Consider the following 103739-nt stretch of genomic DNA (forward strand, 5'->3'; position numbering starts at 1 on the left):
CGCAGCCCAGCGCTGGCATTCCACCTTGCTGCGCAACCTGCGCGGGCTGCTGAAGAACCCGATGATCGCCGCCATCTTGCTCGGCTTTGCGTTTTCCATGCTCGGCCTGCAACTGCCCGAAGTGATGGCGCGTACCGTGCAAATTGTGGCCACCGCCGCCAGTCCGGTGGCGTTGTTTGTGATTGGTGGATCATTGGTCGGCTTGAAGCTGGGTGGTGTGCGCCGCGACATTGCCACCGTGACCTTCGGCAAGTTGGTACTGCACCCTTTGCTGGTGTTCCTGGCGCTGTGGACGCTGCCGCCGCTGGACCCGCAATTGCGCATCGCTGCCGTGGTGTTGGCGGGCATGCCGATGATGAGCCTGTACCCGGTCGTCGCCCAGAAATACCACCACGAAGGTTTTTGCGCTGCAGCCTTGCTGGTGACCACGGTGGCATCGTTTGTATCCATCAGCATGCTGTTGTGGGCGATGCACGCAGTGTTAGGCTGGACGCCATAGCTGCTTAAGAAAATTAGGCCTCCAGCGCTTTCTGCATAAGCGCAAGCAGCTACGTTTTTGATAGTTGTCGCGTAACACAAGGAGACGCAGCATGGCACACGAGTTCAGCGGAAAAGTGGTGGTGATCACGGGTGGCAGCCGTGGCATTGGGCGCGGCATCGCCGAGGCGTTTGCGGCACAGGGCGCACACACGGTATTGGCCGCTTCGTCGCAGGCCACGCTGGACGCCACCGCCGACGCCATCGCCGCCACGGGCGTGGCGCGCCCCGATGTGTGTGCCACCGACCTGCGTTCCGAAGACGGCTGCCGCGCGGTGTTTGACCTGGTGGCGGCGCGCCATGGCCGTTGCGACATCCTGGTGAATTCGGCTGGCGCCACACGCGCCGGGGCGTTTGTCGATTTGACCGCTGCCGTGTGGCAAGACGGCTTTGCATTGAAGTTTTTTGGCTGCGTAAACCTGTGCCGCCTTTTCTGGCCCATGCTGGTGGCCGGGCGCGGCCACGTGGTCAACATCATTGGCGGTGCGGCGCGCACGCCTGATCCGGGTTTTTTGATTGGCGGCGCGGTGAACGCCGCCATGCACAACTTCAGCAAAGGCCTGGCAGGCCTGGGCAAACGCGAAGGTGTCAACGTTAATGCCATTCTGCCGGGGCTGACGGAGACCGACCGTGTGCAGCAGATCTTTCAGCAGCGCGCCACGGCCAGCGGCAAAACCGTGGCCGAAGAGCGGCAGGCGCAGATCACACGCGAAGGGCTGGCGCGGCTGGGCACGCCCGAAGACGTGGCGGCGCTCACCTTGTTCCTGTGTTCGGAAAAAACACGCCACATCCAGGGCACGGCCATTGCCGTGGATGGTGGTGCAACACCCGGCGTCTATTGAACTATGCTCGGCCGGAGACCTCGGCGCCAGCATTTTTCGGCAGCCGCAGCGACCACGCGGCACCCACGGCCATCAAGGCCGCGCCGGTCAGCAATGCGTGCTGAAAGTCGGCCAGTTGCAGTGTCGACGGCTCGGCGCGCAGGCTCTGAAACAACGCCAGTGTGGTGGCGCCAAACGCCACACCCAGGGTGGCCGCGACCTGTTGCGTCATGGCCGACAAGGCACTGGCCCCGGCACGTTGCTCGGCGCTGATGTCGGCAAACGCCAGCGAGCTGACGGTGGTGAACTGCATGGAGCGCGTCATGCCGGCAACAAACAGCACCGGGTAGATGATGGCCAGCGACAAGCCGGGCGACAGCAGGCCACATGCGGCCATCGACACCGCGCACAGTGCACCATTCACGGCCAATACGCGGCGAAAGCCAAAGCGGCGCAGCACCGGCGTGGTGGCGCTTTTCATGACGAGGTTGCCACCCATGTAGACCAGCAGCATCAGGCCGGCCTGGAACGCGTTGAGCCCAAAACCAATCTGGAACATCAGCGGCAGCAGGAACGGCGTGGCGCTGATGGCAATGCGCGCCATCATGCCGGCGGTCAGCATGCTGATGGCAAACGTCGGCACACGCACCGCGCGCAGGTCCAGCATGGGGGTGGGGTGTAACAGCGCGTGCCGTGTTGCCAGCGCCCCAGAGACAACGGCGACCAGCAGCCAAAGCCAGGCGGTGTGGCGCGCGCCAGGGGCTTCGCCGAGCAGTGCCAGCCCGTGGACCAGCGTGGACAACGCAACCGCCGTCAGCACAAAACCCGATGTGTCAAAAGGCCTGCGCTCTGCGCCTATGTCGTTGGGCACGTGGCGCAGCACCAGCCAGATGCCGACTACGCCCAGCGGTAGGTTGATCAGAAAAATCCAGTGCCACGAGGCATAGGTGGCGATGAAGCCGCCCAGCGGTGGCCCCAGCACCGGGCCTATGAGCCCAGGCCAGGTGATCAGGCTGAGGGCTTCGATCAAGCGTTGCTTGGGGGTGCTGCGCAACACCATCAAGCGGCCCACGGGCGACATGAAGGCCGCGGCCACACCCTGCAAGCTGCGCGCCGCAACAAAGGTCCACAAGTTGGGGCTTAATGCGCACAGCAGCGAGGCCAGGGTGAACAGGCCGATGGCGCTGGCAAACAGCTTGCGCGCGCCGAAGCGGTCGCTGGCCCAACCGGCGGTGGGCACAAACACGGCCAGTGCCACCAGATAGGCCGAGATGCTCAGGCTCAGGCTGAGTGTGCTGGCGTTGAAGCTGTGCGCAATCGCCGGCAGCGCTGTGGTGACGATGGTGCTGTCCAGCGTCTCCATAAAAAACGTGGCGGCCACGATGAGCGGGATGCGGCGCGAGAACGCGGGTGGCGTGGCAGATTCTGGGGGCGGGGCGAGGGGCACTGGCGTCGGCAAAGCTGGTTCCTGTGGGCCCGCCTGGCGGGCCGTTTGCATGGAGCAGCAATATAACTTTTTGATGCCAACCCTGCTGCGCCAGTGGTTCCGCAGTGGGCTAGCCGCAGCTTCGTGCATCACATCTGCTGCTGCTTAAGCGAGTCTTAAACCTGGGCTGTATTACATGGCGGAAACATCTGCTCAGGTGTTGCCGGTCTATGCTGGCGCCACTTTCTCTTTAGCATCGAAAGGCTTCGCATGAACCCCCAGGAACAACAAATGCTCGACGACTTTTTGGCGCGTCTGGCGGCCGTGCACGGCGTGGCCAAAGACCCGCAGGTGGACGCGCTGATCCAGCAACGCCTGGCGACACAAGCCGATGCCCAGTACCTGCTGGTGCAACGCGCTTTGCTGTTGGAGCGTGCGCTGGAGCATGCACACCAGCAGATCGCGCAACTGCAAGAACAGGTGGCCGGCGCCGCAGCACGTGACCCGGGTGGCGCCAGCTTCCTGCAGCGTGGTTTGGAACCCGGCTTTGGCCGTCACCCAACCGCCCCGGGCCTGGTGCCGCAGCCCGAGATGCAAGCCCCGCCTCAGCCGCCGGCCCAGGCCGCAGGCTGGCGTGAGCGTTGGTTTGGCGGTGCGCCGTCATCGGCTGCGCCGCAACAGGCCGCGCCAGCCGGCAGCGGCAGCAGCTTTCTGGGCACGGCTGCAGCGTCCGCTGCCGGGGTGGCCGGTGGCATGTTTCTGTTTAATGGGCTTGGCCATCTGCTGGGCGCCCCCCACGGCAGCAGCAGCTTTTTTGGCGGCGCTACCCCGGCGCAGGGACAAGGTGTGACGGAAAACCTGACGCAGAACTTCTACGACAACAGCGGCCGGGCATCGGCCAACAACGAGCCGCTGTTGTCTGGCGCCAATGAGCATGTGTGGGACGACATGACCTCGGGTATCGATGACGGCTTTCTGGACAACGACCTGACCACTTGATCCCGGCATCCGGCGCCAGCGCCGTTAGACGGGGTTGGCGCCATGGCTCTGGCTGGCAGTGAGTGGAGCCGGCGTGCCGGGCCTTGTGTCAGCCGTCGTACTAATCGTTGTCGCCCGGATTCAGCACCGGGTCGTTGGGCAGTTCGTTGGGGCGCAGGCTGTTGGTCGCCAGCGGAAAGTGCTGCACCAGTTCGGCCGAGACTTCTTCCAGGGCCTGGGTCAGCCCGTCCTCAAAACGCCCCTCGCGAAACGGTGTGCGCATGCGGCTCACCATGGCCTGCCATTGTGCGGTGCTGACGTGGGCATTGAGTCCACGGTCGGCAACGATTTCAATCGCATGGTCGGCCAGCAGCAGGTAGATCAGCACACCGTTGTTGTGTGCCGTGTCCCACACGCGCAACTTGCCAAACAAGGTGACGGCGCGTTCACGTGCGTCGGCGCCGCGCCACAGATAGCTTTGTGGCAAACCGGCTTCCACACAGATGCGGATCTCTCCGCTGTGGCGGTGTTCGCTGGCCGTCACGCGTTGGGCCAGGCGTGCAAGCACGGCTGGCGGGACATCTCGCTCGGCGCGGTTGCTCAGGTCGAACCAACGGTGGCGCAACAGGCGTATGAGTTTGCTAGAGAGTGTCATGGTCTACCAGTCTCCCGAGGCGCCGCCGCCGCCAAAGTCGCCACCACCACCGGAGCTGAAGCCTCCGCCACCGAATCCTCCTCCTCCACCACCAAAACCGCCTCCGCCCAAACCACCACCAAACCCGCCACCCCGGCCAGCGCGTGCTGCTGGCACCAGGCCAGCACTCGTCACCAGTGTGTAGAGCAAGGCCACAACAGCGGCAATGCCGGCAATCACCAGGCTGGCGGTGAACAGCCAGGCCAGCACACCCACGGCGCCACCCGTGAACAAGGCGCCCAGGCCCTTGCCGAAAATCTTGCGCGCGATGGCCCCGCCAATCGGCACGGCAAAGAACAGAAAAATCGCCAGATCAAACCATTGGAACCCTTCGTCAGCAGCCTGGCCTTGGCTGGTTTGTGTGGGCGCGGGCAGGGCCTCGCCCTTGATGAGCTGCATCACACGATCAAGCCCGGCCTCGACACCGGCGGCGTAGTTGCCCTGGCGCAGGTGTGGTGTGATGGCTTCGTCAATCACACGTTTGGCGAGGACGTCCGGGATGGCGCCTTCCAGTGTTTTGGCGATTTCAAAGCGTAGGCGGCGGTCGTTTTTGGCGATCACCAGCAATACACCGTCACCGATGTTCTTGCGGCCGATCTTCCAGGTGTTGGCGACGCGGTTGCTGTAGTCGAAGATGTCTTCGGGTGCGGTGGTGGGCACCATCAGCACCACCACCTGGGCGCCGCTGCTGGCTTCAAAGCTGCTGAGCTTGGCTTCCAGCGCTTGTTGCTGCGCGGCGCTGAAGCTGCCGGTTTGGTCGATCACATGCGCCGTCAAGGGTGGCACCGGCAGAGGCGACTGGGCCAGTGCCGCCGATACCGACAGCCAAGCCAGACACAGCAGCGCCGACCACCAGGTCCAGCGCCTCCACCCAGACGGCGCGCGCGCCGAGAGCCGCATGGCTTACTTCTTGTTGAAGTCGACCACGGGTGGCGTGGAGATGGCGGCTTCGTTCTGCACGCTGAAGTTGGGCTTCACCGCATAGCTGAAGATTTTGGCCGTGAGGTTGCTGGGGAAGCTGCGTGCCAGGACGTTGTATTCCTCCACCGTCTTGATGTAGCGGTTGCGCGCCACGGTGATGCGGTTCTCTGTGCCTTCCAACTGCACGCGCAGATCGCTGAAGCCCTTGTTGGCTTTTAAATCGGGGTAGCGTTCACTGACCACCATCAAGCGGCTCAGCGCGCTGCCGAGTTCACCTTGCGCGGCCTGGAACTTCTGGAATGCCTCGGGGTTGTTCAGCGTTTCGGGTGTGACCTGTATCGAGCTCGCCTTGGCGCGCGCCTCCACCACCTTGGTCAGGGTGTCCTGCTCGAATGCGGCTTCACCCTTGACCGTGGCCACAATGTTGGGCACAAGGTCGCTACGCCGCTGGTATTGGTTGAGCACCTCGCTCCAGGCGGCTTTGCTTTGTTCGTCGAGCTTCTGGAAATCGTTGTAGCCGCAGCCGCTCAGGCCCGCAAGCAAAGCCAGGGCGGCGAGAATTTTCAAGAAGCGTTGCTGCATGGGACGTTCTCCGCGATTCGATTGAGGCGTGACGTTAGCACAGCAGTTTGTTAATCCAGTGCAAAATCCTGGTTTACCCGTGTCAACACGTCACAGACCATGTCCAAAGCCAAACTCCAGGCGGCCACCGTAGGTGGCACTGCCGACGATATCGAAGCAGCCTACTACGAAGCCCTGCAACATGGCGATATCGACCGTTTGATGGCATGTTGGGCGGACGAGGACGAAGTGATGTGTGTGCATCCGGGTGGGCCACGCCTGGTGGGGACGGCGCAGATCCGGGCTTCGTTTGAGGCGCTGTTTGCCACCGGCCGATTGAATGTGAAGGCCGAGCGCATGCGCAAGATCGAGTCCATGGCCAGCGCTGTGCATAACGTGATCGAGCGCGTCGAGGTGATGACCGAGTCGGGCCAGCGAGAAGGCTTTACCACGGCGACCAACGTGTACCACAAGACTCCTCAAGGCTGGCGCCTGGTGGCGCACCACGCCAGCCCGGGCACACGCAACGAGATGCAAGAGGCCAGCGCCGCACCCGTGGTACTCCATTGAATAAGCCGGTGTCTTTGAATGCCTTGACGCCCGCCAAAAAGGCGCACAAGGCTATGAACTACGTAGCGCCCTGGTGGTTGCCGGGCGGGCACCTGCAAACCATCTGGCCGGCGCTTTATTCGCGCCGCGTATTTGGGCCGGCACCGCGTTTCAAGCGCGAGCGCTGGATCGCGCCGGACATGGACTTTGTCGACGTTGATTTCTGCGACCCCGCCGCAGAAGTGGCGGACCCCGCGGCCCAGCTCAACAGCCGACCGCTGCTGGTGTTGTTCCACGGCTTGGAGGGCTCATCGGGCAGCCATTACGCGCAGGCTTTTGCCGACTACACGCGCAGCCATGGCATGGCCTTTGCCGTGCCGCATTTCCGGGGCTGCAGCGGCGAGTTGAATCTGGCGCCCCGGGTCTACCACTCGGGCGATTTTGAAGAGATCGACTGGATTCTGGCGCGCATGCGTGCGCGGCATAGGGGGCCGGTGCTGGCCGTTGGTGTCTCTTTGGGTGGCAATGCCTTGCTGCGTTGGGCCGAAGAGAAGGGCGCACAAGCCAGCCGCATGGTGCGTGCGGTGGCGGCGGTGTCGTCGCCAGTGGACCTGGTGGCCGCAGGCCGGGTCATTGGCCGTGGTTTCAACCGGCAGGTCTATACCCGTATGTTCTTGCGCACCATGAAACCCAAGGCCATGGCCAAGTACGCCCAGTTCCCCGGGCTGTTTGACCGTGAAACGGTGCTGGCGGCGCGCGACCTCTACGAGTTTGACAACGCCTTTACCGCCCCAGTGCATGGTTTCAAGAGTGTCGAGGACTATTGGGCGCGCGCTTCCGCGAAGCCACGCCTGGCGGATATCCGTGTCCCCACCCTGGTGGTGAACGCCAGCAACGATCCCTTTGTGCCCGCCTGGAGCCTGCCGCACCAGGACGAGGTGGGTGAACACGTGACGCTATGGCAACCTTCGCACGGCGGGCATGTCGGGTTTCCCAAGGGCCGCCTTCCGGGCCATGTGCGCGACCTGCCCGACCAGGTTGGCGCGTGGCTGGTGCAAGCCAGCCAGTAAAGGCCGGTTGCGGGCCGCACGGTGGCTTGGCGCACGGCCACGGGCCCGGCAGCAGGCCTATGGGGTGTTGTTTCTGCACCTCTCTGGCGAAGAAACAACATGTCTGCCGGGGTAGTTTCGCTATTTACAAGATGCTACATTCAGGTTCAAAGTGAGGCTCTTCACGCTGTAAACCTGCCATGGGTTATGCAGTCAACCGGCCATAGGCGACTCCTGTCATGCACAGTGCACCAGCGGTTGTTCCCGTCTCTTGCCAGCCGCCCAGCCGCTGCGGTGGCGGCGTATTTCTGGTGTGCTGCATCTGCACACACCCCTTCCTTTTCCAAGCTGCAGAAATCACCGAGGGAAATTTCTCATGAAGTTCAATCAGTTGAAAATTGGGGTGCGTCTGGGTATAGGTATTGCGCTGGCGGCCATCTTGTTGGCCATCAATGTGTGGATCGGTATTTCCGGCATGAGCGGCATCAAGACCCAGTTGGATCTGGCGACGGAGGACCGGGTGCCCAAGGCGGCGGCGATTGCATCCATCAAGGAAAACCTGCTGCTGCAAGCCGTGACGGTGCGCAACATCGTGTTGTTGACTGATGCCGAGGAAATGAAAAAGGAGGTCGCACTCCTGCAAAAGTCCTACGGCGACGTTGAGGCCGCGTCCAAGCTGCTGGAGGCCAGACTCATTTCTGCCGACGCCAAAGAAAAGTTCAGCACCTTGAAAGCCACCATCGCCAGCACCCGAGCACCGTTGGAGGCGGTGGTGACGAAGGGCTTGGCGAACGCAGATCCGGGGGAGTTGCTCAAGCTGTTGACGACCACGGTGCGGCCGGTGCAAATCAAGGCCAGCGTCGAGGCCACAGAGTTGGGGGCCATCCTGGCGGGCAATGGTGTGCGTGCGCAGGAGCAGGCGAACACAGACTACCACTCCAAGCTGCAACTGCTGATCATCGTCGGCGTGCTGGCGGTGCTGCTGCTGGTGGTGCTGGGCTACCTGCTGGTCAAGGCGATTACCGGCCCGGTGAATGTGGCCGTTGCGGTGTCGCAAGCGGTGGCCGAGGGCGACCTGACCACGCGTTTCGACGCTGAGGGCAGAAGCGAAACCGCATTGCTGCTGCAAGCCTTGAAAGCCATGCAGAACAGCCTGGTCACGGTGGTGAGCAATGTGCGCAGCAATGCCGACGGGGTGGCCACGGCCAGTTCCGAGATTTCACAGGGCAACAACGATTTGTCGGCACGCACAGAACAGCAGGCGAGTGCGCTGGAAGAGACGGCGGCGTCCATGGAGCAACTCTCCAGCACGGTGAAGCAGAACTCGGACAACGCACGCCAGGCGAATCAATTGGCGCAAAGCGCTTCCACCGTGGCGGTGCAAGGTGGCGATGTCGTAGGCCAGGTGGTCGAGACCATGAAAGGCATCAACGACAGCAGCAAGAAGATTGCCGACATCATCAGCGTCATTGACGGCATTGCCTTCCAGACCAATATCCTGGCGCTGAACGCGGCGGTGGAAGCGGCGCGCGCCGGTGAACAAGGGCGCGGCTTTGCCGTGGTCGCCAGCGAGGTGCGTAGTCTGGCCGGGCGCAGTGCCGAGGCCGCCAAGGAAATCAAGGCCTTGATCTCGGCCAGTGTGGAGCGTGTGGAACAAGGCACGGCGCTGGTGGATCAGGCCGGGGTGACGATGCAGGAAGTGGTGACTTCGATCCGCCGCGTGACCGACATCATGGGTGAGATCAGTGCCGCAAGTGTGGAGCAGTCGCAGGGGGTGAGCCAGGTTGGCGAAGCCGTCACACAGATGGACCAGGCCACGCAGCAGAACGCGGCACTGGTGGAGCAGAGTGCGGCGGCCGCGAACGCGCTCAAGGGCCAGGCCCAGCAACTGGTGGATGCCGTGGCGGTGTTCAAGCTCTCGGACGGTGCAACGCGTACCGTGTCGTCCGCCGCCTCCTATGCTGCGGCGCCGACACCGCGCCCCAATCCCATCAAAGCGGGGAAAAGCACTGGCTCCACGGCGAAACCCGCATCCATGCCGCGTGTGAGCGCTGCTGCGCATGCAGCGCCAAAGCCAGCTCCCGCCGCAACTGCACCCAAAGCTCCGCCCAGAGCGGCGCCCAAGGCGGCTATCACGGCCACCGCATCCTTGCCCGCCCCCAAGCTCAAGGCGGCTGCCGCGGGAGGCGATGACGACTGGGAGTCGTTCTAAGGCGAGGCTCTAAAGCCTTTGCCCAGGCCTCGTGAAAGGGCGCCATGCGCCGCATAATCGGCGCATGGACGATATTGTCAGACAGGCGATGGCCAAGTGGCCCCATGTGCCGAATTGCTACGGTTGGCTGGGGCTAGATGTACGTGGCAACTGGTACATGCGCGACGATAGGGTGCAAGCGCTGGGCAGTTTTGCCAGCGGTGTGCCGGGCAGCAAAGGCTCGCTGCTGCAGCACGAAAAACTGATCGAGTTCATTCAGCGCAATTACGAAGCCGATGACGTCGGCCGCTGGTACTTCCAGAATGGGCCGCAGCGGGTCTATGTCGAGCTGGCACGCACGCCGCTGGTGTGGCGGCTGCAGTCAGATGGTGCCGTAATCAGCCATACCGGGCGCCAGGCTCAGGTGCAGCAGTGTGTTGTAGACGCTGAAGGCCTGCTTTATCTGCAAACCGATCTGGGTTTTGGCCTGGTGCACACACAAGATGTGTTGTTGGCGGCCGATTGGATTGAGCAGGGGAAATGGCAGCCACGCGAGATGCTGGCGGCCGATCTTCCGCAGCAATTTGACTATGTGCTGAGCCCCCAGGCGCAAGTCGATCAGGCCTAGGCAGCTGCAGCGCAAAAAAAAACCGGCCATGCAGCCGGTTTTTTTTATGCCCTGAGGCGGGTTTACTGGACGCGCATTATTTGGCTGCGGCCACTGGCGTGGCGCCGGAGGCCGCCGGTGCCGCTGCCGACGCCCCATCTGCGGGTGCTGCCGCAGGTTTCGAGGGCACTGGGAACTTGCCACCTGCGGCGTTGGCCATGTAGACCACGGCACGGCCGATTTCCAGATCTTCGAAGTCGCCGCCACCTTGTGCGGCCATGGCGCCTTTGCCCTTCAGCGCGGAGTGCAGCAAGGCCTCGTAACCCGTGGAGATGCGGGTGGTCCAGGCGGCAGCATCGCCCAGCTTAGGCGCACCGGCCACGCCAGCCGCATGGCAGGTTGTGCATTGGGCTTTGAAGACTTCTTCACCGGATTTGAGTTCGCGGTTGGCATCGCGGATTTCGACCATGCCGACCTTTTGCAGGCGGACGTTGGCGGCTGCAACGCGCTCTTGTTCGGACAGACCACCCAATCCCACCGAACTGCCATCACCCATGCCGCCGGGCTTGTAGGCCGAGACCACGAAGAACACCAGGCCAATGATCAGAAAAATTGGAACGACGAAAGAAAAGAAAACCGAAATCAGCAGTTGTTTCGGGTTTTTGATAGGGCCGGTATGGGCTTCATCTGCCGCATGATCGTGTGGGGAATCGCTCATGTTGTCCTCAATTATTATGGGGGCTCTACTACTGTTTTTGATTATAGCGACGGCCCTCATAGGCTGTTTTTGATCCTTGGCGGATCAAAGACAGCACAACGGGTTCACGGTCTACTGGTGCTCCAATAGACCGTGAACCCGTTCTGAGGACGCCCAGCCAAGTGTAGGGCCAGGCGGGCTGCGGAGGTGGCTTTAAGAGGCCGGGTTTTCCGCAACAGACTTGGCTTGCGGGGCTGGTGGTGGTTCGGTCCACCCGCCACCCAAGGCCTTGTACAACTCCACCTGGTTCAGCAATTGGCTCTGCTGCGTCTGGACCGCGGCCAACTGCGAGGTGAACAGCGTGCGTAACGCCACCTGCAAATCGAGGTAGCTGGCCACGCCGCCTTTGTAGCGCAGATCCGACAGCTTATAAGTGGCTTCGTCGGCTGCCACCTGGGCGCGCAGTGCGCGTAGCTGTTCATTAAAGGTTGCCTGACCGGCCAGGGCATCCGCGACTTCGCGGAAGGCGGTCTGAATGGCCTTCTCGTACTGGGCCTGCGCAATCGCACGGCCTGCATTGGCCGAGTCCAGGTTGGCCTGGTTGCGGCCGGCGTCGAAGATCGGCAGCATCAGCTGCGGCGCCACGGTGAAGCCCCAAGTACCACCCGAGAACAAGTCGTTGAAGTGTGAACTGGCGGTGCCAGCACCCACGGTGAGCGAGATGTTCGGGAAGAATGCGGCCCGCGCGGCGCCGATGTTGGCGTTGTTGGCCAGCATGACCTGTTCGGCCTGGCGGATGTCGGGGCGGCTCAACAGCACGTCCGACGGCAGACCCGGCGGCAAGGTATTGACCAGTTGGGTGTTGCCCAGGGAAGCGTTGGCGGAGAGTTCTCCCAGCGCCCCTAGTGGTTGGCCGACCAGCAGGCTCAGCGCGTTGCGGTCTTGTGCTGTCAGGCGTGTCAGGCGCGCGCGTTCGGCGCGAGCGGTTTCCGTCAGCGATTGCGCTTGGCGCAAGTCGAGTTCGGAGGCTACGCCGTTGTCGAAACGCAGCTTGGCGAGTTTTTCCGATTCGATCCGGCTGTTCACCGTCTGCTCGGTCAGGTCCAGGAGTTCGCGGTCGGCCAGCAGCGCGATGTATCCGCCCGCTACCGACGCAATCAGGCTGATCTGCGCGCTCTTGCGCGCTTCCTCGGTGGCCAGGTACTGGGCCAAGGCGGCTTCCTTGAGGCTTGCCACGCGGCCGAAGAAGTCCAGCTCCCAGCTGGACGTGACCAGGCCCACGCTATAGGTGGCGCTGTTGCTGCTGGTGACCTTTTGGCCGCTGGCGCCCAGATTGACGGTGGGGAACTGGTCTGCCCGTTTGATCTGAAATTGCGCGCGTGCTTGCTCTATGTTGAGCACCGCCACACGCAGGTCGCGGTTGTTTTGCAGTGCGGTTTCAATCAGCCGTTGCAGTTGCGGATCGGTGAAGAAAGACTGCCACGGCACCTCGGTGGGCGCCTTGCCAGGCGCGGCGACGGTCATGCCTGCCGCCTCGGCAGGCCACTGGCCGGCCACGGGTGCGGCCGGGCGTTCGTAGGTGGGGATCATCGAGCAGCCGCTCAAAAAAGCGGCCGCTGCCAGACTCAGAATGCTTAACTTACTCATGGCTACCGACTCCGGTATGTTTGGCGTGCTCGGCGTAGATTTCCGCCTGGCGCGCGCTGCCCTTGAAAACACTGCGGATCAGCACAAAGAAGATCGGCACAAAAATCACCGCCAGGATGGTGCCGGTGATCATGCCGCCCAGCACCGCCGAGCCGATGGCACGTTGGCTGGCCGAGCTGGCGCCGCTGGCAATGGCCAAGGGCAGCACACCCAGCATGAACGCCATCGACGTCATGATGATCGGACGGAAGCGCAGGTGGGCGGCCTCGAGCGCTGCTTCGATCACGCCCTTGCCTTGGGCCTGTAGATCCTTGGCAAACTCAATGATCAAAATCGCGTTCTTGGCCGACAAACCAATGATGGTGACCAGTCCCACCTGGAAGTAGACGTCGGCCGCGTACGAGCGCGACCAGGTCGCCAGCAGCACGCCCAGCACACCCAGCGGCACGACCAGAATCACCGACATCGGGATAGACCAGCTTTCATACAGCGCGGCCAGGCACAGGAACACCGCCAGGATGGCGAAGCCGTAGAGCACCACGGCTTGCGAGCCGGCGAGCTTTTCTTCGCGCGACAGCGCCGTCCACTCGTAGCCGAAGCCCGGTGGCAGCTGTGCGGCCAGACGTTCCATTTCGGCCATGGCGGCTCCGCTGCTGTAGCCGGGTGCACCAGCGCCTTCAATACGCATGGCGGGGTAGCCGTTGTAGCGCACGGTCTGCATAGGGCCGGTGATCCAGCGCGTCGAGGCGAAGGACGACAGTGGCACGGCCTGGCCGGTGTTGTTCAGCGCATTGATCTTCAGCAGATCTTGCGGCTGCATGCGGTCTTTTGCGTCGGCTTGCACCACCACACGTTGCAGACGGCCCTGATTCGGGAAGTCGTTGACGTAGCTGGAGCCCAGCGCCGTAGAAAGCGCGCTGTTGATGGCACTGAAGCTCACGCCCAGTGCGTTGGCCTTGTCGCGGTCAATGTCGATCTGCAGCTGGGCCGCATCTTCCAGCCCGTTGGGGCGCACTTGCGTGAGGATGGGGCTCTTAGAGGCCATGCCCAGCAGTTGGTTGCGGGCCGCGAGCAGGGCGTCGTGGCCCAGGCTGGCGCGGTCTTGCAAACGGAAGGTGAAGCCGCTGGAGGTGCCCAGTTCGGGAATCGCCGGTGGGCTCAGCGGGTAGATGAACGCATCACGAATGCCAGACAGTGCACCGAAGGCCCGACCCGCGATGGCCGAAGCCTGGTGTTGCGGTTCGTGGCGTTCGTCCCAGTCCTTCAAGGTCACGAAGGCCAGGCCTGCGTTCTGCCCGGTACCCGAGAAGCTGAAGCCCAGCACACCGACCATGCTCTGCACTTCGGGCTGCTTGAGGATGTAGTCCTCGACCTGGGCCATCACCTTGCTGGTGCGCTCTTGCGTGGCGCCCGGCGGCAACTGCACGTTGATGATCAGGTTGCCCTGGTCTTCATCGGGCAGGAACGAGGTCGGCAGGCGGTTGTAGACCAGCACCACCGCAGCCACCAGTGCCGCGTAGATGATCATGTAGCGGCCGGCCTTTTTCAGCAGGCGCGCGACAAAGCCTTCATATGACTTGGCGGTGCGCGAGAAGCCACGGTTGAACCAGCCGAAGAAACCTTTCTTCTCGTGGTGGTGGCCTGCCTCGACCGGCTTGAGCAGCGTGGCGCACAAGGCCGGCGTGAGCGACAGCGCCAGGAACGCGGAGAACGCGATCGACACCACCATCACCGCCGAGAACTGGCGGTAGATATTGCCCACCGAGCCGGAGAAGAAAGCCAGCGGCACAAACACGGCGATCAGCACCACCGTCACACCAATGATGGCGCCGGAGATCTGGCCCATGGCCTTGCGTGTGGCCTGCAGCGGCGGCAAACCTTCTTCGCTCATGATGCGTTCGACGTTTTCGACCACCACAATCGCATCGTCCACCACGATACCGATCACCAGCACCATGCCGAACATGGTCAGCACGTTGATCGAGAAGCCCAGGGCCAGCAGTGCCGAGAACGTGCCCAAAAGGGCCACCGGCACCACGATGGATGGAATCAGCGTGTAGCGGATGTTCTGCAGGAACAGGAACATCACCAGGAACACCAGCACGATGGCCTCTATCAGCGTGTGCGCCACCTTCTCGATGGAGATGCCAACGAAGCGTGAGCTGTCGTAAGGTACGTTGAACGACACACCATCCGGGAAGAACTTTTGCAGTTCGGCCATGCGTGTCTTGACCAGCTTGGCCGTGGCCATGGCGTTGCCCGAGGGCGACAGCTGGACACCGATGCCCACGGCCGGTTGGCCGTTCAGGCGCGCGCTGGTGGAGTAGCTTTGTGCACCGAGTTCGATGCGGGCCACGTCCTTCAGGCGCACTTGCGAGCCGTCAGCATTGGCGCGCAGCACGATGTTGCCGAATTGCTCGACCGTGCTGAGCTGGCCGCTGACCACCACCGTGGCGCTGATGCCCTGGCCGCTGATGTTGGGCAGGTCGCCAATGGTGCCCGAAGCCACCTGGGCGTTCTGGCCGCTGATGGCGGTGTTGACGTCGGCCGTGGAGAGCTTGTAGCCCACCAGCTTGGCCGGGTCTATCCAGATGCGCATGGCGTGTTCGGTGCCGAACAACTGCGCCTGGCCCACGCCCGAAGTCCGTTGGATTTCCGGCAGGATGTTGCGCGAGGCGTAGTCGCCCAGCGCATTGGTGTCGACATCCGGGTTGGTGGACGACAACATCACAAACAACAGGAAGTTGTTGCGTGACTTGTCGACACGCACACCTTGTTGTGTCACGGCCGATGGCAGGCGCGGCGTGGCACGCGACAAGCGGTTCTGCACGTCCACCTGCGCCAGGTCGGCGTTGGTGCCGGGCTCGAAGCTCAGCGTCAGCGAACCGGTGCCGTCGGCTTGCGCCACGGCTTCCATGTAGATCATGCCGGGCGAGCCGTTCATTTCGCGTTCGATCACACTCAGCACGCTTTGCTCCAGCGTCTGCGCCGAGGCGCCTGGGTAGGCGACGTTGATCACGATGGCGGGCGGCGCCACGGGTGGGTATTGCGCCACCGGCAGTTGCGTGATGGAGATCACCCCCATCACGATGATGAACAGCGAAACCACCCACGCAAAAATCGGGCGGTCGATAAAAAACTTTGCCATGCTGCGGGCTCCTTACTTGCTGGCAGCCGCCGTGGCCGCTGAGGCGGCGGGGGCTTTGGCAGCAGTTGGTGCAGCTGCACCCGCAGCCGCCGCGGAGGCGTCGGCGGGTTGCCATGGCACGGGCTTCACCGGGGCGTCGCCGCGCAGCTTCTGGAAGCCGTCGACCATCACCTGGTCGCCGTCTTTCAGGCCGTCGACCACCACCCAGTTATTGCCCTTGGCCGAACTGATCTTCACCTTGCGTGGGGCGACCTTGCCGTCGGCGCCCACCACCATCACGCTGTCGCCCTTGTTGCCACGGGTGACGGCTTGCTGGGGAACAGGGAAGGCGTTGGCGGCTTGTGATTGCTCCAGGCGTACACGCACATAAAGGCCAGGCAACAGCAGGCCCTTGGGGTTGGGCACTTCGGCGCGCAGTGTGATCTGGCCCGTGTTGGCGTCGACCGTCAGGTCCGAGAACAGCAGGCGGCCGGCTTGGGCGTATTCGCCCTGGCCGTCCAGAATGATGCGCACGCTGGCGGCTTCGGCGCCGGGGGCGCGCTTGAGTTGGCCGCTTTCCAGGCCACGGCGCAGCGCCAACACTTCACCAGCCGATTGCGTGAAGTTCACGTACATCGGGTTGATTTGCTGAATCACGGCCAGGGCCGTGGCTTCACCCTGGCCGACCAGGGCACCTTCGGTGACCAGCGCACGGCCAATGCGGCCGGAGATAGGCGCGGTGACCTGGCTGTAGTCCAGATTGATCTTGGCGGTCTGCACGGCGGCCTTGCCCACGGCCACGCTGGCTTCGGCTTGTGCGGCGGCGGCCACGGCGTTCACGTAGTCTTGTTTGCTGATGGCATTGGCTTCCACCAGCGGCTTGTAGCGCTCGGCCAAGGCGGTGGCTTGCTGCAGGTTCGCTTGCGCACTGGCCAGCGAGGCCTGCGCACTCTGGTAAGAGGCGGCATACGGTGCCGAGTCGATGGCAAAAAGCGTTTGGCCGGCCTTCACATCGCTGCCCTCGGCGAACAGGCGCTTTTGCAAAATGCCAGCGGCGCGGGCACGCACTTCGGCCACGCGCGAGGCTTCCAGGCGGCCTGGCAACTCGTTGACCAGGTCGACTTCACCCAACTTGACGGTGACGACGCCGACTTCGGCCGGCGGAGGCGCGCCGCCGCCAGCTTGGGCACCACCTTCCCCACTCTTTTGGCCGCAGGCTGCGAGCAAGGCCGCAGCGGCCAACACGGATGGGACTAAAAGCAGGCCACGGATGGACTGCAGCGTAAGACGCTGTGGGGTGCGTTGGAGAGACATGCAATTCCTTCCGGGGGAAACAAGCAACGGGAAAACAGGCAGAAAGCGAAAGAGGCGGCGACCACAGGGGTCACATGCGAACCCCAAATAGTACCGAAATCACGTGATGTTTTGTATACATACACTGATGAATGTATAATAGCAGAATTCCATCAAAGTAGTAACAAACCCTAGGTAAATGGCGCGCCGCACAAAAGAAGACGCTCAGGCCACGCGAGACCGCTTGCTCGACGAGGCGGAATTGGTGTTCCACGCCAAGGGTGTGTCGCGCAGTTCGCTTGCCGAAATCGCGGAAAACGCCGGTCTTACGCGTGGCGCCATTTATTGGCATTTCAAGGACAAGGCGGATTTGTTCAATGCCATGATGGACCGCGCCACATTGCCATTGGAAAACGCCTTGCAATTGGTCGGAGCCGAGCCCGGAGTGGATCCGCTGGAGGCTTTACGCGCCACCCTGGCGAACACTTGGCAACGTATGTTGCACGACGTGCAGTTGCGCCGCGTGTTTGATGTGGCAGTACACCAGGTGGAATATGTAGAAGAGTTGCGTGCCGTGCGCGAGCGCCACCATGCGGTGCGTGAGCAGTGCCTGGCGGACTTTCGCCGCGCCATTGAAGCCGGAGCGCAATGGCGCGGTGTGCAACTGCAGATGCCCGCCGCCCTGGCCGCACGTGGGCTGCAAACCCTTGCTTGGGGCTTGATCCAGGACTGGCTGCTCGATACCGAGGCGTTTGACCTGGTGGAAGTGGGAACTGTTGCGCTGCAGATCTACCTGAGCGGATTGGGCTTGGGTGAGCCGTATCCGGCCGCGAAGAAGCTTGTCGACAAGCCCTAGATCGGTGATGGCTTGGACCCGGTGGCCGCGACCGTCGAGTCCAGCGCCTCCACCGGGTGCCCCGCCGCAGTCCAGGCCTCCAGCCCGCCGGCCAAGGGATGAACCTTCTTGCGGCCGCGCGCCAGCAGTAGTTGCGCGCCTTGCACGGCCGAGGCTTCATTCGGGCAATTGCAATACAGCACCACGTCCGCGTCATCGGGGAAATTGAGCGCCACGCTTTCGCGCAATTCCTGCAAGCTGTATGAGTACGCACCCGGAATGCGCTGCGGCGCCATGGCCAGCCCGGTGCTGCCGCGTACATCAACCACGACCGGCGCCGGCGACTGCTGCTGCATGCTGCGCAGTTGGGCCACGGTAATACGTGGCATCTCCAGCGCTTGCAGCGCACGTCGGCGCCGCCAGTGGCGCACCAGCACCACGCCCAAGACCAATGCAACTGCCACGGCCGCCACACCACCGGCCTGGGCCAGACTCAGCAGAATGGTTTGCACCTGGGTGTTGAAGAACCAGCCCAGCGCCAAAAAGCCGCCCGACCAGATCGCCGCCGAGAGCAACTCGAACCACAAGAACCGTGGCAAGGACATGCCCAAAGCGCCCAGCAGCGGCGGCGCAATCAGCGACACGCCGGGCACGTATTTGGCCGTGATCAAGGACGCGCCACCCCAGCGCTGTATCAACGACTGGCTTTGCTGCACACAGGTGTCGGGCGACATGGAGATGCGGCATAACAGGCGCAGAATCCGTTGCCCATATCTGCGGCCGGCGTAAAACCAGGCGCCGTCGCCTATCAGATTGCCGATGAGCGCGGCCACCAGCACATCTGCCAGCGGCACCAGGTCGACGGCAATCAAGCTGCCAGCCACCACCAGCAAGGGCGCGGCCGGCACCGGCAAACCAATACGCGCCGCCGCCGTGGCCAGAAAAACCGCCACAGCCGACTGCGCCGTGATCAACGCCATGAAGTCAAACATGCGGGGAGCCCAGTGTTTTCGTAAAAGTCAGGTGTATGCCCATGAATCCGTGAATGCTAACCCGCCGACAAAAAAGCCGGATGCTTGCAGGCAAGCATCCGGCGCGTCTGGCAGTCGGTTGTGGTTTAGGTCGCGACGGGGCTGGGGCTGCGCCCCTGGAGTACATCGGCCACCACAGGCGCGAGCCAGCGTGCAAACACCCACGCATTTAGCGCGCCAAGCAAGCCCCAGAACGACAAGGACAGCCAGGTGGTCGCCCAGACAAATTGGCGTGCCAGCTCGGCCATCTGCGCGTGGGCCTCTCCGCTGAAGCCGGCCAGCGCATCCGCACTGTGCTGCGGTGCGCCCAGCACAAAGGGCAAGGCCAGCAATACCGCGGCCAGCGCAAACTTCCAGCTGCGTGTGCCAAAGGCGACGGCCGCGCAAGCCAGCGCCGAGCAGACCACTGCCAACACCCACCAGGCTTGGCGCGCCTGCAAAGCGGCGGCGTCCATGCCAGGCAATTCGGCGTGTAACCCGAGCGACGGCCAGAAATGCAAGCTCAGCCAACCCGACGCTGCCACCGCAAACGCGAGCTTGATGCTGTTGGACTCGCGCATTGATTTCACGGCCCGGCGATAAGCCCAAAAGCCCATGGCTGCCAGTGCCAGCAAGGCCATGCTGAAGGCATGCAGCACATTCGCGACCCAGGTCCAGAAGCCGCGTTCAAAACCTTGGGCAGGTGACCATTCGTCAGCGCTGCCATGGTCGTGGGCCGCGCCGTCGGCGTGGGTGTGTGAGGTGGTGGTCGCATCGGCCGCGACGGGCGCGGCCACAGCTTCGGTCTTGCTCTCCTCAAACACTTCGGCGGCCAGGATCAGCGGCACGGTTTGCAGGCGTTGCAGCACGCTCTGTGCGCTGCCCAGCAACAAGGCTACGCCCAGCGCACACCAGATCAGACGTTGGAACAGCATGTTTGCCCCCTCAGTGGCAAGGTTTGACTGTGACGTGGCGCACGTCGTGTGCGGCGTTGTGCAGCAACGGGCTCTCGGCAAAGGCCACGCCATACAACATCACCAGGCCCAGGCTGACGGCGCCGGCCAATTGCCAGGTGATGCTGGTGGTGCGAGCCGTATCGCCAGCGGATGAAGGGGTAGTGGAGGAAGAAGGAGCTGTCATGTTGAATACCTTGTTGGCAATGCAATGCAATGAAGTGGTGGAGCGGCAACTGAAAGTGATGTGTGGGTCTGCTTTTCTAAGGCCTTTCTGCTTGGATGGTTAGCTGCGCCGCAGCAAGTAGGTGTCCATGATCCAGCCATGGGCCGCGCGAGCGGCTTGGCGTTGTTGCTGAATCTGGGCGCTGACCTGGGTCAAGGGGCCGCTGATGCAAAGTTGCTCGGGCATGCCCAGGTAGGCGCCCCACCAGATGTCCACGCCCTCGGGCGCGATCTGGCTGAAGCTGCATTCCCCATCCAGCATCACGGCGATGCTGTCCACACCGGCGGGCCAGCCCTGGGTGCGCAGCTGCCGTCCGGTGGTGATGGTGACGGGCGCGTTGATCTCGTTGAGCGGGATGGCATGGGCGGCAGTGAGTGCCTGCAAAGCGGTGATGCCCGGCACCACCGTCACGTGTATGGAAAGATGCTGGCGCAGGCGCTCGGTGATGCGCAGCGTGCTGTCGTACAGGGAGGGGTCGCCCCACACCAGCAGGGCCAAGCGCCCACCATCGGGTAGCTGCTGGGCGATGTGGCCCAGCCACACCGTGGCAATGGCGTCGTGCCAGCGGTCCACACCCGCGTGGTAGTCGGCGCCTGTGCTGTCGCCCGGGTCCCGCACGGGCATGTTGAACTCCACCACCCGCGTCTGGGGGTTGGTGATCACGGCCGCGCACAAGGCGTGGCGCAACTCGGCCAGGTCGGCTTTGTTGCCACTTTTGCGCGGCACCAAAATCAAGTCGGTGGTATTGAGTGCCGCCACACCTTGGCGCGTGATGTGATCCGGGTTGCCGGTGCCTATGCCGACGAGGCTGAGTTCAATCATGGTGTTTTTAGGCATCAGGCTCGCCGGGAAAGCGCGGCGCTGTGCCCACGGGGCGGTAACGCCGGTCGTAGTCTTCGGCGTAGAGGCGGCTCTTGGCGAAGTCCTCAGCGCCCAGGGTGTGGCCGACCAGGATCAGCGCGGTGCGCTCCATGCTGTCGCCCACAGCGGCTTCTATCGTTGCCAGCGTGCCGCGCACCACACGTTCATCTGGCCAACTGGCGCGCCACACCACGGCCACGGGGCAGTCGGGTCCGTAGTGCGGCGTGAGTTCGCCCACCACACGCGGCAACACATGGATGGACAGGTGGATAGCGAGCACCGCGCCGGTGGTGGCAAAGTTCGCCAAGGATTCAGATTCGGGCATGGCCGATGCGCGGCCCGAGGTGCGGGTGAGCACCACCGACTGCGTGAGCCCGGGCAAGGTCAACTCGGCGCCCAGCGTGGCCGCTGCCGCCGCAAACGACGGCACACCTGGCGTGACGGTGTAGGGAATGCCGGATTCGCGCAGTGCGCGCAGTTGCTCACCCATGGCCGACCACACCGACAGGTCGCCCGAATGCAGCCGCGCCACATCCTGCCCGGCGGCATGGGCGCTGGTGATCTCGGCCATGATCTGGGCCAGCGACAGTGCTGCCGTGTTGACCTTGTGGGCGCCCGGCGGGCAGTGGGCCAATACACCTTCGGGTACCAGCGAGCCGGCGTACAGACAAACCGGGCTGGCGGCGATCAGGTCACGGCCGCGCAAGGTGAGCAGGTCGGGGGCGCCGGGGCCGGCGCCAATGAAGTGAACAGTCATGAGTTTCTACTTTCTGCAATAGCCGCAATAGCCGCGGTCGCTGTGCCGTCAGCTGCCTGGCAGCGCCTGGCCAGCAGCCACGCGCCCGGCCCGGCACCTGCAAGGGCCGAGGCTTCCGAGAGACTGCGCTGGCCGTAACGCGCCGGCACGGCCGCGCTGGGTGCGGCGTTTTGTGAAGCGAGCAATACCAAGGGAATGGCGAGGATGGGGAGATTCAGTTCGGCAGCCAACTGGGTGAAGGCGGGCGCATGGGCCTTGTCTTCGGCCGTGGCCAGTGCCGTCAAGGCGGGGGTTTTGGGACAGGTGGATGATGCGTTGGTGAGGGCAGCGTGCAAGGCTGCGCGCAACGAGGCTGTGGTCGCCGCACGGCGGAACCCAAGGCCAGCGATACATGTGTGATTTGCGTTCATAACAGCGCGCTCCACTGCACCAATGGCCTGCTTGGCACCCAGCCGCGCATACGGCCCAAGGGCGCCGAGTGGGCCAGTTCAATACGCAGCAGCTCGCCACCATGGCGCGCCTGTAGTTGCAGCAGCAAGACTTCGGTTTCCAGCGTGACGGCGTTGACCACCAAACGGCAAGCGTGCGGCGCCAAGGCCTTCAACGCGTTGAACAGGGTCTCATCAAATCCACCACCGACAAAAATGGCTTGAGGCTGGGCAAGGCCTGCGAGCATTTCCAGGGCTTGACCGTGCACCACCGTCAGCGCCTGCGCCAAACCATAAGCTTGCACATTGGTGTGGATGTTTTGCACACGTGCCGCGTGTTGCTCCACGGCCGTGGCCAGGCCGCCGGCCAGGCACCACTCCACCGCGATCGAGCCCGAGCCCGCGCCCAGATCCCACAGGTGTTGGCCCGGGCGTGGCGCCAAGGCCGCGAGGGTGATGGCGCGTACCGGGGCCTTGGTGATCTGGCCGTCGTGCGCAAAGTCGGCGTCGGGCCGGCCTGGGCTGCGTGCGATGCCTGCTGCCCCCGTCACTTCGATGGCCAGCGCCACGGGGGCTTTTACATCGGCGAGCGCAAAGTCTTGCGCCGTGCTGTGGCGCACACGCTCGTTCGGCCCACCCAGCGCTTCCAGCACCCAGAGCGGGCTGCTACCAAAGCCAAGGGCCGTCAGCCACTGTGCGTATTCGCCCACCGCCGCACCATCGCGCAGCAGGCATATCAAGCGCTGGCCGGCGTGCAGTGCGTTGCGGCTGTGGGCAAATGCGGTGGCGTGCAGGCCTAAGCAATGTGTGGCCTCCAGGCGCCAGCCCAGGCGTGCGGCAGCCAGTGAAAAAGTGGAGGCGGCGGGGTAGGCCGTCCATTCCTCGGGCGGCAGATGCGCCGACAGGCTGCCACCCGCGCCAAACCAGAACGGATCACCCGAAGCCAACACCGCCACACGTTGCCCACGCAGTGCCAGCACCGGCGCCACGTCAAACGGCAGCGGCCAGGCCCGGCCACGGCTGCCCACTTGCGCCAGTGCCAAATGGCGCGGGCCGCCAAACACATGCTGGGCTTGCTGCAGTGCCAGGCGGCTACCATCCGACATGCCGGCCAGACCATCTTCTCCCATGCCAATAATCGACAACCAGGGTTCAAAAACTTCAGACATACGGCGTGTCCTCGTGTTGGGCGGCACGACCGAGGCCAGCCAGTTGGCGCGCGCCTTGGCGGATGCACACATCGACGCCATCTTTTCTTACGCCGGCCGCGTGGCGGCACCGCTGGCCCAGCCCATTCCCACACGTGTGGGCGGCTTTGGCGGGGCCGAGGGCTTGCAGGCTTGGCTGGCCGCAGAACACATCAGCCATGTGGTGGACGCCACCCATCCGTTCGCCGCACAAATGAGCCGCAACGCCGTGGCCGCCTGTGCCGCGGCGGGTGTGCCCTTGCTGGCGCTGGAACGTCCCGCGTGGCTGGCACAAGCCGGTGACGATTGGCGCCATGTGGCCGATATCGAGGGCGCGGTGGCCGCTTTGCCAGCGCAGGCTGCGCGGGTGTTTCTGGCCATAGGCCGGCAACACGTAGCGCCCTTTCTGGCGTGTGTGCAGCATTGGTTTCTGCTGCGCCTGGTCGACCCCGCGCCCGAGTTGCACCTGGACCACGGCGAGGTGCTGCGGGCGCGCGGCCCGTTCACCGCCGAGAGCGACACCCGCCTGATGCAAACCCACGGCATCACACACATCGTCGCCAAGAACGCCGGGGGCGCGGGCGCCGAAGCCAAGCTGCTGGCCGCGCGTGCCTTGGGCCTGCCGGTGATCTTGATTGACCGGCCTGTTGTGCCCGCACGCGCAACCGTGGGCAGCGTGGCCGAAGTCTTGGCTTGGCTTGGCGCTCATAGGGCAGACCTCGGGGTGTAGACAAACCTGCCGACGCGGCGCGTGGCTGAGTTGCCCACAATCACCACCGTGCGCATGTCGGCCATGTCGGCCGTGGCTTCCGCCAATGTCACGGTGTGTATGTGTTCCTCTGGCGTGGACACGGCGCGCGCAAAAATGATCAGGCGCTCGGGTCCACACACCTCACGCAGTATCTGCAAGATGCGGCCAAAGGTTTCGGGCCGGCTGGCCGAGCGCGGGTTGTAGAAGGCCATGGCGAAGTCGGCCCCGGCGGCCGCGCGCACCCGCGTTTCGATCAGGCTGGCGGGCTTGAGGTTGTCGCTGAGGTTGATGGTGCAGAAGTCGTGGCCCAGCGGCGCACCGGCCTTGGCTGCCGCCGCCAGCATGGCGGTGATGCCGGGCAGGATGCGGATGTCGAGTGGGTGCCATAGCGGCTCACCTTCTAGCGCTTCCATCACGGCCGCTGCCATGGCAAACACACCGGGGTCGCCGGATGAGACCACCACCACCTTGCGGCCGGCTGCGGCCATGGTGAGTGCGGCGCGTGCGCGGTCGAGTTCCACACGGTTGTCCGATGCATGCAGTGTCAGCCCGTCGCGCGGGGCGATGCGGCGCACGTAGGGGATGTAGCCCACCACGTCGGTGGCATAGGCCAATGCGCTGCTCACTTCGGGGGTGATGAGTTGTGTGTCGCCCGGGCCCAGGCCCGCAATGCAAAGCCAGCCGCTCATGCTGGCACCTCAGCGGTTATTTCGGGGCGGCGGCCGCGCCCATGCACCAGCACGATGGCGAAGTAGGGGCAGTCGCTGCCGTCCACGTCGGCCAGCGGCACGACACGTTGGCCGGGCATGGTGCCGCGTTCCACCAGCCAGGCTTGCTGCAGGCGGCCGGTGTCGCTCAAGGCGCGGCGCACACGGGGCAGATTGCGGCCGGTCTTCATGATCACCAGGGCGTCGGCGGTTTGCATGTGGCGCACCAGGTCGGCTTCGGGCAGCGTGCCCATCAGCACCGTCATCACGTCGTCGCCCCAGGTGAAGGGGGTTTGGATGCTGTTCCAGCAGCCCACCATGCCGGGAATGCCGGGAATCACTTCCACCGTGGCGCGGCCTTGCAGGCGGGTGTGCAGGTGCATGAACGAGCCGTAGAAAAGCGGGTCACCCTCGCATAACACCACCACGTCCTGTGTGCGCGCCAGGTCGGCCAGGCGTGTGGCCCATTCGTCGTAGAACGTGGCCAGGCTGTGGTTGTATTCGGGGCTGTCGAAGGCCAGCTCGGTGGTCACCGGGTACTCCATGGGGTATTCGGTCACGCCCGGCGCCAGCATGTGCTCAACGATGCGGCGCGCCTGGCCGGGCCGGCCCATCTTGCGAAAGTAGGCCACGTGTTGTGCGCTGCGGATGCTGCGGTCGGCGCGCACACTCATCAGGTCGGGATCGCCAGGGCCCAGGCCGGCGCAGAGGATGCGGCCCATTAAATCTCCCTCCGGCTGGCCAGCGCGTTGATGGCCGCCACAGTGATGGCCGAGCCGCCCAGCCGCCCTTGCACCACCATAGCGGGCACCGGGGGCGCGGCCCACAGCGCGGCCTTGGATTCCACCGCACCCACAAAACCGACCGGGCAGCCGATGATGGCCGCCGGGCGTGGGCAGTTGGGGTCTTGCAGCATGTTCAGCAGATGGAACAGGGCCGTGGGTGCATTGCCTATCGCCACCACGGCACCTGCCAAATGCGGGCGCCACAACTCCAGCGCGGCGGCGCTGCGCGTGTTGCCCATGCTTTTGGCGAGCGCCGGCACGGCCTCGTTTTGCAAAGTGCAGATGACCTGGTTTTGCGCGGGCAGGCGTGTGCGGGTGATGCCTTCGCTCACCATGCGCACATCACACAGGATGGGCGCACCGGCTTCGAGCGCGGCGCGCGTGGCCTCGGCCATGCCGGGGCTGAAGTGCACATGGGCTTCCAGCCCCACCATGCCGGTGGCGTGCACCATGCGCACCACCGCAGCTTCTTCAACGGGGGTAAAACGTGCCAGGTCCGCTTCAGCGCGGATGATGGCAAACGATTGGCGGTAGATGGCAGAGCCATCGGTTTCATATTCGTGGCGCATGCGACAAGTGTTGGAGATGAGAGGCCACCGCCGCAGCATCGAGTGCGCGCCAGGTGGGCGCAGATGCGGCGGTGCCGTGGGGAATGAGGTTAAAGCCAGTGGCCGTGGCCACCAGCGTGAGGGTGGCGCCGGGGTGCGCGCAGCCCTTGCTGCAGCCCGACACGTGCAGCACCTGGCCGTGTGGCACCAGCGCGGCCCAGTCGCGTGCGAACACGCGTGTGGCGCCAGCAGCCTGGCTGCAGCCCGGCGCGCCGGTGCAGGCGGCCACGCGCAGGCGTGCGTCGTTGTCTTGGGTGATCAGGCCATCGAGCGCGGGCAGTTGTGGCAGACCTTCAATCAACAGGCTGCGCCAGGGCGTGATGCGTAGCGGCCCTAACGCGCCCAGAGCGGCCAGGGTTTCTGCAGGCAACTGGCCGAACTCAAAACCCACGACGCAGCCTTGTGGCACCAGGCCCAAGGGTGGCGCTGTGGGTGTGAGGTTGCGGCGCGGCACGGTGCTGAAGCGTGGCGGCAATGTGCTGTTGGTGAGCAGCGCTGCCATGCGGCCACGCCCCGCTTGTACACCGCCGGCATCGACAAACCAGTGCGTGAGTTCGAGGGCCAACGGCAGCACTTCATCGGGTGTGGCTGGCGCGCCGTGTGGGCTGCCGTCGGCACACACCAGGTAGCCGCTGGCGCTGCGCTCGATGCGGATGTCGGCCGAACACGCGCGCAGCACCGGGCTTTCGCCACAGTCCAACGCAAAACCAAACTTGCTGGGCAGTGTGGGGGCATGGGGTGATGCCAGGGCCGCCGTCAGCGCTTGGGCCAGGTCGGTCGTGCCGTCGCCCGCTTGCCAAAACGGCGTGACGAGTAAGTTGCGGCGCGCTTCGGCATCCAGGCTGGTGTCGACCAGTTGCAGGGCCTGTAATTCACGCATCAGCGCCGGGTGGTCGGCGGTGGCCACGCCGCGCAACTGGATGTTGGCGCGGCTGGTCAAGTCGAGCACGGGCCAGGCGTATTGGCTGGCGAGTTGTGCAATGCCTTGGGCTTGTGCCGAGGTCAAGCGCCCGCCCGGTGGCCGTATGCGCACCACCAGCCCATCACCCGAAGGCATGGGGCGCAACGCGCCAGGGCACCAGCCGTAGACCTGGGGCTGCGTCGTGGCGGTGTTGGCGGTGTGGTTTTGGGGGGCGGTGTTCATCGGTGGCTCAATGCCCTTCAGCGTGGTGGCCGTGGTGGCGGTAGTGAGCGCCCCAGGCTTGCGCCAGTTGGGCCGCGCGGGCCAGTGGCAAGCGGGCGGCTTCAAAGTCGATCACACCAATCGCATCGGCCGAGGCCGGACGTGCGGGGGCTTCGCGGCAGCGGCCGTCGGTCAGCAGCCACAGCAGGCGACGGCTGGCGCGGCTGCGGCGCAGCAGTTGTTCTGCAGAGGCAAGGCCCTGGCGCAAAGGTGTGCCGCCGCCGCCGCCAATGGGCTTGACCCAGGCGTCGTTCCACAGCGCTGCGCGGCGCGGCGCCAGTTGCATGTGCACACCTGTGCCCGAAAAACACAACAAGGCCACGTGATGGCGCCCACGGTAGGCTTCTTCCATCATGGCCAACAGCAAACCCTTGGCGCGGGCCAGTGCGCCGCCGATGCGCATGGAGGCTGAGCAGTCGAGCAGAAAGCAATGCAACTCGCTGTTCACCGGCGTGGCGGGGTGGTGCCGCAGATGTTCCGCGCGCAAAGCTGCGGCGCCGCGTGCCGACAAGCTGCGCGGCCAATCGATGGGTGTGGCTGGGCGCAACGCCGCCGAGGCACGTGCTGCCTTGAGCGTGCGCCGCAACGGCGTACCGCTGAGCCCTCCATCGCGCTGGCGATTGCCAGCATCTGCCACCGATGGAGGGCTCAGGCTTTTTTTGCCGTGGCCCGCTCGGTGAGGGTGGACAACAGGGGCCGCAGCGGTTTGATGCGTTCCGTGCCGGTGGGCTCGGCGGGCATGGCGCCCCATGCGCCTTCTCCGCGATCTGCGCCCTTTTCGGCGCGATGGTCTTGGGGCGAACTCTGGTTGCTGTTGCTGGTGCTGTTGTTGCTGGGGCTTTGTGTGGCAGGGTTGTGTGCTGCTTCTGGATGGCGCCGGTGCGCCAACACCAGTTCTGCCACACGGTGCACATGGGTGGCGGCCACGGCTTCGGCGTCCTCCAGCGCGGCCAGCGCGCGGGCGGCGCGCAGCATCACCAGGTCAGCACGCAAACCATCGACCAGCGCGGCGATACACAGGTCGCTGACGAGGGTGTGTATGGCATCACTCACCGGTAATACAAGTGCATCGTTGAGGCGTGCACGGGCCGTGTTAAAGCGCGCTTGTTGCTCGGCTTGTGCGGCGGCGTAGCGTGCGCGAAACGCCACCGGGTCGGCATCAAAACTCAGCCGTGCGCGCACCACGGCCTGGCGTTGTGCGGGCTCGCTAAGGTTGTGCAGCCGTACCGACAGACCAAAGCGGTCGAGCAACTGCGGGCGCAACTCACCTTCCTCCGCATTCATGGTGCCTATGAGCACAAAGCGCGCGGCGTGGGCTTGCGAGATGCCGTCGCGTTCGACCACGTTGACGCCGCTGGCAGCCGCATCCAGCAGCGTATCGACCAGGCCGTCTTGCAGAAGGTTGACTTCATCGACATACAACACACCACCGTGTGCGCGCGCCAGCAGGCCGGGCGCAAACTGCACCGCATGGCCGCCAAGTGCGGCGGCGAGATCCAGCGTGCCGGCGAGTTGCTCCAGGCTGGCGCTCAGAGGCAGCGTGACGAAGGGCGCATCGCCCAGCAACTCGGCCAGCGCGCGGGCGGCGGTGGACTTGGCCGTGCCGCGCGGGCCTTCGATCAACACGCCGCCCAGGGCGGGGTCGGCGGCGGCCAGCAGCAGGGCTTGGCTCAACGCTGGCTGGCCGGCGATGGCGCAGAACGGGAACAGCGGCGGCAGGCTGATAGGGGTGGTTGTCATGTCTAAGTTCCTTCGAGTTGTTGCTCGTGGTCTAGCAGCAGGTCTTCCAGTTGAGAGCGGTAGTCGCCGGGCTCTTGCCACAGGCCACGCGCCATGGCTTCGAGCAGGCGGTTCAGCATGTCCTGCAAGGCGCGTGGGTTGTGCTGTTGCACAAAGGCGCGGGTGTGCTCGTCCAGCACATAGGCGTCGGCCACCATGGCGTATTGGTGGTCGCCGACCACGCGGGCCGTGGCATCAAAGCCAAACAGGTAGTCCACGGTGTCGGCCATCTCAAACGCGCCTTTGTAGCCGTGGCGTTTCACGCCCGCTATCCATTTGGGGTTGACCACACGGCTGCGCACCACGCGTGCAATTTCTTCTTTCAGCGTGCGGATGCGCGGTGCCGCCGGGTTGCCGTGATCGCCGTGGTACAGCGCCGGTTGGCGTCCGCTCAGGTGGCGCACGGCGGCGGCCATGCCGCCCTGGAATTGGTAGTAGTCGTTGGAGTCCAGCAGGTCGTGTTCGCAGCTGTCCTGGTTTTGTGCGACCGCGTCCATCCCTTGCAGGCGGCGGGTCAACGCGCCTTGGGCCGGCACGCCATCGCTGCCACTGCCGTAGGCATAGGAGCCCGCGCCCACATAGGCGCTGCTCAGGTCGGCATCGTCTTGCCACTGGCCGCTTTGGAACAAGGCGTGCAGGCCAGTGCCGTAGTGACCGGGTGCCGAGCCGAAGACACGCCAGCCGGCCTGGGTGCGGGCGGTCGCGGCGTCCAGCCCTGCGGCCTGCAGCGCCTGCGCCTCACGCAGAATGCGTGCGCGAATCGGGTTGTCGTGGGCGTCTTCATCTTCTTGCGCGGCCACGGCTTGCACGGCGGCATCGAACATGTGCACGGCGCTGGGAAAGGCATCACGAAAGAAGCCGGAGATGCGCAGCGTCACGTCTATGCGCGGGCGGTGTATGCCGACGATGGGCAGCACTTCAAAGTCGACCACACGTTGGCTGCCGGCCGCCCACTTGGGGCGCACACCAATCAACGCAAAGGCTTGCGCCAGGTCGTCGCCGCCGGTGCGCATGGTCGAGGTGCCCCAGACCGACAGGCCTATGGACTGTGGGTAGTCGCCATGGTCTTGCAGATGCCGCTCCACCAGGCGTTCGGCCGACTTCATGCCCAGCGACCAGGCCGTGGGCGTGGGGATGGCGCGTGTGTCTATGGTGTAGAAATTGCGCCCCGTGGGCAGCACATCGGGCCGCCCGCGCGACGGTGAACCGCTGGGGCCTGGGGGCACAAAACGGCCGTCCAGGGCGTTCACCAAATGCTGCAACTCGTCATGGCCGCAGGTATCGAGCGCGGGCGCCAGGGTGGTGTGTACACGGGCTAACACGGCCTGGGTGGCCGGCAGATCCAACGTAGATGCGTCGTTTGCTACAAGCTGCTGTGCCAACAGCTCCAGCCGCTCGCGTGTATCGCCGTGGTGGCGCCAGGGGCTGTCGCTCACGGCTTGCAGCAGCGCGGGGCGCGGGCCAGTCCACGGCGTGGCGGGTGTTATGTCCAGCGGGTTGAATGTGGTGTCCCCCAGCAGATCGGAGGCCAGCGCGCTCAACAGGCTGGTGTTGGCGCCTTGGCCGTCGCCAGAGGGGTAACGCGCCAGCGCCACCAGGGTGTCGCGCCGTTGCTCACCTTGCGGCGAGCAACCGAAGATGTGCAGGCCGTCGCGAATCTGCGCTTCCTTCAGCTCGCACAGGTAGGCATCGACACGCGCCAGAATGCTGTCGTCGTCGGCTTCCAGCGCTGACACCGGCAGGTCGATTTCTTCGGCCAGGCGTTGCTGGCGTACGGTTGTGAGAATCTGGCTGCGCAGCAGCTTGGCGCGGCGGCCGTCGACCAGGATGGCGTCGTAGTACTCGTCCACCAGGCGTTCCAGGTCTTGCATGGGGCCGTGGTTTTCGGCGCGTGTGAGCGGTGGCATCAGGTGGTCGATGATGACCGCCTGGGTGCGGCGTTTGGCCTGTGCGCCTTCGCCGGGGTCGTTGACGATGAAGGGGTAGATGTTGGGCAGCGGGCCGAGCACGGCATCCGGCCAGCAACTGGCCGACAGCGCCAGGCTTTTGCCGGGCAGCCATTCGAGGTTGCCGTGTTTGCCCACGTGCACCACGGCGTTTATCGCAAACACATCGCGCAGCCAGAAGTAGAACGCCAGGTAGTGGTGTGGCGGCACCTGCTCGGCGTCGTGGTAACTGGCGTAGTCGGCCACGCCGTCTACCCTATGGTTGCGCGCGGGTTGAATGCCGACAAACACCTGGCCCAAACGCAGGCCAGCAATCATGAAGCGGCCCTGGCGCAGCATAGGGTCTTGTGCGGGCGCGCCCCAGCGGGCCGTGATGGCGGCCGCCATGCCTTCGGGCAGGGCGGCTAAACGCTGTTCGTAGTCGCCCAGGGCATAACTTTGGAAGGCCGGGCGGGCGGGCCATTGCAGCGGGTCGTTGGCCACGCCTTGCTGCAGGGCATGCATCAAAGCATCAGCATCGGCCGGCATCTGGTCTGCGCTGCCGGTGTGGTAGCCCTGGGCCGTCAGGCGCTGCAGTATGGCCATCACCGAGGCCGGGGTGTCCAGCCCCACGCCGCTGCCAATACGGCCCTCGCTGCCGGGGTAGTTGGCCAGCACCAGCGCAATACGTTTGGTGCTGGCGGGCAAGCTGCGCAGGTGGCACCACTGGCGCGCCAGCGCGGCGACGAAGCTTATGCGGTCGGGCTCGGGCTGATAACGCACCACGTCGGTTTGTGTCAGCTCGCTGCGGTAGGCCAGGCCTTTGAAACTGATGGCGCGGGTGACGATGCGGCCATCCATTTCGGGCAGCACGATTTGCATGGCGATGTCGCGCGGCAGCAGGCCTTGGCTGTCGGCCAGCCAGTCCTCACGGTTGCCACCGCTGACAATGACCTGTAGCACCGGCGCGTCACCCACCAGCGCAGCTTGCGCCTGGCCATCGATGGATTCGTGCGCACCCAGCGCCGCAAACGCGGTGGTGTTCAGCACCAGTTGGACCTGGTGCTCGGTGCACAGGCCACGCAGAGCGGCCAGGCACATGGGGTCTTTTAATGAATCCAGCGCCACGGGCAGGGCGTTGAGTCCCTGTGCGCGCAGGGCCTGGGCCAGGGCATCAAACACCGCCGTGTTGCCGGCCTGCAGGTGTGAGCGGTAGAACACGATGGCTACCGTTTGCGCATGCTTTAGCCAACCGGCGCGCACGTCTTCCATGGTGGCGACATCGTGCGCGCTGGCCAGGCCCCACGGCGCATACAAGGCCACGGGCGGCAGCAGGCGGGGTGGCAGTGGTGCCGCGCCGTGGTCCAGTCCGTGGAAGGCCAGCGCACGCAGAAACTGCTGCGCATTGCCGCTGCCGCCGGCGCGCAGGTATTGCCACAGCTGGCGGCACACGGCGCGCGGCAGGGTGCTGTGCGCCAGCAGGGTTTCGTCTTCTTGCAGGTCACCCGAAAACATCGCCAGGCGCTGGCCCTGGCGGCGCGCCAGGTTGCTGATTTCCTGGATGCCGTAAGGCCAGGCCGAGTCACCACCCAGATGGTCGACCACCACCACTTTGGCGTGGCGCAACACCTGGTCGATGTAGAGATCGAGTGATGCAGGCTGGCGCAGATAGGCCAGATTGGCCAGGCGCAGCGTGGGGTAGGCGGACGTGTTCGCGGTGACGGTTTCCAGCGCCGAGGCCAGCAGCGACAACTTGGTGTCGGCCGAACTCAGCACCACAATTTCGGCCGGCGTCTGGTCGAGTTGCGCGACCACACCGTCGTCTTCGACAAAGCCACCAGGGCGCGTGCTGAGCAAGTGCATGGGGTGGCTTTGTGAGGCGGTAGACGGCGGTTGACTTCAGCCTGCGGATTAAGCCGCAGCGCCTTCAATCACGGCGTTGTTGAGCGCGGCGCGCAGGGCGGCCTCGTCCAGATCGGCACCAATGAACACCAGCTCGGTGCGTTGCACTTCAGCGGTGTTCCAACGACGGTCGAAATGTTGGTCGAAGCGGCGGCCCACGCCTTGCACCAGCAGGCGCATGGGCTTGCCGGGAATCGCCGCGAAGCCTTTGATGCGGTAGATGGTTTGCTGTGCCACCAGTTGCTCCAGCTGGGCCAGCAGGCGGTCGCGGTCCACCTGCGGCAGCTTCACCACCACCGAGTCGAAGTCGTCATGGTCGTGGTCTTCCTCGTGGTCGTGGTGGCTTTGGCGCAGGTTTATGGTGGTCTCGGCGGCGCGGCCTTGGCCCAGCAGCAGGGCCAGCGGCAAGCGGCCTTCGGTGGCGCTGACGATCTTCACCTCGGCCGGAATCTCGCCGCGGATCAGTGCTTCCACGCTGTTGCGTGCCGCGTCATCCATTAGATCGGTTTTGTTGAGGACCACCAGGTCGGCGGCCGACAACTGGTCTTCAAACAACTCGTGTAATGGCGAGTCGTGGTCTAGGTTGGGGTCGGCGCGGCGCTGTGCGTCCACGGCCACCGGGTTCTCGGCAAACTGGCCGCTGGCGGCGGCGGGGCCATCGACCACGGTGACCACCGAGTCCACGGTGAAGACGTTGGCAATGCCTGGCCATTGGAAGGCCTGTACCAGCGGCTTGGGCAAGGCCAGGCCCGAGGTTTCGATCAGCACGGCGTCTATGCGGTCGCGCATCTCGGCCAGTTTTTGCATCACCGGGAAGAATTCTTCCTGCACCGTGCAGCACATACAACCGTTGGCCAGCTCGTACAGCGTGCCATCGGTGGCGTTGCCTTCGTCGTCGCAGCCAATGCCGCAGCCGCGCAGGATTTCACCGTCTATGCCCAACTCGCCAAACTCGTTGACGATGACGGCGATGCGCAGCCCGCCCGCGTTCTGCAGAATGTGGCGCAGCAGCGTGGTTTTGCCGCTGCCCAGAAAGCCAGTGACGATGGTGGCGGGGATTTTGGTGGTTTGCATGGTGCTTGGTCCTTCAGGTTTGGGGCGCGCGCAGATGAAATGCTGGGCCGTTGCGGCTTAGCCTGGGTAGATCGCACATGGGGTGTTTGGACATTCCAAAGCTCCTTCAACGGCCCGCGTCCCCGCAGGCATGACTGAAATGGAAGCTGAAGAAGGGGCAGAGGTCGGGGCGCCCGGTTCAGCGCTAAGGGCTGATGGGCATCCTGGCTCGCGCAATCCCGCAGCGTCCGAAGGCAGTTCCAGGCCGGTATCCGGGCTCGCGGAGCGTTTGAATGCATGCTGCTTTCAAACCAGAACCCTTGCCTTCCCACGCGTGAGCGCAGTGGCTGCCAGCCTGAGAGGCATGGCGTAAGGGTTCCCAAATCCGCTGACCGTTGCGGGGGCAGCGCAGGAGTGTCACGTCGTTAAACCCTGTTGGGCCGACGCGGGTCACCTGCTTCCCGTTTAACCTCGCCGCCGCGTGCGGCATGGAGGCACCTGTGAACCGTGCCAAGCCGCCGATGAAATCGCGCCGACTTGGCAGCAGGATTATATGAAGGCGGGGGCGGCGTTGCCGTGGCGGGCCACAAATGAAAAAGGCTGGAAGCTTTTGCAAGCTTCCAGCCTTGAAATATGGTCCCGCCGCCAGGAATCGAACCTGGATCTCAGCCTTCGGAGGGCCGAATTCTATCCGTTGAAATACAGCGAGAGGGCTCGGCCACAGGGGCTGAACAGTCGAGCATTGTAGCCTGCGGAAGGCCCCAGCCTGCGCGCGCCACTATCATTGGCGACCCTGCGGGACGCGGCCCGGTTTTGGTCGCTTGGTCTTTTGCGGGGAATTTGAAGGAATCTCATGACTCGGTTGGTGATTGTGGGCGGCGGGCATGCCGCAGCCCAGTTGTGTGCGTCTTTGGCCGAAGGCCAATTCAAGGGTGAAGTGGTCTTGGTGAGCGAGGAAGCACACGTGCCCTACCACCGGCCACCGTTGTCCAAGGCGCTGATCAAAGACGAAGCCCCGGTGTTGCCGGTGTTGCGCCCGGATGGCTTTTACGAGACCGCCGGCATACAACTGCGCCTGGCCACGCGGGTGCTGGCGATACAGCGCGACGCCAAAACCGTTGATCTGCAGCCCGTGCATGGCGGCGCGGTCGAAACCCTGGCCTACGACCACCTGGTGCTGGCCACAGGCGCACGTGCGCGGCGTCTGCCGGGCTTGCCGGTCAAGGCTGACGGCGTGTTCCAGGTGCGTACCTTTGACGACACACTGGCGCTGCGCGAAAAGCTGGCGACGGTGCAGAACGTGGTGGTGTTGGGCGGCGGCTTCATAGGCCTGGAGCTGGCGGCCACGCTGCACAGCCTGGGCAAAAAGCTCACCGTGCTCGAAGCCGCGCCACGTTTGCTGACACGTTCCCTGTCGCCCGAGATGAGCAGCCATCTGCTGGAATGCCACCAAACCAACGGTCTCGACGTGCGTGTGGGCCAGACGGTGGAGCAACTGGTGTGGAACGGCGAGCACATTGCCGGTGTGCAGGTAGCGGGTGTGGTGTTGCCGGCCGATGCCTTGCTGGTGGGCATTGGCTCCGAGCCGAACACCGAGTTGGCGGCTGCGGCTGGCCTGGACTGCAACAACGGTGTGGTGGTGAATGAAGCGCTGCTGTCGTCGGATGCCAACATCAGCGCCATAGGCGACTGCGTGGCCTTTCACTACCCGCTGCTGGCCCGGCACGTGCGGCTGGAATCGGTGCAAAGCGCGAATGAACAAGCGCGTGCCGTGGCCGCGCGTCTGTGTGGCCAGCCGGCCAAGGCGTATGCGTCTATGCCGTGGTTCTGGTCCGACCAGGGCGACTTGCGTTTGCAGGTCACCGGCCTGTGGCGGCCCGAGTACCAGAGCACGCTCAAGCCCGGCCCCAAGCCGGGCAGCTTGTCGGTGCTGCACTACGAGAACGGCGAGTTGCGTGCGATCGAGTCGCTGAACTCGCCCATAGACCAGATGACCACGCGCAAGCTGCTGCAGAAGACCATTGCTTAACGCTGGCTCACCGGCGCCCCGTTGGCGCTGGTTTGAAAGAAAAAGGCTGCTGACGCCCTGTGGGCGAGCGTCAGCAGCTATTCTTTTTAAAGCCTGAACACACTCACGGACTGCGTGAGCTTCTCGGCCTGTGTGCGCATAGACGACGCAGCGGCGGCCGATTCTTCGACCAGTGCGGCGTTTTGCTGCGTCACCGTGTCCATGTCGGTGATGGCCTGGTTGATCTGGTCTATGCCTTGTGATTGCTCCTGGCTGGCGGCGGCAATCTCCGAGATGATGTCGGTCACGCGTTTCACGCTGGTCACCACTTCGGTCATGGTGGCGCCCGCCTGATCGACCAGCGCGGTGCTTTTCTCTACACTTTCCACCGAGTCGTGGATTAGCGTCTTGATCTCTTTGGCAGCCCCCGCCGAGCGTTGCGCCAGGCTGCGCACTTCGCTCGCCACCACCGCAAAACCACGGCCTTGTTCACCGGCACGCGCCGCTTCCACGGCGGCGTTCAGCGCCAGGATGTTGGTCTGGAACGCAATGCCGTCGATCACACCAATGATGTCGACAATCTTTTTCGACGAAGAGTTGACCGTGGCCATGGTCTCCACCACCTCGTTCACCACCGCGCCGCCCCTGGCCGCCACTTGCGAGGCCGAAGCCGCCAACTGGCTGGCCTGGCGCGCGTTGTCGGCGTTTTGTTTGACGGTGGCGGTCAGCTCTTCCATCGATGCGGCGGTTTCCTCGAGTGAGCTGGCCTGGCGTTCGGTGCGGGCCGACAAGTCGTTGTTGCCCGCGGCAATCTCACCCGCCGCGAGGTTGATGGTCTCCGTGCCCTGGCGCACCTCGCCCACGATGTTGGCGATGTTGTCGCGCATGGTGCGCATGGCAAACAGCATGCTGCTGTCGTCGCCCGGCTTGAGGTCGATGTTTGCCGTCAAATTGCCTTGGGCAATTTCGTCGGCCAGGTGGGATGCGGCTGCGGGCTCGCCACCCAGTTGGCGCATCAGCCCACGCGCAATCACCATGCCGACCAGCAGCAGAATGACCAGCAACACCGCCACAAAAATGCACATGGTGACGGCGCGCGACTGTATGGTGGCGTCCACGTTGTCCACGTACACACCCGAGCCTATGATCCAGCCCCAAGGCGTGAAGCCTTTGACGTAGGACACCTTGAGCACCGGCTTTTCAGCGCCGGGTTTGGGCCACATGTAAAGCACGAAGTCGGCGCCCGAGGCCTTGGCCACACGCGCAAATTCGACAAACAAACGCAGGCCGGTGGGGTCCTTGTTTTCGCTCAGGTCCTTGCCTTCGAGGTCGGGCCTGAAGGGGTGCATGATCATCACGGGCGTGAAGTCATTGATCCAGAAGTATTCGTTTCCGCTGTAGCGCAAGGTACGCAGCGCTTCCATGGCCTGCTTCTTGGCATCGGCCTCGGGCAGCTTGCCGCTGGTGGACTGCGTGTAGTAGTAGTTGACCAGGCTGTGCGCGACTTCCACGTTCTGTCGCACGCTGGCTTTGCGCTCATCCATGATCAAGGTGCGCTCCGAATGGAGCATGAACAGGGTGAGCAGGACGACGCCTATCAGGGCGCCAAGATTGAGAACTCCGAGCCTTTTGGCGATCGTGAGGTTTTGCAGGCTCTTAAGCATGGCACGGTCTCCGGTGGCAACTGTAGGGAAGCTACTTGCGCCTTCGGCATGCACGCTATTCTTTTTGAAAATTCATCGTAACAGGATGAAACCTGTTTGTATGCCCAGGGAAACTCGGGTTCAGAGGCATGGTTGTGCGGTCACCACAAGCTGTTTCCGAGGCGACAATTGCGCCGTGCTGAATGTCTTAACCGTTACTTTTCCGTTCTTCGCGCTGGTGCTCGCCGGCTACATTGCCGCCCGCCGGCGTTGGCTGCCGTTGGAGTCGATCTCGGGGCTTAACGGCTTTGTGCTGTACTTTGCGCTGCCGTGTATGTTGTACCGCTTTGGGGCCACCACGCCGCTGGCGCGGCTGCTCGACTTCAAACTGTTTGCGGTCTATCTGCTGTGCGCTTTGCTGATGGTCGCACTGGTGGTGCGCACCAGCCTGAATACGCGTGTGCGCTGGAACGACGCCGCCTTTGGCGCGCTGGTGGCGGCGTTCCCCAACACCGGCTTCATGGGCGTGCCGCTGTTGGTGGCCTTGTTTGGCGCCAAGGCGGCGGGCCCCGCCATGTTGACCATCGTGGTCGATCTGCTGTTCACCTCGTCGCTGTGTATTGCCTTGTCGCGTTTGGATGGCGCGGACGAACACGGTGCGAGCAAGGCTGCCCGCCGGGCCTTGCGCGGCGTGGCGGTGAACCCCATGCCCTGGGCCATCGTGCTGGGCGTGTTGACCTCGGCCACCCAACTGCAATTGCCGCAGCCGCTGAACCAGACCATAGGCATGTTGGCCGATGCGGCTTCGCCGGTGGCGCTGTTCACCATTGGGGCGGTGCTGGCGCGCTCACAAGCCGTGGCCGCACACGGCCATCACGCACCGCTGCTGTTGCGCGACTATTTGCCGGTGGCGTTGTTCAAGCTGATCCTGCACCCCTTGCTGGTGGCTGCAGTGGGTTTTGGCGCCATCGCCCTAGGTGTGCCGCTGGACCACTTTGCGCTCACCATGGTGGTGCTGGCGGCGGCGCTGCCCAGCGCCAGCAATGTGTCGCTGCTGGCCGAGCGGTTTGGTGCCGATACCGGGCGTATCGCACGCATCATCTTGATTTCGACTGCGGCGGCGTTTTTTACGTTCTCCGGCGCCGTCGCCTGGCTGGGTTAAGCGCTAGATCGCCTGCGGATCGACATCCACCGCAAAGCGCACCAAACCCTTGGCTTCGGGGTGGCTGCGGGTGGCGCGCAGCACCGGCTGCCAGGCCGACAAGAAGCGCTGCAACGCGCTGCGCGTGGGGCACTCCACCAGCATCTGCGCACGTTCCACATTCGCCACGCGCTGGATGGTCATGGGCACGGCAGGAAAAAGCGTGACCTGGTCGGTGCCGGGCAACGCGGCTTCCACGGCGGCGGCGCTGGCCTGGTTCAGAAAGGCTTGCGCGGCTTCTTGCGTGCGCGCATCGGCGCGCACCAGGGCCTGGAAACAAAACGGCGGCATGTGGGCGCCATGGCGTTCGGCGAGTTGTTCCTTGGCAAAGGCCGGGTAGTCGTGGCGGCGTAACGCGGCGAACAAGGCGTGTTGCGGGTGCTGGGTTTGCACCCACATTTCGCTGGCGTCCGCCTGGGCGGCATCACGTCCGGCGCGGCCACCGGCTTGCATCAGCAGGCTGAACAGGCGCTCGGGCGCGCGAAAGTCACTGGAGAACAGCGCGCCATCGGGGTTGAGTGCGGCCACCAGGGTGATGCGCCTGAAGTCGTGGCCCTTGGCAATCATTTGTGTGCCCACCAGCACATCGACCTCGCCGGTGTGCACCTCGGCCAGTTGGGTTTCCAGCGTGCCTTTGTGTTTGGTGCTGTCGGCGTCTATGCGCGCAATACGCACGGGCCGGCCTTGCGGGTGTTCCACGTTCGCCAGCAGTTCGGCCAGGTGTTCTTCCAGGCGCTCGGTGCCGCGCCCTATCGGGGCGATGTCCGGGTCGCCACACGCCGGGCAGTGGCGCGGCACGGCCTCGGCAAAGCCGCAGTGGTGGCAGCGCAGGCTGCGGTCTATCTTGTGGAATACGCGGTAGGCGCTGCAGTTGGGGCATTCGCTTTTCCACTCGCAACTGCCGCAGGCCAGCACCGGAGCATAGCCGCGCCGGTTCAACAGCACCATGCTTTGTTCGCCGCGGGCGATGCGCTGCTGGATGGCTTCGATCAATGCAGGCGCAAACACGCTTTTGCGGCGCTGCAGGTTCATGTCCACCAGGCGCACCTTGGGCAGGGCGCCCGCGCCAATACGCGACGGCATAGCCAGCCGCTGGTAGCGCCCGCCTTCTGCGGCGGGGCGGCTGTGGTGCCAGCTCTCAATCGACGGCGTGGCCGAGCCGAGGATGACGCGGCAGTGTCCAGTGCCCGCCTCTGCACCGGCCATGTCGCACTCCAGCTTGCTGCGGAACACGGCCATGTCGCGTGCCGAATAACGTGCCCCTTCCTGTTGTTTGTAGCTCGGGTCGTGTTCTTCGTCGACCACGATGAGCCGCAGCCGGGGCATGGACGCAAACACCGCCATGCGGGTGCCCAGCACGATGCGTGCGCCGCCATTCAACGGGCCCAGGTGTGCCGACAGCCAGCTTTTCAGGCGCTGGGGCGGTGTCAGCCCGCTATGCATGGCGACCACCGAGGCCGCGCCATAACGCGGCTCGAAGCGGCCGCGAAAGCGTTCCTCCAACTGCGGTGTGAGATTGATCTCGGGCACCATGATCAGCGCCTGGGCGGCCGGGTCGGCGTCCAGCAATTGCTGCACGGCTTGTAGATAAACCTCGGTTTTGCCGCTGCCGGTGGCGCCAAACAGCAGAAACGGCCCGGGCTGGGTCTGCAGTTCGGCCATGACCTGGGTCTGCTCGGGGCTCAAAGGCTTGCCCAGGTCGGCGCTGCTGGCGGTTGCTGCGGCTGCCTTTTTGGCCGGGGCGCGCTTCAAGCGCCGGGCCAGTTGCACCGCGCTCAAATCGCGCAAAGCCGGCGGCAGCGCCGCCAAGGCCACCTCGCCCATGCCGCGCTGGTAGTACTGGGCGGCAAACTGCACCAATCTGCGCCACGAACTTGATAACGGTGCAATGCCGTCCAGCACCGCGCTGGTGTGTTTGAGCTCGCCTGTGGTGGCGACGGCGGCATCTTCAGGCGGTGTATCCCACACTACACCCAATGTCTCGCGTTTGCCCAGTGGTACGCGCACCAAGGTTCCTGGTGAGAGCGGGGACTCACTTAGGTAGCTCAGCGGCCCGGCCACGGCACTGTGGGCCGGTGTTTGGACAACGATGGAAACGGGGTGCGGCATGCGTTGTAAGAGTTGGCGCTTGGTGTTGATGTGTTCTGGTGAAAGCCGCGCTAAGTCATTGATTTTGGGCTCTATTCACAGGCATCCAAGTTTTCTGTGGATAACTTTGTTGATATCTGACCTTGAGACCCTGCGAAGCCTTGTAAATCAACGCATTCGTTGGATTGCCTGAAAAAAATGCAAAAGTTAAATCGTATATAAATCAAATACTTACGTGAGCTATTGGTTTCATAGCATCACTAGCTTATGGGGCCTTAGGACTTATCTCACATGCCCGGTTTTTGTGCATAAGTAAGGCTGGCGGCAGCCGGATTTTGGGGATTTCATGGTATACGCCCGCAGGCCGCAGGCCCCGTATGCAGGTTTGGTTGAGGGTTTGGTTGTGCCCTCAACCTAGCCAATATCGGTCCGCTTTCAACCCGCACGGATGCGCCGCGATGCGGCATGCACCGCCGCCACCAGCGCCGCCACGTGGTCCGGCGGGGTGTACTGGCTGATGCCATGGCCCAGATTAAAAATATGTGTGGGGCCTGTGCCTTCGCCCATGTGGGGTTTGCCAAAGCTTTGCACCACCTTCTGGGCTTCGGCCTCGATCTGGGCCGGGGGCGCAAACAGCACATTCGGGTCGATATTGCCTTGCAGCGCCTTGCCCGGGCCGCCCGCTGCACCGCCCACCTGCGCACGCGCCTTGGCCAGGTTCACCGTCCAGTCCAGGCCTAACACTTCGCAGTTGAGTTGCGCCATGTCGTCCAGCCACAGCCCGCCGCCCTTGGTGAAGACGATGCGTGGCACCTGCGCGCCGTCGGCCCCGGTGGTCTTGAGTTGGCGCAACACGCGCTGGGTGTAGGCCAGGCTGAAGGTTTGGAATGCGCCGTCGGCCAGCACACCGCCCCAGCTGTCGAAGATCATCACCGCCTGGGCGCCGGCGTCGATCTGCGCGTTCAGGTAGGCGGCCACGGCATCGGCATTGGTCTGCAGCATCTGGTGCATCAGGTCGGGGCGGCTGTAGAGCATGGACTTGACCAGGCGGTAGTCGTCCGAACCCTGGCCTTCGACCATGTAGCAGGCCAGCGTCCACGGGCTGCCCGAGAAACCTATCAGTGGCACGCGCCCGTTCAGGGCTTTGCGAATGCTGGTGACGGCATCAAACACGTAGCGCAGTTTGTTCAGGTCAGGCACTTGCAGGGCCTGCACGGCGGCCTCGTCGCGCACCGGGTGAGCGAAGCGCGGGCCTTCACCAGCGGCGAAGCTCAGGCCCAGGCCCATGGCGTCGGGCACGGTCAGGATGTCGGAGAACAGAATCGCCGCATCGAGTGGAAAACGCTCCAGCGGCTGCAGCGTGACCTCGGTGGCGTAATCGGTGTTGGTGGCCAGACCCATGAAGCTGCCGGCCTTGGCGCGCGTGGCCAAATATTCCGGTAGGTAGCGCCCCGCCTGGCGCATCAGCCAGATGGGGGTGTGGTCGGTTGATTGGCGCAGACAAGCGCGCAGGAAACTGTCGTTTTGAAGTGGCGCAAACATGGGCGCATTGTCGCAGGCTGGCATGATGGAACTTCGCGGATAAACGCCGCACCAATTTCTACGCCTTCCAGCATCCTGCTGTCCGTTCCTGAGCAAGCCTTTTTAGCCACCGCTGTTATGCCACCTATTACCCAAGCCTTGATCGTCGTCAACGTGGCGGCGTTTTTTCTCGACCAGTTCATGGGTCGCATGTTGACCCAGTGGTTTGCCTTGTGGCCGCTGGGCTCGGGCCTGTTCGTGCCCTGGCAGGTGCTGAGTTATGCGTTCCTGCACGGTGGGCTCACGCACCTGGCATTCAATATGTTCGGCGTCTGGATGTTCGGCCGGGAACTGGAATCGGTATGGGGGCCGCGCCGTTTCGCCACGTTCTACTTCGCCAGCGTCCTGGGGGCAGCGGGCTTGCAATTGCTGATCAATGGCATGTTGGGCAGCAACGCACCGGTGATTGGTGCTTCGGGTGGTTTGTTTGGTTTGATGCTGGGTTTTGCGATGGTCTTCCCCAGTGCCAGGATCACCCCGCTGATTCCGCCCATTCCCATGCCGGCGTGGCTGTTTGTATTGCTGTACGGCGCACTGGAGTTGTTCCTGGGGGTGACCGGGACCCAAAGCGGCGTGGCGCATTTTGCGCACCTGGGCGGTTTGCTTGGCGGCTGGTTGACGATTCGCTACTGGCGCGGGCTGCTGCCGTTTGGCAGCCGCTGGAAGTAGGCCCTGCCGGTCAGCGCACCGGCAAAAACTGCAGGAACACGCCGCCCACCATGTTCTGCACATAGGTGATCACCGCTCGGCGGTATTTCTCGGTTACGGCCGCGGCCAGCAGGTCCAGGCGGCCGATGATCTTGCCAAACTCGCGCTCGAAGCTCAGGTTGCGGTCTTGTGCGTTGATCTCATCGGCCAGCAGCAGCGGCTGCCCGGCGGCATTGCGCCGGTTGGACAACATCCAGGCCGCAATCTCCATGTTGCGCGCGGCATTGAAGATGTGTTGCGCGTCCAGGCTGTCGAGCAGATAGAACGAGGTTTTGCCGCCATGGGCGGTGACCAGCATGTCGGCATTGGCCACAATGAAAGCGGCCACGCGGTCGCCGTTGAAGTCGGGGTTGAGGGCGAAGGCCAGAGCCTTGATGTCGCGTTGGCCTTTGAGCTCGCTCCACGGCAGGCGCGACTCGATGGCGCCGCGGATCTGGCCCAGCGCCTCGTCGCGGCTGGTGCTGCTGGTTTTGCGCCATTCTGCCGGGTTGCGCCGGTAGAGTTTGTCGGCCAAGCGCATCAGGCTGGCAAAGTTGTCGCGCATGCCCAGGGTGGCAATGCGGTTGATGTCCGACTGGGCGATCTCGCCGCCCGAGGCGGGCTCGCCTGCTACCGGCTTGTGCGGATCGGCGGGCGTGTCAAATGCCGTGCAGCCCGCCAGACTGGTGAACGCCATGGCGCCCAGGCTCCAACGGTGCAATTGCCGGCGGCTGAAGGAAGATGGTCGCTGCGCCACGCCAAGCTCGCAGATTACAAACCGCCCTGGGCCGACAGGCGCGCGTACTCCACCATGATGCAGCGGTTCTGCACCACCAGCAGGCCGGCGGCCTCGGCTTTGGCTGCGGCCTCTTCATGCACGATGCCGAGTTGCAGCCAGATGGCTTTGGCGCCAATGGCAATCGCCTGGTCGACGATGGGCGGAATGTCGGCGCTGTTGCGAAAGCAGTTCACCAGGTCTATGGCCTGTGTCTGCGCCGCCGCCGCGGCTGCGAGTGTGGCGTAGGCGGGTTCGCCCAGAATCTGCGTGGCGTTGGGGTTCACCGGCACGATGCGAAAGCCGTGGCGCTGCATGCTGGCCGAGACCGAGAAGCTGTCGCGGTGCGGCTTGGGAGACAAACCCACCACGGCGATGCTGCGCGTCTGTTGAAAGATCTGGCGCATGGTTTGCGCCACGCTGTCGGGGTGGTTGCTGGGCATGGTGACGCCTTACTTGAAGTGGTCAAACGAGTCGAACTGTTGGGCCAGCAGTTGGCCCTGCGCATCCACCACCCGCACGCCGGCCACGGCCTCGATCCGGCCTATGCGTGTGACGGGCGTGTGGGCCAACGCGGCGGCGGCCAGCACCGCATCACGTGCAGCGGCTGGCGCGCTGAATACCAGCTCATAGTCATCGCCCCCGGCCAAAGCCAGGCTCAGCTTTTGCTCAAAGGAAAAAAGGTCTTCTGGGCAATCTGGGTGAGCGCAAGCAGCTATCAAATCAGATGCGGCCGTGGCGTCGATAGACGCGCCAACGCCCGAGGCGCGGAGGATGTGGCCCAGGTCGCCCAGCAGGCCGTCGCTGACGTCCGCCGCTGCGCTGGCAATGCCACGCAAAGCCTGGCCCAGGGCGACACGCGGCGTGGGTTGTTCCATGCGCAAACGGGCTTGTTGAAACAGCGCTTCGGGCAGCGACAGCGTGCCGCGAAACACCTCCAGTGCCAGGCGTGCATCGCCCAGGGTGCCGCTCACGTACAGGTCATCACCCGCAAGTGCGCCGCTGCGCAAAAGGGCTTGGGTAATGCCGCTGCTGGGGCCGCTCCCCTTGGGCACCTCGCCAAACACCGTGATGCAGATGTTGAGTGGGCCGCGTGTGGTGTCGCCGCCAATCAACTCGCAGCCGTGGGCGTCGGCCAAGGCCAGCATGCCGCGCGAGAACGGCTCCAGCCAGGTTTCGTCGGCGCTGGGCAAGGCCAGTGCCAGGGTGAAGGCCAGAGGCTTGGCGCCACAGGCCGCCAGGTCGCTGAGGTTGACGGCCAGCGCCTTGTGGCCCAGGCGCGCCGGGTCTACGGTGCTGAGGAAGTGGCGGCCCTCGACCAGCATGTCGCTGGAGATGGCCAGCTGCGTGCCCGGCTTGGGCGCAAGCAGCGCGCAATCGTCACCCACGCCAAGCACGGCTTCGCGTACGGGGCGGGTGAAATAGCGGGCAATAAGGTCGAATTCACCCATGGGGAGTGTCTGATGGTGTTAGCTGGGGTGAACGGGAACGGTCGCGGCGGCTGCGCCATCGGTCGTGGTGGTGCTGGGGGCGGTAGGAGCGTTAGAGGTGGGTGCAGAGTCTGCATTGTCATGTCCTGCCGCCACGGAACTGTTGGTATGCACGCCCATGGAGTCTCCCGAACTGCGCAGTGCGCGGGACGCGATCGGTGGACCAATGGTTTCCAGCACCGCCACGGCGGCAAGCACCACCGAGCCGACAATCGCCGCCTCTTTGGGGAACAGGTCGGTCATGGTGTTCACCAGGCCTATGGCCAGTCCCGCCATGGGCAGCAGCAGCGGCCCGGTGGTGATGGCCTGGCGTGCGGGCAGCTTGAAGGCCAGCCCGGTCACCGTGACGCCCACACATTTGGCCACGGCGCGGCAAAGCAAAAACACCCCTGCGGCCGCAGCGTAGTTGATCATTTCGGCAATGTGCAGGCCGGCACCGGCATTGACAAACAACACGATGAAAAACAGCTCGAACGGGGGACCGAATTCGATGTCGGCAATCAGGTTCTTGCGTTCTATGCTGCGCACCACCACGCCCAGTACCAGTGGCGCAAACAGCGGCGAGAGTTTCAGCAGCATGGAGCCGCCCAGCGTGAGCGTGACCGCTCCCACCACCAGCGCCAACTGGTACTGGTTGGCGTTTTTGGTGTGGCGCGCGGCGTGGTGCAATGCGAAGCCCACCACCGCACCCAAGGCTGCGGAGCCGAAAAACTGGTAGAGCGGCGCCATGATGGTGGTGCCCATGGACGACCCCGATTCGGTGTAGAGGCCGGGCAGCAGTGCCGAGAAGACTGCAAACGCGAACACGTTGTTCAGCGCCAGCAGCGACTTGGTGCGTTCGGTCACAGGGCCTGCGGCGCCGAGTTCGTGGGCCACGTGGATCAGCACGGCCGGTGAAGACGAGATGGCAATCGCCGAGATCACGGCCGCGGGCAGGCCGCTGATGCCGACAAAGCCCAGGCCGAAGTACACCAGCACAAAGGTCAATGTGCTTTCGACCAGCGCCATGCCCAGCACCGAGCGGTCTCTGGCCAAAGCCTTGATGTCAAGCGACAGACCCAGGCGGTAGAGGATCAGGCCAAGCGCCACATCGATGATGACGCGCGACTGCGCCAATGCTTCGTGGCTGACCAAATGCAGAACGTTGGGGCCGGCGATGAAGCCGACCAACATGAAGCCGGTGATGCTGGGCAGCCAGGGCCAACGGTGGGCGAAATAGCCGCCAATGGAGCCGCAAAACAGCAGAAAGCCAAAGAACAGGAGCACATTGCTCTCAAGAGGCCAATTTGGCAAAAATTCCATTGGTGCCCTTAGGAGAAAACAAGCCCACATGATAGCGGGCTGATCTGCTCACAAGGCTTAGGCGCCGGCGCCTCTGAAATGGCGTGAAGACAGGCGCACCACCTCGGCCAGGAGTTGCTCCTGGCTCTGGCGTGTGCGCAGCCAGCGGGCGTCGTTGTGGTTGCGTGACACGTCGTTTTTCAGCAGCTGTATCGACTGCGTGGCGCCCACGGCTTGCGCGTGGCGCTCGATCTGGCCCATGGTGAACTGGATGTGGTCGCGCAGCGCCATGTGTTCGCCTGTGACCGGGTCCACATACACCGCGTCGAGTCCAAAGCGGCAGGCCTGGAAACGGTTGTAGGTGTAGACCAGGTAGTCGTCTTCATGCGGCGTAAACGGCTGGTCTTCTAAAAACCAGTGCGCCAGCGATTGCACGTAGCCGGCCAGTGCCGCGGCGCGCTCCACCGTGAGCGGTGTGTCGAACACGCGGATTTCAATCGTGCCGTATTCGGGTTTGGGGCGTATGTCCCAGTAAAAATCCTTCATGCTCTTGACCACGCCGGTGCGCGTCATCTTGTCGAAGAAGTTTTCGAACTCTGACCAATGCAGCACAAACGGCGCACGGCCCGAGAGCGGGAACGCAAACACCGAGTTGAGCCGTGCGGAGTCAAATGCCGTGTCCTGCCCCTGCACAAAAGGTGATGAAGCCGAAAGTGCAATGCAGTGTGGGATGTAGCGCGACATGCGATGCAGCATCAGCAGGGCGCTGTCGGCATCGGGGCAGCCAATGTGCACGTGTTGGCCAAAGATGGTGAACTGCTTGGACAGGTAGCCATACAGGTCTTCCAGCTCGCGAAAGCGTGGCTTGTCGTAGATACGCTGCTCATGCCACATCTGGAATGGATGGGTGCCGCCGCCGGTGACTGCAATGTTCAGCTTGTCAGCACTTTGCACCAGCGCGTCGCGCAGCGGTGTGAGTTGCGCCAACACGTCGCTGGCCGACTGGCAGACATCGGTGGAGATTTCGATCATGCTCGACGTCATCTCCGGCACCACACTGCCGGGCAGCTTGTGTTTGGCCATCAGGCGCAGCATGTCGTCGGCGTAGGGGGCGAGGTCGTAGTCGTTGGTGTTGACGAGTTGCAACTCCAACTCCACGCCCAATGACAACGCGGCCGATGGCTGAAAAGGGCCCAAACTCATGCCAGTTCTCCACGTTTGCTGTTGCTCGGTGTAACACCTATCCAGGGTTGCGCGGCTTCACCGGCACGCGTCAAGGCCACGGTGGCGACAAAACCGCCCAGTACTTCCATCAGCAGGATGGCAGGCAGGGCAATGGCGGTGAGTTGCATGGCCAGTGCGGGTGAGGCGGTGGCGAACACCGAGGTCAGCAGCAACGCCACGGACGACATGGGGGACATGGCACAGCCCACCCACAACGCCTGTTGTGGCTTGAGCCCGCTGCCAAAACTGGCCAGCGACACGGCCACGATTTTGGCCGCCGCACGCACCACCACCAGCGCCAGCGCGATGATCACGGCCGCGTGTTGCCACGGCGCCTGTGCCGCGGCGGTGGACACCAGCACAAACATCAGCATGGTGAGCATGGCGCCGGCGGTGCCCAGTTGGCGCGGCCAGATCCAGGGGCGTGGATGCAGTTGCTTGAGCAGCATGCCGGTCAGCAGCGCGGCCAGCGCGGCCGATCCACCGAGCGAGGCGGCACTGGCCGCACCGGCGGCAATCAGCGCCAGCAGCAGCATGGAGGTGTTTTCGCTGGTCGGGCTCATCACGCGCAAGGCAGAGCGCATGGCGAATGTGGCAATGGCCGCCACCATGATGGACATGCCGAACACCCGCACGATGGGGTACATGGTGGCCAGCCAGTCGGCGTGTGGTGTGTCCAGTCCGGCCATGGCCGTGCCCAGGGTCAGCGCGTACAAGGTGTTGAGTGTGGACAGCGTCAGCGCGCGTTCCGTGACCGGGCCCGAGGCCCTGGAATCCATCACCACACGTGTCAACACGGCGGGCGAGGCCACCATGGAGACGATGGCCAGGTTGCGTGACAGGCTGGGCTCCAGGCCGAAGCTGCTCAACAACCAATAAACGCCTGCAAACGTGGCTGCCGATTCCAATAGGCTTTGCACCAACACCATGGGGTTGTGGCGAAACCAGCGCAGCGAGATCCGTGCGCCGGCCTCGAACAGCACCACCGCCACGCCGAGTTCCAGCAAAAACAGACCATTGCCCTGCAGTGGCCAAACCACGCCGGTGAAGCCAAAAAAACCCGCGATGGCGCCCACCACAGAGTAGCCTGCCACCTTGGGCAGGCCGGTATAGCGGCGCACCAGATAACCCACCACGGCGGCCACCGCCAGCAACAGCGACCAGGCCACCGTGGCCGACCCGACAGTGGGCGCGGCACCCTCGCTCCAGAAGGCCAGGAATTCATTCATGCGGCGTGTCTCCAGGCGTGGGTGATGCCAGGCTGTTTTGCGAACGGTTGTACAAGGACTCGTCGCCAGGCACTCGCGGCGTGGTGGCGGGCAGTGGTGCGCTGGTGTGCAAGGCGTCGCCTTCGCGCAGTGCCGTCACCGGCAGCGGGTCGGCATCGAGTTTTTGTGAGCCCAATTGCGTCAACATGGCCCGCAAGCCGCCGTTGAGTTGTTGCAAGCCGACATCGTCGAGTTCATCGATCAGCGTTTTCAGCAGGCCACTGCCGCCGCCACGGCTTTGTGACAGCTGGGCTTGGGCCTGCGCCGTGGCGTGCAACAGCACGGTGCGCTGGTCTTTCTCCAGTCGTGTGCGCGTGACCAGTCCTGAGGCCACCAGGTGGCGCAGCATGTTGCTGATGGACGGCAGGCTTAGCCGCATCTTCGAGGCCAGCGAAGACACCGTGAGTCCGGGGTGTTGTGCCACCAGCGTCAAGGCGCGCACTTCGGCCGACGACAGGCCGGTGGCCTGTTCGAGTTGCCTATAGTCTTCCTGCGCGGCCCAGAAAAGGCTGCGCAAGGCTTTGAGGGCTTCAGCCTCCTGATCGCCACGCGGCGCCGCAACGGCGGCCGGTGCTGGCGCGGTGCTGGGCATTGGGCTGGATGAAGCCGGACCGGTAGAGGATGGTTTCATCGACGGTTTTACCGATTAAAAGTATTTGGATGGGCGGAACCATTCTAGGACCGCGTGGTCCTCGTATTTGCAGGCAAAGACCTACAAAACGTGTGCGCAAGCGGCCACCAGGGATTACCCTGGATCAAAGCGCGGCGACGCGGTTGATGGCTTGATTGGGGCGTCCGTCAGTCGCGTTGCCTGCGCTAGCGCTGCTTGGTGGGCAGCAGAAAGCTCAAGGGTTCGCGGCGCAGCCGTGCCCAGATCGCCGAGCGGATGCGCAGCCGGTCGGCTCGGCCTACGCTGTGGGCGCGCAGGGCCAGCCGAAACGCCAGGAAGAAGCTGACCAGCAGATTCAACAGGCCGATGAAGGGGATCGCCAGCAGGCACCACCACAGTTGCGGGTTGTCGAGTACATCCCAGCCCATGGCGGCCACCGCCGCGGCCAGTTGGCCGGTGGACAGCGTGACATGGCGCACGTCCAGGGGCAGGCCGAAAAAGGTGGCAAACGCCGGCACCAGGCCAAGCATCAGGCCCAGCGAGATGTTGGAGGCAAAGCCGGAAATGTTGGCGCGCAAAAAGGTCGACCAGCGGTCGGCACGTGTGTGGCCCAGCCAGCGCGTGATGCTCGGGTTGTAGCGCAGGGCCGAGTCCAGCCGGTGCAGCACAAACCAGTTTTCCGCCCAGCCGGCGATGATGCTGGCGGAGAACAGCAGCACACCCGTGAAGGCGGCAAACAGCAGCGCGCCGCCACGCACGTCCAGCGTGTCGAACACATGGTGTGCGGTTGTGGTGTCTATGAGCGCATGGCCGAAAAAATACTGCCATGCCGCACTGATGGCCAGCACCACCGGGAACACCGCCACCACGTTGCCCAGCACCGCCGCCACCTGTGATTTCACTAGGTAGGTCACTTCGTCGACGAAGGCGGAAACCGCCCCTGGCGTGGACAAGGTCTTGAGCTTTGCGGCCAGTGCCGGAGCCGTCATGGCCGGCTGCTTGGTGGCCAGCGTGCAGTGCAGCAGCTGTATCAGCACAAACGAGCCGGCATACATCATGGCCAGCCAGAAGCCGTTCCAGAACGCCGACAGCGCCAGGCCGGCCATCAGGAACTTCAGCAGCGTGGTCAGCCCCGTCAGCGCGCCGCCGCCGGCCGCCTTGCGCAGCATGCTGCGGTACTCGGCGCTGTCGCGGGTGATGTAGTGCACGCCGGTTTCGGCGCTGCGCTCGGTGACCTTGGCCGCCAGAAGTGTGGAGTTGGCTGCCACCAGCGCGCGCAGACTGCTGCGGTCGCGTCCCAGCAAAGCCATGCGTGCGACAAAACGCAGCGTCACCGGTCCGGCGCTGGCGGGCTGCAGCAGTTCCAGCAGTTCACGGATGCGCAGCACACGTTCGCGCATCTGCCGCAGGCGAAACACCATGCCGACCGAAATGCCGTTTTCTTCGAGATGGGTGTAGACCGACGCGGCGGCGTGCCGGCACGCGTCCAGCCGGGCGCGGAAGCGTTGGGTGACGCTGGGCAAGCCGGCTTCATCTTCTGGCGGCCGCTCCAGGGATTCGCGCAGCGCCTGCACATCCAGATCCAGCATATGGAAGGGCCGCGACTCCAGGGTCTTGGCATGCATGCGCAGGCGCAGTTCGGACGAGAACCCCGCGGCCTGCATCTGCGTGGTGCAGTAGGCGATGGCGTCGAGCACGGTGTTGCGCCCGGCCAGCGACAAATGGCCGGTCGAGCCGGTGAGCAGTGAAGCCAGGGCCGTGGCCTGTTCATCGGTCACGGCGCTGAGCCAGCGGGTGTCGTCGGCGTGGTTGAACACCAGCGAAAACAGCTCGCTGGCGTCTATGGTGTCGGGGGTACTGGGCAGCAGTTTGCGGCGCAGACGCTCGCCCACTTCGGTGATGAAGGCGGAGCGCGGGGCAAAGCCAAAGTCGGCCAGCAGGGTGGTGGCGTCGACGGACTCGAGTAAAGCGCGCCACCAGTCCTGCAGGCGTTGCGCCAGCGCAGCATCGGCCGAGACGGTGTTGATGAACAATTGCAGGCGCTGTGTGGCCAGTTCGGGTTCGGCCTTGGGGCCGCGTATCCAGGCCACCACCTGGATCAGCCAAAGGTTGCGCTGGGTCAGCGAGGCGTGCGCATCCAGCGCAGAGAAAAAAGTGCTTAGCGGATTTTGGCCTTGGGTCATGCGTAGGGGGAAATGTTCAGACGGCGCTCAATGCAGCACGCGGCTGCCGGATACGTCGGTGTGGTCGGTATGGGGGCGCTCATCGCTGCGCGCGGAGGCGTCCAGCACAAAGGCCGGGATAGGCGCCTCGAAGCGTTCGCCATCTTCGGCGACGCAGAAGTAATGGCCCTGCATGCTGCCCAGGCTGGTGCGTAAAACGCAGCCGCTGGTGTATTGAAAGGCTTCACCGGGTTTGAGCAGCGGCTGATGCCCGACCACACCCAGGCCCCTGACCTCCTGTATGCCGCCTTCCTGGTCGGTGATGTGCCAGTAGCGCGAGATCAACTGCGCGGCCACATCGCCGCGGTTGGTGATGGTGATGGTGTAGGCATAGGCGAAATGTGCGTGCGACGGGGCGGACTGCTCGGGCAGGTACGCCGAATGCACTTCAACGTCGAATTGGTATTTGGACATGGGTGCGCTCTCAGATGGGGACATCCTGCGAAAATGCAAGGCTAAGGGCAAGTGCAGGGCATCTGCACTTTTACCAGGGTCTGGTTGGGATTTTTGTAGGCGCGCGGCTCGGCTGCGTTTCGCGATGTGAAGAACCCGCCGGCATTAAAACGTCAATCCACGAGTATTTCATGACTACCCAATACCGCATCGCGCCGTCGATATTGTCGGCTGATTTCGCCCGCCTCGGCGACGAAGTTAAAAACGTCATCCAGGCCGGTGCCGACTGGATCCACTTTGACGTGATGGACAACCATTACGTGCCCAACCTGACCTTTGGGCCGATGATTTGCAGCGCGCTCAAGCCGCATGCCAAGCAGGCCGACGGCACAGCCGTGCCCATCGACGTGCATTTGATGGTGAAGCCGGTGGATGCATTGGCCGCCGCGTTTGCCGACGCGGGTGCCGACTTGATTAGCTTCCACCCCGAAGGCACCGAACACGTGCACCGCAGTGTGCAGGCCATCAAGGCCAAGGGCTGCAAGGCCGGGCTGGTGTTCAACCCGGCGACCAGCATGGATGTGCTGGACTGGGTGATCGACGACCTCGACCTGATCCTGATCATGAGTGTCAACCCCGGTTTTGGCGGCCAGAGTTTTATTGACTCGGCACTGCGCAAGGTCGAGCAGGCGCGCAAGCGCATCGACGCCAGCGGCCGCGACATTCGCCTGGAAGTGGACGGCGGCATCAAGATCGACAACATCGCCAGCGTGGCCTCGGCCGGCGCCGACACCTTTGTGGCCGGCAGTGCGATCTTCGGCAAGCCCGACTATGCGGCGGTGATCCGCAGCATGCGCGACGCGCTGGCCACCGTCTAAAACGCTAGATCGCTTTTAGCTCTCGGCGGCGTCGAGGTCTTCGGCTGCGGCGTACAAGGCTTCCAGCTTCATGACCCGCACGCCGCCGTATTCAATGCGGATGCTGCCGCGCGCCTGCAGCACGTTCAGTGCCTCGTTCACCCGCTGGCGCGACAAGCCCACCAGGTAAGCTAGCTCCTGTTGCGTGATGCGCAGCGTCTCGCCCACGCCGGGGTAGAGCACTGGGTTGAACAGCGAGGCCAGGCTCAGCGCCACGCGCACATCCGGGCTTTGCATGCGGTCGATGGCGCGTGCGGCGATGAACTGGCCCAGCCGTTCGTTGAGTTGGTCCATCATGAAGCGGTTGACGCTGATGGATTTGAATCCGGAGCGGAGAAACCATGCCTCGATCCGCAGATCGGGCAAAAACTCGCCCAGAGGAATTCATCCGGAAAATTTTAGGTATGGCTAAACATTCAGACTGGCGTCAGTTGTTGTTTGGAGGGCAATGGCGTTGATTTAGGCGACCGATACAACTAGGGTGTAGGCCGTCTATTGATAGTTGGGCGCCACCAGAATCGAAGGAGCCTCATGCTTACCGACGCTCAAATTGAGCAAGCTATTCAATCGTTGAAATTGAAAGATGCTCTTCACGAGCACAACGACTGTGTGCGTATTGCATACGCTTGGCTTGATGCACAAGTTAATACTCAAGGCGCAACTCGCACTACGAGGCCACTCAAGCATCTCATCGAGAAATGGGGTGGCCGGTATGTGTCGCAAAGCGATGTTGAGGTTGCTGCGCACCTGCATCCAAAGATCCGTGGAAAGTATCCGCACTACAACATTAGCTCCCGGCTAACGGAGCCATCGACCGAACGTCTTACTGGTGTCAGCGAAGCCTTCACTCAAGACTATCGCAGCGGACACGCACCAAAGAACTACAAGATCCATGAGTAGTTCAGTGCCAGTCCGCGTGACGCCCAACCCGTCATTTCAGCGGACTGCCTTCGGCAGCCGCTGAATTCCAACGTTAGACGTCACACAAATATTGGTCTATGCAGATCCACCACATGCATTACGCCGAGTACTTTCATCAGGTAGAGAAGTCGATAACGGACGTGATTCGCCGGTGTCATCCGAGTTCATGGGACGAGAATCACATCACCTTCTCGCTCTGCGACGAACTATTTCAACGGCATCAGTCTGTGAACCTCGAAGGCCTTGACAGGCCATTCAAGATCATCTGGGACTTCCGAAAACTTCGCCTTCCTGAAGAGACTGACTTCGGAGATATCGGTGTTCTCGTGCGGCTGACAACTTGGTCGAACGAGACTCTTGAAGGTATTGGCCTACTCGAAGCAAAGCGCCGCGACCTTGGAAAAGGTAGTTTCTCTTCTGCGAAGACTAGTCAACTGAAGAAGATCGTCTCAAAGGCCCCTAGCGCGCAACTGCTGCTTTACGACTACGAGAACGTCTCAGCGTGTATGGACAACTGGTCCGTTCAGTTTGAGGATTACTACTATCGCCGCCGCTATGGAGAAGTACTACCGTTCACGCATTGCGTGTGTCTGCCAGCGCGGACTGCCCTTCAGCAAGGTAAGTACACAACAGACCTACATAAGTTCGGCGTTCCCCTTTCATATCAGATTGTCAATCGTTTCTTTCGCGGCTTCGACTTAGAAACCGATGCCAAAGTTCTGGATAGAGTTAAGGGAAATATCGATAGGAACGGTGGGCCTAGAGTCCTAATCCTAGTTGGTATCTCATCAGGCAGCCAGGAGCCACAGTTGCCTGAAGTCAACGGTAATCGGTACATCGCCGCCGGTGATGTCTAGCCCTGCATTCCTGCGGACGCCTGACGACGCCGCTGAATTTGAACGTTAAACCAAAGAGCCGATCATGGACTACCACGCCTTAGTCGAAGACTTCGCGAATCGCACGCGTTCAAACCTGCTTGCTCTTCGCCGCCTACAGGAGAGTGGTGTGGAGATTTTTGAAGTTACGGCACTGGTCAACTCAATGCTGGGCTTGCTAGTGTTTCCACAACAGAGCTATGTGGATGCTCTGCCAGAGGTTCCTCTAGACGAACTTGAGCGGGAAGGCTGGCCGATTCCGAGACTTGATGGCAACTACCCTCAAGCCAAAAATCTCAAGCAACTCGTTCGCTATCTTCGCAACGCTGTTGCCCACTTCAATATGAAATTCAACGCGGGTAGCGACGGCCAAATTGCGGGACTAACCATCTGGAATACAGATCCCCGTAGCCACGCAGTCACTTGGAGAGCTAGCCTCACAGTCGAACAACTTGAGCGCATTGCCATGCAGTTTGTCGCCTTGCTTCTCAATGAGTCGGCGCTTGCGAAGCGCTACCCGGTCGCGCGGCCTTGAGGTTGCTTCGTATGCGGTCTAACCTTTCGTTCCAGCCGACGCCGAACGGTGCGGCTGAATGTAATCGTTACACCGAATGGCACTTATGCGTGATCTTCCTCTGCGATGCCCCTGCTGCAGGTTCCAGACGCTAGGCGAACGTGGCGGTTACGAAATTTGTGTCGTGTGTTTCTGGGAAGATGACGGTCAGGACGACGATGACGCAGACAAAGTACTCGGTGGGCCCAATGGCAATTTGAGCCTTACGGTGGGACGTGCCAACTACCGGGCGTTTGGCGCGTCTCGTCGGCAGGACCTTCCGCATGTTCGCCCACCATTGCCTGAGGAGATGCCAGATGCGGTCTAACAGTTCATTCCACCGGGCTGGCTGCGTCAACCGCTGAATTCATGCGTTGGGCCTCATAGCACCGCATCTGTTTTGGTCTTTGGTGCCAGGGTTTGTTTTTTTTCCGCTCCTCCGACGTCACCCAGCGAGGTTTGGCGTGGCTATCCGCCAGGAGCGGCAGGTGAGTTGGCGAAAAAGCTTTTGGCGTCATTCGGTCTGGGGTGAAACCACAGGGCCGTGGCGGGCAATTTCTCAAATGGGATACATGTTTCTTCGGCTCGATCCGCGGCATCGGCGGGACGATGACTTCACTAACCAGCATTACCCTCAGCCGCATCCGCAGCGCTGAGTAGCGCATCTAACCGCAGGACGCGAACACCCCCGTATTCGATACGGATGCTGCCTTGCTCCTGCAGCACATTCAGCGCCTCGTTCACCCGCTGGCGCGACAAACCCACCAGGTAGGCCAACTCTTGTTGTGTGATACGCAGCGTCTCGCCCACACCGGGGTAGAGCACCGGGTTGAACAGCGAGGCCAGGCTCAGTGCCACACGCACGTCGGGGCTTTGCATACGGTCGATGGCGCGCGCGGCAATGAACTGCCCTAAGCGTTCGTTCAACTGGTTCATCATGAAGCGGTTGAAACCAATCGAGTGGTCGAGCAGCCAGTGGAAGGTGTCTACCGGCAAACCGGCCACCGTGCTTTTGCGCAGCGCCTGGATGTTGTAGCGGTAGGGCTCGCGCTTGAGCGCCGTGCCCTCGCCAAACCAGCCGCCCGGTGGAATGCCGGTGAAGGTCATGGTTTGGCCGTGGGCGTTGTCGCTGCTCATCTTCAGCAAGCCATCAACCACACCAAACCAATAGGTCACCGGCCGGCCCACGCGGCACACGTAGTCGCCCGCCAAAGCATCACCCACCAGCAACTCCTGCAAAGCGCGTTCTCGCTCGGGTGGGTTCAATACCTTGAGCCACGGAATGTCGCGAATCTCGGCTGGGGTGGGCGGGCGCTTGCGTTGTGAAAGGGGTACTTCGGCGGCCGGCACAGGGCCACCTGGACGCGGGGGACGCTTGTCAGGGGCTTGTGGCGGGAAGGGTAATTCCGGGGGAGGGGTCACCCCTAAATTGTCGTCCAAATGACAACCTAACGTCAAAGTGGAATTTACAGTCGCCTCAAGACAACAGGTTGTGGATGGCGTTTTGTGCCAGCCGCGACCTGCCCACACCCAAGGAGACAGCATGCACACGACGTTTCCCGGACTCTTGCTCCGGCACGCGGCAGAGCGCCCTCAGGCGCCGGCCATGCGCGAAAAAGAGTACGGCATCTGGCAGGTCCACAGTTGGTCGCAAATGGCTACTCTGGTCGAGCATGTGGCCTGTGGTCTGGCGCAAGCCGGCCTCACGGCCGGGCAGCACATGGTGGTGATTGGTGCCAACCGCCCACGCTTGTACGCCACCATGCTGGCCGCGCAGTCGCTGGGCGCGATTCCGATTCCGCTGTACCAAGACGCTGTGGGTGCTGAATGTGTGTACCCCATCAACAACGCCGAAGTGTGTTTTGCGATGGTCGAAGACCAGGAGCAGGTCGACAAGCTGTTGGAGATCCGTACCCAATGCCCGCAACTCGGCACCATCGTTTTTGACGACCCGCGCGGCCTGCGCAACTACAACGAGCCCGGCTTGATGGCCATGGATACGCTGGTCGAACGTGGTCAGGCCTATGCCAAATCACACCCAGGCTTCTTCGCGGCGGCCGTAGAAAAAGTGCAGCCCGACGATGTGGCCGCCATGTTCTTCACCTCGGGCACCACCGGCAACCCCAAAGGTGTGGTGCACAGCCACCGCACCCTGCTTGACCGCGCTGCGGCCGGTGCCAGGTTCGACAAGCTCAGCGACTCTGAGGAAGTGTTGGCCTACATGCCGCTGGCGTGGATAGGGCAAAACATCTTCAGCTACGCGCAGTGGCTGAGTTGTGGTTATGTGGTGAACTGCCCCGAGAGTGCGGCCACCATCAACATCGACCTGAAGGAAATTGGCCCGACCTATTACTTCGCGCCACCGCGTGTGTTTGAAGGCCTGCTGACGGCGGTGATGATCCGTATGGAAGACGCGGGCGCCGTCAAGCGCAACATGTTTCGTGTGGCCATGGATCTGGCCAAACGTGTGGGCCCGGCCTTGATGGATGGCCAGCCTGTGGGCGCGCTGGACCGCTTGCTCTACGCCGCTGGCAACCTGATGGTCTATGGCCCGCTGCGCAACAGCCTGGGCTTCAACCGTGTGCGTGTGGCCTACACCGCTGGCGAGGCCATAGGGCCGGACCTGTTCACCTTCTACCGTTCCATAGGCATCAACCTCAAGCAGCTCTACGGCTCTACCGAGACCGCCGTGTTTGTGTGCCTGCAGCCCGACAACCAGGCGCGTGCCGACACCGTGGGCATTCCCATCGAAGGTGTGCAGATCAAGGTGGCGGAGAACGGCGAAATCCTGGTCAAGTCGGCCGGTTTGCTGAAGGGCTACTACAAGAACCCCACGGCTACCGCTGAAGTGTTGACCACCGATGGCTGGTACCACACCAGCGATGCCGGCTTTCTGGATGCCAGCGGCCATCTGAAGATCATAGACCGCGTGAAAGATGTGGGCCGCATCAAGGGTGGCGCCAACGACGGCGCGATGTTTGCGCCCAAGTACGTGGAGAACAAACTCAAGTTTTTTCCACACATCAAGGAAGTGGTGGCCTATGGCGATGGCCGCGACCGCGTGTGTGTGATGGTCAACATCGACTTCGACGCCGTGGGCAATTGGGCCGAGCGCCGCAACCTGCCGTATGCCGGATACACCGACCTGGCGCAAAAGCCCGAGGTTTATCAACTGGTGCAGGAGTGTATTGAAAAGGTCAATGCCGATCTGGCCAACGACGTCTTACTCGCTGGTTCACAGGTCAGCCGTTTCCTGGTGCTGCACAAAGAGCTGGACGCCGACGACGGTGAACTCACACGGACCAACAAGGTACGCCGTGGCTTCATTGCCGAGAAATACCAGCCCCTGGTGGATGCACTCTACGGTGGCAAGACCTCGCAGTACATCGAAACGGCAGTGAAATTTGAAGACGGCCGCAGTGGCAGCGTCAGCGCCACGCTGGCGATTGGCGACACCAAAACCTTTGCCCCCGTGAAAGCCGCAGCGTAAGCCCTATGAATGCCGTCACCGAGCCCTGGACCATGACCACCAACGCCCCTGTGGAAACACCGCCGTCCCAACACCGCCGCCAGTTCGGCGACGTGATTCTCGACGTGGCCAACATCTCGCTGCGCTTTGGCGGCGTGAACGCACTGACCGACATTTCGTTCAGTGTGCGCGAACACGAGATCCGCGCCATCATCGGTCCCAACGGTGCAGGCAAAAGCTCCATGCTCAACTGCATCAATGGCGTGTATGCGCCGCAGGACGGCAAGATCACCTTTCGTGGCAAGACCTTCAGCCACATGAACAGCCACCAGGTGGCGCAGATGGGCGTGGGCCGCACCTTCCAGAACCTGGCCTTGTTCAAGGGCATGAGTGTGCTGGACAACATCATGTCCGGCCGCAATCTGAAGATCAAAAGCAATCTGTTCTGGCAAGCGCTGCGCATAGGACCGGCGGAGCGCGAAGAGATCCGTCACCGTGAAGTGGTGGAACGCATCATCGACTTTCTGGAGATCCAGGCCTACCGCAAAACGCCCGTGGGCCAGTTGCCCTACGGCCTGCAGAAACGCGTGGACCTGGGCCGTGCCTTGGCCATGGAGCCGCAGGTTTTGCTGCTCGACGAGCCCATGGCTGGCATGAACGTTGAAGAGAAACAAGACATGTGCCGCTTCGTGCTCGACGTGAACGACGAATTCGGCACCACCGTGGTGTTGATCGAGCATGACATGGGCGTGGTGATGGACATCAGCGACCGTGTGGTGGTGCTCGACTACGGCAAGAAGATCGGTGACGGCACACCCGAAGAAGTGCGCAACAACCCCGACGTGATCCGCGCCTATCTCGGCACCTCACACTAAGGACCACAGCCATGGCATTTTTTCTGGAAACATTGCTCGGCGGCCTGATGGCCGGCATGTTGTATTCGCTGGTGGCGCTGGGTTTTGTGTTGATCTACAAGGCTTCCGGCGTGTTCAACTTTGCGCAGGGTGCGATGGTGCTGTTTGCCGCGCTGGCGATGGCGCGGTTTGCCCAATGGATTCCCGAGTGGACCGGCCTGAGTTCGATCTGGTTGGCCAACGTGCTGGCGTTTGCCGTGGCCGGTGTGATCATGTTCGCCGTGGCTTGGTTGATTGAAAAGCTGGTGCTGCGCCATCTGGTGAACCAAGAGGGCGCCACGCTGCTCATGGCCACGTTAGGCATTACCTACTTTCTGGAAGGTCTGGGTCAAACACTGTTTGGCAGCAGCATCTACAAGATCGACATCGGCATGCCCAAAGACCCTATCTTTGTGCTTGAAGGTGTGTTCCAGGGTGGGGTGCTGATCAACCCGGAAGACGTGATTGCCGCCGCCATCGCTGCGGCCTTGGTGGTCGGGCTGAGCATCTTCTTCCAGAAAACCATCACCGGCCGTGCGCTGCGCGCCGTAGCCGACGACCACCAGGCCGCGCAGTCCATTGGCATTCCGCTGAACCACATCTGGGTGGTGGTGTGGTGTGTTGCCGGCATGGTCGCGCTGGTGGCCGGGATGATCTGGGGCAGCAAGCTGGGCGTGCAGTTTTCGCTCACCACGGTGGCGCTGCGTGCGCTGCCGGTGGTGATCCTGGGCGGGCTCACTTCGGTGCCGGGCGCCATCATAGGTGGCTTGATCATAGGGGTAGGCGAGAAGCTTTCCGAGGTCTACCTGGGCCCGTTGGTCGGCGGAGGTATCGAGATCTGGTTTGCGTATGTGCTGGCGCTCGGCTTCCTTCTTATTCGCCCCCAAGGTCTCTTTGGCGAAAAAATCATTGACCGGGTTTAGACCTATGAACACCCCCAGTCTTCGCGCACTTCGTGTCGCTATGCCAACCCCCTTGCAGGGGGCAACACTTGCGGCCTGGCAAAGCCAGTTTTGCAGTGTTTGCCTGCCAAGCGAGCGTTAACTTCTATAGGCGCCTGAAATGCTTTACAGAGAAAACGGCCAATTTAAGTCCAGCTACCGTGCGGACCAGCAGATCTTCGCCATCACGCAAGACCGCTGGGCCATGCTGGCGCTGTTGGCGCTGGCCTTCATCGTGGTGCCGGCGTTCGCCAGCGACTACCTGTTTCGCGCCATCTTGATCCCCTTCCTCATCATGGCGCTGGCCGCGCTGGGTGTGAACATCCTGGTGGGTTACTGCGGGCAGATCTCGCTGGGCTCGGGCGCCTTCATGGCGGTGGGTGCCTACGGCGCCTATAACTTCTTTGTGCGGGTGCCGGGCATGCCGCTGATCCCGGCGTTGATCTTGGGTGGCCTGTGTGCCACGGCGTTCGGCATTTTGTTCGGCCTGCCAAGCCTGCGTGTGAAGGGGCTTTATCTGGCGGTGGCCACACTGGCCGCGCAGTTCTTCAGCGACTGGATGTTCCTGCGCATCAAGTGGTTTGTGAACGACTCACCCTCGGGCTCGATCTCGGTCAACGGTCTGCAGGTGTTTGGCTTGCCGATTGAGAGCGCGCAGAGCAAATACCTGTTCTGCCTGGTGCTTTTGGCCGTGATTGCGCTGCTGGCCAAGAACCTGGTGCGGGGCGCCATTGGCCGCGAGTGGATGGCCATTCGCGACATGGACGTGGCGGCCGCCGTGATCGGCATCCGCCCCATGTATGCCAAGCTCACCGCGTTTGCGGTCAGCTCGTTCATTGTGGGTGTCGCCGGTGCCTTATGGGGCTTTGTGCACCTGGGTGCGTGGGAGCCTGCGGCGTTTTCGGTCGACCAGTCATTTCGCCTGCTGTTCATGGTCATCATCGGTGGCCTGGGCTCGATTGCCGGGGCGTTTTTTGGCGCGGCCTTCATCATTGTGCTGCCGGTGGTGTTGAGCCAGTTGCTGCCGGCCATTGCCTCGATTTTTGGCGTGGAGGTTTCCACCGCCACGGTTTCACACGCGGAGTTGATGGTGTTTGGCGCTTTGATCGTGTGGTTCCTGATCGTCGAGCCCCATGGCCTGGCCAAGTTGTGGTCTATCGGTCGGCAGAAGCTGCGCATCTGGCCGTTCCCGCATTGATTTTCTGTCGCGCATCACATCTGTTTCGGGGTTGGTTCTAAACACAAGGAGAGAGACAAATGAAGCTTCAACACGTACGCAAAATGGTGCTGGCCATGACGGCTGTCGCGGCCGGTGCATCGGCCATGCTCAGCACATCGGCCTGGGCACAGGCCAAAGAGCAGTTCTTCCCGCTGCTGTCGTACCGCACCGGGCCGTATGCGCCCAATGGTGTGCCATGGGCCAACGGCAAGCAGGACTATCTGAAAATGGTCAACGCGCGCGACGGTGGCATCAACGGTGTGAAGCTCACCTATGAAGAGTGCGAAACCGGCTACGCCACGGACCGTGGTGTGGAGTGTTATGAACGCCTGAAGAGCCGCCCCGGCGTGGCGCTGTTTGATCCGCAGGCCACTGGCATCACCTTTGCGCTGACCGAGAAGGCACCTGTCGACAAGGTGCCGCTGCTCACCCTGGGCTATGGACTGTCGGTGGCGCAAGACGGTATGGCCTTCAAGTGGAACTTCCCGTTGATGGGCAGCTACTGGACTGGCGCCGACATCCTGATCCAGCATTTGGGCAAGAAGGAAGGTGGCCTGGACAAGCTCAAGGGCAAGAAGATCACGCTGGTCTACCACGACTCACCGTTTGGCAAAGAGCCGATTCCGCTGCTGCAAGAGCGCGCCAAGATGCATGGTTTTGACCTGCAGATGATTCCGGTCACGGCGCCCGGCGTGGAGCAAAAATCCGCCTGGCTGCAAGTGCGCCAAAGCCGCCCCGACTATGTGTTGCTGTGGGGCTGGGGCGTGATGAACTCCACCGCGCTGAAGGAAGCCCAAGCCACGGGTTATCCACGCGACAAGATGTATGGTGTGTGGTGGGCCGGTGCCGAGCCGGATGTGAAAGACGTGGGTGAAGGCGCCAAGGGCTACAACGCGCTGGCGCTCAACACCTCGGGCACACAACCCAAGGTCATTCAAGACATCCTGAAGTATGTACACGACAAGGGCCAAGGCACGGGGCCCAAGGATGAAGTGGGCTCGGTGCTGTACACGCGCGGCGTGATCATCCAGATGCTGTCGATCGAAGCCGTGCGCCGCGCGCAGGAGCGTTTTGGCAAGGGCAAGGTCATGACCGGTGAGCAAGTGCGCTGGGGACTGGAAAACCTGGCGCTGGACCAGAAGCGTCTGGACGAGTTGGGCCTGGCCGGCGTGATGCGCCCGCTCAGCACCTCGTGTGCCGACCACATGGGTTCGACCTGGGCACGTGTGCAGACCTGGGATGGCCAGAAGTGGAGCTTCAGCTCTGACTTCATGCAGGCCGACGAGCAGATCTTGAAGCCCATGGTGAAAGCCGGTGCCGAGAAGTATCTGGGCGACAAGAAGATGACGCGCCGCGAAGTGGCGGACTGCCAGAGCTAAGGAGCAGCCCCGAGACGCTGACCTGCCTGCCCCCTTCTCTCCTGGCGCATTGCGCAGATGGAAGAGGGGAAGGGGGATACCAGCAGCGCGGCGGGGCGACCCTTGCGTGGTGGCCCCGGCCTGGGGTGCACCCGCAGTCCTTCGACTGGCACAGCGAAAGCAACACATGGAATCACCAAACATCGTTCTCAACGTCAACGGCATCGAGGTCATCTACAACCACGTGATCCTGGTGCTCAAAGGCGTGTCGTTGCGTGTGCCCGAGGGCGGCATCGTGGCGCTGCTCGGTGGCAACGGCGCGGGCAAGACCACCACGCTGCGTGCCATCTCCAACCTGCTCAAGGGTGAACGCGGCGAGGTCACCAAGGGGTCAATCGAACTGCGTGGCGACCGCATTGAAAATCTGAGTCCGGCCGATTTGGTGCGGCGTGGCGTGGTGCAGGTGATGGAAGGGCGGCATTGTTTTGCCCACCTCACGATCGAGGAAAACCTGCTCACCGGCTCCTACACACGCACCAGCAAAGGCGAAATCGCGGCCAATCTGGACAAGGTCTACAACTACTTTCCGCGGCTGAAAACGCGGCGCACCTCGCAGGCGGCCTACACCTCTGGCGGTGAGCAGCAAATGTGCGCCATTGGCCGCGCCATCATGTCCAACCCGAGCATGGTGCTGCTCGATGAACCTTCCATGGGCCTGGCGCCGCAGATCGTGGAAGAAGTGTTCAACATCGTCCAGGACCTGAACAAAAAGGAGAAAGTGACCTTTTTGCTGGCCGAGCAAAACACCAGCATGGCGCTGCGTTACGCCGACTACGGCTACATCCTGGAGAGTGGACGCATCGTGATGGATGGAGCCGCCAGCGACCTGGCCAGCAACGAAGACGTGAAAGAGTTTTACCTGGGTGTGGGCAGTGGTGAACGCAAGAGTTTCCGAGATGCCAAAAGTTATAAACGCCGCAAACGCTGGCTCGCCTGAGGTAAAGCGCATGACTGCTTTTTACGACAACCTGGAGGCGCGCTCGCCCAGCCAACGCGCAGCGGAGCAGATGTCTGCACTGCGCCAGCAACTGGTGCACGCACAGATGGAAACCGCTGCGTTTGCCGAGATCCTGCGCGGCGTAGATCCTTATCAAATCGATTCGCGTGCGGCGCTGGCGCAGTTGCCGGTGACGCGCAAATACGAACTGCTGGCGCGCCAGCAAGCGCAGCGCGCCGAGGGCGTGGGCTCGGCGGGTTATCCATTCGGCGGCTTCAGCGCCATTGGCTTTGGCTCGGCCATGCCACGCATCTTTGCCAGCCCCGGCACCATCTACGAACCCGAGGGCACACGGCGCGACTATTGGCGCATGGCACGAGCCATGTATGCGGCTGGTTTTAGGCCGGGCGAGTTGATCCACAACTGCTTCAGCTACCACTTCGTGCCCGCCGGGTCGATGATGGAAACCGGCGCCCATGCCCTGGGCTGCACGGTGTTTGCGGGCGGCACCGGCCAGACCGAGCAGCAGGTGCAGGTCATGGCCGATCTGGCCCCGGCGGGCTACATAGGCACGCCCAGCTTCTTGAAAATCATCCTGGAGAAAGCGGCCGAGATGCAGCGGCCATTGCCGTCGGTCACCAAGGCGCTGGTCTCGGGTGAGGCATGTCCGCCCTCGCTGCGCGACTGGTTTGCCAGCCAGGGTGTGGCCGCCTACCAGTGTTATGCCTCGGCCGACCTGGGGCTGATCGCCTACGAGACCAGTGCGCGCGAAGGCCTGGTGCTGGACGAGGGGGTGGTGGTGGAAATTGTGCGTCCCGGCACCGGCGACCCCGTGCCCGACGGTGAGGTGGGTGAACTGGTGGTGACCACGCTGAATGCCGACTACCCGTTGATCCGTTTTGGCACGGGTGATTTGTCGGCGATCCTGCCGGGGGCTTGCCCGACCGGCCGCACCAATACGCGTATCAAGGGCTGGATGGGCCGTGCCGACCAAACCACCAAGGTGCGTGGCATGTTTGTGCATCCGGGCCAGGTGGCGGAAGTTTTGAAGCGTTTTCCCGAAGCCCTGCGTGCACGCTTGGTTGTGGCCGGTGAAATGGCCAACGACAGCATGACGCTGCATGTAGAGGTGCCAGCGGCCACGGACGGTTTGGGTGAGCGTATTGGCGAAGCCATTCGTGATGTGACCAAGCTGCGTGGCGACGTGGTGTTTGTTACACCCGGAAGCCTGCCCAACGACGGCCGTGTGATCGAAGACGCGCGCAGCTACAAATGAGATCAGTGCTCAGCAATCTTTCGGTGTTGCAGGTGCTATTTAAAAGCTAGCTTGACGCGCTTTTCCAGAGCGGTATGTGGCGATGATTTTCTTAAATCGCCCCATTAAATGTGCGGCCTTTCTTTAGGTAAATCCCTCGGGTGTAGCGACAGCCGTGCGGGCTAATATCGCGCCACATTTATAGGGAGCGTTACTCATGAAAAAACTAGCAGCTATTGCCTTGGCAACCTTGTCTTTCTGTGCCGTGTCATCGGTGCAGGCCGCCGATTACCCCACCAAGCCCATCAGCATCGTGGTGCCGTTCGCCGCCGGTGGCCCCACCGACCGTGTGGCCCGAGACTTGGCCGAAGCCCTGCGCAAGCAATTCGGTGGCGTGAGCATTCTGGTGGACAACGTGGCGGGCGCTGGCAGCTCCATCGGTTCGGCCAAGGTGGCGCGGGCCGCACCCGACGGCTACACCCTGCTGTTGAACCACATTGCCATGTCGACCATGCCTGGCCTGGTGCGCAACCTGCCGTTCAAGGTCGAGTCCGACTTTGAATACCTGGGCATCGTCAATGACGTGCCCATGACCTTGATCGCCAAACCCACCATGGCGGCGAATAACTTCGCCGAACTGCAAACCTGGATCACCGCCAATAAGGGCAAGATCAACTTGGGTAATGCGGGTGTGGGCTCGGCTTCGCATCTGTGTGGCCTGTTGTTCCAAAGCGCCCTGGCGTCCGACATGACCCCCGTGCCCTACAAAGGCACGGCGCCGGCGATTGCCGACCTGATTGGCGGCCAGATCGACCTGCTGTGTGACCAGACCACCAACACCACGGGCCAGATCGAAGGCAAGAAGGTCAAGGCCTATGCCGTGACCACCGCCAAGCGCCTGACCACGCCCGCACTGAAAGACTTGCCTACGATGCAAGAGGCCGGCGTAAAGGGTTTTGAGGTCACCATCTGGCACGGCCTGTATGCGCCCAAGGGCACGCCAGCCGATGTCCTGACCAAGGTGAACACGGCACTCAAGGCCGCGATGAAGGACCCTGAGTTCATCAAGAAGCAGGAAGGCCTGGGCGCAGTGGTGACTACCGACAAACGTGTGGAGCCTGCCGAGCACAAGAAATTCGTCGCTGCAGAAATTGCCAAGTGGACGCCCATCATCAAGGCCGCAGGCGTTTACGCTGACTAAGATAAAGACTGACAGCGGGGCATTGCGCTAGGCGCAATGTGACCCAAACGCCCGTCTCAAAGCCCCTGTGCCCTGGCCAGGGGCTTTTTTTTGCCTCATCGCGCATCGTGGCGTGTGGGCTTCGCTTGACGCCACGCTGATCAAGCGCGCGGGTAAGCCCTGAGCGGGAAACTCCGAGGCCTGAAGTTGGTAACGTTCGTTACGATTTTGTGGGTCTATCCACAACCAGGGGTTCACCCATTTCGCCGTGACAACAGCCACTGAAGCCTCAATTTGTATTGCCTTGTACCGCAGCATGGTACGTATCCGCGCCTTTGAAAATGCCGCCGAGATTGCCAGCCAGGGCGGGGTGAGTGCCTATGGTCAAAGTGCCGGGGGCACGGCCAAGGTGCGCGGCCCGCTGCATTTGTCCACCGGCCAGGAGGCGGTACCGGCTGGTGTGTGTGCACATCTGCGAGCCAGTGACTACCTCACCTCCACCCACCGTGGCCATGGCCACACGCTGGCCAAAGGAGCCGACCTCACACGCATGATGTGTGAGCTGTTTGGCAAGGCGAGCGGCTTCAACGGTGGCAAGGGCGGCTCCATGCACATCGCTGATTTTTCAGTCGGCATGCTGGGTGCCAACGGTGTGGTGGCGGCTGGCTTGCCGATTGCGGTGGGCGCGGCCCATGCGCAAAAGCTGCAGGCGCGGGACGCGATTACCGTATGTTTTTTTGGCGACGGCGCGATCAACCGTGGCCCGTTTCTCGAGGCCCTGAACTGGGCGCGTGTCTACGACCTGCCGGTGCTGTTCGTCTGTGAGGACAACCGCTGGAGCGCCACCACCGCCAGCGGGCCGATGACCGCCGGTGAGGGTGCCTCGGCACGCGCCATCAGCCTGGGCATTCCCGCAACACCCGTGGACGGCAACGACGTGATGGCGGTGTACCGAGCCGCCGCATCAGTGGTGCAGGCGGTGCGCGCCGGGGGCGGCCCGCAGTTGCTGCACGCGCTCACCTACCGCGTGAAAGGCCATGTGTCGGTAGACCCAGCGGCTTACCGCGACCCTGCCGAATTACAAGCGGCTTTGTTGACCGATCCGATTGCGCGTGCACGTGCCGCATGGCAAGCCGCGGGCCGCGACCCGGCTGTCTGTGAACAGCTCGAGGCTGAAGCCCAAGCCGAAGTCGCGGCCGCCTTGGCCGTTGCCGCCGACGCGCCTTGGCCGGCCGCCGAAGACGCCTACAGCGACGTTCAAACCACCGGAGCCGGCACATGGTACTGAGCACAGAAACACTGTCCTATGCACAAGCCGCCGCACTGGCCGTGCAGCATGAAATGCAGGCCGACCCGAATGTCGTGGTGCTTGGCGAGGATGTTGGCCGTGGCGGCATCTTTGGCCAGTACAAAGGCCTGCAACAGCGCTTCGGGGCCGATCGTGTGATCGATACACCCATCAGTGAAGCCGCCATCATGGGCGCCGGTGTGGGCATGGCGCTGGCCGGCTTGCGCCCCGTGGTGGAGATGCGCGTGGTCGATTTCGCGCTGTGTGGCATGGACGAGATCGTCAACCAGGCGGCCAAGAACCGCTTCATGTTTGGCGGTCAGGGGCGTGTGCCGCTGGTGGCGCGTATGCCCAACGGCATCTGGGATGCCTCGGCAGGGCAACACTCGCAGTCGCTCGAAGCCTGGTTTGCACACCTGCCGGGTGTGGCCGTGGTCTGCCCATCGACCCCGCAAGACAACTATTCACTGTTGCGCGCGGCCATGCAATCGGGCGACCCGGTGGTCTACATGGAGCACAAAACCTTGTGGGGCAGCAGCGGCGAAGTGCAGACCGGCTTGCATATCCCGCTGGGTCTGGCCGCACGTCGCCACACCGGTAGCGACCTGACCTTGGTGAGCTGGGGCAAACAAGCGCTGGTGTGTGAACAGGCCTGTGTGGCGTTGGCCGCACTCGGCGTGCAGGTGGACTGCCTGGACCTGCGCACCATCTGGCCATGGGACCGCGCCACGGTGCTCGAATCCACTGCGCGCACCGGCCGCTTGCTGGTGGTGCATGAGGCGGTGCAGGCCGGTGGTTTTGGTGCCGAGATTGCGGCCACCGCGGCCGAAGCCACGGGCTGCCGCATCAAACGCCTGGGGGCGCCGCGCATCCCGGTGGGTTATGCGCCGGTGCTGGAGGCGCAGTCGCGGGTGACGCTGGAGATGGTGGTGGCCGAGGCCCGTGCTCTGGCCGACGTGGTGTGATGACCAGAGTCAAGTTGCCGCACACCGCCGCCCCCGCTGCGGATGCTTCGGTGTTCTTCAAGCTGGTCCGCGTGGTCAACCTGACCGCGCGGCCGTTTCAGGAGAGTGTGGGGCGGCAGTATCAACTGACGCTGAACGAATGGCGTGTGCTGGCGGTGTTGGCGGTGTTGGCGCAGCATGCGGATGTCACGGCCATGGCCGTGGCCGATCTCACGGGTCTGGACAAGATGTCGGTGAGCCGCGCGCTGCGTGGGCTGGCGCGACGTGGCCGCCTGCAAACACAGACGCTGGAGAGCGACTTGCGCAAGCGCCAGCTCCAAGTCACACCTGCAGGGCGCGCATTGTTCATGGAGGTGTGGCCGCTGGCGCAGCAGCGCGAGGCCGCGCTGTTTGCAGATTTACCTGCGGCCGAGCTGGCGCAACTCGGCGCAGTGCTCGACAAGCTGGTGGTTTCAGTGCGCAGCCAGCGCTAGGGGCTAGGCCACGCCGGGTTTTCCATCTTTGCCGCTGGCCGCGCTGCCTTTAAAAGTGCAGGCAATCACAAGGAGAGCCCCGCATGCCGTCACATCGTTCCCGGTCCCACACGCGCCGCCAACTGTTGCTGGGCGCTGCCAGCCTGGCCACCGCAACGCTGCTGCCCAGCTTCGCTTGGGGCCAAAGCGCCTGGCCCAGCAAGCCGGTGAAGATCGTTGTACCGTTTCCGCCTGGCGGCACCACCGACATCCTGGCGCGTGCCATGGCACAAGAGTTGACACGTGCGTTCAACCAGCCGTTTGTGGTCGACAACCGGGCCGGCGCGGGCGGCAATATCGGATCCGAGTTGGTGGCCAAGTCGCCGCCCGACGGTTACACGCTGTTGATGGGCACGGTGGGCACCCATGGCATCAACAAGGCGCTGTACGACAAGCTGGGCTTCGACCCGGTGAAGGACTTCGCCCCCGTCACCCTGGTGGCCGGTGTGCCGAACGTGATGGTGGTGAATGCCGAGAAGGCCAAGGCCATGGGCATTGAAAACGTGGCCGACTTCATTCGTTATGCCAAGGCACATCCGGGCAAGCTGAACATGGCGTCCAGCGGCAACGGCACGTCCATCCACATGGCCGGTGAGTTGTTCAAGGCCATGACGGGCATCTATATGACGCACTTCCCCTACCGTGGCTCGGGGCCGGCTTTGATGGACATGGTGGGGGGCACCATGGATGTGATGTTCGACAACCTGCCGTCGTCCATGCAGCAGATCAAGGCCGGCAAACTCAAGGCCCTGGCCGTGACCAGCGCGCAGCGCTCCGCCGCGCTGCCCGATGTGCCGACGGTGGAAGAGGCGGGTGGGCCGGCACTCAAAGGTTTTGAGGCCAGCTCGTGGTTTGGTTTGCTGGCGCCTGCGGGTACGCCGCCCGACATCGTCAACGCCGTGCAGCGCGAGGTGGCCAAGGCGATGGCCACGCCAGCGGTCAAGGAAAAGATGCTGGCGCAGGGCGCGATCCCCAGTGGCAACACGCCGCAGGAGTTTGCGCAACTGATCGACTCGGAACTGAAGAAATGGGCGCCGGTGGTGAAGACCTCAGGCGCTAAAGTTGACTGACCCCCAGTCTGCGCGCACTGCGTGTCGCTGCGCCAACCCCCTTGCAGGGGGCAACACCGGTGGCCCGGCGAAGCCGGCTCCACGGTGTTCTGGACTGGCGAGCCGTGTTTAAAGCGCTGGCTTACTTTGTTTTGACGAAGGTGTCGCGCGCTGTCACCGCCAGGTCGGTGTAGTTGGAGAACATGCCGTCCATGCCCATGTCGAGATACTTCTTGTACTCGGCGGCGGCCAGGGTGGCATCGGCTTGGGCGAAGGTCCAGCCGTGCACCTTCAGGCCGGCGGCGTGGGCCTGGTCGATGTAGGCCTTGGTGATGGGGTAGGTGGAGACGTTGATGACCAGACCAATGCCCGCCACAAACTGCGCCGCTTCCTGCAAGGTCAGCAGGGTCGGCGTTGCGCCGGTGATCACGGCCACGCGGGCCACGTTGTCGCTGCCCATGACGGCTGCACCCAACAGGATTTGTGGGAATTGTGTACCTTTCGCCAAGCTCTTGGTGCGCATGCTGCGCAACGTGGCGTCGCTGAACGACTGCACGAACAGCTTGCTGGTGCTGCTGTACTGGTACTTGATCAGTGTGCTGAGAATCGCGTCTTCCATCGCCGGGTCGGCTTGCTTGGCCTCGGGGTAGACACCAACACGCGTGTTTTGGCGGCTCAGGCGCTCGACCAGGTCCAGCACTTCTTCAAAGGTCGGCACGGTCCAGGGTGAAACACTGCTGGGCGTGAACCCGGAGTAGCTGGTTTTGCCGGTGCCGGTGGGTTGCACCGTCAGTGTTTTGATTTCGGCCAGCGTGAAGTCGGCCACCTTGTAAGCGTTGTTGCGCTTGGCGAACAGCGTCGCGACGTTGGTGGTGCGCTCCAGCGTGTCGTCGTGTATCGCCACCAGCGCGCCGTCCTTGCTGAGTTGCAGGTCGGGCTCGATGAAGTCTGCACCCAGGCGCACGGCCAGTTCATAACCCCCCAGGGTGTGTTCGGGCAGGTAGCCGCTGGCGCCGCGGTGGGCGATCACCAGGGGCTGGGTGCTGACGTAGTTTGTGTTGTTATTGGTCTCACTGCCACCGCCGCAGGCGGTAAGACCTGCGGCAGCGAGCAAAGCGATCAAGGCCATTCTTTTTTGCATCCTCGGTTCCCTGTATTGGAAAACCCAGAACATTAAGCCGACGAAGTGACTTCTCGATGACAGCTTGCGTTGGGCATGGCGCCGCCGCCCTTGAGTGCAACAAATGCCTGGACGTGTTGGTGTGGACCTGCTCAGCGGCTTAAACGCCCCACACGATGTCGCTGCCATCTTTCTGCGCGCGACGCAGCAGCTCCAGAAAAGGTGCGGCACGTTGCCTAAGTGATACCGGCGCAGCTTTGTCTTCGTTGTCGTCCTTGGCCGTTTCAGCCGACCCCGGTGTGGGCGCTGACGTCGCTTGGTCCTCGCGTGCCAGAGCTTCGGTCAGCGCGCTGATGGCACTCGCCGTTTCGCTGGCCGTGATGATGCCTTGGCCCGCAGGCGACTTGCCGATGATCTGCAGAATTTGCCGCCCGTTGGGTTCGAGCATGATCACATCAGCCGCGTTTTTGGATTTGAATTTGTAGAGCATGGTGTCTGGCGCAGAGGATGCGTGTGGGGTAAGAAAGGTATGTACCGCTACGCAAGATCCGTGAGCCTAGCGGTACATGCCTTCGCGGTTGAACGGATACTGTGACTGGGCTCCCGGCATGCTGCCACTGGTGAGGTCGCCGTCGGGGCGGGTGGAGAGCATTTGATGCAAGGAAATCCAGCCTTGTTCGAAACTCATGGCGCTGCCTGCGAGGTAGAGTCTATAGGCACGCAGAATGCGCTCCGCGCCTTGTTCACCCGCCGTGGTGCGCAGAATGACCGTGGCCTGGTCAAGGTGGGCTTCGAGAGCATCGGACCAGGCCCACAAGGTGCGCGCGTAGTGCGGGCGCAGGTTTTCGGTGTCGACCATCTCCAGCCCGGCCAAGGCCGTTTCGCGTAGCAGCTGGCTCACATGCAGCAGCTCACCTCCGGGGAAGATGTACTTCTCGATGAAGTCGCCCATGCCATGGCCCAACTGGTCTACACCAGGTGCTCCGGCTGTGATGCCATGGTTCAACGTCAGGCCACCTGGGCGGAGCAGCCGTCGAATTTTGCCGAAGTACTGCGGCATGTTGGCCTGGCCCACGTGCTCGAACATGCCCACGGAGGAAATCTTGTCGAACAGCGCGTCTTCCGGCAGATGCCGGTAGTCCAGCAGCAACACACGGGCCTGGCCCTGCAAGCCGCGACGCGTGATTTCCGCCTCCACGTGGGCGTGTTGGTTCTTTGACAGCGTGATGCCGGTGGCTTGCACGCCGTAATGCTCGGCAGCCCACAGCAACAGCCCACCCCAGCCCGAGCCGATATCTAGAAAACGCTCGCCACGCTGCAGCATGAGCTTGCGGCAGATGTGGTCGAGCTTGGCTTCCTGGGCTTGCGCCAGCGACATGTCGGTTTCACGGTAGTAGGCACAGGAGTAGACCTGGCGTGGGTCTAGCCACAGGGCGTAAAAGTCGTCGGATATGTCGTAGTGAAACTGTATCTGCCGTGCGTCTTTGATCGGCGTGTGGGCTGCCAGCGACTTGGCGCGGTGCAGGATATGGGTCCACCAGGCGCTGCGCTCGCCGATGGGGTGACCCGGCAGCAGCTTGGCGGCGACCGCCATCAGGTCGCGCATCTGGCCTTTGAGCTGTATGCGGTTCTCGACAAAGTCCTCCGCCATACGCCCGATCTGGCCTGCGGCCATGGTGGCCAGGCTGGACCAGTCGTTGAAGGTGAGGGTGACGGGGGCTTGGCTGGGCCCTACCTGCTGCCCTGCGGGCAAACGCACGGCTACCGGCACCGGCAGGTTCTGGAGTCGTGCTTCAATTTGATGAATCAAAGACTGCATGGCTTGATTTTGTGGAGCAGATCAACAGGCGTCAACACCCGCCTTGTAGGTTGCCACCGCATTTTTTACGCTAAACGGCTTGGGCTTCATGCTCGATACACTTTGCCCTTTATTGTTGATCGGCCACCGTGTGCGTGGCACCGTGCCGTGCATCGATTCCTGATAGTCTTTTGGGTTCGCTTTTTGCCGATGTTGCTGGCAGCCCTGCTGCTCTCGGGCTGCGCCGACACCGGCTACCTGCTGCAATCGGCCGTGGGCCACGTGAAACTGCTGCAAGCCGCGCGCCCGATAGACGACTGGGTCGCCGACCCGCAGACCCCCGAGCCCTTGCGCCTGCGGCTGCAACTGGCCCAACGCATGCGTTCCTTTGCTGTGGCCGAGCTGCATCTGCCCGACAACAACAGCTACCACCGCTACGCCGACTTGCACCGTTCCGCCGCGGTGTGGAACGTGGTGGCGGCACCGGCTTTTTCACTCACTTTGCAGACCTGGTGTTTCCCGGTGACGGGCTGCATTGGCTACCGTGGCTATTTTGCCGAGGCGGATGCGCGCAGCTTGGCGCAAAACTTGGCCGCACAGGGACTGGAGACCACTGTTTACGGGGTGCCTGCCTATTCCACCCTGGGCTGGATGAACTGGGCTGGCGGTGATCCGCTGCTCAACACCTTCATTTTTCAGCCCGAAGGTGAGTTGGCGCGATTGCTGTTCCACGAATTGGCGCACCAACTGGTGTACGCGCAAGACGATACCGCTTTCAACGAATCGTTTGCCACTGCGGTGGAACGTTTGGGCGGCGCGCGCTGGTTGGCCGAGCAGAGCACTGACGCCGCACGCAGCGAGTACGCCGCTTATGACACGCGGCGCCGGGCGTTCCAGGCCTTGCTGCTGGCGACGCGTCAACGCCTGGCGGCGCTTTACAAGCAAGAAGTGCCTGAAACCGGCCCCACAGAAGCGCAAATAGCTACTAAAAATGAAGTGATGCAGCGCTTCAAAAGTGATTACGCCGCGTTGAAGGTCAGCTGGGGTGGCTACGCTGGATACGACCGTTTTGTCGGCCAGGCCAACAACGCGAGTTTTGGTGTGCAGGCCGCGTACGACGGCCTGGTGCCTGGATTTGAAGCGCTGTTTCGGCGCAGCGGGGCCGACTGGCAGGCGTTTTACCGGGAGGTGCGGCGCCTGGCCGAGCTGCCCAAAGAAAAGCGGCACGCTGCATTGCAGGTGCCGCCGCAATGATCTGGCAGGTGGTCAGCTCAGTTCGCTGATCAGGTCAATGTACTGCTGCTTGGCTTCGTCCGTGTCGGTGCCCTTGAGCTTGTTCCAGGCGTCCCACTTGGCGCGGCCGACCATGTCGCTGAAGCCCGGCTTGTCGCCTTCGATGTCTCCGCTGCTGCCTTGTTTGTAAAGCGCATAAAGCTTGAGCAACGTACCGTTGTCGGGGCGCTCGCTGAGGTTTTTAGAATTTGCTACGGCCGCGTCAAACGCGGCGACTAGATCTGCCATCTCGAGAAACTCCTGGTGTAAATGTCGGTGCTGCTGCTCCCCGCAGGCTGGGGTGCTTGGGTTTGCCATCTTATGCATTGCAAATGACGTGCCGACAGCCTTCGTCGCTCAGGCGACAACGGCCGATAACGGTCGGTAGTGCTCGGTAATCGTCAGTAATGGTCGGCAACCGCCGCTGCCAGGGGCCTAATCAGCCAGTTCGGAGCGTGCCAGGTCCACCGCCAGGCGGTCCGCCGCGTCGATCGGCGTAATGGCTCCGGCCTTTTCGTACAACGCCGTGGCTTCTGGCAGCAGCTTCTCGCCTTCGAGCATGAGCAAAGCATTGGCGTACTCCACCATGCCTATTGACGATTCTGGCATCAGCCGTAGCGCCTCGCGCAACAGCCGCAGGCTCTCTTCTTTCTTGACGCCGTAGGTCATGCTGGCGATCAGCAGGCCAACCTTGTCGATCACGTCGGCGTGGAACATGCCAAGCGCTATGTGCGCCTCGGCATGGTCAGGGACCAATGCAATGGTTTTTTCCAGCGCCTCTTTCACCTTGGTACCCAAACCCTGGGCCAGCGCCTTGGCAACGCTGATGCCCTGGCTGTAGCGGCCAAGTGCATAGGCGTGCAAAAACCAGGCATTGGCGTTGTTGGGCTCGGTTTCGGTTTGTGCATGGGCGCGCTCGGCGACGGCCATCAGCCGTTCCAGGCGCGACTTCTCACGCGGCTCCAGGTAGTTGGCGTACACGATGGCGGCCTTGTTGGCGGCCATCAAGCCACTGCCTCCGGCAGCCAGTCCCGCGGCTTCGGCTTGTTCAAAGTCGCCAGCATGGTAGTGCGCCCAGGCCGCGAGTTCGGCGGCGCTGCGCGGCAGAGGCTCTTTGTCGCCGCGGTGCAGCACAGCCCAGTTTTTCTTCGTGGTCGCGGGAGTGAATGCATAGGCGCCAGCGTGGGGAAATGGCGTCCATTTCGGCATGGGTTTCTCCTAGGCAGGCTCTTTTGGGGTATCAGCATAAGCCTCAACCAGGTGCAATAAATGCGCCCGTTGTGTTGGCTCCAGGTACGGTACCAGCAATTGAAGTACGTGTGAGGCGCCACGCAGCAAAGCCACCCCGGCGCTCTCGGGTTCCAGTGCTTGTCGTGGGTTCAGCACATACTCAAAACTCAGCCAGTAGGTGAGTACCACCACCATGCTGGTGCTGGTGGTGTCTCGTTCGCGCGCATCGATGTGCAAAGCGCCCGAGCCACTCATGCCGTCGAGCAAGCGGCGTACTGCTTGTGTCTTTTGGTTCAGAACCGACTGGAAATGGGTTTCCAGTCGGCGATTGTTGCTCAGCAAATCGTTGAGATCTCGGTACAAGAAACGGTATTGCCAGATCAACTCAAACAGGCTGTGCAAGAAGAACCAGGCATCTTCCACGTCACGCACACCATCGCTGGCACCCAGTAGTTCCAGCAGGCCTTGTTCGTAGCGGTTGAACAAGGCATTGATCAGCTCTTCTTTGGCGGGGTAGTGGTAGTACAGGTTGCCGGGGCTGATTTTCAACTCGGCCGAGATCAACGTGGTCGAGACATTGGGCTCGCCAAACCGGTTGAACAAATCCAGCGTCACCTCCAGGATCCGTTCTGCGGTCCTGCGTGGTGGCTTTTTGGCCATAGTCTCCTCCAGCTTTTGGCCCACTCTAACCGAGCGGCCAAGCGGCGAAGACTAGGGAAGGTGCCTAGCTGGATATGTACTCTGCGTATGGGTGGAATGCCTGTTAAATATGACAGGGTGCAGCCTGATCACGTAGGAACAGGCTTACTTTTTGGGTACTGAGGGGTGCTTCGCCAGGGTTTTGCGCGAGGCGGCTTTGGCGGGGGCCTTTTTGGCCGCAGGTTTTGTGTTGCCCTGGCGCACCAGTGCGTCCAGCGTTTTCTGCATGGCGTCGAGCCGTGTGTTCAGGGCATGGAGTTCGGCTGCTGTGGGTAGGCCTAGGTTCTGCATTGCCTTGGCGACGCGGCCTTCAAACAGGTTTTCCAACTTGTCCAACTGGCCGCCAGTCTTGGCCGCCAGGCCGCTGGCGATATCGGTGAGCCGGTTGGTGGCTTCTGTGAGCTTTTCTTCCGCCGCTGCCTGGGTTTTACGCTGCATGCCCAAACCATCACGCACCAGACCTTCAAACATTTTGCTGCCTTCTTCCTGCGCTTTGGCGAAAGCGCCCAGGCCGGCCAGCCAGATTTGCTGGGCCGAGTCCTTGACGGCGTTGGGCGAGGGGGTTGACGGGCCTGGTTGTGGCGTCTCGGGAGAGGGTTTTTTAGGCATGGGACATCCAGTGGCGCAAGGTTTGGCGAGATATTCAGTTATATCGGGATGAGGTCTGTCTGCGGAGCGGCGAAACGGGAGGGTCGGCAGCGCTTGTGCGCCTCACCACTGTAGGCCTTGTTTGCACGCATGGAATAGAGGCCTGGGCCTAATCGGTTCTGACTCTTGGCGCGAGGTACTAGGACACGCAATGACATAATAGTGCGCTCCTCGCTGTTCCATCTTCCAAAGTCCCCCCATGATTCTTGTGACCGGAGGCGCCGGTTTCATCGGCGCCAATTTTGTTTTGGATTGGTTGGCTGGTTCGCAAGAGCCAGTGATCAACCTTGATAAGTTGACTTACGCTGGCAATGCGGAGAATCTGTCGTCCCTCGCGGGCGACGCGCGCCACATTTTTGTGCATGGTGACATCGGCGATGCCTCACTGGTGGCCAGGTTGCTGGCCGAACACCAGCCGCGTGCGGTGGTCAACTTTGCAGCAGAATCGCATGTGGACCGTTCCATCCATGGTCCGGAGGACTTCATCCAGACCAATGTGGTTGGCACGCTGCGCCTGCTCGAAGCGGTGCGCCACCATTGGCTGACACTAGATGACTTGGAACGCGAAGCTTTTCGCTTTTTGCATGTGTCTACCGATGAGGTGTACGGCTCGCTGGCCCCAGACGCGCCGGCGTTTACCGAAGAACACGTCTACGAGCCCAACAGCCCCTATTCGGCCAGCAAGGCCGCGAGCGACCATTTGGTGCGTGCCTGGCACCACACCTATGGTTTGCCGGTGTTGACCACCAACTGCAGCAACAACTATGGCCCACACCATTTTCCCGAAAAGCTGATCCCGCTGATGATCGTCAACGCGCTCGCGGGTAAGCCATTGCCGATTTATGGCGACGGCATGCAAGTGCGTGATTGGCTCTACGTGAAAGACCACTGCAGTGCCATTCGCCGCGTGCTGGCCGCGGGCGAAGTAGGTGAGACCTATAACGTTGGCGGTTGGAACGAAAAGCCCAACCTCGACATCGTGCACACCGTTTGTGGTTTGCTCGACGAGTTGCGCCCACGTGCCGATGGGCAGAGCTACAGCACCCAAATCACCTATGTGAAAGACCGCCCCGGCCACGATCGTCGTTACGCCATTGACGCCCGCAAAATTGAGCGCGAGTTGGGTTGGAAGCCTGCGGAAACCTTCGAAACCGGCATTCGTAAAACGGTGCAGTGGTACCTGGATCACGCCGAATGGGTGGCGCACGTGCAGACCGGGGCTTACCGCGATTGGGTGCAGACCCAGTATGTAGACGCAGCCAAATGAGAATTCTTCTGCTGGGCAAGAGCGGCCAGGTGGGCTGGGAGCTGCAGCGTAGCTTGGCTGTGTTGGGCGACGTCACGGCGCTGAGCCGCGCCAGTACGGAGTACTGTGGGGATCTGAGCAATCTTTCAGGACTGGTCGCAACTGTGCGTGCACTGCGGCCTGACTTGATTGTGAATGCGGCGGCCTATACCGCGGTGGACAAAGCCGAGAGCGATGTGCAGCAGGCTCAGCTTATCAACGCGGACGCCCCTGGTGTTTTGGCTGAAGAGGCGGCGCGCCTCGGGGCGCCGCTGGTCCACTACAGCACCGACTACGTTTTCAATGGCAGTGGGGCGACGCCTTGGCGGGAGACCGATGAAACCGGGCCTCTGAGTGTTTACGGTCGCACAAAGCTTGAGGGTGAGCAACGCATTCAGCAAGCCGGTGGTCGGCATCTGATCTTCCGAACCAGTTGGGTTTACGCAGCACGCGGCGGCAACTTTGCCAAGACGATGTTGCGTCTTGCACGCGAGCGTGAGCGTCTGACGGTGATTGACGACCAATTCGGCGCCCCTACTGGTGCTGATCTGTTGGCTGATGTCACGGCACAAGCGATTTCGCAGGCTTTGAAGCGCGCAGAGATCAATGGAGTTTTTCACCTCGCAGCATCTGGTGAAACCAACTGGCATGCCTATGCCAAGTACGTCATCGACTACGCCAAATCTGCAAGAAATGCGCTCGATTTCGCGGTGAAGGAAGTGGCTGCCATACCCTCCAGTGCATTCCCCTTGCCTGCGCCGCGTCCCTTCAATTCGCGCTTGGACACCACAAAGCTGCGCACTACGTTTGGCCTGAACCTGCCCCAATGGCAGCAAGGCGTTGCGCGCATGCTTGACGAAATTTTGGGAGAACCCTCGTGACCGCACGCAAAGGCATCATCCTCGCTGGGGGCTCCGGGACCCGGCTCCATCCTGCTACGTTGGCCATCAGCAAGCAACTGCTGCCGGTGTATGACAAGCCGATGATTTATTACCCGCTGAGCACGTTGCTGCTCGCTGGTATCCGTGAAATCCTGATCATCAGCACGCCGCAAGACACGCCACGTTTTCAGCAACTGCTGGGCGACGGCAGCCAATGGGGTATTCAACTGCAATATGCAGTGCAACCAAGCCCCGATGGTTTGGCGCAGGCTTTTCTGATTGGCGAAAAGTTTCTGGCGGGCGCGTCTAGCGCCTTGGTGTTGGGCGACAACATTTTTTACGGCCACGACTTGGCTGTTTTGTTGGCCGAGGCGGATACCAAAACGGCTGGCGCGACCGTATTTGCCTATCACGTCCAAGATCCCGAGCGATATGGCGTGGTGGCTTTTGATGGGTTAGGCAAGGCCGTCAGCATAGAAGAAAAGCCGCTGAAGCCTAAGAGCAACTATGCCGTGACCGGGCTGTATTTCTACGACAACCAAGTGGTCGATATCGCCAAGGCTGTGAAACCCAGCGCTCGTGGTGAATTGGAAATCACGGCGGTCAATCAAGCGTACTTGGATCGAGGCCAGTTGAACGTGCAGATCATGAAGCGCGGCTATGCCTGGCTGGATACAGGCACGCATGAAAGTCTGTTGGACGCAGGGCAGTTCATTGCGACCTTAGAGAATCGACAAGGTCTGAAAATCGCCTGCCCTGAAGAGATCGTGTGGCGCAATGGCTTTATTGACGATGAGCAACTAGGCCGTCTGGCCGAGCCTCTTCAGAAGAATGCTTATGGTAAGTACCTGAAGCGTTTGCTGGCTGAAGGGCGTCACGCATGAAGGTCACGCAAACACGCATTCCAGATGTGTTGATTCTGGAGCCCAAGGTCTTTGGCGATAGCCGTGGCTTCTTTATGGAGAGCTTCAATAGCCGGGTCTTTGACGAGGCTGTTGGGCGCCATGTTGAGTTCGTGCAGGACAACCATTCTCGCTCGAGCAGGGGTGTCTTGCGCGGACTGCACTACCAGTTGCAGCAGGCGCAGGGCAAGTTGGTCAGAGTCGCCCGCGGTGCGGTGTTTGACGTGGTAGTCGATATCCGCAAATCTTCGGCCACCTTTGGCCAATGGGTAGGTGTTGAATTGACCGAAGAAAACCAAAAGCAGCTCTGGATGCCTGCAGGCACGGCGCATGGGTTTCTGGTGTTGAGTGAGCTTGCCGACTTTCTGTATAAGACCACGGATTACTATGCCCCAGCGCACGAGCGCTCAATCGCCTGGGACGATCCGACGTTGGGTATTGAGTGGCCTATTCAAGGCTTGACGCCCATCCTGTCGGCGAAAGATCAGGCGGGTTTGAGCCTGAATGCAGCGGAGGTTTTTGCTTGAACGGTTCCAATAAGAATCCGCTGTCGGTGGTGCAGTCATTTTGGATGCATCGGCAGTTGATAGTGCAGTTAATCAAGCGCGAGATTGCCGGCAGATACCGAGGCTCATTCTTGGGCGTGGTCTGGTCATTCATCAACCCCTTGTTGATGCTGAGCATTTATACCTTTGTGTTTGGTGTGGTGTTCAAGTCCCGTTGGCGCTCAGAGTCGGCAGATCCCATTGAGTTTGCCGTGGTGATGTTTGCCGGCGTGATGCTGCATGCCTTGATTGCCGAGTGCATCAATAGGGCGCCGAGTTTGATTGTTAGCAACGTGAACTTCGTGAAGAAGGTTATTTTCCCGCTGGACGCACTGGCTTGGGTTGCTGTGGGCACTGCGCTCTTCCACCTCATGATCGCGCTGCTGATTTTTGTGGCCGCCATCGTGGTTTGGCAAGGCGCGGTTCCGCTCACGGTGTTGTTGGTCCCGGTGCTGATTGCACCCTTTGCGTTGATGACGGTCGGCTTTGTCTGGTTTGTGGCGTCGTTGGGGGTGTACCTACGCGATATCGGCCAACTCATGGGCATCGTGACTTCGTTGTTGATGTTCTTGGCGCCGGTGTTCTACCCACTCGAATCTGTGCCGGCTTCGTTTCGCAAATACCTTTATTTAAATCCCATCACCTTTGTGGTGGAGCAGGTGCGGAATGCGTCGGTTTGGGGGCAGCCTGTGGATTGGGCTGTTTGGGGTATTTACTGTGTGATCGCCTACGTGATTGCGTGGGCTGGCTTTGCGTGGTTTCAACGCATGCGCGGGGGCTTTGCTGATGTCCTCTGATGCTGTGATTGATATCCACGGTTTGAGCAAGCGGTATGAGGTGTATGCCCAGCCTCGTGATCGTTTGCGGCAGATGTTTCTGCCCAAACTGCGCCAATTGGCGGGCTTTGAGTCGCGTGAATACTTTAAAGAATTCTGGGCACTGAAGAATGTGAACTTCAGTGTTGCGCGTGGCGAGACCGTGGCCATCATTGGCCAAAACGGTTCGGGTAAGTCGACGTTGCTGCAGCTTATTTGTGGCACGTTGTCCCCTACATCGGGCGAGGCCAAAATCCATGGCCGCATTGCGGCGCTGCTGGAATTGGGGGCTGGTTTTAACCCCGAATTCACTGGGCGCGAGAACGTTTTTCTCAGTGGTCTGTTGTACGGCATTTCCCAGAAAGAACTGGAGAGTCGTTATGACGCCATCGTTGCGTTTGCTGAGATTGGCGATTTCATCGACCAACCTGTCAAGACATACTCCAGCGGCATGTATGTGCGCTTGGCGTTCGCGATCGCTGCACACGTGAATGCCGATGTTTTGGTGGTGGACGAGGCCTTGTCTGTTGGCGATGTTCGATTTACCCAAAAGTGCATGCGGTTCTTGCGCGAGTTCCAGAAAACCGGAACGCTGCTGTTTGTGAGCCACGACACGAGTGCAGTCATTGGTCTGTGTTCGCGGGCGGTTTGGCTTGATCGTGGCGTTCTGCGCATGGATGGCCCTGCGAAGGAAACGGTAGAGACTTATTTGGCGGCTCAGCACGCTCAAGACCGCGAGGTGCTTGGTCATGGTGTTGAGCTCAAGGTCACGCCCCAGCATTCAACAGAGCCCCTTTCCGAAGAGGCAACGCTTGCCGTGGAAACGGCGGCCGCTGCACATTTCAAATCCGCACGCTCTGAATTTGGTGCGGGTGGTGCAGGCATCGTTTCGGCTCGACTTGTCAACGAAGCGGGCGTACCGATTGTGATGACATATGGCGAGGATCTGGTGCGCCTTGAGGTTACCGCCGAGGTTTACCAGCCGCTAGACAACCTAATCTTCGGTTTCTATTTAAAAGATCGGCTCGGTCAACGCCTGTTTGGTGAAAATACTCTCGCGGTGAAAGACGCATCATCGATCGCTGTTTTACCGGGCGAGAGGCTGAGTGCTATTTTCAAGTTTCGGATGCCGATATTGCCAGGCGGAACCTATTCTCTGGACTTGGCCATCGCCTCCGGAACTCAAGATAGCCATACACAACAGCATTGGATGCACGACGCGCTTGAAGTGCGCGCGGCAGATACAACCATCACGCACGGTTTGATTGGCTTACCGATGCAAAGCATTAGCGTCAGAAAGGGTACCGATGATTGAATTCACCGGTGAAAGATTTGTTCCTACCGAGAGCGGTGAAATTCGGTACGAGCACATGCATCGTTATGCATGGGTGTCTTCGTTCGTTCAAGGAAAGAAGGTTCTTGATATCGCCTGCGGAGAAGGGTATGGCTCTGCTCTATTGGCGCAGAGCGCTCTCTCGGTTGTCGGTGTCGACATTTCAGAAGAGGCAGTCGCACATGCTCAGCAAGCGTATGGAGCGCAAACCAATCTGAGCTTCAAGGCAGGAAGTGCGGCCGCCATTCCAATGCCTGATGCCAGTTTTGATGTGGCTGTTTCATTTGAAACGGTAGAGCATTTGACCCAGCAAAGTGAAATGCTAGCCGAACTACGGCGAGTGCTGAAGCCCTCGGGCCTGTTGCTGATTTCTTCTCCCAATAAGAAGGTCTATTCAGACGACAGAAACTACGTCAACGAATACCACGTCAAAGAACTCTATTTTGACGAGTTCGACGCGCTGCTGCGCGAGCAGTTCAGCGCCATCAAATACTTGGGCCAACGCCTGTTGACCAGCTCCACGCTGGTTCCCATGGAGGGTGTGAGCGAGCAGTATCAAGCGATCACACTCAGAGACGATGTTGCCCATGAGCAGACGGTAGAAGCCACCGGCATCATGTACTTTGTGGCCGTGTGTGCGGCTGATGCGGCATTGCTGCCGTCGACCAATCCGTCTGTCTACGTCGAACAGGGCATCGACCTCTACGACCATTCCCAAGCCACGTTGCGCTGGGCATCCAAGCTGGACCGCGAGTTCGCCGAACTCGATGCCAAGCACGGGCGGCTACAGGTTGAGTTTGACGATCGCTCTGCATGGGCTCAGTCGATGAACACGGAGCTGACAGAATCGCGTGCGCAATATGCCGAGGCAATTGCGACTCGAGATTGGTCGGCGCAGCGCATCGCAGAACTAGAAGAGTTGAATGCCGGGATCAAAAGGTCGATTTCATGGCGCATGACGATGCCGGTGCGCATGGCAGGCCGCGTGTTGCGGGGCGAATGGTCCACGATCAAAACGATGGTGGCGCCAGGCATCGTCCGCCGAAGCCGTGCGGTGTATCTGAGACTGCCGTTGTCACGCTCCATGAAAGACAAGCTGGCCTCGGTTGCCTATCGCGTGGCTGGCCCATTGTTCAATGGGGTTGTGCATTACGAGACTTGGCGCCGGCAAAGAGACAACCAGCCCCTCGCCCCCATCGGCAAGGGGCCCGTATCGGAAGAGAAATTCTCCGAAGTGTTGGCTGAGTTGCGCTTCGATGTAGTCGAAGACCCCGAGGTCTCTATCATCATCCCGACGTATGGCAATTTGCAGCATACGCTGGCGTGTGTTCGCTCCATCGCAGAACATCTGCCCAAGGCCTCGGTTGAAGTTCTTGTTGCAGAGGATGCGTCGGGCGACAAACACATTCGCCGACTGCGCGAGATTCCAGGGTTGCGCTATGTTGAGCATCCAAAGAACCTCGGCTTTCTGCGTTCGTGCAACGCAGCGGTGGGGCACGCCAAGGGGCGTTATGTCTATTTGCTGAATAACGACACCGAAGTCACCCCTGGCTGGCTCGACAGCATGCTGGCGCTGTTTGCACAGTCGCCTGAATGCGGAATGGTGGGGTCGAAACTCGTATACCCAGATGGCCGGTTGCAAGAGGCAGGCGGCATTTTGTGGCGCGATGGCTCCGCGTGGAATTATGGTCGCCTGGACGATCCTTCACGCAGTATCTATAACTACGTCAAAGAAGCCGACTATTGCTCCGGTGCCTCTTTGCTGATCTCTCGTGCGCTATGGGATCAGTTGGAGGGCTTTGACGAGCATTATTTGCCAGCTTATTACGAAGATACCGATTTGGCGTTTCGTGTCAGAGCCGCAAGCAGAAAGGTGATGTACCAGCCCGCTTCGGTTGTGATTCATTACGAGGGCATCTCGCACGGGACCGATACCGGCAGTGGCGTCAAGGCGCACCAAATCGAAAACCAAAAGAAGTTTTATGCACGCTGGGCGCCGGTGCTTGACGCACAGCATCTGCCGAATGCAGTTAACCCATTTTTGGCCCGTGATAAATCGGTTCAGAAAAAAACGATTCTGGTGATTGATCACTACGTACCACAGCCCGATAGAGACGCCGGCTCGCGGAGCATGTGGTGTTTTCTGCGCGAATTCAAAGCTATGGGCCTGAACGTCAAGTTCTGGCCGGCAAATTTGTGGCACGACCCGGAATACACGAAACTTCTACAGCAAGAAGGTATCGAGGTTTATTTTGGCGGCGAATACGCGGGTCGGTTTGTCGAATGGATTCAGGAGCATGCCAATAATCTGGATTACGTCTTCCTGAGCCGGCCTCAAATTGCTGCTGAGCACCTTGATGCCGTTAAAAATTTCACCCAGGCAAAAGTTCTTTTCTATGGGCATGACTTGCATTACGCCAGATTGATGGGTGAGTACGAGAAGACGCAGGATGCCCGAGTTTTAAAGCATGCCAAAGAAAGCCAGGCACTAGAAGAGTCGCTATGGCGCCAGATGGACGTGGTGTATTACCCATCTGCAAGCGAAACAGAGGCTGTACTGAAGTCTTTGCCCACTGCAACGGCTAGAACCGTTCCACTTTATTTCTTTGATAAAAAAGAATTTGAAGTATGCCAAACGGGGCGCAACAAAGAGACTCTCCTTTTTGTCGCTGGTTTCGGGCATCCGCCTAACGTAGATGCTGCAAAGTGGTTGGTGACAGAAATACTACCGCGCGTGAAAGCGAAGATTCCCAATGCGCAGCTGATCTTGGCTGGATCAAATCCTACGGACGAGGTCAAGGCCTTGGCCAATGGACACATTAAGGTGACAGGCTACGTAAGCGATGATGCTCTTGACGCTTATTACCGGACCTGTGGTCTGGCCGTGGTTCCACTTCGTTTCGGTGCCGGGGTTAAGGGAAAAGTTTTAGAGGCTCTACACCATGCGGTTCCATTGGTCACAACATCTGTTGGCGTGCAAGGACTTCAAGGCCTAAACGAGGTTGCATCTGTTTTTGATGAACCTGGAGCCATCGCGGAAGCCATCGTGGGGTTGATTTTGGACCCGGAAAAATGGAATCAAGCCGCGACGGATGGCTTGAACTATGTACATACGCATTTCTCGCAAGTCGAGGTCAGGCGCGTATTTGACATGGATATTCAAAGTTGACCTGAATTGCAACGGATCAGGTCGATCCGACGGCAGTGCTCTAGAGATGGAGAATCATTTGCGGGGACTGGGGTTCATAGTGAACAGCGTGAAAACTAGAAAGGGGCATCGTTCACTCTTAATGATGAGTAGATGATTCTTCTTTTTTTGATGTTTTTTTGCTTTCATTTTGGCGACATGGTGATATGTATTCCATCATCAAAAAATGTCAAGCAATAGCTTCTAGTGAGAATGTGTGATGAAATGTGGTGTTTGTGGCGGCAGTTCTTTTGCCGGTAGAGCTATCCTGTGGGATGGCCTCATTAATGAATGGCAGCTTTCAGAGAGCGAGACGGCCTATGTCAACAGGCAGCAAGGAGAGTCTTGCAATGACTGTGGTTCGAATTTGAGGTCCATTGCGTTGGCAAATGGAATTCGCTCCTACCTGGGAGTGAAGTGCACATTAAATGAAGCGGCCCAAAAGGCAGAGTTTCAAAAATTATCTATTTTTGAAATTAATGAAGCCGGGAATTTAACGCCGTCTCTCCAAAAGTTTTCAAATTACAAATTTGGGGCATATCCAGAGGTGGACATGCATGCGATGCCTTTCGCAGACGCATCATTTGATCTCGTCATTCATTCTGATACGTTGGAGCATGTGGATAACCCAGTTCACGCCTTGTCTGAATGTCGCCGAATCTTGAAGCCGGGTGGTGCCTTGTGCTTCACAATTCCAACCATCGTTGGACGAATGACTCGTAAAAGAGATGGTTTGCCAAAGAGCTTTCATGGCAATCCCGCAACCGCAACGGATGATTTCATTGTTCGGACAGAGTTTGGAGCGGATGGATGGACCTACGCAATGGAAGCCGGTTTTACTGATGTTGCACTTCATGCAGTTGCCTATCCATCGGCAATTGCCTATGTCGCTAGAAATGGATGAAATCGCGGTTGCTCTGAGAACGCCCCTTTAACGTGGGCGTCTTAAAAAGAACGCCAGGTGCTCTAGCAGACTTTCGTCGATGCAGTCGCCATTTATCGCGTTCGATCGGTTGGATTGCTCGGGCACGGACTGCTCTGGGCGTATAAATCCGGACGTCGCTGTGGGCAAACCATCGCAAGAAATCACTTCTAGGAATTGATCATCGCTTTGCGTCCTGAGGATGCCCGAAACCTCGGCCTTAGTTCACGCATGTCACCCAAAGTTGGCTTGCGACGACCTTGCTCGCCGTGACCCGACAGCCAGTTGGTCAGATTATTTGCATGAGAGCGCCCAGTGGCAATCGGCTGCTGCTGGAGAGACTGCTATGACCGAGGCGGTCTTCTATTCCCCATAACCACTCGCACGCACCATTCTCTCTCCAGACATGGCGAACTGAATACGTCTATTCGTGACGTTTACCCGAAGGGTATATCCCCCGCTCCCTGGGCTGCAATTCAGGCAGTGAAGTCTCCAGGAGGAGGAGGCGTAGAACTTACGCTGGTGCTGAGGCGCTACTTTTTTCGTTCATACGACGTAATGCAATAATGTATATGCCGAGTAAAAGCAGACCAGAAAATAAAAACCAAAGACTAATCTTAAAGATGGGCGGCGAGTAGCGAAACTCGATGAAATGGGCTCCTGATTTAAACGGAACACCTATTTGATTGCCGTTGACCTTGAGCGGCATTTTTAGTTCACCATCAACGAGAACCTCCCAAGATGAACTGGAAAACTCATTCAAAACGAAGACGCCATCCGTGTCGCACTGGATTGAATAAATTCTCTTGTTGAATTTGACCGGGCTTTGTGCTTGATTGAAGCAAAGTGAAGTTGCCACAGTGCTTTTCGCCGATTCAAGAGTTAGCGTGCCAGGTTCAATAAAAAGAACTGGCTTTTTCAAGTCAAGGTTGATAGTTTTGTCTGCGAAGTCATCTGAACTCCCAAACAACCCATTGATGGATTGAGCTATGTAGGTGTATGGCAGCGCGGCAGGTGCTTCGTATATCGAAAATCCGGAAATGTTTTCTGAAAATTCATAACCGTTAGTCGACTCTTTAGTACAGTCTTGGCAAACTAGAAATTTTCCGCCAAGCGCACGAACGTAATTGTCTTTTCGAGGAACGTGGTAGTAGATTTCTTTGAATTGCTGGTAGGGGGCTGGGTTAACATAAGCATTAAATGTTCTCAGCCCTAGATAAGACGCCAACATGGCTCCGTGCTGTTTTTGGATGGAACCTTCAAAAACAACTCGATATTGCCGATTCGGATCCTTCTCGGCGATCCTCTCCAGCGCTGACATCAAGCCAACGCCTCCCGTCGCTAAAAACTGGCTGTCAGAAATCTTTGGCGCAATCCATGGGACTTGAATCCATTGCGCGCCGATGGTCAGCGCAGCCCAAAATGAAAGAATGACATTCTTGTTGAAATTGGGGCGAAGTCGTGCGAGAAAAATGGTGCCGAAAATCAATAATCCCAATGGAATAAGTGTTCTTAATGCGACCTCATGGCCTCGGTCTTGAATTTTGAACGCAATAACCAAGCTGAAGGCAATGCTTAAAACGACAAAACCAGCAAAAAATTTCTTCCAGTATGAAGATGGATTTTGGCTGATTTTTGAAAACTCACGAATAATCTGGTCAATGCCAAAAGCTGCGAGCAATCCAACAGAAAATTGAAAAAGAAATAAAAACCGGCTGGGTTCTCGGATTTTATTGATTAAAGGAATTTCGTAGTTTACGTAGGCGAGTCCAAAATTACTGCCAAATGATGAGAGTAGCGAATAGATTGCCAGAAAAATGATTGGCCATACGGCCCAATTTATTTTTCTCGCAGAGCCTGATTTAATTGCCAAGAAAATTGGAATCAAACCGATGAAGAGGCCGCCAACTGCTTGGGTATTGGCCATTTTAAAAAAAATGGCTGGTATGTCGGCGATTCGAACTTGATCGGTAAGAAAGGCTTCGAATGGAATCAGGTCATTTCCGATGACCGGCGGAAATCCGCCAACCCATCGAATCATATCCTTGAAGTCTGATACAACGGGAATCAGTACTGGGGCTGTAAGTAAAATTGCGATTAAAGCAATTAAGGATACTGTCCCCAAGGCGGGAAAGAAATTTTTAAAATTATTCTTTTTGTACAAAAATAATGTGTAAGAGAGAAATAAAAGAACGCTAATGACGACGGCATGAATCAAAGGCTGTGCGGGAGAAGCCAATGTAAGCATGACGATTGCAAAGAGCATAGTCATACACGCGGGTAGAGATTTTGGCTGCTCTAGGACTTTAATTAATCCGGCTAAATACAAAGGAAGCCAAGCATATGGTGCCGTGATATTTATCCAAACCGCGTAATTTTGCGAATTCGAACTGAAGGCTATTAGTACTGCCCCGACAATAGCTGCAATTCTTGAAACCTGCAGTACTCTAAGAAGAATATAGGAGTTTGCGAGAAATATAAAAATATGCATCAATGTGATGAGATGCATGGACCGCATTGCTTCCAATGGGGTCTCGAAAATAGGCAAAAACGAAAAATAAAAAGGATAAAAAGGCGACAGTTGAGCAAAATTGAATAGTGGAATGCCACCGAGAATGGTATTTATCCAGAGTGGCCATTCGCCGTGCCGAAGTACTTCTGAAATATGTGAAAGTATTGGGGCGAGAAAAAATTCGTTGTCCAAATGGGTGGCGAAAGAATATTTCTCACCAGCTATTTTGTACAAGAAAAGAAGCCATACGGCAAAGATGGCGGCAATTTCTGCAATTCGAGTCTGCCAGTTGAATTTATTTTTTTCCATTCTTTTCTACCGAAGATGTAAAGACGAGTAATTTGTTTAGTGTGTAAGAGATGAATATGTAAATCACGCCTGCAATGATCTGGCATGCACCTGATGGAGTTTTGGTGTAGCGCAATAAAACATATAGAACGATAAAGTTGGCTAGATATGCCAATGCAAACACAAGCAAAAATCGAGGTAGTTCCTTAGATTTTTTGCCGGTTGATCTGAAGGTTAGATTTCTATTGAGTGCGAATGACACCATAAGGGCAACTGAGTAGCCCGCGAAATTACTGACCATAGGAGGCCAATTTAATAAAAATTGGGCTCCAAAGATCAGTGCATATCCAAAAAATGTATTGAATACCCCAACCAAAAGATATCTGAAGAGCTCTCCCGTCATTTTTTTGCATGGAGGACGTATTGCCCTCCTAAAGGCACCCGGGCGAGGTAACGTTCAAGCCAGATAAGTTTCGGTAAGCTTGGTGGGACGAAGAGACAATAATCTGTTTCTTTGACCTGAAAGCCAGCACCAGATAACCGTTGTCTTAGTTCTTTTGGGCGCAACAAAACAGCATCGTCGTCATAAGGGCATGTTGAGACGATGCGTTGGGTGATAGGGTTATATGGGTTGTGCTCAAATATGAATATGTCCCCGTCACTTGAAAGGCGTTGACGCAGCTTTTGGGCGACCTTATCTCGTTCAATGACGGGAATATGATGAAAAACGCCGGCAATGAAGATTAAGTCGAAGGTATCGTGGTTCGATAGACTTTCATCTTCAAGAATGAACTGTACGCCAGGGTAATCTTCGCGTGCAATGTCTAAACTTGCAGCTGAAATATCGGTGCCAACGATGGCGGCTTCTGGGAAGCACTTCTGAAGAAATGAAATGTTTCTGCCAATTCCACAACCATATTCCAAAATACGCCGAGGCGGGGTCTTAAGTTTGGATTTGACGAGATCAACCTTGTAGCGTGCAAAATACCCGTCATCTTTTGTAAAAAAGTCGGTCCTCTCTTGCAGTAGCTTGTTGTAGTCTGCAGTGTATTGGTCGAAGTCAACACGATTAGTCATGATTTTTTATCACTTCATCAATAATGTAATGAGGCCTCTTTTTTACTTCCTCGTAAATGCCTCCGATATATGCGCCCATTATTCCGAGAATAATTAGTTGTATTCCGCTGAATAAAAGAAGTGCTGCGATCAAGGTTGTCCAGCCGCTCGGGATAGATCTGTCGATAAAGAAAAAGACAACAGAGAACAGCGCATAGAGGAAGGCAAGTAGCGCAAAGCCAACGCCGACAAAAATGCCAACGTGCAGAGGCCTTGTGCTAAATGATAGTATTCCAGCTGCAGCCAGTTTTAATGTTCGAGAGAACGAGTATTTTGAATGGCCAGCGAAACGACGTTCTGCCTGATACTCTATGCAGTCCTGATTGAAACCAATCCAAGAGAACAGTCCGCGTAAAAACATGTTGCGCTCTTCAAAGTCGGCAGAAAGAGTTTTGGCGACACGGCGACTAATGAGCCTAAAATCAGCTGCATTGGCATTGATTGGAACTTTTGAAATCGCACCAAGCATTTTATAAAACAGATTGCCCGCTGCTCGGCGTATAAAACTGCCGCCCTCAGTGCTTTCTCGAATTGTGAAAACTACATCCGATCCGGCCGTGAACTTTTCGAGCATCGCTGGAATCAGTTCCGGTGGATGTTGCAGGTCGCTATCCATCATGACAATGCAATCAGCGTCTTTGGCGTAGTCAATGCCAGCCAGCAACGACATCTGGTGTCCAAAACGAGACGAAAGCGTGATAACGATGACAGAAGAGTCACGTGCTGCGATGTCGCGCAGAATTTGAACTGTTTTGTCGGTAGATCTGTCTACAACAAATATGATTTGAGATTCGGTATTTTCTATGCTGTTCAGCACGCTTCGTGTGCGCTCGTAAAAATGAGCGATAACACTTTCTTCATTGAATACCGGGGCAACGACGGTTAATTTGGTTTTCATGCAGTCGTATTTTGGTTCAATAATCTTTGAGTTTTAGATACGTCCGCATATATTGCGGGTACATCATAGCCAGACCTATTGGAGTTATTTTCTGCTTCTCGAACAATGGAGAAATCCAGGTTGGATGCGCTTAACTCTTGAGCGAGTAAATCTCTCATTCTTAAAGGGGCGCCACTTGCTACGTGATAGATTTCACCTGATACGCCATTTGTCATGATGGCCAAAATCTGTTCGGCCGCCTCAGCAATAGATATGTAGTCACGTACAGCGGAAAGTGGTCCAATCTCAAGCGTGTCTTTCTTTCCTGCAAGAATTTCCTCTATTTGATGTGTAATTCTGCCGAAAAATAGATTTTTTGATATCTTGGCACCTGCGAGATTGAAGATGCGGGCTTCAAGTACATCAACGCCTAAGGCGATATAAAAGCCAATTAATTGAGTTTGCCAAGCTTTGGTGACCCCGTATGCCGAAACAGGCTTTAGGATTCTGTCTTCGCGAATTGGGTTTTCAGTTTCTTTTACAGCACCGTATTCGGCGGCAGAGCCTGTTAGAAGAATTCTAGTTTTAAAATTCGCAGATTTTGCCAAATCAAGTATTTGCCGCGCTGCAACCACGTTGACGGAATACATTTCCTCTAGCGAACCGGTAAAGTTGGCTGCTAGATGCAAAACATAGCGTGGCTTGATTTTGTTGAAAGCGGTAGACATTTGCGTTGAATCGCAAATGTCGATGGGAAAATGAGCGTGAACTCCTTCAACTACCGTACGGCCCGCGGTGTAAACTCGAAAATTATTTGTTTTGATGAGTTGCGAAATAATGGCTTGGCCGAGCGCCCCATTGCCGCCGGTAATTAAAATTTCGCTCACTGAGGGATCCCAAGCTTTTGAGATAATTCTTCGTAGTGATCGTCGGCATATTGGTAGTCGTCGGGCCTACCGATGTCGAGCCAGTATCCGGAAAAAGGCTCAATGCTGATTTTTTTCTTTTGAGCAAGGCCATCCAGCATCAGATTATCAAACCCGTATTTTGCGCCACGGGGGAGCCCTTCGATGACCGAACGATTAATGCAGTAAACGCCCATGCTGACATCAAAATTGTAGGACGGTTTTTCTTCAAAAGCGGTCAAATGGCCGTTGGAATCGTATTTGAGAACCCCAAAGTCAATTTTGGCTTCGCGTTTATAGGCAGAAACAGAAACCAGACTCTTTTTGGCTACATGGGTCTCGAAAAAATTCTTGTAATTCAAATCGCACAAAATGTCGCCGTTCATTACCAAGAAATTCTCTGGAAGATCGTCGATGAGTGTAAGTGGTCCGATGGTGCTGAGCTCACCTTCTTCCAGCGAATAATCAATCTTGACGCCAAGACGAGACCCATCACCAAAATACGACATGATCAGATGCGAAAGATGATTCACCGCAAGAGTCACATGCGAAAAGCCATTTTGAGCCAGTTGCATGATGATGATTTCAAGGATTGAATATTTTCCACCCAATGGAACCAACGGCTTGGGGATCAGTGTTGTATACGGTTTTAGTCGGGTGCCTTTGCCGCCCGCCATGATGATGGCTCTCATGTTATTCCTTAATTAAACGTTATACAACCAAGCTTTGTAGCGTGCGAGATTCTCTGGAACTCGGAACCAATCAACAGTGTCATGTAAACCTGATTCCATATTGAATTTTGGTTTCCAGTTGGTGAGGCTCTTTATTTTCTGATTGTCGCCAATTAGTCTGAAGACTTCAGACGCTTCGGGGCGCATGCGGTCTTCCGTCGAAATGATTTGAGCGTTTGGGTTAATCGTTGAAATCAAAATATCGGCGATATCTTTGATGGAGTGCTCTTCACCCATCGCGATGTTGACTTCTTGTCCCACGGCAGCATCTGCTTCGGCCAATTCAATGAAGCCTTGTGCTGTATCTTTGACGTAGTTGAAATCACGGGTCGGTGACAGGCTGCCAAGCTTGATGGTTTCGGCGCCACTGAGCAATTGGGTGATAACCGTTGGAATCACTGCACGGGCTGACTGGCGAGGGCCATATGTGTTGAATGGGCGAACAATGACTACAGGGGTTTCGAAGGAGCGAAAGAACGATTCCGCGAGTCGATCGGCGCCAATTTTGGTGGCGCTGTATGGGGACTGGCCTTGGAAGGGGTGTTTCTCGTCAATCGGGGCATATTGAGCAGTACCATATACCTCGGACGTGGAGGTGATCAAAACTCGCTCAGTGTTGTGCTGGCGGGCTGCCTGCAAAACATTCAGCGTGCCCTTGATGTTGGTATCAACATAAGAGTCTGGCGAGTGGTACGAGAAAGGAATTGCGATCAGTGCTGCCAGATGGAACACAATATCGCAGCCTTTCATGGCCGTCGAAACACCATTCGGATCTCGAATATCCCCGCTAAAAACGTCTAGATTTTTTAGTTTTTCTGGCGGTAGTGTGTCTAACCAACCCCAGCTGTTAAATGAGTTGTAATAAACGAAGGCGCGTACGTCGCAGCCTTTATCAAGTAGAGCTTCAACCAAATGACTGCCGATGAATCCATCGGCGCCTGTAACAAGTATTTTTTTTCCGAGTAAATTCATGAGAGTCTTCAGTCTTTAAATGGTGTTGGGCCTGTTTTAAATTGGCGTATGATTAATTTATTTTTGTGAGATGCTGGCGCTTGGATAATGTTTCTGCCATTTTATTTTGGGGATTTTTTTATTGGCTCTGGTGACCCGTCAGGACATAAAGCGCAGGTTGGCCATCACGTCTGTTTAGTGTGTCGCTGCGAATATCGGTTACCCCGTTCTCCTGCAGTACCTTTATATATTGCGCGCGGTCACTGTCTTTCCAGAAAGCCACATGAACGCCATTCTTCTGGCCGCGATGTTTGCGCAACGATTTAGTGGTCAGATCTGTTTCATAAGCGACTTGATTTCCGGTGAGGAAGGCAAAAGGCATATAGAACCCCCATTCAGGGAAGTACCAGACGGCTGTGTCTTTTTCTTCAAGAGCCGAGCGGGACATCACGGTCAGTGCATCGCTGCTCATTCCTGCCCCTCCCGTGCGCACCAGCTCCATATGGACGCGATTTTGCTGGATGATGTTGGTGGCGACTAGTAGCGCGACCAGTGCTGTACAGCACAGCCTTATCCACTTTCCGTTGCCCAGCTGCGTCGACAGCCAATAGAGGGCGACGCCGAGCAGCAAATAACTCACTGATACCAGCGTTGTGAAATGATGGGCCCACAATCTCGCCCCGAAGCCTGCCGCCAACAAGACATAGGAAACGGGAAGTAATGCGATCGCCAGTAATACGCGTGCCAGCGAGGGGTTTCTTCGCCATTCGCACCAAACGCCCGTGAGGCATACGGCGATCGATCCGGCTAGCATGATTGGCTTGATGACGGCCTCGTTGATGGATATGGCCTTGTCGGTCATCATCATTTCGTTGCCTATGCCGGACAAGCCAAGTTGCGTATTGGCAAGCACGCTGGACAGTCCCGCAAGGTAACTTGGACTGGCACCGGTTGGTTTTAAGCCCGTCAACGCAGTTTGCAGCCACCCAATGAATGGCCCAAATCCACGTGCCGCATATACCAGGCCCAGGTAGCCAACGATGTAGGGCAGCATGCCTATGGTGAAGCCCAGTACCCATGCCTTTGCCCGCGATACGACACCCCCGCGCCCGGCGCCGCAAATGGCCAAGGCTGCCACCGGGGGGAGGAAAAACAGGAAGACAAAGTAACCATAGACAGCGAGTCCCATCGAGATGCCGCATAGCAGCACCGAGCGCAGGACGTTGTCTTGATTCTGGGTGGAGCGTATTCCGAGGTAAATGGCGCCCATCATCCACATCTGCCCGGCAAGGATGATGTAGGCCTGTGTGCGGAAAGACCCGAGAAAAGCCATGTCGGTCGCCAGTCCTACTGACACGGCGAGTGCCAAGAGAGGGTGGCGAGTGATCTTGCGCAGGATCAACCAAACGAATAGGACGATGATGGCGCCAAACAATGCATGCGTAATGCGGGCGGAGGCCACTGTGGTTCCAAGCACGCTGTAGGTCAACAGCCCAAGCCAGAGGGTTTCTGTTCCGTGATAGAGATTCCCCAGTATTGGTAACTTCGGCCCGGGTAGCACCCAAACAGGATTGTCTAGCGCCGGATGTAGCCAACGTGCGACTAAATAGTCCGGGTTGATTGCGTCCATATAGAGCCCGGGCAGCTCCAGATTGCGCAGCGCACACGCACCGTACACGGCAAGCACCACAGCCCATCCGGTCGGGCCACGAAGAAGCTTCAGCACTGCTGCGCAAGCGTCCAATACCCAGCTTTTCACCGAAGTCATCATTCCAACCTTACTTTCGCTTGAAGACATACCATTGCGCCAGTGTGTAGTTCAGAGTCAGGCCGGCTATGGAGCCCGCTGCCACACCAATGACTGGATAGGACCGCACCATTTCCACGCGCCATACCAGCGCGGCATAGACGAGGTAGTTAACTGAAAGCCCACCCAGCTGAGAAATGATGTAACGCACCCACTCTTGCCAAAGCGACGAGGAGCCTCGCGTGTCGGCAAATGTGATGGCACGGTTGAACACCCAAGTGGTCGAGACCGCACACAGGAATGACACCAGTCGTGCAACGTAAGGCCCAGTACCCATCCATGTGATCAACGCGTACAGAACCCCCGCATCCACCAGAAATGCGAGCCCACCAGCGATGCAAAACAGGCCGAAACGCCGCATTTGCCAGCTCAGCGCTATTAGCGCCGGTTGGAGTGGTTCAAGTAGGCGAGCATCTTGGCTTCGTGGCGACCTCTGGTCACCGTATCCAAGATCAGGCCAACAGTGCCACTGAGCATGCCGGTCAGCATGACACCGGTAGCGAACAACGCGGTCGGCAGCCGTGGTACCAATCCAGTCTTAAGAAATTCGAGCAGCACTGGCGCCGCCAACCCTAGCGACAACAATGCCAGTGCGATGCCAATGCCGCCGAAAAAAACCAGCGGACGTTCAGCGCTGAACAGTCGCAACATGGTGCGCAGGATGCGGAATCCATCCTTGTAGGTGCTGAGTTTGCTGAAGGACCCTTCCGGGCGTTCCTTGTACGGCGTCTCAACTTCGCCGACAGACATCTTCATCTCGAGCGCATGCACGGTCAGTTCGGTTTCGATATCAAAGCCGCTGCTGAGCACCGGGAAAGATTTGACAAAGCGACGCGAGAAGGCACGGTAGCCGGTCAGGATGTCACGGCAGTTGCGCCCGAACAGCCAGCTGAGAAAGCCGGTCAGCATACGGTTGCCCCATACATGGCCAGCACGATAGGCCGCGTCTTCTTCTTGGGCTTTGCGCACGCCAACCACCATGTCGTGACTACCGTCGACCAGGCAGCGCACGAGCTCCGGCCCACTCGCTGCATGATAGGTATCGTCACCGTCCACCATGACATAGACATCGGCATCCACATCCGCAAACTGGCGGCGTACCACGTGCCCCTTGCCCTGCAGCGTCACATGGCGCACGTGCGCTCCACTTTTGGCTGCGACTTCTGCCGTACCGTCATTCGAGTTGTTGTCAAATACCCAGATATCCGCATCCGGTAACGCCGCGCGAAAGTCTTCAACCACCTTGGTGATGGCGACAGCCTCGTTGTAACAAGGCACAAGTACCGCAATGCGCATTGGAGCGCCTCCCTAAGTTTTATGTATTGTCTGAAGGAGTCCGACCGCTATCAGACTCAAATCCAGCTCGGCTTATCTCACACGGCGAGCGGTGAGGGTCGCGCACTCGCAAAGCCGCGCCGCTATTCGGCCGTTTTGCGCCATGCATGTGGATTCAGGCTCAAGCTTTGACGACAAAGCGCCACAACAGCCCGAGCACAGAAACTTCAAATTTCCTTACATATGTTAGCGCATCCGTCAGTGGATGCCTGGGCGGCGAAAGAGTGCGGCACAGGCGATGGAGGCGGGCAATTGCCTGTCGAAATCCCGAAAGAATGTTTAAAACGCTCAGAGCAATAGAGTGAAAACGCCGGAAGGATGGCCATCCGGCCCGAAATAGGGATGAGCCACGAGTCTTGAGTTAAGCGTCGGAGGAGGGGTGACTTCTCAACTGCCGCCGCAGTCGCCAAAAAGAAGACGAGCTCCATACCTTCCCCAAACTCTGCACGTGCCACCACATATGACGGTAATCTCTGTGGCTGGCCCGTTGCGCTTCGTGCACAACGCTCAATTCATTGGCGACTTGAATCTGCCAGCCCGCGAGTTGGGTGCGGGCGCAGATGTCGAAATCCTCGCCATACATAAAGAAGCGCTCGTCAAATCCGCGAATCTTTGCAAAAGCCTCGTAGCGAAACAGCATAAACAAACCCGGGATCCACGCGGGGTGTTTGGGGCGAACATATTGCGGGCGTCGACGGGTCAGAATTTCTAACGGTGTGAGCAGGCCGCGTTGTTGTTCTGGCTCTGTTTTCCCAGGCTCAAAGATCAATGGTGTCAGCAGTCCCGTTCGAGACCCGGCTTGAGCGATCAGGGGCGTCAGCACATCCTGATCCAAGCGAATGTCTGGGTTCAAAGCCAAAAACCAAGGTGTTGAACAGCGCTGAAATGCCTGGTTTTGGTTGGCGCCAAAGCCTTTTTGAGAGGTATTTTCAATTCGCTCGACCGGAAAGCGCCATTGCTCCCCCGCCAACGCATCAGGCTCGGGTTTATTAATGGTTAAAACAACCTTTTCTATGACCTGGTGGCAATAGGTGTTGAGTTGGCTCAGTAACGGGCGAATCAGTTCCAGGTGCCCGTGGCTAACAATGGAGACCGTAATAGGCTTGTGCAAGGGAAGACGGAGAGTAAATGTGCTTGATCCGATTTTATGTTGGCGACAGTCTCGCCATGAACTGCGCCTAGTTTGATCCAATCATGGGCTATCGCTCAGGCACAATGTGCATCACTGCAATTGGGGCGTGTTCGCTGCGACCTGTTGGTTCTCTAAACCTTTCCCGCCGCGGAAGACTGCATGTTTTTCTTTTTTTGCCTCAGCTTTTGGCTGTCCTTATCCACCGGGATGATTCTTGTGAGCCGCGCCAGAGGGCATGCTCGGCGCTATGGCGAAGCCATGCCGCAACGGTTTCACATGGGCGATATCCCTCGTCTTGGCGGTGTGGGCATCTTTTTGGGTATGGCCGCTTCCTGGCTTTTTGCGGCCGTGGCTTTCTGGGCGGGCAATGTTGGCAATCTCGGGATCGATGCCAAGCTGGCCGTGGCCTTTACTTGTGCGGTTGCGCCAGCCTTCATCGGTGGTGCGGCTGAGGATCTGACACAGCGTCTTTCCGTTCGTTATCGTTTGCTGCTTACGGGCTTGTCGGCAGCGTTGGCAACCTGGTTGCTGGGTGCGAGCCTTTCGCGTCTTGGCGTTCCGGTGTTGGATGGTGTGTTGCAGGCGCTTCCGTGGTTGGGGCTGGTGCTGGCCATCGTCGCTGTGATGGGGTTGCCCCATGCGTTCAACATCATCGATGGCTATAACGGTCTATCGGGTACGGTGGCCATGATCGTGGCACTAGCGTTGGTGTATGTGGCGCTGCAGGTGGGTGACCGGCAACTGGCGGGTATCTTGATCTGCATGGTGGGGGCCACGGCCGGCTTCCTTTTCTGGAACTACCCCCGTGGGATGATTTTTGCCGGCGACGGAGGTGCCTACGTTTGGGGTGTGACCATTGCAGTCTGCAGTATCCTGCTGGTGCAGCGTCATTCGCTGGTATCTCCGTGGTTCCCCATGCTGCTTTTGATTTACCCGGTGTGGGAAACCTTTTTCTCCATCTACCGTAAGCTGGCTCGCGGTGTGTCGCCCAGCGTGGCGGATGCGCTGCACTTCCACCAACTCATTTACCGGCGCATCGTGCACGGCGTGTTTCATGACGACGAATCGCGTCGCATGCTGATGCGCAACAACCGCACTTCGCCCTATCTGTGGGCGTTTACCGGGTTGACGGTGGTGCCGGCCGTACTGTTCTGGAGCAACACCATCGTCCTGATGGTGTTTTGCGTGCTGTTTGTCATCACCTATGTTTCGGCCTACCTGATGATCATCCGTTTCAAGGTGCCGCGCTGGTTGCGCAAGTGATGTCTTGAGCTTGCGGCGCCTGGCTTCACGGATTTGCCGCGCTGCTAAGGCAAAATGGGAATATCGCTTCGATTTGACTGATCACACGGAATTGACATGACCGACACCACGTTGATTGCCCCCCGGGACAAGGCTGAGATCCTGGCCCAGGCGCTGCCTTACATCCGCAAGTTTCACGGCAAAACCATCGTCATCAAGTACGGTGGCAATGCCATGACCGACCCCGAGTTGCAGGCTGACTTTGCTGAAGATGTGGTGCTGCTCAAGCTGGTGGGTATGAACCCTGTGGTGGTGCACGGCGGCGGCCCGCAAATCGAGACCGCGCTCAAGCGCCTCGGCAAGAAGGGCGAGTTTGTGCAAGGCATGCGTGTGACCGACGCCGAGACCATGGAAGTGGTCGAGTGGGTGTTGGCCGGCGAGGTGCAGCAAGACATCGTGGGCCTGATCAACCAGGCCGGCGGCAAGGCCGTGGGGCTGACCGGGCGCGACGGCGGTCTGATCCGTGCGCAAAAGCTCAAGATGCTCGACAACACCGACCCCACCAAGGAACACGACGTGGGCCAGGTGGGCGATATCGTCTCCATCGACCCCAGCGTGGTCAAGGCGCTGCAGGACGACGCTTTTATTCCTGTCATCAGCCCCATTGGCTTCGGCGAGAACAACGAAAGCTACAACATCAACGCCGACGTGGTGGCCAGCAAGCTGGCCTCTGTGCTGCAGGCCGAGAAGCTGATGATGTTGACCAATATTCCTGGTGTGCTCAACAAGGGGGGCGAACTGCTGACCGAACTGACTTCGCGTGAGATCGACGATTTGGTCGCCGACGGCACCATCTCGGGCGGCATGTTGCCCAAGCTGGCTGGTGCCATCGACGCGGCCAAGAGCGGCGTCAACGCCGTGCACATCGTTGACGGCCGTGTGCCCCATGCCATGTTGCTGGAGATTCTGAGCGATCAGGCTTTTGGCACCATGATCCGCTCGCATTGAGGGGCGGGGCTTTTCCCTTGTACCTCCAGCGTGTCCATGCCTGAGTCCACTGCCGAAGAGTTTCCCTCCACCGAAGAAGGCGCGCCAGCGGCCCTGGCGCGCAAGCGCCCCCGCGCAGGCGAGCGCCGTGTGCAGATCTTGCAGGCGCTGGCGGCCATGCTGGAGCAGCCCGGCACCGACCGTGTGACCACGGCGGCTCTGGCCGCTAGATTGGAGGTGAGTGAAGCCGCGCTCTACCGTCACTTCGCCAGCAAGGCGCAGATGTTCGAGGGGCTGATCGAGTTCATTGAATCATCGGTGTTTTCGCTGTTGAACCAGATCATGGCCAAGGCCGATGCGGCGAATGTTGCCGAGCCTCCTGTGCTCGACGCTGGTCTGCGCCAGGCTGCACGCATGGTCACCATCGTGCTGCAGTTTGCCGAGAAGAACCCCGGCATGACACGTGTGATGGTGGGCGACGCGCTGGTGCTGGAGAACGAACGTCTGACGCAGCGTATGAACCTGTTTTTCGACAAGGTCGAAGCCAGCTTGCGCCAGTGCCTGCGTGACGCGCATGCCGCGTCTGCCTCGCAAACCCCCACGGTTGATGCCCAGGTGCAGGCCTCGGTGTTGGTGGCCTTTGTGCTGGGGCGCCTGCAGCGCTTCACGCGTTCGGGCTTCAAGCGCCTGCCTACCGAGCAATTGGAGCTCAGTTTGGCGATTTTGCTTTAAATTGCTTCGTTTTTGATAGCTGATGCCGCTGACACAGAAAGCGCCAGCGGCATTTTTCATTCAAGCCTAAGCGGGCACGCTCAAGCCGACCTTCTGGCCCGCAGCACGGATTTCTTCCCAGGTTTGGCTGTCCACGGTGATGCCTTCCTTGGCGCGCGCCACACGCATGGCGCGTTCGGGTTCGCCGGCGATCTGCACGTGGTCCACGCCGGGCGCTGCGGGGCCTTGGCGCAGTGATTCAACAAATGCACGCGCCTCTTCGGTGAAGGTTTCTTGTGTGCCCAGCTTGGCGGGATCGATCAACACGGTGAGCATGCCGTTGTAGACCGAGCGTGCCGTGGTGGTGGGGCGGTGCCAGGTGCCGCCGCCCGTTAACGCGCCGCCCAACAACTCACACGCCACGGCCATGCCGTAACCCTTGTGCTCGCCGAACGTCATCAGCGCGCCAAACAAGCCATTGCTTTGCGGCACCACCACCACGCCAGGGTCGGTGGTCGGATTGCCGTGTTCGTCTATCAGCGAGCCGGGTTCGGCTTGTTGGCCCTTGTTGTAAGCCACGCGCATCTTGCCCTGTGCGAAGCGGCTGGTGGCGAAGTCGAGCACAAACGGTTCTTGTCCCAGCAGCGGTACACCGATGCAGCAGGGGTTGGTGCCAAAGCGGCCATCGGCCCCACCCCACGGTGCGACGACGGGGCGCGACAACACATTGACGAAGTGCATGGACACCAAGCCTTGCGCCACGGCCATTTCTGCGAAGTGGCCTATGCGCCCCAGATGGTGCGCGTTGCCCAGCGTCATGATGCAGCTGCCGTGTTGCTTGGCGCGCGCCATGCCCAGTTCCATGGCCTGTTCACCCACCACTTGCCCGTAGCCGCGCTGGCCGTCCAGGGCCAGCATGCTGCCGATGTCGAGGTTGATTTTCACACCTGTGTTGGGGCTCAGTCCACCTTCGAGCACAGCATCCACATAACGCGGCAGCATGCCCACGCCGTGTGAATCATGCCCGCTCAGGTTGGCCAAGACCAGATTGCCGGCGACTTTTTCAGCCTCGGCCGGGCTGCTACCAGCGGCGACCAAAACGGCTGCGACTTGCGCCTGCAGCGCGGGGGCGAGAAGTGTTTTTGACATGTGAATATGGAAGAGAGTTTGTTATTTACATCACTGCACCGATTTGCCATGGAACGAATTCGTTTTGTCCATAGCCGTGTTTTTCGCTCTTGCTTTTCTCGCCCGATGCCGTGGCCAGCACCAGCTCAAAAATGCGTTGGCCCATGGCCTGGATATCGCTGCCGCCGTCGATGATCTCGCCGCAGTTGATGTCCATGTCCTCTTCCTGCCGTTGCCATAGCGCGGAGTTGGTGGCCAGCTTGAGTGAAGGCGAGGGCGCGCAGCCGTAGGCCGAGCCGCGGCCGGTGGTGAAGCAGATCACGTTGGCGCCGCCGGCCACCTGGCCGGTTGCGCTCACGGGGTCGTAGCCAGGGGTGTCCATGAAGACGAAGCCGTGCGCCGTCACCGGCTCGGCATATTCGTACACACCTTCGAGGTTGCAGGTGCCGCCCTTGGCCACGGCGCCTAG

The 103739-nt window shown here is 60.4% G+C and carries 97 protein-coding genes, 1 tRNA gene, 2 pseudogenes and 1 riboswitch; of the genes and pseudogenes, 42 read left to right on the top strand and 58 right to left on the bottom strand.

Features of this window, described 5'->3' with window-relative positions:
* Together ACFQ95_RS17565 and ACFQ95_RS17570 are read left to right on the top strand one after the other, a co-directional pair.
* On the top strand, nucleotides 1–499 hold a 499-nt coding region (locus ACFQ95_RS17565; protein WP_422833017.1), incomplete at its 5' end, for an AEC family transporter.
* A gap of 91 nt (nucleotides 500–590) precedes the next feature.
* On the top strand, nucleotides 591–1379 hold the full coding sequence (locus tag ACFQ95_RS17570; protein ID WP_422833019.1) for an SDR family oxidoreductase: 789 nt from the start codon (nucleotides 591–593) through the stop codon (nucleotides 1377–1379).
* Between the two features lies 1 nt (nucleotide 1380).
* On the opposite strand, the gene ACFQ95_RS17575 is transcribed toward ACFQ95_RS17570, so the two are convergent.
* The gene (locus tag ACFQ95_RS17575) at nucleotides 1381–2856 is read right to left on the bottom strand and encodes an MFS transporter (protein ID WP_422833021.1); all 1476 of its coding nucleotides are present in this window, start codon (nucleotides 2854–2856) and stop codon (nucleotides 1381–1383) included.
* 198 nt (nucleotides 2857–3054) lie between these two features.
* Between ACFQ95_RS17575 and ACFQ95_RS17580 the strand changes: the two genes are divergently transcribed.
* The gene (locus ACFQ95_RS17580) at nucleotides 3055–3783 is read left to right on the top strand and encodes a DUF2076 domain-containing protein (protein ID WP_422833023.1); all 729 of its coding nucleotides are present in this window, start codon (nucleotides 3055–3057) and stop codon (nucleotides 3781–3783) included.
* Nucleotides 3784–3883: 100 nt separating this feature from the next.
* Here the strand turns inward: ACFQ95_RS17580 and ACFQ95_RS17585 are convergent, their stop codons facing one another.
* Genes ACFQ95_RS17585 through ACFQ95_RS17595 form a run of 3 tightly spaced genes read right to left on the bottom strand, consistent with a single transcriptional unit; the run spans nucleotide 3884 to nucleotide 5959 of the window.
* Complete coding sequence (locus ACFQ95_RS17585; RefSeq protein ID WP_422833025.1) at nucleotides 3884–4417, bottom strand: TPM domain-containing protein; 534 nt, start codon at nucleotides 4415–4417, stop codon at nucleotides 3884–3886.
* Nucleotides 4418–4420: 3 nt separating this feature from the next.
* Nucleotides 4421–5356 (bottom strand): TPM domain-containing protein, encoded by a 936-nt coding sequence (locus tag ACFQ95_RS17590; protein ID WP_422833027.1) that lies wholly within the window; start codon nucleotides 5354–5356, stop codon nucleotides 4421–4423.
* A gap of 3 nt (nucleotides 5357–5359) precedes the next feature.
* Nucleotides 5360–5959, bottom strand: coding sequence for a LemA family protein (locus ACFQ95_RS17595; protein WP_422833029.1), 600 nt, complete (start codon nucleotides 5957–5959; stop codon nucleotides 5360–5362).
* A gap of 99 nt (nucleotides 5960–6058) precedes the next feature.
* Here ACFQ95_RS17595 and ACFQ95_RS17600 point away from each other — a divergent pair, with 99 nt between their 5' ends.
* From ACFQ95_RS17600 to ACFQ95_RS17615, 4 genes are all read left to right on the top strand, one after another.
* A complete protein-coding gene (locus ACFQ95_RS17600; RefSeq protein ID WP_422833031.1) occupies nucleotides 6059–6508 on the top strand; it encodes a YybH family protein in 450 nt (149 codons plus the stop codon).
* Between the two features lie 53 nt (nucleotides 6509–6561).
* On the top strand, nucleotides 6562–7557 hold the full coding sequence (locus ACFQ95_RS17605) for a YheT family hydrolase (protein ID WP_422833033.1): 996 nt from the start codon (nucleotides 6562–6564) through the stop codon (nucleotides 7555–7557).
* Nucleotides 7558–7912: 355 nt separating this feature from the next.
* Complete coding sequence (locus ACFQ95_RS17610) at nucleotides 7913–9748, top strand: methyl-accepting chemotaxis protein (RefSeq protein WP_422833035.1); 1836 nt, start codon at nucleotides 7913–7915, stop codon at nucleotides 9746–9748.
* Between the two features lie 64 nt (nucleotides 9749–9812).
* On the top strand, nucleotides 9813–10355 hold the full coding sequence (locus ACFQ95_RS17615) for a DUF2946 family protein (protein ID WP_422833036.1): 543 nt from the start codon (nucleotides 9813–9815) through the stop codon (nucleotides 10353–10355).
* A gap of 76 nt (nucleotides 10356–10431) precedes the next feature.
* Here ACFQ95_RS17615 and ACFQ95_RS17620 read toward each other — a convergent pair whose 3' ends face one another.
* The 4 genes from ACFQ95_RS17620 to ACFQ95_RS17635 all read right to left on the bottom strand — a co-directional run bounded on the left by ACFQ95_RS17620 (nucleotide 10432) and on the right by ACFQ95_RS17635 (nucleotide 17119).
* Entirely contained in the window at nucleotides 10432–11052 is a 621-nt protein-coding gene (locus ACFQ95_RS17620) for a c-type cytochrome (protein ID WP_422833039.1), read from the bottom strand.
* 192 nt (nucleotides 11053–11244) lie between these two features.
* A complete protein-coding gene (locus tag ACFQ95_RS17625) occupies nucleotides 11245–12678 on the bottom strand; it encodes an efflux transporter outer membrane subunit (RefSeq protein ID WP_422833040.1) in 1434 nt (477 codons plus the stop codon).
* Nucleotides 12671–15826, bottom strand: coding sequence for an efflux RND transporter permease subunit (locus ACFQ95_RS17630; protein ID WP_422833042.1), 3156 nt, complete (start codon nucleotides 15824–15826; stop codon nucleotides 12671–12673). The genes ACFQ95_RS17625 and ACFQ95_RS17630 overlap by 8 nt, the downstream gene beginning before the upstream one ends.
* A gap of 12 nt (nucleotides 15827–15838) precedes the next feature.
* The gene (locus tag ACFQ95_RS17635) at nucleotides 15839–17119 is read right to left on the bottom strand and encodes an efflux RND transporter periplasmic adaptor subunit (RefSeq protein WP_422833044.1); all 1281 of its coding nucleotides are present in this window, start codon (nucleotides 17117–17119) and stop codon (nucleotides 15839–15841) included.
* 178 nt (nucleotides 17120–17297) lie between these two features.
* Between ACFQ95_RS17635 and ACFQ95_RS17640 the strand changes: the two genes are divergently transcribed.
* Nucleotides 17298–17954 (top strand): TetR family transcriptional regulator, encoded by a 657-nt coding sequence (locus ACFQ95_RS17640; protein WP_422833045.1) that lies wholly within the window; start codon nucleotides 17298–17300, stop codon nucleotides 17952–17954.
* On the opposite strand, the gene ACFQ95_RS17645 is transcribed toward ACFQ95_RS17640, so the two are convergent.
* From ACFQ95_RS17645 to cbiE, 7 genes are all read right to left on the bottom strand, one after another.
* Nucleotides 17951–18925 (bottom strand): DedA family protein/thiosulfate sulfurtransferase GlpE, encoded by a 975-nt coding sequence (locus ACFQ95_RS17645; RefSeq protein ID WP_422833046.1) that lies wholly within the window; start codon nucleotides 18923–18925, stop codon nucleotides 17951–17953. The genes ACFQ95_RS17640 and ACFQ95_RS17645 overlap by 4 nt on opposite strands.
* A 125-nt stretch (nucleotides 18926–19050) precedes the next feature.
* Nucleotides 19051–19878 (bottom strand): CbtA family protein, encoded by an 828-nt coding sequence (locus ACFQ95_RS17650; protein WP_422833048.1) that lies wholly within the window; start codon nucleotides 19876–19878, stop codon nucleotides 19051–19053.
* 10 nt (nucleotides 19879–19888) lie between these two features.
* A complete protein-coding gene (locus ACFQ95_RS17655; RefSeq protein ID WP_422833050.1) occupies nucleotides 19889–20083 on the bottom strand; it encodes a CbtB domain-containing protein in 195 nt (64 codons plus the stop codon).
* A 99-nt stretch (nucleotides 20084–20182) separates the two neighbouring features.
* Nucleotides 20183–20959 (bottom strand): precorrin-6A synthase (deacetylating), encoded by a 777-nt coding sequence (gene cobF, locus ACFQ95_RS17660; protein ID WP_422833051.1) that lies wholly within the window; start codon nucleotides 20957–20959, stop codon nucleotides 20183–20185.
* Nucleotides 20952–21740: a precorrin-4 C(11)-methyltransferase gene (gene cobM / locus ACFQ95_RS17665; RefSeq protein WP_422833053.1), complete on the bottom strand. Its 789-nt coding sequence runs from the start codon at nucleotides 21738–21740 to the stop codon at nucleotides 20952–20954. The genes cobF and cobM overlap by 8 nt, the downstream gene beginning before the upstream one ends.
* Nucleotides 21737–22150 carry a cobalamin biosynthesis protein gene (locus ACFQ95_RS17670; RefSeq protein ID WP_422833055.1) on the bottom strand — a complete coding sequence of 138 codons (414 nt, stop codon included), beginning with the start codon at nucleotides 22148–22150 and terminating at the stop codon, nucleotides 21737–21739. The genes cobM and ACFQ95_RS17670 overlap by 4 nt, the downstream gene beginning before the upstream one ends.
* Nucleotides 22147–23337: a precorrin-6y C5,15-methyltransferase (decarboxylating) subunit CbiE gene (gene cbiE / locus ACFQ95_RS17675; protein WP_422833057.1), complete on the bottom strand. Its 1191-nt coding sequence runs from the start codon at nucleotides 23335–23337 to the stop codon at nucleotides 22147–22149. The genes ACFQ95_RS17670 and cbiE overlap by 4 nt, the downstream gene beginning before the upstream one ends.
* On the opposite strand from cbiE, the gene ACFQ95_RS17680 reads away from it, so the two are divergent.
* The gene (locus ACFQ95_RS17680; RefSeq protein WP_422833175.1) at nucleotides 23336–24085 is read left to right on the top strand and encodes a cobalt-precorrin-6A reductase; all 750 of its coding nucleotides are present in this window, start codon (nucleotides 23336–23338) and stop codon (nucleotides 24083–24085) included. The two genes, cbiE and ACFQ95_RS17680, sit on opposite strands and share 2 nt — an antisense overlap.
* Here the strand turns inward: ACFQ95_RS17680 and cobJ are convergent.
* The 9 genes from cobJ to ACFQ95_RS17725 all read right to left on the bottom strand — a co-directional run bounded on the left by cobJ (nucleotide 24061) and on the right by ACFQ95_RS17725 (nucleotide 34757).
* Complete coding sequence (gene cobJ, locus ACFQ95_RS17685; protein ID WP_422833059.1) at nucleotides 24061–24795, bottom strand: precorrin-3B C(17)-methyltransferase; 735 nt, start codon at nucleotides 24793–24795, stop codon at nucleotides 24061–24063. The genes ACFQ95_RS17680 and cobJ overlap by 25 nt on opposite strands.
* Entirely contained in the window at nucleotides 24792–25535 is a 744-nt protein-coding gene (locus ACFQ95_RS17690) for a precorrin-2 C(20)-methyltransferase (protein ID WP_422833061.1), read from the bottom strand. Before ACFQ95_RS17690 ends, cobJ begins: the two co-directional genes overlap by 4 nt.
* Entirely contained in the window at nucleotides 25535–26167 is a 633-nt protein-coding gene (locus ACFQ95_RS17695) for a precorrin-8X methylmutase (protein WP_422833063.1), read from the bottom strand. Before ACFQ95_RS17695 ends, ACFQ95_RS17690 begins: the two co-directional genes overlap by 1 nt.
* Nucleotides 26151–27350, bottom strand: a complete 1200-nt coding sequence (cobG, locus tag ACFQ95_RS17700; protein ID WP_422833064.1) for a precorrin-3B synthase — start codon at nucleotides 27348–27350, stop codon at nucleotides 26151–26153. The genes ACFQ95_RS17695 and cobG overlap by 17 nt, the downstream gene beginning before the upstream one ends.
* A 7-nt stretch (nucleotides 27351–27357) precedes the next feature.
* On the bottom strand, nucleotides 27358–28026 hold the full coding sequence (locus ACFQ95_RS17705; protein ID WP_422833065.1) for a vWA domain-containing protein: 669 nt from the start codon (nucleotides 28024–28026) through the stop codon (nucleotides 27358–27360).
* Nucleotides 28027–28037: 11 nt separating this feature from the next.
* Nucleotides 28038–29129: an AAA family ATPase gene (locus ACFQ95_RS17710; protein ID WP_422833066.1), complete on the bottom strand. Its 1092-nt coding sequence runs from the start codon at nucleotides 29127–29129 to the stop codon at nucleotides 28038–28040.
* Nucleotides 29130–29131: 2 nt separating this feature from the next.
* Nucleotides 29132–32956 carry a cobaltochelatase subunit CobN gene (gene cobN / locus ACFQ95_RS17715; protein WP_422833068.1) on the bottom strand — a complete coding sequence of 1275 codons (3825 nt, stop codon included), beginning with the start codon at nucleotides 32954–32956 and terminating at the stop codon, nucleotides 29132–29134.
* A gap of 48 nt (nucleotides 32957–33004) precedes the next feature.
* The gene (cobW, locus tag ACFQ95_RS17720) at nucleotides 33005–34069 is read right to left on the bottom strand and encodes a cobalamin biosynthesis protein CobW (RefSeq protein ID WP_422833070.1); all 1065 of its coding nucleotides are present in this window, start codon (nucleotides 34067–34069) and stop codon (nucleotides 33005–33007) included.
* 225 nt (nucleotides 34070–34294) lie between these two features.
* A riboswitch (cobalamin riboswitch) is annotated at nucleotides 34295–34566 on the bottom strand.
* A 116-nt stretch (nucleotides 34567–34682) separates the two neighbouring features.
* A tRNA-Arg gene (locus ACFQ95_RS17725) sits at nucleotides 34683–34757 on the bottom strand.
* Nucleotides 34758–34901: 144 nt separating this feature from the next.
* On the opposite strand from ACFQ95_RS17725, the gene ACFQ95_RS17730 reads away from it, so the two are divergent.
* Nucleotides 34902–36077, top strand: coding sequence for an NAD(P)/FAD-dependent oxidoreductase (locus ACFQ95_RS17730; RefSeq protein WP_422833072.1), 1176 nt, complete (start codon nucleotides 34902–34904; stop codon nucleotides 36075–36077).
* Between the two features lie 86 nt (nucleotides 36078–36163).
* Here the strand turns inward: ACFQ95_RS17730 and ACFQ95_RS17735 are convergent, their stop codons facing one another.
* On the bottom strand, nucleotides 36164–37600 hold the full coding sequence (locus tag ACFQ95_RS17735) for a methyl-accepting chemotaxis protein (protein ID WP_422833074.1): 1437 nt from the start codon (nucleotides 37598–37600) through the stop codon (nucleotides 36164–36166).
* Between the two features lie 18 nt (nucleotides 37601–37618).
* Between ACFQ95_RS17735 and ACFQ95_RS17740 the strand changes: the two genes are divergently transcribed.
* Both ACFQ95_RS17740 and ACFQ95_RS17745 read left to right on the top strand, forming a co-directional pair.
* Nucleotides 37619–37801 carry a hypothetical protein gene (locus ACFQ95_RS17740; RefSeq protein WP_422833076.1) on the top strand — a complete coding sequence of 61 codons (183 nt, stop codon included), beginning with the start codon at nucleotides 37619–37621 and terminating at the stop codon, nucleotides 37799–37801.
* Nucleotides 37802–37895: 94 nt separating this feature from the next.
* Nucleotides 37896–38861 carry an AEC family transporter gene (locus tag ACFQ95_RS17745; protein ID WP_422833078.1) on the top strand — a complete coding sequence of 322 codons (966 nt, stop codon included), beginning with the start codon at nucleotides 37896–37898 and terminating at the stop codon, nucleotides 38859–38861.
* Between the two features lie 3 nt (nucleotides 38862–38864).
* Here the strand turns inward: ACFQ95_RS17745 and priA are convergent, their stop codons facing one another.
* Both priA and hemE read right to left on the bottom strand, forming a co-directional pair.
* Nucleotides 38865–41009: a replication restart helicase PriA gene (gene priA, locus ACFQ95_RS17750; protein ID WP_422833079.1), complete on the bottom strand. Its 2145-nt coding sequence runs from the start codon at nucleotides 41007–41009 to the stop codon at nucleotides 38865–38867.
* Between the two features lie 414 nt (nucleotides 41010–41423).
* Complete coding sequence (gene hemE, locus ACFQ95_RS17755; RefSeq protein ID WP_422833081.1) at nucleotides 41424–42530, bottom strand: uroporphyrinogen decarboxylase; 1107 nt, start codon at nucleotides 42528–42530, stop codon at nucleotides 41424–41426.
* A 117-nt stretch (nucleotides 42531–42647) separates the two neighbouring features.
* Between hemE and ACFQ95_RS17760 the strand changes: the two genes are divergently transcribed.
* Nucleotides 42648–43238: a rhomboid family intramembrane serine protease gene (locus ACFQ95_RS17760; protein ID WP_422833083.1), complete on the top strand. Its 591-nt coding sequence runs from the start codon at nucleotides 42648–42650 to the stop codon at nucleotides 43236–43238.
* A 10-nt stretch (nucleotides 43239–43248) separates the two neighbouring features.
* Here the strand turns inward: ACFQ95_RS17760 and ACFQ95_RS17765 are convergent, their stop codons facing one another.
* The 9 genes from ACFQ95_RS17765 to apaG all read right to left on the bottom strand — a co-directional run bounded on the left by ACFQ95_RS17765 (nucleotide 43249) and on the right by apaG (nucleotide 52540).
* Nucleotides 43249–43953 (bottom strand): hypothetical protein, encoded by a 705-nt coding sequence (locus ACFQ95_RS17765; protein ID WP_422833085.1) that lies wholly within the window; start codon nucleotides 43951–43953, stop codon nucleotides 43249–43251.
* Nucleotides 43954–44027: 74 nt separating this feature from the next.
* Entirely contained in the window at nucleotides 44028–44474 is a 447-nt protein-coding gene (locus ACFQ95_RS17770) for a CoA-binding protein (RefSeq protein ID WP_422833087.1), read from the bottom strand.
* Nucleotides 44475–44483: 9 nt separating this feature from the next.
* Complete coding sequence (gene thiL / locus ACFQ95_RS17775) at nucleotides 44484–45482, bottom strand: thiamine-phosphate kinase (protein WP_422833089.1); 999 nt, start codon at nucleotides 45480–45482, stop codon at nucleotides 44484–44486.
* Nucleotides 45483–45500: 18 nt separating this feature from the next.
* A complete protein-coding gene (locus tag ACFQ95_RS17780; RefSeq protein ID WP_422833090.1) occupies nucleotides 45501–46787 on the bottom strand; it encodes a cation:proton antiporter in 1287 nt (428 codons plus the stop codon).
* A 93-nt stretch (nucleotides 46788–46880) separates the two neighbouring features.
* Nucleotides 46881–48005, bottom strand: coding sequence for a YbdK family carboxylate-amine ligase (locus ACFQ95_RS17785; RefSeq protein WP_422833092.1), 1125 nt, complete (start codon nucleotides 48003–48005; stop codon nucleotides 46881–46883).
* The gene (locus ACFQ95_RS17790) at nucleotides 48002–49255 is read right to left on the bottom strand and encodes a cation:proton antiporter (protein WP_422833094.1); all 1254 of its coding nucleotides are present in this window, start codon (nucleotides 49253–49255) and stop codon (nucleotides 48002–48004) included. Before ACFQ95_RS17790 ends, ACFQ95_RS17785 begins: the two co-directional genes overlap by 4 nt.
* On the bottom strand, nucleotides 49248–49925 hold the full coding sequence (locus ACFQ95_RS17795) for a MarR family winged helix-turn-helix transcriptional regulator (RefSeq protein ID WP_422833096.1): 678 nt from the start codon (nucleotides 49923–49925) through the stop codon (nucleotides 49248–49250). Before ACFQ95_RS17795 ends, ACFQ95_RS17790 begins: the two co-directional genes overlap by 8 nt.
* A 185-nt stretch (nucleotides 49926–50110) precedes the next feature.
* Nucleotides 50111–52087 carry a site-specific recombinase gene (locus ACFQ95_RS17800; RefSeq protein ID WP_422833098.1) on the bottom strand — a complete coding sequence of 659 codons (1977 nt, stop codon included), beginning with the start codon at nucleotides 52085–52087 and terminating at the stop codon, nucleotides 50111–50113.
* 27 nt (nucleotides 52088–52114) lie between these two features.
* Nucleotides 52115–52540 (bottom strand): Co2+/Mg2+ efflux protein ApaG, encoded by a 426-nt coding sequence (gene apaG, locus ACFQ95_RS17805; protein ID WP_422833099.1) that lies wholly within the window; start codon nucleotides 52538–52540, stop codon nucleotides 52115–52117.
* A 170-nt stretch (nucleotides 52541–52710) separates the two neighbouring features.
* On the opposite strand from apaG, the gene rpe reads away from it, so the two are divergent.
* Nucleotides 52711–53397: a ribulose-phosphate 3-epimerase gene (gene rpe / locus ACFQ95_RS17810; protein WP_422833101.1), complete on the top strand. Its 687-nt coding sequence runs from the start codon at nucleotides 52711–52713 to the stop codon at nucleotides 53395–53397.
* Between the two features lie 15 nt (nucleotides 53398–53412).
* Here the strand turns inward: rpe and ACFQ95_RS17815 are convergent.
* Nucleotides 53413–53754 (bottom strand): annotated as a pseudogene (locus tag ACFQ95_RS17815) (Crp/Fnr family transcriptional regulator); the annotation flags it as partial.
* A 213-nt stretch (nucleotides 53755–53967) separates the two neighbouring features.
* On the opposite strand from ACFQ95_RS17815, the gene ACFQ95_RS17820 reads away from it, so the two are divergent.
* The 4 genes from ACFQ95_RS17820 to ACFQ95_RS17835 all read left to right on the top strand — a co-directional run bounded on the left by ACFQ95_RS17820 (nucleotide 53968) and on the right by ACFQ95_RS17835 (nucleotide 56113).
* Complete coding sequence (locus tag ACFQ95_RS17820) at nucleotides 53968–54336, top strand: hypothetical protein (protein ID WP_422833102.1); 369 nt, start codon at nucleotides 53968–53970, stop codon at nucleotides 54334–54336.
* Between the two features lie 98 nt (nucleotides 54337–54434).
* On the top strand, nucleotides 54435–55214 hold the full coding sequence (locus ACFQ95_RS17825) for a hypothetical protein (protein WP_422833104.1): 780 nt from the start codon (nucleotides 54435–54437) through the stop codon (nucleotides 55212–55214).
* Between the two features lie 64 nt (nucleotides 55215–55278).
* Nucleotides 55279–55767, top strand: coding sequence for a HEPN family nuclease (locus tag ACFQ95_RS17830; RefSeq protein ID WP_422833106.1), 489 nt, complete (start codon nucleotides 55279–55281; stop codon nucleotides 55765–55767).
* A gap of 85 nt (nucleotides 55768–55852) precedes the next feature.
* Nucleotides 55853–56113: a CPCC family cysteine-rich protein gene (locus ACFQ95_RS17835; RefSeq protein WP_422833108.1), complete on the top strand. Its 261-nt coding sequence runs from the start codon at nucleotides 55853–55855 to the stop codon at nucleotides 56111–56113.
* A gap of 290 nt (nucleotides 56114–56403) precedes the next feature.
* Here the strand turns inward: ACFQ95_RS17835 and ACFQ95_RS17840 are convergent, their stop codons facing one another.
* Nucleotides 56404–57135, bottom strand: coding sequence for a Crp/Fnr family transcriptional regulator (locus ACFQ95_RS17840; protein ID WP_422833109.1), 732 nt, complete (start codon nucleotides 57133–57135; stop codon nucleotides 56404–56406).
* A 193-nt stretch (nucleotides 57136–57328) separates the two neighbouring features.
* Here ACFQ95_RS17840 and ACFQ95_RS17845 point away from each other — a divergent pair, with 193 nt between their 5' ends.
* The 12 genes from ACFQ95_RS17845 (at nucleotide 57329) to ACFQ95_RS17900 (ending at nucleotide 70932) form a co-directional block, all read left to right on the top strand.
* On the top strand, nucleotides 57329–59275 hold the full coding sequence (locus ACFQ95_RS17845; protein WP_422833110.1) for an AMP-dependent synthetase/ligase: 1947 nt from the start codon (nucleotides 57329–57331) through the stop codon (nucleotides 59273–59275).
* 32 nt (nucleotides 59276–59307) lie between these two features.
* A complete protein-coding gene (locus ACFQ95_RS17850) occupies nucleotides 59308–60129 on the top strand; it encodes an ABC transporter ATP-binding protein (protein WP_422833177.1) in 822 nt (273 codons plus the stop codon).
* A gap of 11 nt (nucleotides 60130–60140) precedes the next feature.
* A complete protein-coding gene (locus tag ACFQ95_RS17855) occupies nucleotides 60141–61070 on the top strand; it encodes a branched-chain amino acid ABC transporter permease (protein ID WP_422833112.1) in 930 nt (309 codons plus the stop codon).
* 139 nt (nucleotides 61071–61209) lie between these two features.
* Nucleotides 61210–62286 carry a branched-chain amino acid ABC transporter permease gene (locus tag ACFQ95_RS17860; RefSeq protein WP_422833113.1) on the top strand — a complete coding sequence of 359 codons (1077 nt, stop codon included), beginning with the start codon at nucleotides 61210–61212 and terminating at the stop codon, nucleotides 62284–62286.
* A gap of 83 nt (nucleotides 62287–62369) precedes the next feature.
* A complete protein-coding gene (locus tag ACFQ95_RS17865) occupies nucleotides 62370–63686 on the top strand; it encodes an ABC transporter substrate-binding protein (RefSeq protein ID WP_422833179.1) in 1317 nt (438 codons plus the stop codon).
* A gap of 166 nt (nucleotides 63687–63852) precedes the next feature.
* Nucleotides 63853–64662, top strand: coding sequence for an ABC transporter ATP-binding protein (locus ACFQ95_RS17870; RefSeq protein WP_422833114.1), 810 nt, complete (start codon nucleotides 63853–63855; stop codon nucleotides 64660–64662).
* 10 nt (nucleotides 64663–64672) lie between these two features.
* On the top strand, nucleotides 64673–65938 hold the full coding sequence (locus ACFQ95_RS17875) for a phenylacetate--CoA ligase family protein (protein WP_422833115.1): 1266 nt from the start codon (nucleotides 64673–64675) through the stop codon (nucleotides 65936–65938).
* A gap of 196 nt (nucleotides 65939–66134) precedes the next feature.
* Nucleotides 66135–67118 carry a tripartite tricarboxylate transporter substrate-binding protein gene (locus tag ACFQ95_RS17880; protein WP_422833117.1) on the top strand — a complete coding sequence of 328 codons (984 nt, stop codon included), beginning with the start codon at nucleotides 66135–66137 and terminating at the stop codon, nucleotides 67116–67118.
* Nucleotides 67119–67413: 295 nt separating this feature from the next.
* Nucleotides 67414–68385: a thiamine pyrophosphate-dependent dehydrogenase E1 component subunit alpha gene (locus ACFQ95_RS17885; protein ID WP_422833181.1), complete on the top strand. Its 972-nt coding sequence runs from the start codon at nucleotides 67414–67416 to the stop codon at nucleotides 68383–68385.
* On the top strand, nucleotides 68376–69350 hold the full coding sequence (locus ACFQ95_RS17890) for an alpha-ketoacid dehydrogenase subunit beta (RefSeq protein ID WP_422833118.1): 975 nt from the start codon (nucleotides 68376–68378) through the stop codon (nucleotides 69348–69350). The genes ACFQ95_RS17885 and ACFQ95_RS17890 overlap by 10 nt, the downstream gene beginning before the upstream one ends.
* A complete protein-coding gene (locus tag ACFQ95_RS17895; protein WP_422833119.1) occupies nucleotides 69350–69823 on the top strand; it encodes a MarR family winged helix-turn-helix transcriptional regulator in 474 nt (157 codons plus the stop codon). Before ACFQ95_RS17890 ends, ACFQ95_RS17895 begins: the two co-directional genes overlap by 1 nt.
* Before the next feature lie 83 nt (nucleotides 69824–69906).
* Nucleotides 69907–70932 carry a Bug family tripartite tricarboxylate transporter substrate binding protein gene (locus ACFQ95_RS17900; protein ID WP_422833121.1) on the top strand — a complete coding sequence of 342 codons (1026 nt, stop codon included), beginning with the start codon at nucleotides 69907–69909 and terminating at the stop codon, nucleotides 70930–70932.
* A 121-nt stretch (nucleotides 70933–71053) separates the two neighbouring features.
* Here ACFQ95_RS17900 and ACFQ95_RS17905 read toward each other — a convergent pair whose 3' ends face one another.
* The 3 genes from ACFQ95_RS17905 to ACFQ95_RS17915 all read right to left on the bottom strand — a co-directional run bounded on the left by ACFQ95_RS17905 (nucleotide 71054) and on the right by ACFQ95_RS17915 (nucleotide 73850).
* Nucleotides 71054–72040: a glycerophosphodiester phosphodiesterase family protein gene (locus ACFQ95_RS17905; RefSeq protein WP_422833123.1), complete on the bottom strand. Its 987-nt coding sequence runs from the start codon at nucleotides 72038–72040 to the stop codon at nucleotides 71054–71056.
* A gap of 151 nt (nucleotides 72041–72191) precedes the next feature.
* The gene (locus tag ACFQ95_RS17910) at nucleotides 72192–72521 is read right to left on the bottom strand and encodes a DUF1840 domain-containing protein (RefSeq protein ID WP_422833125.1); all 330 of its coding nucleotides are present in this window, start codon (nucleotides 72519–72521) and stop codon (nucleotides 72192–72194) included.
* A 66-nt stretch (nucleotides 72522–72587) separates the two neighbouring features.
* Complete coding sequence (locus ACFQ95_RS17915) at nucleotides 72588–73850, bottom strand: class I SAM-dependent methyltransferase (protein ID WP_422833126.1); 1263 nt, start codon at nucleotides 73848–73850, stop codon at nucleotides 72588–72590.
* Nucleotides 73851–74039: 189 nt separating this feature from the next.
* Here ACFQ95_RS17915 and ACFQ95_RS17920 point away from each other — a divergent pair, with 189 nt between their 5' ends.
* Nucleotides 74040–75083, top strand: a complete 1044-nt coding sequence (locus ACFQ95_RS17920) for an aminopeptidase (protein ID WP_422833128.1) — start codon at nucleotides 74040–74042, stop codon at nucleotides 75081–75083.
* Nucleotides 75084–75095: 12 nt separating this feature from the next.
* Here ACFQ95_RS17920 and ACFQ95_RS17925 read toward each other — a convergent pair whose 3' ends face one another.
* From ACFQ95_RS17925 to ACFQ95_RS17940, 4 genes are all read right to left on the bottom strand, one after another.
* Nucleotides 75096–75350, bottom strand: coding sequence for an acyl-CoA-binding protein (locus ACFQ95_RS17925; protein WP_422833130.1), 255 nt, complete (start codon nucleotides 75348–75350; stop codon nucleotides 75096–75098).
* Between the two features lie 186 nt (nucleotides 75351–75536).
* Nucleotides 75537–76310, bottom strand: a complete 774-nt coding sequence (locus ACFQ95_RS17930; protein ID WP_422833132.1) for a hypothetical protein — start codon at nucleotides 76308–76310, stop codon at nucleotides 75537–75539.
* A gap of 9 nt (nucleotides 76311–76319) precedes the next feature.
* Entirely contained in the window at nucleotides 76320–76991 is a 672-nt protein-coding gene (locus tag ACFQ95_RS17935) for a TetR/AcrR family transcriptional regulator (protein WP_422833134.1), read from the bottom strand.
* A 144-nt stretch (nucleotides 76992–77135) separates the two neighbouring features.
* Nucleotides 77136–77639, bottom strand: coding sequence for a phasin family protein (locus tag ACFQ95_RS17940; RefSeq protein WP_422833135.1), 504 nt, complete (start codon nucleotides 77637–77639; stop codon nucleotides 77136–77138).
* 238 nt (nucleotides 77640–77877) lie between these two features.
* On the opposite strand from ACFQ95_RS17940, the gene rfbB reads away from it, so the two are divergent.
* The 8 genes from rfbB (at nucleotide 77878) to ACFQ95_RS17980 (ending at nucleotide 87530) form a co-directional block, all read left to right on the top strand.
* Nucleotides 77878–78945 carry a dTDP-glucose 4,6-dehydratase gene (gene rfbB / locus ACFQ95_RS17945; protein WP_422833137.1) on the top strand — a complete coding sequence of 356 codons (1068 nt, stop codon included), beginning with the start codon at nucleotides 77878–77880 and terminating at the stop codon, nucleotides 78943–78945.
* Nucleotides 78942–79844, top strand: a complete 903-nt coding sequence (rfbD, locus tag ACFQ95_RS17950) for a dTDP-4-dehydrorhamnose reductase (protein WP_422833183.1) — start codon at nucleotides 78942–78944, stop codon at nucleotides 79842–79844. The genes rfbB and rfbD overlap by 4 nt, the downstream gene beginning before the upstream one ends.
* The gene (gene rfbA / locus ACFQ95_RS17955) at nucleotides 79841–80728 is read left to right on the top strand and encodes a glucose-1-phosphate thymidylyltransferase RfbA (RefSeq protein WP_422833138.1); all 888 of its coding nucleotides are present in this window, start codon (nucleotides 79841–79843) and stop codon (nucleotides 80726–80728) included. Before rfbD ends, rfbA begins: the two co-directional genes overlap by 4 nt.
* Nucleotides 80725–81273: a dTDP-4-dehydrorhamnose 3,5-epimerase gene (gene rfbC, locus ACFQ95_RS17960; protein ID WP_422833140.1), complete on the top strand. Its 549-nt coding sequence runs from the start codon at nucleotides 80725–80727 to the stop codon at nucleotides 81271–81273. Before rfbA ends, rfbC begins: the two co-directional genes overlap by 4 nt.
* Nucleotides 81189–82088 (top strand): ABC transporter permease, encoded by a 900-nt coding sequence (locus ACFQ95_RS17965; protein WP_422833141.1) that lies wholly within the window; start codon nucleotides 81189–81191, stop codon nucleotides 82086–82088. The genes rfbC and ACFQ95_RS17965 overlap by 85 nt, the downstream gene beginning before the upstream one ends.
* On the top strand, nucleotides 82078–83421 hold the full coding sequence (locus ACFQ95_RS17970) for an ABC transporter ATP-binding protein (RefSeq protein ID WP_422833143.1): 1344 nt from the start codon (nucleotides 82078–82080) through the stop codon (nucleotides 83419–83421). The genes ACFQ95_RS17965 and ACFQ95_RS17970 overlap by 11 nt, the downstream gene beginning before the upstream one ends.
* The gene (locus ACFQ95_RS17975) at nucleotides 83414–86608 is read left to right on the top strand and encodes a methyltransferase domain-containing protein (protein ID WP_422833145.1); all 3195 of its coding nucleotides are present in this window, start codon (nucleotides 83414–83416) and stop codon (nucleotides 86606–86608) included. The genes ACFQ95_RS17970 and ACFQ95_RS17975 overlap by 8 nt, the downstream gene beginning before the upstream one ends.
* 238 nt (nucleotides 86609–86846) lie before the next feature.
* Nucleotides 86847–87530, top strand: coding sequence for a methyltransferase domain-containing protein (locus tag ACFQ95_RS17980; protein ID WP_422833146.1), 684 nt, complete (start codon nucleotides 86847–86849; stop codon nucleotides 87528–87530).
* A gap of 532 nt (nucleotides 87531–88062) precedes the next feature.
* Here the strand turns inward: ACFQ95_RS17980 and ACFQ95_RS17985 are convergent.
* The 11 genes from ACFQ95_RS17985 to ACFQ95_RS18035 form a co-directional block, all read right to left on the bottom strand.
* On the bottom strand, nucleotides 88063–90369 hold the full coding sequence (locus ACFQ95_RS17985) for a YfhO family protein (RefSeq protein WP_422833148.1): 2307 nt from the start codon (nucleotides 90367–90369) through the stop codon (nucleotides 88063–88065).
* Entirely contained in the window at nucleotides 90356–90751 is a 396-nt protein-coding gene (locus ACFQ95_RS17990) for a GtrA family protein (protein WP_422833150.1), read from the bottom strand. Before ACFQ95_RS17990 ends, ACFQ95_RS17985 begins: the two co-directional genes overlap by 14 nt.
* Nucleotides 90748–91425: a class I SAM-dependent methyltransferase gene (locus tag ACFQ95_RS17995; protein WP_422833151.1), complete on the bottom strand. Its 678-nt coding sequence runs from the start codon at nucleotides 91423–91425 to the stop codon at nucleotides 90748–90750. Before ACFQ95_RS17995 ends, ACFQ95_RS17990 begins: the two co-directional genes overlap by 4 nt.
* A complete protein-coding gene (locus ACFQ95_RS18000) occupies nucleotides 91418–92362 on the bottom strand; it encodes a glycosyltransferase family 2 protein (RefSeq protein ID WP_422833153.1) in 945 nt (314 codons plus the stop codon). Before ACFQ95_RS18000 ends, ACFQ95_RS17995 begins: the two co-directional genes overlap by 8 nt.
* Nucleotides 92359–93228: an NAD-dependent epimerase/dehydratase family protein gene (locus ACFQ95_RS18005; RefSeq protein WP_422833155.1), complete on the bottom strand. Its 870-nt coding sequence runs from the start codon at nucleotides 93226–93228 to the stop codon at nucleotides 92359–92361. The genes ACFQ95_RS18000 and ACFQ95_RS18005 overlap by 4 nt, the downstream gene beginning before the upstream one ends.
* Nucleotides 93225–93938, bottom strand: coding sequence for a sugar phosphate nucleotidyltransferase (locus ACFQ95_RS18010; RefSeq protein ID WP_422833157.1), 714 nt, complete (start codon nucleotides 93936–93938; stop codon nucleotides 93225–93227). Before ACFQ95_RS18010 ends, ACFQ95_RS18005 begins: the two co-directional genes overlap by 4 nt.
* Nucleotides 93939–93950: 12 nt before the next feature.
* The gene (locus ACFQ95_RS18015; protein WP_422833158.1) at nucleotides 93951–94949 is read right to left on the bottom strand and encodes an NAD-dependent 4,6-dehydratase LegB; all 999 of its coding nucleotides are present in this window, start codon (nucleotides 94947–94949) and stop codon (nucleotides 93951–93953) included.
* A gap of 118 nt (nucleotides 94950–95067) precedes the next feature.
* Nucleotides 95068–96726, bottom strand: coding sequence for an ArnT family glycosyltransferase (locus ACFQ95_RS18020; protein ID WP_422833160.1), 1659 nt, complete (start codon nucleotides 96724–96726; stop codon nucleotides 95068–95070).
* Nucleotides 96707–97096 carry a GtrA family protein gene (locus ACFQ95_RS18025; RefSeq protein WP_422833162.1) on the bottom strand — a complete coding sequence of 130 codons (390 nt, stop codon included), beginning with the start codon at nucleotides 97094–97096 and terminating at the stop codon, nucleotides 96707–96709. Before ACFQ95_RS18025 ends, ACFQ95_RS18020 begins: the two co-directional genes overlap by 20 nt.
* A 17-nt stretch (nucleotides 97097–97113) precedes the next feature.
* The gene (locus tag ACFQ95_RS18030; protein ID WP_422833164.1) at nucleotides 97114–98031 is read right to left on the bottom strand and encodes a glycosyltransferase family 2 protein; all 918 of its coding nucleotides are present in this window, start codon (nucleotides 98029–98031) and stop codon (nucleotides 97114–97116) included.
* Nucleotides 98032–98431: 400 nt separating this feature from the next.
* Nucleotides 98432–99181 (bottom strand): glycosyltransferase family 2 protein, encoded by a 750-nt coding sequence (locus ACFQ95_RS18035; RefSeq protein WP_422833166.1) that lies wholly within the window; start codon nucleotides 99179–99181, stop codon nucleotides 98432–98434.
* A 228-nt stretch (nucleotides 99182–99409) separates the two neighbouring features.
* On the opposite strand from ACFQ95_RS18035, the gene ACFQ95_RS18040 reads away from it, so the two are divergent.
* From ACFQ95_RS18040 to slmA, 3 genes are all read left to right on the top strand, one after another.
* Nucleotides 99410–100465, top strand: a complete 1056-nt coding sequence (locus tag ACFQ95_RS18040) for an MraY family glycosyltransferase (RefSeq protein ID WP_422833168.1) — start codon at nucleotides 99410–99412, stop codon at nucleotides 100463–100465.
* Nucleotides 100466–100561: 96 nt separating this feature from the next.
* A complete protein-coding gene (gene argB / locus ACFQ95_RS18045; protein WP_422833170.1) occupies nucleotides 100562–101452 on the top strand; it encodes an acetylglutamate kinase in 891 nt (296 codons plus the stop codon).
* A 36-nt stretch (nucleotides 101453–101488) separates the two neighbouring features.
* Complete coding sequence (gene slmA, locus ACFQ95_RS18050; protein ID WP_422833172.1) at nucleotides 101489–102163, top strand: nucleoid occlusion factor SlmA; 675 nt, start codon at nucleotides 101489–101491, stop codon at nucleotides 102161–102163.
* A 66-nt stretch (nucleotides 102164–102229) separates the two neighbouring features.
* Here the strand turns inward: slmA and ACFQ95_RS18055 are convergent, their stop codons facing one another.
* Together ACFQ95_RS18055 and ACFQ95_RS18060 are read right to left on the bottom strand one after the other, a co-directional pair.
* Nucleotides 102230–103291 (bottom strand): malate/lactate/ureidoglycolate dehydrogenase, encoded by a 1062-nt coding sequence (locus tag ACFQ95_RS18055; protein ID WP_422833173.1) that lies wholly within the window; start codon nucleotides 103289–103291, stop codon nucleotides 102230–102232.
* Nucleotides 103292–103316: 25 nt separating this feature from the next.
* Nucleotides 103317–103739 (bottom strand): annotated as a pseudogene (locus tag ACFQ95_RS18060) (altronate dehydratase); the annotation flags it as partial.

Source organism: Variovorax sp. HJSM1_2, assembly GCF_049316285.1.
In the GTDB taxonomy this organism is placed as follows: domain Bacteria; phylum Pseudomonadota; class Gammaproteobacteria; order Burkholderiales; family Burkholderiaceae_C; genus Rhodoferax_B.

Excerpts from the sequence above, each read along its gene's own strand:
- ACFQ95_RS17570 (WP_422833019.1), top strand. The coding sequence starts at position 591 with ATGGCACACGAGTTCAGCGGAAAAGTGGTGGTGATCACGGGTGGCAGC.
- ACFQ95_RS17575 (WP_422833021.1), bottom strand. The coding sequence starts at position 2,856 with ATGCAAACGGCCCGCCAGGCGGGCCCACAGGAACCAGCTTTGCCGACG.
- ACFQ95_RS17580 (WP_422833023.1), top strand. The coding sequence starts at position 3,055 with ATGAACCCCCAGGAACAACAAATGCTCGACGACTTTTTGGCGCGTCTG.
- ACFQ95_RS17585 (WP_422833025.1), bottom strand. The coding sequence starts at position 4,417 with ATGACACTCTCTAGCAAACTCATACGCCTGTTGCGCCACCGTTGGTTC.
- ACFQ95_RS17590 (WP_422833027.1), bottom strand. The coding sequence starts at position 5,356 with ATGCGGCTCTCGGCGCGCGCGCCGTCTGGGTGGAGGCGCTGGACCTGG.
- ACFQ95_RS17595 (WP_422833029.1), bottom strand. The coding sequence starts at position 5,959 with ATGCAGCAACGCTTCTTGAAAATTCTCGCCGCCCTGGCTTTGCTTGCG.
- ACFQ95_RS17600 (WP_422833031.1), top strand. The coding sequence starts at position 6,059 with ATGTCCAAAGCCAAACTCCAGGCGGCCACCGTAGGTGGCACTGCCGAC.
- ACFQ95_RS17605 (WP_422833033.1), top strand. The coding sequence starts at position 6,562 with ATGAACTACGTAGCGCCCTGGTGGTTGCCGGGCGGGCACCTGCAAACC.
- ACFQ95_RS17610 (WP_422833035.1), top strand. The coding sequence starts at position 7,913 with ATGAAGTTCAATCAGTTGAAAATTGGGGTGCGTCTGGGTATAGGTATT.
- ACFQ95_RS17615 (WP_422833036.1), top strand. The coding sequence starts at position 9,813 with ATGGACGATATTGTCAGACAGGCGATGGCCAAGTGGCCCCATGTGCCG.
- ACFQ95_RS17620 (WP_422833039.1), bottom strand. The coding sequence starts at position 11,052 with ATGAGCGATTCCCCACACGATCATGCGGCAGATGAAGCCCATACCGGC.
- ACFQ95_RS17625 (WP_422833040.1), bottom strand. The coding sequence starts at position 12,678 with ATGAGTAAGTTAAGCATTCTGAGTCTGGCAGCGGCCGCTTTTTTGAGC.
- ACFQ95_RS17630 (WP_422833042.1), bottom strand. The coding sequence starts at position 15,826 with ATGGCAAAGTTTTTTATCGACCGCCCGATTTTTGCGTGGGTGGTTTCG.
- ACFQ95_RS17635 (WP_422833044.1), bottom strand. The coding sequence starts at position 17,119 with ATGTCTCTCCAACGCACCCCACAGCGTCTTACGCTGCAGTCCATCCGT.
- ACFQ95_RS17640 (WP_422833045.1), top strand. The coding sequence starts at position 17,298 with ATGGCGCGCCGCACAAAAGAAGACGCTCAGGCCACGCGAGACCGCTTG.
- ACFQ95_RS17645 (WP_422833046.1), bottom strand. The coding sequence starts at position 18,925 with ATGTTTGACTTCATGGCGTTGATCACGGCGCAGTCGGCTGTGGCGGTT.
- ACFQ95_RS17650 (WP_422833048.1), bottom strand. The coding sequence starts at position 19,878 with ATGCTGTTCCAACGTCTGATCTGGTGTGCGCTGGGCGTAGCCTTGTTG.
- ACFQ95_RS17655 (WP_422833050.1), bottom strand. The coding sequence starts at position 20,083 with ATGACAGCTCCTTCTTCCTCCACTACCCCTTCATCCGCTGGCGATACG.
- cobF (WP_422833051.1), bottom strand. The coding sequence starts at position 20,959 with ATGCCTAAAAACACCATGATTGAACTCAGCCTCGTCGGCATAGGCACC.
- cobM (WP_422833053.1), bottom strand. The coding sequence starts at position 21,740 with ATGACTGTTCACTTCATTGGCGCCGGCCCCGGCGCCCCCGACCTGCTC.
- ACFQ95_RS17670 (WP_422833055.1), bottom strand. The coding sequence starts at position 22,150 with ATGAACGCAAATCACACATGTATCGCTGGCCTTGGGTTCCGCCGTGCG.
- cbiE (WP_422833057.1), bottom strand. The coding sequence starts at position 23,337 with ATGTCTGAAGTTTTTGAACCCTGGTTGTCGATTATTGGCATGGGAGAA.
- cobJ (WP_422833059.1), bottom strand. The coding sequence starts at position 24,795 with ATGAGCGGCTGGCTTTGCATTGCGGGCCTGGGCCCGGGCGACACACAA.
- ACFQ95_RS17690 (WP_422833061.1), bottom strand. The coding sequence starts at position 25,535 with ATGGGCCGCATCCTCTGCGCCGGCCTGGGCCCTGGCGATCCCGACCTG.
- ACFQ95_RS17695 (WP_422833063.1), bottom strand. The coding sequence starts at position 26,167 with ATGCGCCACGAATATGAAACCGATGGCTCTGCCATCTACCGCCAATCG.
- cobG (WP_422833064.1), bottom strand. The coding sequence starts at position 27,350 with ATGAACACCGCCCCCCAAAACCACACCGCCAACACCGCCACGACGCAG.
- ACFQ95_RS17710 (WP_422833066.1), bottom strand. The coding sequence starts at position 29,129 with ATGACAACCACCCCTATCAGCCTGCCGCCGCTGTTCCCGTTCTGCGCC.
- cobN (WP_422833068.1), bottom strand. The coding sequence starts at position 32,956 with ATGCACTTGCTCAGCACGCGCCCTGGTGGCTTTGTCGAAGACGACGGT.
- cobW (WP_422833070.1), bottom strand. The coding sequence starts at position 34,069 with ATGCAAACCACCAAAATCCCCGCCACCATCGTCACTGGCTTTCTGGGC.
- ACFQ95_RS17730 (WP_422833072.1), top strand. The coding sequence starts at position 34,902 with ATGACTCGGTTGGTGATTGTGGGCGGCGGGCATGCCGCAGCCCAGTTG.
- ACFQ95_RS17735 (WP_422833074.1), bottom strand. The coding sequence starts at position 37,600 with ATGGATGAGCGCAAAGCCAGCGTGCGACAGAACGTGGAAGTCGCGCAC.
- ACFQ95_RS17740 (WP_422833076.1), top strand. The coding sequence starts at position 37,619 with ATGGAGCATGAACAGGGTGAGCAGGACGACGCCTATCAGGGCGCCAAG.
- priA (WP_422833079.1), bottom strand. The coding sequence starts at position 41,009 with ATGCCGCACCCCGTTTCCATCGTTGTCCAAACACCGGCCCACAGTGCC.
- hemE (WP_422833081.1), bottom strand. The coding sequence starts at position 42,530 with ATGTTTGCGCCACTTCAAAACGACAGTTTCCTGCGCGCTTGTCTGCGC.
- ACFQ95_RS17760 (WP_422833083.1), top strand. The coding sequence starts at position 42,648 with ATGCCACCTATTACCCAAGCCTTGATCGTCGTCAACGTGGCGGCGTTT.
- ACFQ95_RS17765 (WP_422833085.1), bottom strand. The coding sequence starts at position 43,953 with ATGGCGTTCACCAGTCTGGCGGGCTGCACGGCATTTGACACGCCCGCC.
- ACFQ95_RS17770 (WP_422833087.1), bottom strand. The coding sequence starts at position 44,474 with ATGCCCAGCAACCACCCCGACAGCGTGGCGCAAACCATGCGCCAGATC.
- thiL (WP_422833089.1), bottom strand. The coding sequence starts at position 45,482 with ATGGGTGAATTCGACCTTATTGCCCGCTATTTCACCCGCCCCGTACGC.
- ACFQ95_RS17785 (WP_422833092.1), bottom strand. The coding sequence starts at position 48,005 with ATGAGTTTGGGCCCTTTTCAGCCATCGGCCGCGTTGTCATTGGGCGTG.
- ACFQ95_RS17790 (WP_422833094.1), bottom strand. The coding sequence starts at position 49,255 with ATGAATGAATTCCTGGCCTTCTGGAGCGAGGGTGCCGCGCCCACTGTC.
- ACFQ95_RS17795 (WP_422833096.1), bottom strand. The coding sequence starts at position 49,925 with ATGAAACCATCCTCTACCGGTCCGGCTTCATCCAGCCCAATGCCCAGC.
- ACFQ95_RS17800 (WP_422833098.1), bottom strand. The coding sequence starts at position 52,087 with ATGACCCAAGGCCAAAATCCGCTAAGCACTTTTTTCTCTGCGCTGGAT.
- apaG (WP_422833099.1), bottom strand. The coding sequence starts at position 52,540 with ATGTCCAAATACCAATTCGACGTTGAAGTGCATTCGGCGTACCTGCCC.
- rpe (WP_422833101.1), top strand. The coding sequence starts at position 52,711 with ATGACTACCCAATACCGCATCGCGCCGTCGATATTGTCGGCTGATTTC.
- ACFQ95_RS17820 (WP_422833102.1), top strand. The coding sequence starts at position 53,968 with ATGCTTACCGACGCTCAAATTGAGCAAGCTATTCAATCGTTGAAATTG.
- ACFQ95_RS17825 (WP_422833104.1), top strand. The coding sequence starts at position 54,435 with ATGCAGATCCACCACATGCATTACGCCGAGTACTTTCATCAGGTAGAG.
- ACFQ95_RS17830 (WP_422833106.1), top strand. The coding sequence starts at position 55,279 with ATGGACTACCACGCCTTAGTCGAAGACTTCGCGAATCGCACGCGTTCA.
- ACFQ95_RS17835 (WP_422833108.1), top strand. The coding sequence starts at position 55,853 with ATGCGTGATCTTCCTCTGCGATGCCCCTGCTGCAGGTTCCAGACGCTA.
- ACFQ95_RS17845 (WP_422833110.1), top strand. The coding sequence starts at position 57,329 with ATGCACACGACGTTTCCCGGACTCTTGCTCCGGCACGCGGCAGAGCGC.
- ACFQ95_RS17850 (WP_422833177.1), top strand. The coding sequence starts at position 59,308 with ATGACCACCAACGCCCCTGTGGAAACACCGCCGTCCCAACACCGCCGC.
- ACFQ95_RS17855 (WP_422833112.1), top strand. The coding sequence starts at position 60,141 with ATGGCATTTTTTCTGGAAACATTGCTCGGCGGCCTGATGGCCGGCATG.
- ACFQ95_RS17860 (WP_422833113.1), top strand. The coding sequence starts at position 61,210 with ATGCTTTACAGAGAAAACGGCCAATTTAAGTCCAGCTACCGTGCGGAC.
- ACFQ95_RS17865 (WP_422833179.1), top strand. The coding sequence starts at position 62,370 with ATGGTGCTGGCCATGACGGCTGTCGCGGCCGGTGCATCGGCCATGCTC.
- ACFQ95_RS17870 (WP_422833114.1), top strand. The coding sequence starts at position 63,853 with ATGGAATCACCAAACATCGTTCTCAACGTCAACGGCATCGAGGTCATC.
- ACFQ95_RS17875 (WP_422833115.1), top strand. The coding sequence starts at position 64,673 with ATGACTGCTTTTTACGACAACCTGGAGGCGCGCTCGCCCAGCCAACGC.
- ACFQ95_RS17880 (WP_422833117.1), top strand. The coding sequence starts at position 66,135 with ATGAAAAAACTAGCAGCTATTGCCTTGGCAACCTTGTCTTTCTGTGCC.
- ACFQ95_RS17885 (WP_422833181.1), top strand. The coding sequence starts at position 67,414 with ATGGTACGTATCCGCGCCTTTGAAAATGCCGCCGAGATTGCCAGCCAG.
- ACFQ95_RS17890 (WP_422833118.1), top strand. The coding sequence starts at position 68,376 with ATGGTACTGAGCACAGAAACACTGTCCTATGCACAAGCCGCCGCACTG.
- ACFQ95_RS17895 (WP_422833119.1), top strand. The coding sequence starts at position 69,350 with ATGACCAGAGTCAAGTTGCCGCACACCGCCGCCCCCGCTGCGGATGCT.
- ACFQ95_RS17900 (WP_422833121.1), top strand. The coding sequence starts at position 69,907 with ATGCCGTCACATCGTTCCCGGTCCCACACGCGCCGCCAACTGTTGCTG.
- ACFQ95_RS17905 (WP_422833123.1), bottom strand. The coding sequence starts at position 72,040 with ATGGCCTTGATCGCTTTGCTCGCTGCCGCAGGTCTTACCGCCTGCGGC.
- ACFQ95_RS17910 (WP_422833125.1), bottom strand. The coding sequence starts at position 72,521 with ATGCTCTACAAATTCAAATCCAAAAACGCGGCTGATGTGATCATGCTC.
- ACFQ95_RS17915 (WP_422833126.1), bottom strand. The coding sequence starts at position 73,850 with ATGCAGTCTTTGATTCATCAAATTGAAGCACGACTCCAGAACCTGCCG.
- ACFQ95_RS17920 (WP_422833128.1), top strand. The coding sequence starts at position 74,040 with ATGTTGCTGGCAGCCCTGCTGCTCTCGGGCTGCGCCGACACCGGCTAC.
- ACFQ95_RS17925 (WP_422833130.1), bottom strand. The coding sequence starts at position 75,350 with ATGGCAGATCTAGTCGCCGCGTTTGACGCGGCCGTAGCAAATTCTAAA.
- ACFQ95_RS17930 (WP_422833132.1), bottom strand. The coding sequence starts at position 76,310 with ATGCCGAAATGGACGCCATTTCCCCACGCTGGCGCCTATGCATTCACT.
- ACFQ95_RS17935 (WP_422833134.1), bottom strand. The coding sequence starts at position 76,991 with ATGGCCAAAAAGCCACCACGCAGGACCGCAGAACGGATCCTGGAGGTG.
- ACFQ95_RS17940 (WP_422833135.1), bottom strand. The coding sequence starts at position 77,639 with ATGCCTAAAAAACCCTCTCCCGAGACGCCACAACCAGGCCCGTCAACC.
- rfbB (WP_422833137.1), top strand. The coding sequence starts at position 77,878 with ATGATTCTTGTGACCGGAGGCGCCGGTTTCATCGGCGCCAATTTTGTT.
- rfbD (WP_422833183.1), top strand. The coding sequence starts at position 78,942 with ATGAGAATTCTTCTGCTGGGCAAGAGCGGCCAGGTGGGCTGGGAGCTG.
- rfbC (WP_422833140.1), top strand. The coding sequence starts at position 80,725 with ATGAAGGTCACGCAAACACGCATTCCAGATGTGTTGATTCTGGAGCCC.
- ACFQ95_RS17970 (WP_422833143.1), top strand. The coding sequence starts at position 82,078 with ATGTCCTCTGATGCTGTGATTGATATCCACGGTTTGAGCAAGCGGTAT.
- ACFQ95_RS17975 (WP_422833145.1), top strand. The coding sequence starts at position 83,414 with ATGATTGAATTCACCGGTGAAAGATTTGTTCCTACCGAGAGCGGTGAA.
- ACFQ95_RS17980 (WP_422833146.1), top strand. The coding sequence starts at position 86,847 with ATGAAATGTGGTGTTTGTGGCGGCAGTTCTTTTGCCGGTAGAGCTATC.
- ACFQ95_RS17985 (WP_422833148.1), bottom strand. The coding sequence starts at position 90,369 with ATGGAAAAAAATAAATTCAACTGGCAGACTCGAATTGCAGAAATTGCC.
- ACFQ95_RS17990 (WP_422833150.1), bottom strand. The coding sequence starts at position 90,751 with ATGACGGGAGAGCTCTTCAGATATCTTTTGGTTGGGGTATTCAATACA.
- ACFQ95_RS17995 (WP_422833151.1), bottom strand. The coding sequence starts at position 91,425 with ATGACTAATCGTGTTGACTTCGACCAATACACTGCAGACTACAACAAG.
- ACFQ95_RS18000 (WP_422833153.1), bottom strand. The coding sequence starts at position 92,362 with ATGAAAACCAAATTAACCGTCGTTGCCCCGGTATTCAATGAAGAAAGT.
- ACFQ95_RS18010 (WP_422833157.1), bottom strand. The coding sequence starts at position 93,938 with ATGAGAGCCATCATCATGGCGGGCGGCAAAGGCACCCGACTAAAACCG.
- ACFQ95_RS18015 (WP_422833158.1), bottom strand. The coding sequence starts at position 94,949 with ATGAATTTACTCGGAAAAAAAATACTTGTTACAGGCGCCGATGGATTC.
- ACFQ95_RS18020 (WP_422833160.1), bottom strand. The coding sequence starts at position 96,726 with ATGTCTTCAAGCGAAAGTAAGGTTGGAATGATGACTTCGGTGAAAAGC.
- ACFQ95_RS18025 (WP_422833162.1), bottom strand. The coding sequence starts at position 97,096 with ATGCGGCGTTTCGGCCTGTTTTGCATCGCTGGTGGGCTCGCATTTCTG.
- ACFQ95_RS18030 (WP_422833164.1), bottom strand. The coding sequence starts at position 98,031 with ATGCGCATTGCGGTACTTGTGCCTTGTTACAACGAGGCTGTCGCCATC.
- ACFQ95_RS18040 (WP_422833168.1), top strand. The coding sequence starts at position 99,410 with ATGATTCTTGTGAGCCGCGCCAGAGGGCATGCTCGGCGCTATGGCGAA.
- argB (WP_422833170.1), top strand. The coding sequence starts at position 100,562 with ATGACCGACACCACGTTGATTGCCCCCCGGGACAAGGCTGAGATCCTG.
- slmA (WP_422833172.1), top strand. The coding sequence starts at position 101,489 with ATGCCTGAGTCCACTGCCGAAGAGTTTCCCTCCACCGAAGAAGGCGCG.
- ACFQ95_RS18055 (WP_422833173.1), bottom strand. The coding sequence starts at position 103,291 with ATGTCAAAAACACTTCTCGCCCCCGCGCTGCAGGCGCAAGTCGCAGCC.